This is a genomic window from Anaerocolumna sp. AGMB13025 (assembly GCF_029689925.1).
GTDB lineage: Bacteria > Bacillota > Clostridia > Lachnospirales > Lachnospiraceae > Anaerocolumna.
Genome location: NZ_CP121445.1, coordinates 1597745 through 1713087, shown reverse-complemented (window position 1 = coordinate 1713087; position 115343 = coordinate 1597745). Strand labels below are relative to the sequence as shown.

The window sequence follows — 115343 nt, the reverse complement described above, 5'->3', positions numbered from 1 at the left end:
CAATTTAGTGAAAGCACTTCGTTCTACTGGAGGGGTGCTTCCCAATTCACCAACAAATGTGGTCACACTTTGAGCAGGAAGCTGAGCTGTAAAGGAACTGCCCGATACATTTAAGGACGATCCAGCTGCAACCTTTCTGCCGCTGTCTGATACCCAGGTTGATACTTTCGATGTTGTCCCATTTTGCAGGACAAAGTTTTGGTTGACTGCAGAAGTTCCTTTGTTAATTGCAACAATGACGACTTTGTTATCACCTTTATAGGCAGATATGTAAATGTTTGTATTGGGATTCTTTGTTGCATCCACCCTTACATAACCAGGACGGACAAATTTCGAAAATTGCGCCATCATATCCCCACGCTTACTTATGGTACCATCCTCTTTCATAGGGCCGTATTGCCTGCGAATATACCACCATACATATGCCTGAAAATTTCCCTCTACCATAGCATTGTGAATATTATATGCAACATCCAAGGCCTCGGGCCAGCGATCTGCTGAGTTATTGTCACTATTCGGAACATATACCTCTGTCATCCAGAGATCTTTTCCAGCTCCTTTTTGTTGGAAAAGAGGATAAGGCATATTACTAACACTAGTACCATAAAAGTGAGCACCAAGAATATCCATATTGGCAAGAGCCTGGGCATCGTTTAATATAGGGTCTGACATATTTTTTAGGTATTGAAATGACTCAGGTGCAATTACCCTGCAATTAATGGAGCCGGCATTATTTTTCATAAAGTTAAGCATTTCTTGTGGAGTCCACCACGTCCAAGTACTTGCATAATCAGGCTCATTCTGGACAGAAATAGCATATAGATTTACACCATTATTCTTCATGTATGTAACGAAATCGTTAAGATACTGCGCATATGCAGCGTACTTATCATATCTGAGCCGTTTTTGATTTGCAACACCATTGCGAGTGAAGGTCTCAATCATATCACTTGGAGGATTCCAGGGCGAAGCAAAAACGATTGCTCCTTTTTCAATCGCTTTTTGTGCCGTTGCTAATTCTTTGGACCAATTATTTTTATTCTCGTCTACATGGATTCTTAAAATAGAAAAGCCTAATTGATTCGTTCCATTACCAAATGCTGTTTCTCTTTGAGCTGCTGTCAAATCATCAATCCAACCCGGGTGGTTCATTCCTCCAAAACCGCGTATCACTTGTTTTTCTGACGATAAATTAACGGTTACATCACTTGCGGCTGAAACATTAGCAGGTGCGGCTACGGCTAACATCATCGTCAGGGTAGTTACGCATGCCAATACTATACTTATTGATTTTTTTATACTTTTTAACATATCTTTCACCCTCCGTGTAAAATAATCCTATTTTGTTTTTGATACATACATTTTTTTCTCCTAATTTTAGAATAAGCATAATTATTTCGTGACTTTAAATGTAGCTGCCGTCCAGCACAACGCTGGTATCAGCAGCTACAACTGTATTTAGCGACATAATAGGTTGCCTGAGCCGCAGCGGATGTATCTATCGGAAATACAGTAAAATTGAATATGCTGCATAATACAGCTAGGTTTTACAGACCAACTCACCAGCCGAGAGCTTGAATCATTTTTTCAGCATATCGCTTGCCCAGGGTAACTGTTGAATCATGACTAAAATGAAGACGGTATTGTGTATCGCCAGGGTCTACTACCAGACCACTTGCAGAGACTACCGAGCAATTTGTAATCAGGGAAGGCAGTTGGTTTACCAACGTATTGTGACCTGCACAAGGACCGCTGTAAAGCAGTTCACCGGCGAGGAAAGGAACATTCCCCAGGTTCAGATCTTTTCTAAGGTCTTCCACCAGTGTTTTTACCTTGCCGGGCCAACTCGTGTCGCCGCTGTTGGATTCGCCCTGGTGGAAAATGATGCCTTCAATGACGCCTCCCTTTTGCTGTGCAAGTTTTGCACGGTTGATAATCCAATTATATTTGGTGCCTCCCGACTTCATAAATGTCTCAATCTTTTCACCGCTGATGGCACAGGGTATCAGTCCGATGGTATCACCCGCCGGGACTTTCTGTATCATAGTCTTGCCAAACCAGTCTCCAGGGCCGACAGCATCAAGCCAGGAGGCATGAAGAGGTGGAGCTGCCACATCCCACTGATCGGTTACCCGTCCGAGTGCAGCATTATTATCATACCCCAATACCAGCACCCGGGGGTCTTCCACTTTATCAGAAGCTTGGGCCAAAGCATAACCTGCCATATTGGATTGACCTAATAACAGAAAACAGTGAAATTTAGCAGCACTTGGAGTTGGAGTTGGAGTTGTTGTCGGCGTAGGGGTGGGATTTTGTCCAGGGAAAGTATATATAATACCCAGTAAATATTGTTTGAGCAGCGAAAAATCAAGTGCGTCGACGCTGCCACTTGCATCTAAATCAGCCAATGTTGGATTACTAAGGGTTACCACTCCCAAAAGGTATTGTTTCATCGACATTAAATCTAATGAGTCTATTGTCCCATCAGAGTTTAAATCACCCAAGTTTCCCGAAATAGTTTTTGCAGCAAATTTAAACCAGTTCAGGTTAAATAGGTATCCGCTCCCGCCTGTAAATTTCAGATAAACGTCATGTTTTGCGCTTGCCCCGCTGACACTGCACTTTACATCGGTCCAAGTCTGCCAATCGCCGGTTCCTGCAACCGGACAAGTCCCGATCAAAGTGCCCGTATTACTGTCAAGCCTGATTTCAATATTACCACCACTGGTAGCGCTGGCTACTCTGGCCTGGAAGCTTGCCGCACCGCTGCCGAAATCGATATTGTTGTAAACTACATAATCCCCATTCTCGATATACCCGACATTCTCTCCACCTTCGGTACAGGTTTCGGTCTGGATTCCCGACTGATTATTATAGCTCTCCGCTTCGATCTGTGTATAAGCTGATCTCGGACTAGGGGTTGGAGTGGGTGTCGTAGTTGGAGTAGGTGTAGGTGTAGGAGTACTGCCGGTGTAATTTCTGATGACACCTAAATCCCATATAATCTTTTGATATTCTCCTGATGTGCTGGTAGTTCCTTGAATGAGGAAATCAACTTTATTGATGTCATTAATCTCGAGTTTCTGGTTATATCCTGCGCGGATTAATTCACCGTGGGAAACGTTGGTGGTCCACTTGTCTGCATTGTAAGAGAGATTACCGCGCCATGCCCATTTCTCGGCTACCTGCGTCCATGGTCCCCCAGCGTTTGATGACGTCCATAATTCGTAGTACCGACCGTCTTTCTGGTCTTCGACTAGCAGATAGTATTTACCGTCGGCAAGTGATTTATAGACCTCTGAACCTTCAAAAGTGTTGGATATAGCAACTGAAGGTGCGCTCCAGCTTTTCGGAAAATTCGACAGGGATGTCTTGCGCACATACAGGTTGCCTGAGCCGTTATCGGGTGTGTTGTACATATAGGCATAGGAATCGTCGCAGATAATGTAATAATCCCATCCCATGTTCCCGGATATGCCAAAGGATTTCGGTCCGGACCACGAATTGGGATCCGCTATATTTGTGGTTGTGGAATAAGCGGCCCCATAAGTTCCATCCTGGTAGACGAGATACCACAATTTCTGAGGTTCAAAATAAAATACTTCCGGCGCGCAGAAATAGCTTTCGCCAATTTTACTCATATAGGTACGAGGCGCGTTTTTTAGTTCGGGAATTGTGCTCGCGGATGTATAAAGCATCTGCCAGCCTCCGCTTTGATTTGCCCCGGTGTAAAACACGTGGTACTTGCCTCCGTAGTAAACGATCGTCGGGTCTTTCGCCGCGTAATAATCATATGGAACCGCTTGTCTGTGATTAATCACCCGTTCATCTACATACCAGGTCGGATTGGCGTTAGGCGCTGCATTTACTACAGAACCAAAGGATAATAACAAGAAGATAAACCCAATAATCATTACAGAACTTTTTTTTATCCATTGTTTCATAATTCTTACCTCCCTTATCAAAATAGGACACTCCCTAAAGCTCTGGGCCCAGGTTATGTACCTTGAGAATATACCACTAGAGGTAAAGTGCATTCCATTCTTAGAAGAGCACTTTGCCTCTAGTGTCAGGCTCAATAGACACTATTGAGCCTAAAATCTATGATACCTTTTAGTATCCGGCATCTTTAAACGCCTGCAGCGATTTATTATAAGAAGCTTTCGGAGTATTCAAGGCACTAAAGAGCAGAGGCTTTTGTGAAGAACGCCAGGATATGCTGTCATACAGACCCCACCAGGTAACACCTGTAATATTTGCACCTGCTTTTTTCGCTGATATAATAGCAGACATCAAATCGTAAACATAGTTCGCCTGTACACTATCCGAAGTATTGGTCACATCAAGCTCCGTAATCTGCATCTCTAATCCAGCATTCATGAATTTCTGCATAGCGGATTTGTATAGGGACATGGATGGATAGCCTGTATCCAGGTGAGATTGCATACCAACACCATCACAAAGCTTTTTCTCTGAATTGATGAATTTAATCATGGAAACAATATTATCCGCTACTTCATATTCATTGTAATCGTTATAAAACAGGCTGACTTTGCCGGTTAACCCATTGGAATCCAAGCATTCACGGGCAAATTGGAATGCCTTCTTTACGTAGGAAGGTGATGTTCCTAAGTTTGAACCATAAATTTTTGCCCAACCACCGTTGGAGCCTGCATGCAAGTATTCATTTACTACATCCCAGGCATATACGACACTTCCGTAGCTGTTCTTATGTACATGGTTCATATAGGTTTTTATATACATTTCCATTCTGGCATCCATGACTGACTGGCTAACATAGGCCCCGCTTCCACTGTAGCCGGTCCTGAAGAACCAATCCGGCGTCTGTGAATGCCATACCAGCGTATGGGCACGAAGTTTCAATCCATTATTAGCACAAATTTTCATAACGGAATCTATGGTGTTGAAATTAAATGTAGGTACCGTACTCTCCGTATAGTTTGAAGGGATATAATATCCGTTAGATTTCGCCTGGGCTACAGAGATGAGATTGGAGGAGAGAACCGCCTCCGGCTTCATCTCGTTTTCCATGGTAATGCTGTTATACTGGGTTTTGATAGCCGCAAGTGTTGACGCATTATTCAATTGGCTGGAGTTTACAGCAACACCCGAATTCCCGAATAGTCTTCCATTTGAAGTTAATAAGGAATCGCTGCTTGGTGTGGGTGTTGGTGAAACTGGAGGGGTTGTTGGTGTCGGAGTAGGTGTAGATGTAGGCGTAGGTGTGGATGTAGGTGTAGGCGTTGCATTTTGTCCAGGGAACGTATTTATAATACCCAGTAAATATTGTTTGAGCAGCAATAAATCAAGGGCGTCGACGCTGCCACTCGCATCTAAATCAGCCAATGCAGGATTACTAAGGGATCCCGATCCCAAAAGGTATTGTTTCATCGACATGAAATCTAATGAGTCTATGGTCCCATCGGAGTTTAAATCACCCAAGTTTCCCGAATTACTTCCTGCAGCAAATTTGAACCAGTTCAGGTTGAATAGGTATCCGCTTTCGCCTGTAAATTTCAGATAAAGGTTATGTTTTCCGCTTGCCCCGCTGACACTGCTTATTACATCGGTCCAAGTCTGCCAATCGCCGGTTCCTGCAACGGGACAAGTTCCGATCAAGGTGCCGGTAATGCTATCCAGCCTGATCTCAATATTCCCTCCGTTGGTGGCACTGGCTACTCTAGCCTGAAACTTTGCCGCACCGCTGCCGAAATCGATATTGTTGTAAACTACATAATCCCCATTCTCGATATATCCGACATTCTCTCCGCCTTCGGTACAGGTTTCGGTTTGGACTCCCGACTGGTTTTCGAAACTTTCCGCTTCAATCTGTGTAAAGGCCGATCTCGGACCAGAGGTTGGCGTTGGAGTAGGCGTTGAGGTTGGTGTTGCCTGACCCGTAAATCCTGCTGCGCACGCCATCTGGGCAAAATTCCAGAGGCTTGGCTTCCACACGGTCCAATCATGGCCCTTACCAGAGAGGAGCCATTCTGTGTAGGGAATATTATTGGACTTACAATAATCTCTTACTCTATTGTTATTGGATATAAGACCATCTGCAGTTCCGCAGGAGAGAAACAGCAGTTTTACATTCGCCTTAACCTTAGTCCCGCCGTCAGGAAACAGCTGGTTAACCTGTTTGGTGATGGGCGAGGAGGAAAAGCCACCGATATAGGGGAATTTATCCACGTTCGGCAACCCGATATTCAGCGATTGGGCGCCGCCCTGTGAAAGGCCGGCAATCGCCCGGTGTTGGGAGTCAGTATAAACGGAATAGTGTGATTCGATATAGGGTACAAGAGAATTGATTAAATCTTTCGTGAAATTTTCCCAACCATCTGATACTCCTGATCCCGTCGCATTCCCATTTGGTAATACAAGGACAAAGGGTTGAATACTTCCGGCAGCAATGAGATTGTCAAGGATGACATTCGGTGCGCCGTTGTTGTACCACTCGTCTTCGTTCCCGCCGATACCATGCAATAAATACATGACGCTGTATTTGTTGTTCGTTGAATATCCCGGAGGCAGGTAAATTCTCGCCCTCCGCTGGCTGTTTGTTGCCGTGGACTGATAAGTAATATAGCTGACCTGACCGTGCGGAATGTTGCTCTTAACTTGGTCATAGCCTGACGGCGGAAGAGTTGGGAGCGTTTCCGCCGCCACTGGACATACTGGTATTACTAGAAATACAGCAAGAAGTACAGCGAAAATGGAACATGTTCGTTTCAATTTACTGCTTACTTCTTTCATTAAGGTTATTAATTTCATTTTTATATCCCCTTTCTTTTTTAGTTATTTAACAGAAAACCTATCTTAATTAAGTTCATCGTTATGTTACCATTTTAACCTCCGTCATTTTTAGTAAGTACACTTTGAACCAATTTATCTTTTTCTGCATTCAACTTTTTCAATATTCAAATATAAGATAGTCCAAAAGATGCGATTAATACCGACAATTAACCGCATCTTTTTCTACTTTTTTGCATAATAGAGCAAATTCACTTATTGATCTTTAAAGAGAATAAGGTAATTTTGTACAGAAAGATCCTTAATTGACTCAAGAAGATACATTTTCATCAAGGCATAGTCTGTTATCTACACTCGCATTTCTATATTCTGTTTCGGATAACACCTACTGCCAAGATTCTTATGTCCATGGCAACAGGGATATCACCCATTATTGATTAGTTGATTTTTACGCTTCCATTGGTAAACTCAATATCTGTGATCTTCTTCAAGCTGCCATCACCGAAAGCACCACCTGTCTTCATTGTCAAAGAGGCTGCCGAACCTGAAGTACCTTTAATTTTAAATGTAACCACAGCAAAGGTTCCATCCTTGGTAATCAGCTCACTGCCGACGGTGTCGTCAAGGAAGAGGAAGCTGATGGTTCCGTTATTGATATAGCTGGAGAAATTAACTCCTGCGTTTGTAATAATATTTCCTGCAGCTACCGATGTTGCCTCTAGCAAGTTCGCATCATAATTTACATAGAAGTTACAGGTTACTACATTGTTCACCTTTGCAACATTTGCAAAACTGATAGGTACCGTTACTGTATCTCCTGCATTACCGTTGACTGTTCCTATCGTTACACCGAATTTATCTGATGGTGTTGGTGTTGGGGTTAGCGTAGGGGTTACTGTTGGTGTTACTGTTGGTGTTGGTGTTGGCGTTACTGTTGGGGTTACTGCTGGTGTAGGGGTTACTGTTGGTGTTGTAGTTGGCGTCTGACCTTCGGGTTCAGTACCCCATACCAGAGTCCCATTCATATAAGCAGTAACTTTTTCCCAATCTACATAATTGGAAGCAGAAGAGTTAAAAGAATAGTCATTTGACTGGTCGTAATTAGACCAATCAGACCTTGTTATTCTGGTTTGAACATCTAAGGAGGATCCCGCAACAAGGTTTCCTGCAGTGCTACTGAAACCTACTTCAAGATAATTGTCTGCACCTTGCGCAGTTGTACTCATATGTACAAACTTACCTGTTACATTCTTTGTAACATCAACATAGTTTGAACCGCTCATCATACCAGAGCTGTCGCACCAGAAACTTTGCTCCTTCTCGCTATCTACGGTATAGTAATACCTTAATGTCAAATTTGCGAGATCTATCGGGGAACTACCTGTATTAATTACTTTAAACTTTGGAGCGATTGTGTTGGATGCTGCAGATGCTGTACCATTAACAAGCTGGACTTTGATGCCTGTATCCGCTGCAAAAGGGCGTGACTGTGGAATACATAACGAAATTAACATGATCATCGTTATTAAAAAAGCAATTGACTTTTTACGCATGATGGTAACCTCCTATTTTTATCATTTTATTGTTTTAATGTATAGAAAACCCCTTTACTTTGCCTTCTTAAAATATAATTTGTCCAAATTTGTGCACCAATCCAGATAAGTTTATATTTATTTAGAAGTAAATATCGGAGCCTACATTACCTCTCTTATAAAACAAGTTGGCGTTTTACAAAGCTGAACGCATTAATTTTGCTTTATTTGTAGTAAGTCTGTTGAGTCTACATATGAATATATTCACTTTTCCAATTGTCTGCAGCGAAGATGCCCAACATAAATTTTCTCGGAACATGCGTCAAAATTTGAGATGACTGCTAAAAAAAGGACCACGCATCAGCTTCCTTTATTTATATAATAAACTGAGCATAATCTTATTACTATATACATATTTTTACTTTGTTGTCATTTATTTACTTGTTATATTTCCTGTTATATTTCCTGTTTAAAATAAATAATTTATAGCTTGACTGTCTGCTGCAAATACAGATATTTTGCATGTATACTTGATAAAATCTCTACTTGTATACTAGCTTTAAAAACAATTCACCGTTAAAACAGATATAAAAAAAGACCATCCATTCTCATTTTAGCTTGAAAATGAACAGTCTCATAAAAAAGTCTCTCAAAGTGACTTGTACAATTTTGGATTGTCCTCAGATTATCATTGGAGAACCATTTTTATATTAGTGATCTGTGATAGTGAATCTTCAATACTGCATAATAGAGTAATATAACCCCCCAATACAATGCAGCAACCGTTAAAGAATTATAGAGAACAGATGAAACCGGAATCTCCCATTCCAGAGTGTTTCCAATGTTAAGTGAAAGACAAAATCCTATGGCTATAAGGCTACCTAATAGGATAGGTGCTGCCATAATCATTTTAAGTTTTCCATACAGATATTTCCTAACTTGCTTAGATGTTATTCCGATTGTGGATAAAATAAATATTTTCTTTTTATCTGCTTCCCTGTCAGACAAAACCTTAAAATAAACCAGAACACAGATGGCAACAACAAATAGAAGGCTGATAAAGGACATAATATCCGTTTCTTTTCTATTGGCAGCTTTTGGTGTATTATAAGCCCCCCTTGAAGTCTGTATTATTCTTTAGCACTTAATGTAACAGTGCTTCTACCTGCTCTCTTCGCTCAAATAGGACACACCCGCCTACATGTTCTTCCATCAGTACATCTTTCCTCTGTAAATTTTGGAATAGTTTCGAATTCAATGCTTCTCTAACTGATGTATCTCTAACATTACTATCCGAATATGGTGAAAACGGACAAGGCTCTGCTCCTCCATAAGAATTAATGTGAAAGAATCCTCTTCCTGCAGCAAGGCATCCGCCAGATGTCTTCTCATCTCCGGGGAATGAAATAAATACCATCTTATCATTTGATTGTCTGATCTCATTCAGTCTGTTTTTTAAATATTCTCGTTCTTCATCTCCTGGTGCCAGCTCTGTTGCCTCTTTGGTAACAGGAACAAATTCTACATAAAATACGACTTTACAGCCTTTCTCTTCAAGTTGGTGAAGAAACTCTTCTGATGTCACTTCTTCCAAATTCGCAGTTGTCACAGTAACCGATGCACCAAACAGCACTTTATTCTTCTTCATTAAATCCATTGCACAAGTTAGCTTCTGATATACTCCTTCCCCTCGTCGTTCATCTGTCTTCTCCTCACGTCCTTCAATACTGAGAATTGGAACAAGATTGCGATATTTTTTCAGTAACACTATATAAGGATCATTGATCATTGTTCCATTTGTAAAAATAGGGAATAGTATTTCTGGTATTTCACCTGCTGCTGTAATTACATCCTTTCGTATCATTGGTTCTCCACCTGCCAATAGAATAAATCCAATTCCAAGATCACGGGATTCTACAAATATCCTTTTCCATTCCTCATCCGTCAGCTGGCAAACCGGGGCCGAATCAACACAAGCCTGATTCGTACGGGCATAACATCCTGTACAATGCAGGTTACATTTACTTGTAATACTTGCAATTAAAAATGGAGGAATATGCTCTCCATTTTCCTCGGCCTGTGCCCTTTTCTTTGAGGCTTCCTTACTGCTAAATGCATATTTTGCCATAAAGATACTCTCCTGTGGATTGGATAAGGTAGCCTTTATTGCACCCTTCACGATATTTTCAACGCCTTCAGTCAGATACTTTTCCAAATTAAATTCCGGTGCCATTTACTTTTCCTCCTGTTCTACAATTGCCAAAAGCAGAAAAAGTCTTAAAATTCTCCTGCTTTAATTTGGTGCACATCATTTTATTTAATGTTTCGTCATCTCTACTACCAGTATGGAAAACATCGCCTTTAAATGTATCAAGTGAAATATAACTAGCATTACTATTTAAATTGCTGCAATTACTGTCCTTCCTAGTCCATTGGTAAGCAATCTTAAGGTGAAATTTCAGAATCGGTACCTCACCTGCTACAGGGAATTATGAACCAACGGTAAAAAGATATCGTCAACGATTTCCATAACTCTTTCGTTAGAAATTGGCTCATGGGTTGTGAGAACTTCATACCGAATCAAATCCATTGGCAATGATATTATCCGATTTTTAATTTTTTTGAGATTTACTTCACCGCGTGCCTCCGCATTTGTAAGAATGGTCATCATAATCCTATCACTCTCATCAGATATTGCACCTATTTTCAACGGGAGAGACGTAGACAATTCCATTCCAAAATGATCTGCCATAAGTCCGTGAAGGGTTTCCGCTCCAATACCTTTCATGGTTTTTGTTAAATTGTAAAGTAAATCCAGCAAATCGTTTCGCAGACTTCCTGTATTCGGAATAACAACGTCCCGCTCAGACAATTGCTTTTGCAGTGACGCAATAACGAGTTCAGATTTTTTTGGCCAGCGTCGGTATACCGATGGTTTATTTGTTTTTGCACGAGCCGCGACCCCTTCCATCGTCAGATGAGTATAGCCGACCTCGGCAAGCTCAGTCCAAACTGCCTGTAAGATATCATTTTCAAGGCTTTTGCCTCGGCGTCTTGAATTTGGATTGTTCTGGCTCTTATTGACGGATTGTTCTAAATCAGAGGGATGTACCCTTTTTTCTTCTTTCATATTCTATATCCTCCTCCTTTATAAATTATTTTACTTTGGTATTGCAATTTTTACAAGCATATAATATAATAAGGTACGGTACGTACCGTAAATTACAAAAGGAGGTTATTTTACATGGCACAGGTAGAATTAAAATTAACACAACGCTTAAAAACCAAACTTTTTTTTGATGATGAGGACATGGATTTTGATTTTCAGTTGTTTCTAGCAAACCTTGAGAATCATGGTGCCTCAATCGGAGAGATATTTAACACTGCTCGCAGAATTGATACCAAGAATGAGTTGAGCTGGAAAACAGAATTTGTGAAAGAGGCAGAGAGGGTTGAAGCCCTGGCTGAAAACTGCTTGAAGAAAGGACATCGAATCAGCGCCGGAGACGCGTTCCTGAGAGCCTTCACCTACTATCGGTCTGCTTTTATGGCCATATTACCTGAGGAGGACGATTTTAAGCGTGTCTATCATAAGTCCGTCTCATGCTTTAGAAGGGGACTGGACGCAAAGGCTAAACTCATCCCCCACGAGTGGGTGACCATCGAGTACAACGGGTATAAGTTCCCGGGTTGCTTTTTAAAGGCTGATAATACCGGCAAGAAAAGGCCTACGATTACGATGCACAACGGCGGAGATTCACATTCCGAGGATCACTTCTTCATGTATGGACAGGCGGCCATTGATCGTGGATACAATTGCTTGTTATGGGATGGTCCCTTGGATACGGGCGGAAGGTTCTATGAACCTGATGCAACGTACAAAACATTCGGTAGAAAAGAATTAACAGGTGCCTATAGGGCTGCTGTTGACATGCTGATTGCCCGCCCGGATGTCGATCCGGACCGTTTGATTTTGACTGGTGAAAGTTATGGTGGCGCGAAAACAATGTTCAACGCGACCATCGACGACCGTTTTGCAGCAGTCATTCCAAATTCACCCATTTATTCGGCACCGAAAATGGTAAGATTCATGAATGAGAATCTACCTGTCTTTGAGGGTGTAACCAAGGAAGCGTCCAACGCGCTCCTCAATAAGATGCCGTTTTTCAGCCGAAATACATTGAAAACCTTAATCTGGTACAATGGATTTGACAGTCTTCTGGATTGGATACCGGCTGCAGAGGAATTATTTGAAACAGACTGTAAAAAAATCACTGCACCGTTCCTGGCCATGTACTCTGAAAGCGAGAATACGCAGTTTCGCGAGCAGGCTGAATATGCTTATAAGCATGTATCCAGCAAAATAAAAGACATTATCATGACGACTGTTGCGGAGGGCGCGGATCTGCATTGTCAGGTCAACAACTATGCAAAAAGCCAACAGGTGATGTTCGACTGGTTGGATGAACTTTTAGACTACCAGGTAGAAAAATAGGTCCTACTAGAAAAGTTGAACATCACAATGATTGCAAGACGGCAGTCTCCATGAGACTGCCGTCTTATAACAATTGCTTATATGGTAAAAATACTTAAGGGGGATTTTAAATGGCTTTGAAAGAATTAAATCATAATAAGGCCGAAACAGGGACATCCGAAAAACAAGAGCGCCCGGGGGACCCCGGACCAGCATTGACCTTTATTTTCACAATGCTTACCATGGAGTTTTGGGGAATTCAAGCTGGTATTTTCAACGGTCCCACGATGCTATCGGTTGGTTTGGTGCAGATTGCCTGCTTTATTCCCTATCTGATTGGTGCAATCCTGTTTTTCATTCGAGGTGATTCCGTCAATGGCAACATTTTTCTCATCTTCGCCACCTTGTTCGGCGGAGTCGGGGGTTTCTGCAATACAATGATCGGCTTTGGAAATATTATGGGCTGGCCGATCAGCAAACAGATGACGGCACTTCCTTACATCTTAGGCGGCTTATCGATTTTTCCGGTTTTATGGGTCAACCGTAAAACGGCGGATAAAGTTACCACCATCTGTTATCTGGCGGCAGCCTTCTTCCTTTCGCTTTCAGGACTTGTCAGCCTGAATATTCTGAGTGGTAGCTGGAACTCAATCATCCAGTGGCTGAGCCTTACCGTCGTTATTACCGGTTTCTACAGTTGTTTCAACGGTCTGCTGGTCTGTGGCGGAAGCAGAGGCATCCCTGTAGGAAAACCTTTCTATAAATAGACATCTGAAAGAATACACAGAAAGCCCGGCTTGCACGTCGGGCTTTCTTCTTTACAGACTTCACTATACTCGGATATCCCGAATCCGTTCAAGCAGTTCCTTATAATATCCGCCTCCGCCAAGTTCCTTCAGACGTTCATCATCCATTGCAAAGCCCTTGAATGATTGGGTAGACTATTAATTCGGTATTGCCTATAGATGTCAGTACTGTTTACCATGCATAAGACTTGTTACTTGCCACCCGAAATTACTTTGACATATTCTTCAACAGTTAACAGCTCTAAATTTAGCCCAGATAACACTTCATCTGATAATTTAATTTTTGACGCTACTTGAAATCCGGCTTGTTTAACAAATGAGAGATATTCTTGTACTTTTGCCTGTAGATCAGCCCTATTCATCCGAAGAAGCATTCCGTTATTTCGATATATTTCCAGTATAGGATTTGACGATTTCATTACTTCATGCAAGTTATGAAAATTGTTTTCTCCTGGAAAACCAGAATTTGATATTACCACAACATCCGGAAATTTTAATAAGCTATTTTTCATATCAAAATTTCCGTCATTTTCCACGACGTTTGGACTTTTTAATGGAATTAATCTATCAAGGAAGTTTTTAAGGCATGCTGTCATATTCCAAAGATAAACAGGGGTAGCAAAACATACTATGTCTGAACTTTTATATAATTCTAGTAGTTCATTCATATCATCCTGGTGGATACATTTTCCTGGAGTTTTGAACCAGCAAGAAAAACACCCTGTGCAATGTTTAATATTTTTATCAATCAAAAAAATGTTTTCTGTTTCTGCACCTGCTTCCCGTGCACCTGCCAAGAATGCTTCCACAATCACATTTGTATTGCTATTTTTGCCTCTAGGACTCCCGTTAAAAGATGAAATTTTCATATAAGCATCTCCTTTATTATATTTAACTGCTGATTTACCATTTCTTCGGTTATTGTGAGAACAGATGAAGAGGTCTTCAATCCGTCAAAAAAATAGATAATATGCGTTGCTACATTAGTAATATCAAAGTTTTTAAATTCACCTGTTTCTTGACCATATCGGAATAGCGAACTTAGTAAGTCAACCGATAACTCTACCCTTTTATCAAAATAAGCACGTTGTTCAGACTCAACGAAGGCAAATTCGTGTGTAGCAAAAAACAACCCTTTATTGTCACTAAAAATGGCATTTTTCTCATGGGCTAAATAATGCTCAAATATTACTTTAGCGGGTACTCTTTGATCAATTGCTTGCTTCACAGCATTTCTATCATCACCTATATCTCTATCAAGCATAGCTATAAATATCTCTTTCGTAGAAGAGTAATGACGATATAACCCTCCTCTACTCAAACCGCAGCGATCACAAATATCTTTCATCGTAATAGCAAGATAGCCTTTATTAGCAAATAATTGCATGGATGCGTCAATGATATTTTTCTTCGTATTATTACTTTTGGTTGACATTGCAGATTCCCCTTTTCTGTAAATTAGCGACACAAGTGTCGTTTTTTATTATAAGACACTTGTGTCGCTTTTGTCAAGCCTACAATAATAACATTTTTTAGAGAATGGCATTATTGGATCAACCATGTTGACCACTCGTTATCGTCTTTAACTTGAAAAAACATTTTAAGAGTATTATAATTTTTAAGTATTTATATCATAGTAATCCTTAAAAAAAGTATGTAGGAAAAGGAGTTAAGTAGAATGAAAAATAAAGAAAATATTAACATAGGCACCTTACGGTTACCTGTGTTAGCCGTCGGTCTGCTATTATCCATGTTTATCGTTAGTCTGTTAATGGGTTCAAAAACCTGTTTTGCTGCGCAGTCAGAAAAAGAATCGGAGGAAATTACAACCCTGGAAAAAGATAAGATCTATAATTACGATTTAAACAGTGACGGTAAACCGGAGAAAATACAGTATAAGCTAACTTTAGATGATGAAAAATTTACAGTTACTTTAAAGCTGTATATTAATGATAAGCTGTGTATGTCCAGAAAGGATCATGGTTTTTCCTATACCCTTCAGCTTGTTGATTTGGATAAGAGCGATAATTATCTGGATTTATACGGGTATGGAACCATGGAATCAGATTGTATCAGTTATTCCTTCTTTGCAAGGTATGATGAAAATAATCAATATCACGCGATAAAATTTAGTCCCAAAGAATTAACAAATAATTTTATTACAACTCGTTATTCCTTGGGAGCCTTAGACGGAGATGGTAAGTTTGATTTAATTATAGATACTCCTATATTCTCTGAGGCAATTGGCTGCTATATCTGCTATGTACCATTTCAATTAAAGGATAATGTGATTTCTCGCGTTCCAGCGAAAACCTATGCCTTTAACAAGTCCTCCAAGGAATATCAGTATAAAGCAGCTAAAAGTTTCTCTGTATATGCTACAGTCAGTTCAAAGAAGGTGGCTTATACTGTAAAAAAGGGAGAGATGGTTACCTTTAATTCATTGTATGTAACAAATTCAAGAAAAGCTTATTTTAGAATTGTAAATAATAAGGGAAAGAAAGGCTGGATTAAATCAACGCAGGAGAATTTATTTGTAGAACAACCGGCTTGGGGTTGATGGATATTTTACCACAATAATAGTTACCAATCCCTATCAGAAATGATAACCTGATATTTATTATTTCTGATAGGGAAATAGTTTTTACTTGTTAATTCATTTTCTTTACTTTTATCAATATTAACACATGTATCATAGATCTTCACTGTATCTATTTTTTACATACAATCCCAATTGTAAAGTACTTTGTTAAAATTACAATTTTTTAAGTCTTCATTATTCATAAAAAAATTACCTACTCCACAGTCACCCCATAGCACCATGTCACCTTCACCATCATCATAATACTCCGAATCCAATTGGAACAGCATGGTATCGTAATAGTGATATTCTTCTGTATACATTCTCGGGTCTGACTGTGTAAAAAATGGATATCCCAAAACCCAATGACCTGTATTGGTCATTTCCTCAACCATCTGATCATATGCTTTTTCTTCTATTAAATCATATAGAGATTCTTCCACCTTAAGCTTGATTTGCTGCTCCTTTGCAATCTCACGAAACAGAGACTCAAACCGATAATCTCTTTCGCTCATGTAAACTTCTGCCTTCGAAATTTCTAATGCATATTCTTTACTCACCGGCGAATATTCCCTCATTTTTTCATCCAGATTAGTTGGATATCCAAGACTCATCACTTCTTCCCTTGTGACATCATAATTAACTGTTTCATGGTATACCACGCGAAAAGTATCCTGTCTGTCCCGTTCATCAACATCCACTCCAAAGACATCATCCAATCCTGTGAAAAATTGCAGCATACCTGTCATTGGTAATAATTCTCCAAGGTCATATTGTTCTAAATTAATCTGTGCTAACAGCATGAGCTGATTTCCACTATAATCTACGGGATACATTCTTTGATTATCCCAATATGGCACTCCTCCTAACTTGCTGTCGCATAATCCAGGCATCTTATCTTTGCAGATTTTCAGAGAAAACGCTTTTTGCTTAGTTCTCTTTTTTAGTTCCTCAATAATTGGCTTAATTTCGTTATAATTCATGATAATGTCCCTTCTCTATCACTAAAGCTTTTGTCCCATTCAGCTACCCTACGACTACTGAGTTCATCAACTCATAGAAATATCTGGATTCATGAGTTTTAAACCGGGATTCGCTTTTTAGCCCTTTAAACAGTTTCATAATTTTGTATAATGAGTAGGCAAAAAAATAGATTTAAAAACCAGAATCTATTTTTATGTATCTGGTTATTCACGGGTTATGAAGGTACAATTTCAAGCTTACATACACCATTAAAATCATAACAAAATAGAAGAAGTTTTTTTCCTGATAAAAATTCAATAGTTAATAAAATGCTAGAATCCCCAAATATTACATTGCCCGTTTCCACTTTTGCCCTCATAATAATTTCATCATTTATGCAATTGCAATCAACACAAATTACATCATCGTCTAAATCCTCATTGGACAAATCGTTTTTATAATAATCTATTCCACAATAACATCCATCAATAAAAATTCTATACCAATTTGAATTATTATTTACACCAATCCAAATTAGGATTATATCATTATTTTCGCGATCAATTATTACTTTAAGACTACAAACTTTAAGACCAGTTATCTCTTTTACGTGACCTTCATAATCCTGAAATATTCTTTTAAACATAATATACCTCGAAATATGTATTCCAACATATAGCACTTGTTTCTTATAAAATAACATAATTTCATTTTCAATTGCAAGACTCGTCTATGAAATAATCTACTTTTCTGTCTTTTGGTAATTTATCTTACAAATAAAGGCATACAAAAATCACCCATCCCACATTGACTGTGAACTGAGTGATTTATAACAAAACAATAAACTGTCTTAATACTGTATATTATCTAAAAGTGGTGACATTATAGCTGCTGAAGAAACTTTGTCATATTGTGTAAATTTGAAGATTTGAGTTTTAGCATCATAGCAAGGTGGAACTGTCCTTTTTTCCAAAACATCAAGGATATAACTATTATAAAAATGATTCTCGAGATCAATTTTTTTCATACATCCTCCTATAGTTCAATTACTAGTTTTCGTCCAATCTCTTCTGCCTGCTTTAATATTTCTGGCTGACTGAGTATATCATCCTTTCCGGATAAATTTCCAGCAATGATATTACCAGCATTTATCATATGACTATAACCACCAAAAATCATATTCAGGTATTCAGTAACATTTTTAAATGCTACTGCTGGTGCACCACTACATGTGACCGTTATGTATTTTTGCTCTGGTCTTAGTTTTGAAGTATTATCGGCTTCTACGAAAAATGTATATAGTCTGTCAAGGAAATTTTTCGTATGACCGCTTACTTGCAACATATAGACTGGAGTTCCTACAATAATGCAGTCTGCTTCAACAATCTTAGGTAATAGAGCTGTCATTTTATCATCTATCACGCAATACTCCACTTTATTCGTCTGACATGCATTACAAGCCCTACAGCCTTTATTATCTAGCTCTGCCAAATTATAAATCTCAACTTCATGACCACTCTCTGTAACACTTCCACATATAGTATCAATTATTTTTTTAGTATTTCCTTCTTTTCTCGAACTACCTACAAAAGCCATAACTTTCATACTTCTTTCCTCCTAATATTGATTCATTTTTGAATTTTCGTAGTGTCTATGCTTATTAAAATAAACATTCAGTTTATTTTCTAGTGAATTGTATTAATGTTGTTACTTTTATTTAAAGTCACTGAGCTTAATGTCGGGATTATGGTAACGCCCTCTTTTAACAGTAGATTTTTTATATTGTAATGAATTTTGTGGGCACCATTGAATACATGCAAGGCAAGATTCACATTAATGTCCCCAATTTGGTTTTCCATTCTTCATTGTTATATTGTTTGCGGGACAAACCTGTGAACATATTCCACATCCATTACATTTTACATCTGTCCAGAAATTTTTACCCATATTTTGAGGATTAAATGAAACATTGTACATCACCTTATACAAAGCGTCCATTGGTGCATTGCTTTTGTACTCACATGGTTGTCTTGTATTAATTATTGAGGAAATTTTTAATACTTGCTCTTTTTCTTCTTTAAAGCATTTAATCTTCTCTTCCTCCGAAGCAGGCGCCATAAGGAGAACATCACTACCAGGCATATTTATGGTAAATGCCGCTGATAAATTTACATCTTTCTTTTTTAAAGCTCTTTTTATTTCGTTAAATGGAGATCCTACCATTCCTCCATATGTTGCAATAGCGAAAACATAGGTATTCTTTTTTAGTTGCAAGTTTTCAACGAACTTTTTCACCATGCTAGGTATTCCGAAATTATAAATCGGAAAAATAAATCCTATTTTTTCTGATTGTAAATCTTGTGTAATAGATAAATTATCACGAGAAATCCGCACTATTCTACACTCCTCAACTTGTTCGCTTAAGTTCTTTGCCACCTTAAGACTATTTCCTGTGGCAGAAAAATAATAAATTGTAGTACTCATATTTAATCACTCCTTGATTTTTAATGGTATTTTTATTATACTAAGGTTAAATATAATTACAAGTACGCAGATTAAACTTACATAGTATAATCAACCATACTGACTTGTAAAATATAAGGAGGATTAATCCAAATGCAAGATATAACCTATAAAGAATATCAGGAACAAGTTAAGAATGTACGTATTGATAAGGATTGCGGAACCTATAAAACATTAGAAATTTTTCAAGGAAAATGGAATATTCGAGTACTTTTCGAACTAATAAAACATGATACTATCCGTTTTGGCGATTTAAAAAAACAAATAGATGAAATCACCAATACAATGCTTACCTCCACGCTTCGTGATCTAGAAAAAAGGGAATTGGTTAACCGAGTTCAATTCAACGAAATACCTCCACATGTAGAGTACTCACTTTCTCAGGCTGGTAAAGATTTATATCCTATTTTTATTGAGATGATGCAATGGAATAATAAATATCAACAATCCCCTAATAAAAGTAGAGAGTTCTAATATCAGTATGTAAGATTCAAAAGTGTAACTTTCTTCAACAAATAAGATGCGCAAACAGACCGCTCATCTTCAAAAAGCTTGAAAATAAGCGGTCTGTACGACTTTTAATTATTTAGTTGAATGATAAAGAATTTAGTTTTTAAAATGAAATTATGAACTGTAGCTTCATGTGTTCCGAGACACCATATCAAGAGCTACTGACACATTCACCCCGTCTGAAATTGCCTTTTTTCTCTTTTTTCGATCACTTTGTGAGAACTTATAAAATCGCTCAAAGTGCCTAAAATCAAGGAGTTTCAGATATCTTTCCGATGTAGTAGTATTACGGTCTCCACATGGCTTAAGGAGATAAAAAAGATGTCAATTGAGCCTAGTACCCCCTTGGATCAGGATATACTCTAATAATCTCTTTCTACAATAACTTATTCTTTTTGCAAAAAACATTTTGTTTATTATAACATGGTACTCATATTTTTGGGTATTTATCAAAAAATTACAACTGCAAACACTAAAATTCTTAGCATACTAAGAATTTTATCTTATTGATTTTCTCTACACCTTCATGTACTAGTGCATTTCCATAGTTTACAATCTGAAAGTTGAAACCCATCATTTGCTCCCTGGTTTAGGTCGATTGTTAACATCCCGAATTAAGTTTAAAAAGTATTCTTGTGATTTCTTATCCAGCTTTATAATCTCCTGATACAATTCACCGGTCATTTTAGGGTTTTCATTGTCGTAATCAAAGAACTCCTTCTCAGTCACACCAAGATATCTGCAAATCTCCACGAAATTAAGCATGGTAGGTAAATATCTTTGAGTTTCTATTGCATTTATAAAACTATGAGTTTGCCCTAAATCAAGGCTCATTTCACGAGCAGATTTATTCCGTTGCTCTCGTAAGGCAGCCAACCTTGTTGCGAAAATCTCTAAAAACGGATCTTTTTCCATAGTAACACCTCCCAATAGTATTTTACAAGATATTATTTCTTATTCATCGCTATATAAGCGTTATTTCACTTGACTTATATATTTATAGGAGTTATTATTTAATTATTATATGTTTTAACAAGATACTCAGAAAAATAGTAAATATATTACGATAGCTTAAAGCAATTGTTAGTATTCTTTAGCTTGAAAAGTAAGGAGGTAGCCACTAATAAAGTTTACAAAGGAAGCGGTAAAGAAAAGTGCCCAAAGTCAATCTAGAAGGAAAATACTCGCAGAATTAGAGTTTTAAATCGGTGCTCTAATATAAGTAGAATATAATTTAAATACGTTGATAATTAAACGCAAAAAAATCAGTAGACAATGACAAAGAAAATTGTCCATGGCAGGTAATAAAACAATGTATCACAATTTTTACTGCACAAATGGCGGCGTTTGAAATAATACAGCAAGCCAAACAGACGAACTCTACATAGATTCCCCAGATTGACTGCCTTGATGCCTGATACTGCTATAGTGAAAAATTAAGAGAAAGGTTATTTATAGAATCTTTCTCAAGAAGACACAGGCAGACGAAACATATTCAGTATATGATTTTTTACTTCTCTGAGTTGTAGCGTTTGTGGAACAGAAAAATAGATAAAAATACCCCCTTTCCGCTACAGGTATCTCGTTAATATTGGATAAGGGTGTGAAAGGATGAAGATATGAAAAATGCTGCGCAAAAGACTCTCCAGGCCCTTGTAGACCTCCGAATAGAGTTTGCAATCAGTCGCCTAAAAGAAAAGCCTAAATATATGGAACTTAATGAAGCCCAAAAAGCAACAGAAGCAAAGCTTGAAAAAATGTTACGAGATTCGTACCATAAAGAGCAAATACCTATTGACCTCTATTTTGAGAACCAATCAATCAAAGAAGGGTTCGAATTTGATGAGATATACTATCAAGGCTTGAAGGACTGTTTTTATTTAATGAAATTACTCGGTGTTATTCAGGAGGAAGGCTTATGAAATCTATCTTGCAAGCAATTTATAATGGTACTATTAATCCTAGTGAGTTTATCCTATCTGAAGATCCTGAATATCGTTCTGCAAACCAAAAAATTGGAGAAATAAAAACATATTTAAAGGATAGACTATCGGAGGAAGATTGTATGAAGTTCACTGAACTGGATGATCTTTTTAATCAAGTAATCTCCATGGATTCAGAATCATCCTTCTGCTATGGATTCAAACTTGGTACTTTGCTTATGATAGAAGTCTTAACGGAGAAAGAAAATATCATAAAAAAAATAGATTAATGGCTGATCTTTACTATCCGACATTTTGCAATCAAATAGAGAGAACATTTACTGTCCTTTCACTTTTTACCCTCCCATAAAGTCGAGCCAGCACATATATTACCGGTGTAGGCTCGATTTTTTTAGTATTACGTATTTAGTTTTATTTATTAATTCTTCTTCAATTACTCAACTGATTTCTAAAGTAACCCAAGAGCATCCATTTTTTTAACTGCATCCATTGCATTTGTGAATCATCGAAATAATCATTAACATCATGATAAAAACACCTTGTTTTTTAACTTGTATAAAACAAAGGCATCAAGATTTGCTCTCCTGATGCCTTTGTGTTTAACTCAATAAAATTGTGTTTTTGGGGGTAATCTTCGAAAATTCCGAATGTCATCTATGAAATGTTCTAAAAAACAGGGTTAAAAATGCACTTTTAGAGTCGAATTTTTGCCCGTTTTTTGCTCCAAAACGACTACATATAGTGGTTTACTCGTCTTATTTACCCTTAAAACCACATTTCGTCATCAGAACTATACTCTCAACGTGCCTTGAGTGTGTAATTCCAATGACCTAAGGGTCTGGTATCCCCCTGGCGTCAGCTCTTATTTTTCAAAAATTCTTCTTGAAATCTCTTTTATGAATTTCATTCGGCTACCAAACGAAGATAAATCATCACTCTTTTGATTATACTGTCCCTCGTTGCCCTACACAGAAACACTCTCTGAAGATGAGAATGCCCAGATGATAAAAAATATCAATCTCAAAACACATTAGTTTGTCTTGAGATTGGTGTATTGTGCTCGGTATATGGATGTCATGCTGTTTTGGGGTGAGGATTTGAACTCTCACGATTTACCTCTGTCATAGTATCAATCACTAATTTGCATTTATAGACTGTTTAATAATTCGAGAAAAACCTCATTTTTGCTTGAGTTTCCAAAAATACTTTTCATCGTATTCCACGTAGATTTAGGAACAGTCACTTTTATTTTACTTAATATAGTCTCAATAAACTGCCTCTCGAAAGCAATCCAAACTTCATCATAAATTACTTGTGTGCGTGCCGAATTCAAGTTTAAATCATTGACTGATCCAATATCTAAACGAAATCGGATTGGAATAGGAAGTTCTAATACCGCTTTTTGCCCCCAATTAGTAAAATTTCGGAACAAACTACATGGCACATCGATTCCATGTATTGATAGGCATGACGATGATTTGCACCTTTCCCTGAAAGAGTCATGGGCATTCACATCTCCATCCTCGTTTACTTCGATACTTGTGCTGGATTTGTGTATACAATTTGTTGCATATGAAATGCTGGAGGATAATGTAAATGACTCTCCTTCAACAATAACTTCTTTTTTGCAAATATCCAACTTCTTGAGAATTTGGTCGTGGTGATTTACTATATAGGCAATCTCAGCTTTTCCACGAAAACCTTTATCTTGGTCATTTAAGTCAAATGAAATAATCTTTATGTTATCCTCTTCGCTCCATGAGTACTCATCTTCCAATGTAAAGTCTAATTCCTCAAAAGTGGCAGGTGTACAAACTTCTCGATAATCATCGTAATATATTTCAATATCAAATGGCGGCAATGGAACCAACTTCTTTATACAAGATATAAATTCTTTTTTGTCCATACGCTGCCAAGGATGAACATCTCGAAGGCGAAGCGTCGTTTGAGTGCCTGGTTCATTACGCATTCCATTTTTAATTATAAATAAGCTATCATATCCTTCAATTGATATGCTGAGTGCCTCATCTGTTTGATATGAACCTAATATTTTTCTTGTCTCTACCTCCATGTTGTCGCATACCATAAAACAAGCTAATATTCCAATTCCAAATCGTGAAATCGGTTTAAATGTTTTTGAAGTTTCACTCATTAAGTCATAAAATTCAGTAGAGGTGTAGTATGATTGTCCAATATTTGTATAATAGCTGTCAACAATATGCTGGTTCATTCCTATTCCGTTATCTTCCACGATTAAATAATCAACACCATCTATAGTTTTCATAGATACCGAAATACGAGGAATATAATTATCTTTCCATCGTTCGCTGAGACTGCGCCTTAGCTGACAAGCATCGATGGAATTTTGCAAAAGTTCGCGTAACGCAACTTCTGGTTTTCCGTACAGCTTTGTTCCCATTAATAAATCTACTACTTGCCGCTTATTGAGTGTAAATTTTGTATCCCTGTATGAATAAATAGGCAAGTTTGTTTCAATATCTCGCTTTGCACCAATCTTCTTTCGATTCACATAAGCAGGCAACTTAATTTTATAAACTTCAATATCACAAATTTCGCTTGCTAAATTAGCCAGAACAAATGTGCTATTTTTCAATTCATCATCTATTTGATTACAAAAATCTTTTATTGAAGCTTCAATTGCGGGATGTGAACATTGAGCTGAAAATGTTACTGTATCTCTCTGAAATGTCCAACCTGACACAGAGAGATGTTTTACCCATTCGCTTAAAGACACTGCATTCTTAATTGTAAGGTGCGAAAATAGAATATTTGGAGTACGCTTACTATCAAAATCCATTATATCGGTTAGTCTTAGGATGACAGCTATAAATGGTACGCATAAAAAAGTATCTTCTCCACATAGCTTTATTGTTTCCATATCAAGCAAAGCTAAATGATTTTCATTATGGCTAAAACAGATTTCCGCCAATGTGGATGTAAGGTCGGCATCCTTATATTTTATTTTTCCTGCCCAATCTTTAGCTATCAGTTTTCGGGCACGGTCTGCATGCGTATTGCGAATGTAATTAGTTATAATTTGATCTTCCAGCAGTTGTGCTTTTGCATATTGTTCATTTTTCTGAAAAGATTCAATTTCTTGTAATTCACGAACAAAGCCGCTTCTAAAGCGCTGAAATGCAGCAATATCATTTTTGTATGGCACCATCTCATTCTCTAATAATTGGTTTTTCCATGCACGTATCAATTCGCCCTCAGGAGACATACCTATATCATGAAGAAATATAGACAGTATAATCATCATGATATCTGCCGTCGAAAGTTTTTCCAGTGTATCTTTGGGTATTAATTTACCTGCCAAATATAGCATACCAAAAATATGATCATCATCATGAAGAGTATACTCACGCATGTTCATAATGATGGATTTGGATATTGCTATTGCGTATTCTCCAACATTTTGAATAAGCGTTAGAATCGGATGTAATGACAAATCTTTTTTACACCTATCGCTTAATTCCTTATATAAACTTAGCTTTTCCAGCCTTATTAGCAAAGCATTTTCATTCACCGTAATATCCTCCAATCTGTTCGTATTCACTCATTCTTTATCTCTTAGAATTTAACATGTTTCTGAGTGCTAGCATCGTTTCGAAATCAATAAACTTTAATACTACTCGAAGAATTAAGTACACTTTATAATTTTTATTTTATCATCTTCATATAATGTAACCTGTAACCCTCTATTTCAAATACAAGCTTAAATGCTTCTCTAAAACTATCATAATCAAATTCTTTTATATCAAAGATATTTTGACCTTTAGAATGAGATTCTCTGTTCATATATCGGTTAAATGCAGCAAATCTAATTTCTTGCAATTCTGGACGCTGGAATACCTGAGCAAAGTCTTGTTTTTCTACAAAATTAAAAAAGTATTCCATTATATTTCTCATGCAGTTGGCAATTAAAGCTGGGGATTGCGTATTATCTTTTATAATTTGCCAATATGCCTGATAGTCATTTTGTATTTCTTCATACTTCATCTCTATAAATGAACTACCTTCACTATTCTTGCATAATCTATATAATTTTTGTAACTTCTTTCTCTCATCGTGATTGATACACGTTAATTCATAAAAAAAATACAAACTATGCGTTAATACGAATATTTGTTCATATTTTTCGGTACGTAGGAATTCATTGTGAATTAATCTTCCAATATTAAAAATGTATATATGGGATAAACTCGATATGGGATCATCTATAACAATAATTTTTCCCGTTGATATAGCTTCTGTCTTTGTTTCCCCTTTACAAAGTTCAATAAAGTATAGAAAGCTAATTACCATCTTCTCGCCTTCACTAAGGGTTTTAAATACATTAGAATTACTATTTTCTCTTTTCAAATGATATAAGGCTTCTTCGTCAGAATGTTTCTCAATAGTAAAATCACTTATACCAATATCAATTAATCCCTTTTTAATATTTTCAACAGCTTCATCAATATTAACTGTCTTCTTACTGTTTTCGTCCACTATCTTTTGTTGCACTTTTATATCATCTTGTTTTTTCTGCAAATTAATTTGCATTTCACTCGATGCTACCTTATAATCCTTTTCTGTTGTTCTATATAAATTGATTATTGCATCGTAATCAAATCGCATAATCTTCCAAAATTTTTCTTTAATATCATTCAAGCTCTTCTGCTTATTATCAATTTTTTCATTATACTCTCGTATTTCTACATTCACTTTATCTATAAGTACATTTATTTTTCCTACAATTTCATCAATCTTTTCTAATGAGACAATCATGCTAGGCATTTCTACTTTTTTCTTTAATCTATGTATATTCTCCGTTGTCACTTTGGTAATCTCTGCCAAACATATATCCAAATCTTTATTGTATTTCGTAAAAAATTCATTTTGTTTGAAATTCTGAATGTTTAAAAATTCATTCTTCGTAATATCTTCGTACTTTTCTAACAATTCAATTATCCGGTCCTTATCTTTTTGATAGCTTTCATCAAAATATCCCTCTATCTCTTTCAAAAAGACATCTGTTATCGTTTTTTGCTGGCAAAATGGGCAAATTGCTTGTCCATCTTCCATATGAACAAATTGTAATCCTTGATTTACCCAATCTGAATTTTTCATTTTCTCAATCAGTTCAGAAACGCTACTTTCTTTATTTCCTACAATTACCTTTGCTAATAGAGTAGAATTCTCAATCATAGATACATCAAATTGAATTTTTGTAACAGTTAACACCTTCTTTGCGTCACCTTGTAATGCAATAGCGTCTCTTTTCAAATCTTCCACACTATATGTTAACTTAATCGCAGGCATATCTAAGGAAACTATGTGTTGAAATAAAACTTCTTTCTTGCCCTTTAATCCCTCCAGACAATATTCGAGTACTCTATCGCCCCCAGAATATTCTGTCTTAATTTTCCAGACTTCTTTTTCGTACTCATCTTTTTGTTTTTGATACTTTAATAGTAAATTATTTGCATCTGTATCTAACTTCAATTTTTGTGTTAATAGTGTCTTAATATTATTTTTCGCATCGTCTATGATCGTCTTTACTGCTTTATTCTCTTTTGATAATGTAAAGATTCCATGTATATCTTCTGTTTCGTAAAAATTATCCTGTATAAATTGTTGATTATATACCAATAATTTATCTGTATTAAGCAAACCTTCCACTTTACATTTATCATATTTCGGATTATTTATACTATATAAAAAGCTAGAAAGTGTACTCTTGCCTGTTCCATTTAAGCCATATATTAAATTTGTTTTCTTATCCGTTAAAAATAAAGCTTCTTTTTTATAGCTTGCAATATCTTTCATAATTATTTTTGTAATCATGTGGCTAACACCCCCATATTCAATAATAATGCATTTTTGCAACCAAGGAATTGCAAAAATTTCCAACGAATCTACAATAACCTTCTTCTTCGAACATTGTGGCTACTTTGCATTCTCCAACTTCAGCAGTTATAATTCTCCCCAAACGCAATTCCGCATTTCTTTTTACCAGTACAATGTAAAGATTAGATACCATAAGCCCAATCTACTATAATACATACTGCTGTATTTCAATATAAGTAGTCTTAGCTTCAGCAATGGTAATATCCTGTTCATCTAAATCCAAGTCGATCATTATAGAGTCATCTGCCTTTTGTTTGGACCAAAGAACAATCGTCTCTACATGCCTTGATTGGTCAAAAAAATGCCGTTAGAGCCTTGTGAGACCTTGGGGAAAGGAGATGAGAAGTTGCCAATCACCTGTCAACTTAAAGTCGTCAGGTAACATTTCTAATTTTATAACTTTAAAAGATTATAGCAATATCAACAACATCATTACCATAATTGTATATCCTTTCCTAATACTTTTCAACATGTACTTATTTTTAAGACAATAATTTGCAGAATATTTAAATATCTTACATTTTACTCTGCAAGAGCTTAACATTAAACTTTCTTTCATCTTTACAGCATATTTCCAATTTATTACTAAACACAAAAATACAATCAACTTTATTTCTGACAATCTCTTCATCATAAACGCCGTTCTCACAAATATTTTCACTCAATACTTTTTGAGCCCATTTTTCATCAAAGTAGGGGAATGGAGGCAACTATCTTTGCCCTTCTCAATCCTCGTTGCACATCTCCAAACCACCTTACCCCGTTCTGTTCTTCTCCGATATGAGGCACCACAGTCTCTACACACAAGTAAATTTCCTAGAAGATATTTTCCATTATATTTGCTGATACTTGATTCCACCGTGCCATCTTCTTTGTGAACTAGCCTTGCACGTCTTGACATTTCTTCCTGAACCTTATCGAATACTTTGGCAGTAATTATGGCTGGATGACTATTCGTTATATAGTAACAATCTCTTTGACCAGCATTCTTGCTTTTTTTACTTGTTATAAAATCTTCTGTATATGTCTTTTGCAGTAGAGAATCACCCTTATATTTCTCGTTCTTCAGAATCTTTTGAATAACTGCTGTTGCCCATACTTCTTTCCCTGTAGCAGTATTAATCTGATGTTCTTCCAGATACTCTTTTATTTGTTGTAGTGTGCTGCCTTCCAAATACAACTGATAGATTTTCCTTATAATATCGGCTTCTTCTGACACGACTATCCATTCATCTCATCATTGTCACATTTGTAACCCATAGGTATTTTGACGACAAAGTCATCCCCACATTCAAATTTACGTTTGTATCCCCATTGAACGTTTTCACTCAAATTTCTGCTCTCCTCCGTTAAACGCAATATCAATTTCTTTTTCAGCTTCAAGAGAATTCAAGTTTTCCTTCTCAAAATAGATATTTATACCCCTTGCTTTTAAACCCCGAACAATTGTTAGGGTGTCTAATACATTTCTTGATAATCTACTGATAGATTTGGTGATAATGTAATCAATTTCACCTCGATATGCTTTCTGAAGCATTGCATCCAAACCGTTCCGGTTCTCTTTTCTAAGTCCACTTTCATAATCATAAAACACTCCGGCAAATTCCCATTCCTGATTCGTCTGAATCAACTCGGTATAATACCTTATTTGAAGGTCTATACTACTTTTCTGACTTTTGCGTTCTGTACTGACCCTGCAATATGCTGCAACCCTCAACTTTCCAATACTCTCCATAGAACTTTTTGCTGGAATAAACGTAACCTTTTTCATAATCAGATCCTCCTTACATTCAAATTTTTTTAGTGACTTAATAATATAGAAATGGCGTAAAAGTAAAAAACTCTTACGCCTCAAAGTAATCTTTATTCATTTTCAACTATTGATAAATCAACATAACTGCCTTCTTCAGCCAATCGGCGTAAATATTCCTTACCTCCGTCTACACTACATCTACCACAAGAACACATTACAAAATCATGCACAGTTTTTCATTCAATAATATCAACGCAGTATTTACATTGTATACTATTTTTTAATATTTTCTCCCGCTTTAACTTCTTGAAATCGCTCATGCTCATCTCTTTTGAATTATCCTTTCCGTCGCAACAGGACTACAACTTCTGAATGCACCGTCCCCGGAAACATATCCACCGCACATACCCGTTCCACCTGATACCCTCTCTCCTGCAGCACCACCAAATCCCTAGCCAAGCTGGTAGGCTTACAAGAAATATAAACAATCCTATCCACGCCATAATCAATAATTTTATCCAACGCCTTGGGATGAATCCCATCCCTGGGCGGATCAAGTACAATCAGATCCGGTTTGTCAGTTATTCCATCTATCACCTTAAGTACATCACCGGCAATAAATTCACAATTTGATAACCCGTTTCTTGCTGCATTTTCCCTTGCTGCAACAACTGCTTCTTCTACTATCTCAACCCCGATTACCTTCTTTGCAACCGGTGCTAAAAGCTGTGCAATCGTGCCGGTTCCACTGTATAAGTCAAAAATCAGCTTGTCCTTTGTTTCCCCTACAAATTCCCTGGCTGTACTGTAAAGCACCTCTGCTCCAAGTGAATTGGTCTGGAAGAAGGAAAATGTTGAAATCTTAAATTTTAATCCCAATAACTCTTCATAAAAATAATCTTGTCCATATAAAATATCCATACTGTCACTTTGTACTACATCCGCCTGGCTGTCATTATACGTGTGGAGTATTCCAACTATCTGTCCGGTTAACCCTAGTGTAAGCAAACGGTTTTTAAATTCTTCCAGGGCTTCAGCCTCTGGTATGATACCCCTTACATTTTCATTCTCGTTCCCCTCTTTAGCTCCCCACTGGGTAGAAGTAACCAGATTCACCAAAATCTCCCCTGTCTTTACTGCCTTGCGTACCAGGAGATGTCTTAAATAACCCACATGAGACAGCTTTTTATAAAAAGTTATCCCCATTTCGGTAAAATAATCCAATACACAAGTAAGAATCTGATTATAATCCGAATCCACAATACAACAGTCAGAGGTTGTAATAATATCATGAAAGCTGCCTTTTTTATGAAGCCCTAAAGCAAGGGGACCATCCTTAACTTCATCCCCAAAGGAGAATTCCATCTTATTCCGGTATCCCCATTGTAAGGGACTGCCTTTGATTCCTTCAAAGTTATAGTCAGAACAGACTGGATCCAACAGTCGCTTTACCTGGTCTGCTTTCATGTTAAGCTGGGTTTCATAAGGTATGGTCTGATAGGTACAGCCGCCGCAGGGACCAAAATGGCTGCACTTTGGTTCTTCGGTTTCTAAAGGGGATTTTTCCAGGACTTCAAGAAGCCTGCCTTCGCTTTTCCCTTTGCGTGCTTTGTTGACCATGAAACTTATCTTCTGACCTGGAAGGGTATTTTTTACCGATACTTTTTCATCTTCTATCTGAAGGATTCCTTTGTTTGGGAAATCAACTCTAATTACATTTCCGGTATACTGTATTCCTTTTTTCACGTTTTTATCTCCTGGCTTTTTTATTTTTATGCAATGAGAACATTATACGATATAACACCTGCATTTGTCCACCTGCTCCTGCCAGACCAGTTGATTCTAAATCCAAACGCTTCACTAAAGTTATTAAATTTGATCAAGTTTAATGTAATACAATAATTATAATAATCAAAATAATTTCCGCTTCTACTAATAATTGTATATTGTAATTATTTCCATCCCGCTTTTTAAGTTTACTGATACAGCCGAAAGTGCTAGAATAAAATACAATGAAAAAGCCTTTTAAAGATTTATTACATTCATCAAACACTAAATATTACGTATTCAATTGCGTTACACTATGAAACGAAAGGATACCGCAAAAACGATTTTAACCTATGGAACTAATAACACCTTCTATTTTGCGGCAATATCGCAAGGGAACCTGCGATATGTAATAGGTATAAAAATGACGAGAAAATATAAACTATATATTCTTTTTCTTCTTACGATAACTTTATTTACCGGCTGTGCCAGATTATCAGTCAATCCTGGTGATTCGTCTGCCGGTCAGCCATCAAAGGACACTATTTCTACTGAAACTTCTACACCCTCCTCCACTGCTGAGGTTACAAAGACTCCGACGGTTACAGCTGTTCCCACACTGTCACCGACACCCTCACCAACCAGTAGTCCGACTCCGACAGAGGTACCTGCTGCCGTTACCAAGGAAGAAAAGGCGGCAAAAATCCTTTCTCAAATGACCCTTAACGAAAAGGTTGGTCAGATGTTTTTTGTTCGCTGCATAAAGTCACAGGCATTGGTGGATATCGAGAACTATCATCTTGGTGGATATATCCTTTTCGGGGATGATTTTAAAGATCAAACGAAAAGCAGCATTAAGTCCACTCTGTCCGCTTATCAGAAAGAATCAAAAATACCTATGTTAATCGGGGTAGATGAAGAAGGGGGAACCGTTAACCGGATCAGCAGAAATCCAGCATTTCGCAAGTATCCTTTTAAATCCCCTCAGGATTTATATAAAGAAGGCGGTTTTGGTTTAATTACCAGTGATACCAAAGAGAAGGCCCAGCTACTTAAAAGTCTCGGAATTAATGTAAACCTTGCACCGGTCAGTGATGTTTCCACAGACCCAAAAGATTTTATTTATGAACGTTCCTTTGGTAAGAATGCCGAAAAGACCTCGGATTATGTGAAAACTGTAGTTAATCAGATGAATAAATCCGGTATTGGCAGCACCTTAAAACATTTTCCCGGTTATGGCAGCAATGTAGATACCCATACCGGCATTGCAATCGATGAAAGAAGCTATGATACCTTTTTGACCAGTGACTTTCTTCCCTTTATAGCAGGTATAAAAGCCGGTGCCGGAAGTATTCTGGTATCCCATAATATTGTAACGTCCATGGATAAAAATCACCCTGCTTCCCTGTCCCCCAAAGTCCATCAGCTTCTTCGTGATGAATTAGGTTTTCAAGGTGTTATTATGACGGATGATTTAAGTATGGATGCGATTAAAGACTATACCGGTGATGAAGAAGCCGCAGTTCTCGCCATTTCTGCCGGGAATGACCTGGTGGTGGCTACGGATTATGAGGTGCAGATTCCGGCAGTTCTGTCTGCTATCAAGAGTGGTGAACTGACGAAAGACCGTATTGATGAAGCTGTAACCAGAATACTGCTTTGGAAACTTGACCTTGGATTAATAAAGTAAATACTGAAATTGACTTATCATTAACTTAAGTATACGTGAAAAGAAGAAGGCTTTCGTTCAAGTGTCAGCATACTGACACTTTCAAGCCTGAGCGGACCTGACAGCAATAACTTTTTCTCCCTGAGGTACGCATCCTGCACGGATTGCTTTTTATATTACGAGGATAGTTCAAAGAACGTTCCTTGTCATATAAAAAGAATTCCGGTCAGCGTCCTTAAACACACTGCCGGAATTCTGATCCAGGGTAAAACGTTATACCCTTATTTTTACCTTTCTTAAGATCAACTTCACAAATTCAGATATTACCACCACACTGATGGCAACGCAGAATATCTTAATCCACATTATGAAATCCAGTGGTATTGTAGTAAAGAAAGCTCCTGCGAATTGTATAATTAAAATCTGCAATATAAACGTAATTGTAATAACCAATAACATGGTTTTATTTTTTAACAAATGTTTGAATATGCTATTTGAACTTAATTCCCTGCAATTGAACGCATTGAATAATTGGAATATTGCAAATAAGGTAAAGAGCACCGTAGGCATCTGCTCCTTTGTAGCACCTAAAAAGTTAAATAGGTACTGGGATAAAAATACAATTGATATATAAGCCCCTGTTATTCCGATTCTTGCAAACATTGCCTTTGAAATAATATTCTCACTTCGTTTCGTTGGCAGGCGGTTCATAAGATCATCATGGGTCGGCTCAAGTCCTAAGGTAAGGGCTGGCGGACCATCCATGATTATGTTAATCCATAAGAGCTGTAACGCTGTAAACGGTGCTTTTAAGCCTAACAGGATGGAGACGAATACAACAATTACGGAAGATACATTAACCGTTAGCTGAAACTGTATAAACCGTCTGAAGTTTTCGTAAATTCCCCTTCCCCAGGCAACTGCTTTAACAATGGTGGTAAAGGAGTCATCAAGTAGTACGATATCGCTTGCTTCTTTTGATACTTCTGTACCGGATATACCCATTGCAATACCAACATCCGCATTCTTTAGTGCCGGTGCATCATTGATTCCGTCACCGGTAACCGCAACCACATTTCCCTGGGACTTTAACAGTTTTACCACTCTCATTTTGATAGTAGGAGTGCTTCGGGCTATAACACTTATTTGGGGCAGCATTTGCAGCAATTCTTCATCGCTTAAATCAACAAGTTCTTTCGCTTCCACTGCCTTATGTTCTTTGCTTAACAGATGGAGTTGGTCTGCAATGGCGGTAGCAGTAATAATATTGTCTCCGGTAAGTATCTTTAAATCAATTCCAGCAAGACGGCAGTTTTTGACCGCGTCGTATACATCCTCACGTAAAGGATCGGAGATAGCAACAAATCCATCAAAAACCATATTATTTTCCATAGAAGCATGATGAAGTTCATCTTCATAATCTAACATGCTCTCAAGTTCTTTATGGGCAAATGCTATGATACGCATTGCACGTTCCTGAGCGCTTTTCATATACTTCTCAATTTCTTTTTTTTCTAATTCAGAAATCTTACACATGGTGAAAACACATTCCGGACTGCCCTTTACATAGGAAATAATCTTGTTATCCACCTTACTGATTGTAGTCATGTGCTTTAATTCTGAGGAGAAAGGAAATGCATGCAGTACTTCGTGATCCGCTCTCTCATCCTTGTAGGACTTATTACTTTTCTGTCTGATCACCGACCGCTCATAGAAATTAAGCATTGCACATTCGGAAGGGTTTCCGATAAAGGAGCCATCCTGGGAGATATCAGCGGTGGTGTTAAGACAGACATTATGAATTATCCAGTTTGAGGTAAGTTCCTTGGGATTTTCATGCCATTTATCATCATAATAGGCTGTGACAGTCATCTTGTTTTCTGTCAAGGTGCCGGTTTTATCTGAACATATGACATTAATACAGCCTACCGTTTCAGAGGCTATCATTTTCTTCACTAAGGCATTCTGACGGGAAAGCTTAATAATATTAATGGAAAGAGAAACTGCAACAATTGTCGGAAGTCCTTCCGGTACTGCAGCTACAATGAGGACGATACTTGTTACAAAAGCTTCTAATACATTCTCAAAGGTAAGGCTGCCTGCCACGGCGAAGGAAATTATCTCTGAGATAAAAACGATTGTGGCTGCAATAACCCCTAAAAGTGTAATGGTTTTACCCAATCTGGACAGTTTTTCCTGAAGGGGTGTGGTACTTCTTTCGGTTTTTGTCAGTTCACTTGCTATTTTTCCGAATTCGGTATCATCACCTACCGAAGTAACCACCATTTTACAGTAACCGCTGGTAATGTAATTACCGGAATAAAGCATATTATATCGTTCTGCTAAAGGTGCCTTTTCATCTAAAATAATGATTTCCGCTTCTTTTTTAGTAGGAACACTTTCACCGGTTAATGCAGATTCATCTGCTGCCACCCCAGTACTCTCCAGTAATCTTCCATCCGCAGGAATTTTATCACCGGTGGAAAGTAAAACAATATCACCTGCTACAAGGTCTTTTTGACCTAATAATATAGTATCTCCATTCCGTATTACTTTGATCGTAGTATCCTCGCTGATCTTAGATAAAGCCTCAAAGGCCTTTGCGCTTTTTCCTTCCATAATTACGGTAATGATAACCGAAAGAGAGATTGCCGCAAAGATTCCAAGACATTCCAAAAAGTCTGCCTCTCCTCCTGTGGTGGCACGTATGATATTTACGATAACAGCTATGATACCAGCTACGATAAGCATTATGATCATAGGCTCACTCGCTGCTCCCCAGATACGCTTTAATAAAGATTCCGGTTTTTCTCTTGTGAGTGTGTTGCTTCCGTACTTCACTTTATTACGTTCTGCTTCTGATGTCGTTAACCCTGACAATGAATCTGTGTTCAGCCGTTTCAATACCTCTTCACGGCTTTCCATAAAGTCCATCATGTAAGTTCCTCCTATTGTTAGATTCGTTATAAAACACATGAAAAATCCCTGCAGCAGACTGTACAGCAATTTGATTTGCTGGTGCTGCAAAAAATTGTAAGAGAGCTTTTTTTATCAGTCCGAACATTACAACTGCCTTTACGACACAAAAAGACTCATGTGTAGCATTATGCTACACATGAGTCTATATATATTCATGTACAGCAATAACAGCTATACATGAGTCTCGTTCATTAAGACAAGCCAGACTAAAGAACAGTCAGTATGTTGACTTGACACACAATTCTTTGTGCAAACTACTCCCTCACGGGTATTTTATAATTATCAATAATATAACAGATGTATAAAACATTGTCAAGCCTAAGATTTCATTAATTTAAGGTCAAGATTAAGCCTTATATTAAGACAAAATAAGAAAAACTATATCTAAAATACTTTATATAAGTCATTCAGTCATTCAAACTTCGCAGTTATTTTTGTCTTGGTATACTTGATAAAATCAGCAAGGAACGTGGTTAAGAAAGCATTGATTATGCTATGTTTTATAAGCTTAGGATTCTGAGCCTGGAATTTACTAATGATTTTTTCATGTGGTAAAGCAAGACCCAAAAAGCACAAACTCCTCGCTATGCTCGTCAAACAGTGTGCATTTTGAGTCTGAACCACCTGAAAAAGTCATAAGTGAATGATCAGACTCCGAATAAAGCGCTTATGAAACATAGCATAATCATGCTTTCAATTTAGCTTTAGGGCTGATTTTGTCAAGTATTTTTAAGTTTATTAACTGCGAAGTTTGAGTAAATCACTTAAATCTATAATTACATCATACTATGAATTAAACTGGTTTCTTATGCCATTACTATATAAGTCTTATTACTTCTCTGATCCAGTCATCAATTTCTTTTTGAATTTATAGTACTCTCTCTCTTCTGTTCTGCTATTGCTTTTTCTGGGGGGCTTTCCTTTTTTCCGTTACTGCTTTTTGCCTATCTTCTGCCGCTTTCTTTTTCTCCAAATCACCTTTCTTTCTGTAATCTATCGCATTCTTTTTCTCAATCTCAGTTTTTCTTCTGTCGTCTATTGCTTTCTTTTTCTCAAGTTCAGCTTTCCTTCTGTAATCTATCGCTTTCTTTTTCTCAAGCTCAGCTTTTCTGTCGTCTATCGCTTTCTTTTTCTCAGGTTCAGCTTTTCTTCTGTCGTCTATCGCTTTCTTTTTCTCAAGCTCAGCTTTTTCTCTAACTTTTGCTTTCTTCCTTTCATCAGCAGCAGCTTTCTGCTTTTTATCCGCAGCAGTCCGCTTGGCAGCAGTAAGATTCCTGCTCTGCTTAACCTCTTTCACTGATTCAGCAGATCTTACAGCTGATTGTTTATCCTTTCCTGCTGCATCACTGTTTTCCTTAAGTCTAACCTGTTTTACAGCAGATTCTGATGTGGTAGCTGCATAAGACTGATTCACTCCAAATATAAATGGGGAGGATACCAGTAATGCGCCGAATGCCATTACTCTTAACTTTCCTAGTAATGTAATGGATTGTCTTTCCTTATCGTTTCTTTGGTCGCTTTTTGTACTTAATTTCATAAATCAACATCCTTTCATTTTGGGGACAACACCTGTTATCTTATTGTCCTCCACGAAACGAGGCTGCTGCAAAATCATATGAATATTAGCTGTTTATCCGCCCGGACTTAAAATATAAAATTCAGTGATTTAAAAGTTTATCCCAGGTTCAACTACCAATCTATAATTTTACAACGCCCTATATCTATAAACTGTTTTGGTAACAGATTAAGTTTAGGATAAGGATGCATCATAGTTGAATCAATTCTGTGATAAGTTAAGTAACGCTTCCCCTTTCAACCGGTATATCCTCCAGCCACCATTTTGAACGGCACCTATGCTTTCATAAAATTTAATGGATGGTTCATTCCAGTCCAGGCAGGTCCATTCCATTCCCCAGCAGTTTCTCTTAACCGCCAATTCTGCCAGATAAGCTAACACAGCTTTCCCAAAACCCCTCCCTCTGTAGGATGGTCTAATAAAGATATCTTCGAGATAAAGCCCCGGCTTTCCGATAAAGGAAGAAAAGTTATAAAAGTACATGGCATAACCGACAGTTACCCCATTAAGTTCTGCAAGTATGACCTCCGCGACTTTCCTGTCAAAAATAGATTCCCTAAGGTCTTCCCTGGATGCTATCACCCGGTCTTCCAGCTTCTCATAGACTGCCAGCTCCTTGATTAAATCATAGATTAATGTGATATCCTTTTCTTCCGCAAATCTTAAAGTAAATTCTTCTGTTTGATTCATGCTGTATCTCCTTTATTTTTCCTTTTATCTTTATTTCCTTTTATCTGTTTTTCCTTCTATCTGTTTTTCCTTTTACTAATTTCCTCCTGAATCCGTTTTACCGCCAATTCTATATCCTCATCCTCACAATTACATATGCAGAGCCGGATCCCTTCCGCATGTGGAAAGTCTTCAATAAAACAGTTTGCCGTATTGCTAACGATTATCCCTGATTTTGATAACGCTTTTAGGATCGACTCTGCCTTATCTTCCAGTTCAAGATAGGCATAAAGACCGGTAGGCGGAATATGGCAGATCACCTTATGATTTAACCACTGGTTGCAGGCATTTTTTAGAGTTTCCATCTTACCTTTATAAAACTTTTTCGTCCTTGCCGCATGGGATTTATACATGCTGCTTTTTAGGTAAATTTCTAATGCACCCTGAGTAAGTACGGTAGTGTTTAAGTCCATGCACTGCTTATACGTTAAAAATTCCTCCTGTAACACTTTGGGAAGGATCGTCATGCCAAGGCGCATTCCGGGAAGGATTGTCTTGGAAAAGCTCCGTATGTATATGATTCTTTCCTTATCACCTAAAGCATATAACGTATCTGTCCTTTCATTTCGTTCTAAGTCCGCCACATAATCATCTTCAACGATATAGACCCCATATTGTTTTGAAAGCCGAATAATTTCCCTTTTCTGCTCCTCGCTGTAGCAAAAGCCGGTAGGATTTTGATAACGGGGCATGGTATAAAAAAACTTGATACCGCCTTGTTTAAAGATTTCTTCCAGTTCCTCTAGATCAATTCCCGCAGCCGTTCTTCTTATTCCAAGAACAGGGATATTATTGCATTTAAGAACTTTCAGCATAACTGAATAAGTAGGCTGTTCCACCAATACTTTCGTATTCTTACCGGGAAATGACATAGCTGCCAGGATATATAAAACCTGTTGTGCTCCATTCGTTATAAAGATATCCGTATCCTTCGTAAAGATCTGGAAGTTCATTAAATGTTTGGCCAGTACCGCCCTTAATTCCTCCATTCCCTGAGGGGAGGAATACTCGAACAGCTTATTTTTATATATCGATATAGATTTCTCCATACAGTGATAAAAGTCCTTATATGGATTAATGAAATCGGGAGGGCGTACCGAAACTAAATCTATACCGCTCTTTTTATTAACTGGAATGTTAGACTTTACGACATAAAACCCGCTTTTTAAAGCAGAATATATCAAATGCTCCTCCTCCAGCAGACTATAGGCTTTTAGTACGGTATCTGAATTGTAACCGCTGTCCCTGACATATTGTCTGACCGACGGCAGTTTTTCACCGGGTTTATAATGACCTTCCTGGATTTCTTTCCTGAGAGCATCAGCAATCTGATTATATTTATACATTTATATGGTCCTCCCATCTTATCTGTACCGGTACAGATGCCAGATTCTTATCTTGCCTAATTACTATGGTTTTCTTATGATACTTGTAAGTGAATAAAATTACTAATTACTATATCACAAAAATAAAAAGGAGAGAATAGATTATGAAAAATATGCCGGTAAACTCAGAGGAATTAACCCACAGTACGAAAAAATTCCCGATAAACTTTAAAGAATTAGAACAGATTATATCAAAATACCCTACTCCCTTTTACATCTATGATGAGAAAGCAATAAGAGAGAATATACGTAGGCTTTACAAAGCTTTTTCGTGGAATACAGGCTTTCGTGAATATTTTGCAGTAAAGTCTGCTCCAAACCCCTTTATCCTGAACGCATTTAAAGAGGAGCACTGCGGAGTGGACTGTGCTTCCCTTACGGAATTGATTTTAGCGGATTCCTGCGGATTTTCAGGGGATGATATTATGTTTACCTCTAATGTAACCACAAAGGAGGAATTTATGAAGGCCAAGAGCCTTGATGCCATTATCAATCTGGACGATTATAGCCACATAGATTATTTACAAAACTGTGCTGGTATACCAGAGCTTGTCTGCTTACGCTTAAATCCCGATTGCACCATCACATATCAGGATAACATAATTTTGGATTATAAGAATTACAAATTTGGATTTACAGAAGATGCATTCATTGAGGGCATAAAGCTGCTTAAAACGAAAGGAGCCAGAAGGTTTGGACTTCATTGTCAGTTCGGTTCCCACCGACGGGAAGCAGAATATTTTGGTGATAATGCAAGACTGGTATTTAAAAAAGCGGTTGAAATTAGTACCCTCGCCGGCATTACACTAGAGTTTATTAATTTAGCCGGCGGAATAGGGATCCCTTATAAAGAGGATTCTCCTGCGGATATCGAAGCCATCAGCTGGCACATAAAAGCCGCTTATGATGAAGTGCTTGGCACTGCGGGTCTTACTTCCCTTCCATTATATCTGGAACTTGGAATCTTCATGACGGGACCTTACGGATACTTTGTCTCATCCGTCCTCCATGTAAAAGAAACCGTCAAAACCTTTCTCGGTCTTGACGCTTCTACCAACTGCTTTATGAGTCCTTTACGATATTCCAATTATTATCACATCACAGCTGCCGGTAAAGAAAAAGAAGAACCGAATCAGGTATATGACATTACCGGCGCGTTATGTGAAAATAGAGACAAGTTTGCCATTGATTATCACCTGCCCAGGATGAAACCAGGTGATGTGTTGATTTTTCATGATGCCGGAGCTTATACTTACGCTCATAGCCATAACTTTAACGGTAAGCTAAGACCGGCAGAACTACTGCTTTGTACAGATGGCTCCGTGAAACAGATCAGGCGGGCAGAGTCAACAGCCGATTATTTTGCAACTTTGGATTATCCGATAAAATCCAGGTAATGCCCTTATTATGCCTGAATGATTTCCCGGTCAACATGAATTAGTTCGCCTTCTGTGTTACCCTCTATAAAATTAATGATGGTATCCATCATACTGTCTGCATGGGAGGTGTCGCCCGCAACTAAAGTAAGCCCAAGGACCGTTATCTGATGGATATCCTGCTCTTCTATCTCTGCTATGGACACATTGAATTTGTTACGGACTTTTGCACACATACTTTTCACCACCATACGTTTTTCTTTTAGAGAATGAACCCAGGGGGTGTGTATTTTAACTTTCAGCGTCCCGATAAACATGCTTATGACTCCTTCTTTTCCACTCTGCCAACTGAAGCCGCATATACAACAAATTCATTGTCCTCCTCAGCGGAAGGCGTTGAATCAAGACCGAGAAGAGCATCTGCCAGCGGCTGTTCATAGGCGCCGATTCCACAAGTTCCACAGCCTATGGCCTCACTGGCCAGATATAAATTCTGGCACAAATGACCTGCATCTAACAAGGCATATTTCTGTGCATTCGTAGTATAACGCCACTCTGTACGGTATGGTACCACGGTCCATACAAACGCAACCGGTGCATTTGCAAAAAATGCCTGACCGCAATATGCTGCATCTACCTTTTGAATCTGATTTTCTATCGTTCCCAAGAACTCCAATGCATGCTCAAGAGGTAAGTAATGATAAAGCCCCTGTTCCAAACCATTTACCCGATTTACAAACAGATAGGTTTCAAAAGGATGTCTTGCACCTGCCGAGGGTACTGTTCGTATCGTAGCTTTTCGTCCTGTCCCGATAACCTTCTTAACCCCCTGGCTTGCCCATAATAAGAAGGCCAGTTCTTCTAACTTAAGGGATTCATCCGTATATTTACGTTTACTGGTTCTGGTATTGACAAGTGAAAGAAAATCATTATTAATAACTACCTGGTCAAATTCTTTCGTCAGGGGAATTATTTTGTCGCTTATTTTTTCTTTTGTTAACGGAGGCTGTGTTACTCCCAAATCCTGATCACTGTCAATATCGTCATCGTTTGTTTTCATGACTTCTCTTAATTCCTTTAATTTAGCCTTTAATTGTTCCTTATCCATAACTTCTCCTTCAAACTTAAACTTAGTTTTATTCATATGTAGAATGTATGAATAAATCCCTTTTCTCTTACTGATAACCTTTTTCTCTTATCAATTCACTTTTCAATTCAATTATCAATTCCACTTTTCAATTCACTTCTCATTTCACTTTTCATTTCACTTCTCATTTCACTTTTCACTTACTGTTTTCATTCTCCGGAATTACTTTTTATTTAAATTTCTCACCTGTCAGCTTTTCACTTAGTTCAAATAACCGTTTTGCATCCTTTTTACTTTTGGCGGCTTTTGAAGTTTTAGACATCCAGCAGCGGTAAAAATACTTTCCGGTAATTTTAGCTACGTCAGGGCTGGTAGCAAGGTAAATCGCAGTACTGGCACCCATTTCGGGGGTAATGAAATAAGGTTTTAACAAACCTACTAAGGTTTTCCCAAACCCTGTATTCCTGTCAATTCCCATGGAAGTTGCCACTGCTCCGGGATGGCAGCAATTAACGGTGATTCCCCTGTCACGGAGACGTTCTGCAAGCTCTCTTGCAAATAAAATGTTGGCAAGCTTGGACTGGCTGTAAGCAGTTACCACATTAAATCCATATTTTAAATTATAATCATTAAAATGTATCCTGCCGATTTTATGTGCACCGGAGGCTACCACCACAATTCTGCCGCCTTGTTTCATTCGGTCTAATAACCTTAGTGTCAGTAAAAAGTGACCAATATGATTTACCCCAAATTGCTCCTCCAAGCCATCTTCCGTTTCCCTTCTGTTCAGAGAAATGACCCCGGCATTATTGACCAGCACATCCAGTTTTTCATATTTTTCTTTAAACTCCTCCGTAAATTGACGGATATTCTCCAGGCTGGCAAGATTACATAACATAAGGGATAAATCTCTGCTCTCTACTTCCTGTAATTCCCTTAATGCTGCCTCTCCTCGTTCCCTGCTTCGGCAAAGCATGATTACCTGATATCCCTGATCTGCAAGAGCGGCTACTGTCGCTTTACCCATACCGGAATTAGCGCCGGTAACTAAGGCTGTTTTTTTCTTACCTTCCTCGTTCGGAATGGATTGCTCCTTCGACTCTGACATTTCTGGCTCCTTTCAGCTATATCGCATTTATAATCTGATACTCATACAAATACTGTTACTGTCTTCCTTATACTGTCCATAGTTTTCCATAATCTCAAAACCCAGTTTTTTATATAAAGAGATTGCTTCAATCTGCTTTTGACCGGTTTCAAGTATCATGGTCTCATATCCTTTTTCTCTCGCGCTGTCAATTAATTTTCTTACTATATATGTACTATAACCATTTCCCCGATATGCCTTGTTTACATATACTCTTTTTGATTCCACTACTTTAGGGGCATATTCTTTAAAACCCCCACATGCAAAAGGTGTACTTTCATCATACAAAAGCAGGACATCCCTGATATGTAAAAGACCGTTATAAGCCGTATACTTACTCTGTTCCTCACCATATATCCCATAAAATTCTTTTTCTACTTCTTCTGAGAGCTTAGCAAAATCGGTATCGTCACCGTCAGTATATTTCTCGATAAATTCCATATTTTCTCCTAATAGTTATATTACATTAAGTAGCACTAATAAAACACTCTTTTCTTCTGTTTATGGATTTGATTTGTTAAGGTCTCTGTTTGAACTCCGTTTCTTAACAATTATACTCCACGAAAGAAGTCACATAAAGCCTTTACACTCTCTGCCTTAGTCGCCCAGGAGGTTACGAATCTGACCGCACTATGAGTTTCATCCATTTTCTTTTGGATGGAGAACACGAATTCCTTCTCCAGTTTTTCAATGGTCTCATTTGTCAGAATCGGAAATATCTGATTGGTGCCAGTCGGTGCTAAAAAGGAATAACCCAGTTCTTTTAAGACCCCTGCTATCTTTTCGGCCATTTCATTGGCATGGGCTCCTAATTCAAAATAGAGATTATCGCAAAACAAGGCTTCAAACTGGATACCCAGAACAAAACCTTTTGCCATTAATGCACCTCTTTGCTTAATGAGGTAACGGAAATCCTCCTTTAACTCCTCCTTGCAGATAACCAGTACTTCTCCAAGAAGAGCACCATTTTTGGTGCCACCGATATAGAATACATCCACTAACTCTGCAATGTCTTTTAACTCCAGATCATTTTCCTGACAGGTCATAGCCGACCCCATACGGGCTCCGTCTAAGAATAAGATTAATCCATTTAATTTGCAGATGTGATGGATTGCGGATAATTCTGCCTTCGTATAGATGGTTCCTACCTCTGTGGTATCGGAGAGGTATACCATCTTAGGCTGTACCATATGTTCATCGGTATGATAGTCAAGGGCCGCCTGTATAATAGCAGGGGTAAGCTTTCCGTCTTTGCAGGGCATGGCAATTACTTTATGTCCCGTGGCTTCAATAGCTCCTGTTTCATGTACATTAATATGTCCCGTATCCGCAGCAATTACGCACTGGTGTGGTCGCAGGAAGGAGGATATGACTAAGAGGTTGGTTTGGGTGCCTCCTGGTATAAAGTGGATATCTGCCTTGTCATTGAATATCAGCTTATAGATATATTCCTTGGCTTTCGACGTATGAATATCTTCTCCATAACCCGCATTCTGTTCCAGATTGGATTTTATTAATAAATCAAGCACCGCCGGATGAGCGCCTTCGCTGTAATCATTTATAAAACTATACATAGGTCTACCTTATTTAATGAGTCCTTTATTAGTTCCCACTCATTACAATTCCTTTCTCTGTTCACTGAAATCTTGTTTTATATGCAATATGATGTAACTATGCAATGTGAAGTATCAATACAATATGGTTTATCAATCTAATATAAGTATCATAGCTAAATCTCCATAAGTCTCTCTGCTATGGCATCCATATAACATTGATCCGTTCCACAGCAGCCTCCTAGTATTTTAAACTTATATTCCTTACAAAGCTTAATCATTCCCGCTGACAATTCCACCGGGTCAGAAACAATAATATCACCGCCGCCTTCTAACTCCTCCGGTGTCATTGGTGATGCGTTAGCCTGAATTCCCATAAAACGTTCCCTTACAACCGCTGTCTGATTAAAGGTCTGTGACAGCGCTTTATCTAAAATAAATGGATGGACACAGTTCGTCATATAACAGACTGGTTTACGTACTGTCTCACTGTCAATTATTTTAATGGCCTCAGAGATGGCAGTCCCATCGATTAATCTTCCATTTTCCCGAATCATAAAACTAATGATATAAGGTAACCCTGTATCCTCCATGGCATTTGCCATACCAACCGCCTCCGGCAATGCAGGCATAATACCTGCAAATAGATAATCTGCTTTTGCCGCTTTAAATAATTCTGCCTGCCAGGAATGAAAGTTATGTGCGTCCCTGGTACTTAATTGCTCCGTTGCCTTATAGGCGTCCCCTTTACAACCCATCAAACCGCCAATCAATACCGGATGGGAATATTCCTCACTTAAATGCCGCATAAAAGCAACATTATCTTTAATAATATCCGCACTATATGCTGAACTTCCTACCCGTTCCCTATTTGCTCTCCTGGTAGGTGTGGTTAACATAACCGGATATCCGAATTTTACACCAGTTTTAATATACTGACTGTATATCTCTTTTAAGGCACTTCTGGACTGTTCCTTGTATATATGACCAGCTAATGCCACCGGCTCGTCTAAATCCAGGAAGTATTCATGTTTCAGCCGTTCTCCGACTGCGCCTTCCATTAATAATATCTTATTATTTTCATAACTTTCCAAAAAATTCATCCGTTGCTCCCTTTTTTAATAAGGTTCATCTTTACCAGGATAATTATACCACTGTTATTTCTTACTTTCTACCCTGTAATAAATTAGATAAGTAATGGTAATCCGTTTTGAAAAGACCTACCCATAGCTTTGGCTATAGGTAAGTCCGTATTTATACTTGTTTTTATTTTACTTTCTCATACTGTTTAAACTTCTCGTAATCGGCTTTTTTACACTCCAAAGTAATCCATATGCCATCGGCTTCATACTTGGTGGATTTTATAGCTGCGTGTTCATTGAAATAAGCTACCACATTTCCCTTATCATAGGGTATCAGCATTTCCAGTTCTACATAATCTTTAAATACCTGTTCCTTTATCCTGTCTGTCAATTGCTCCATACCAAGCTTTTTCTTGGCAGATATCATAATTATATTATCTGTCTCTGCCTCAGGCTTATCCTTTTCACTGTTATCTTCAGATAGCCGTAAGTCAATCTTATTATAAGCATATATTTCCGGGATGTTGTCAGCCCCGAGTTCTTTCAAGGTTTCTTTCGTAACCTCAATCTGCCTTTTATAATTGGGATTGGAGTAATCCACCACATGCAGGAGCAAATCTGCCTCTGCAACTTCTTCTAACGTGGAACGGAATGCTTTTACCAGATGATGGGGCAGTTTACTGATAAACCCTACGGTATCTGTTAATAAAAAGGATTTATGATCCGGCAGACTGATGTTTCTTACGGAAGTCTCCAGGGTCGCAAACAGCATATCCTTTTCAAATACCTGCTTTTCCATATCAGAATGGTACATTCCCAACATGGTATTCATAATGGTAGACTTTCCCGCATTGGTATATCCTACTAGTGCAATAACCGGAACCTCATTCTTTTTACGGCGTTTGCGCTGGTTTTGACGCTGCGCTACTAAAACTTCCAGTTCTTTATTCAGGGCGCTGATTCTGTCCTCTAATTTTCTGTGATCCAGCTCCAGCTTCTTTTCACCGGTCCCTTTATTTCTAAGACCGGAACCTCCTCCCTGACGTCCCAGCGCATCACTGGCACCGGCTAATCTGGGCAGCATATACTGAAGTCTGGCAATCTCTACCTGAAGCTGCGCTTCTTTGGTTTTTGCCCTATTTGCAAAGATATCCAGAATCAAAACCGTCCGGTCTATTACCCGGCATTTTAAGACTTCTTCCAGATTGCGGACCTGTGAGGGAGATAATTCGTCATTAAAGATTACAAGATCTGCTTCTCTTTCTTTGACAAATTCTAAAACCTCCTCTAACTTGCCTCTGCCAAAATAATGTATAGGATTAATTCTTGACAGGTTCTGGCTCATTTCCCCTACCGTTTCAATATCGCAGGCTTTAGCCAGATTACATAGTTCCTCCATTGAATTATTAAAATCTGCATTATTGTTTAAATTAGCTCCTAAGAGTATCGCTTTTTGTCTTTGTTCCATATAATATCCTCCATTTAAAATTTGGTAAACAGACTTCTGCCTGCAAAAGATAAACGGAGAATATCAGCCCACTTTTTACTATAAATGCCCTTTTTATTCCTATAGCAGAGGCTTTTATTGCCTAGTAAATTCAAAATAATTTTCTGTAAAAGAACAAGCATCATAACCTGCCAGGTTTTAGCATAGACGCGCTGCCACATCAGTGACACTTTCCACTTAAATTTAATGCGTATTCTGCTTAAGGTGCTCTTTATTTTAAGAGATAAGTTCAGAGAACTTTCCTCGTAAAATAAATAAAAGATATAGAAAAAAGAGGGCAGAACCTCCCTCCTTTTATCCATATCATTCATTTTGATTCGTTCAAAAAGGTTTTCTTAAAAATAGGCAGACCAATCCCGTTTACCCTGCATTAGCAGAGTGTTTTAGCATTATGAAATTATTCACATATCGCTCCAAGACGAAATTTAATCCAAAAAATTCCCATTTTTAAGCAACCCTCCAATCCTAAAGTTATACTCATAATACCATACTGATACCACAACTGCAAGGAAATATTATATCTTCCAGTTTAAACACCTTCCAGATTTTTAATCATATTCGGTGCTTCTTCCAGTTTGACATGATTGATTTCCTCTAACGTCGCACTCTTAAAGGCCGGCGCTTTCTTAATTACCTTAACCCATATAAGCGCAAATCCAAATAAGATTACCAGTAATACAAAGAATATCTTATAGATAAAAATTCTGGCTTCTCCTTCTGCAATATTCCAAATCATAAATACATCTCCGGCTATGCATAGTATCTGAGGGATTCCTAATAATGTAAGCTTATTATTCCGACCAGGTGCCTTCGGATACCTTTTCCTTAACACCAGCACTGTTATATTTACCATAATATAAGACGTAAGCCAGAAACAGGATGCTGCTAAAAGAAGGTTGGTGAGACCGGAACTTGTTGCAAAACCAGTTATTAATATCACTGCAATGATACCGCTCATGAATACAAGTCCTGCTATCGGTGTTCCTTTCGGGTTCTTTTTATTAAAGAATCCCGGCATCATCTGTGCATCTGCCATTCCGCTTAAAATTCTGGTTACACTTCCAAGTACGGTATTAATCGTACTGACACCGGCAAGGATGGTTATAATCCCCATCCATTTGGCTCCTGCTTTCCCAAGTAAGTTTTCAGCAAATACCATATGGGGCATATCTGAACTTGACAGTTCTTTAAGGGTTACGTAATTAAACATTCCAGTGCTTAATAAAGTCTGAACCACGAATAATAAAAGAACTCCCAGTATCATAGCAAGCGGAACATCTCTTTTCGGATTTTTCAAGTTCTTTGATATGGGTATCACGAACTCGATACCAATAAACATCCAAAAAGCTAATGCCAGAAGGGATATGATCCCTGAGAAACCAGTAACCACCGGAGCTGTCTGGGCAGAAGCTTCCACCACCGCACCAGTTCCTAATTTAAATGCACTGATGATACCCATTAATACCAGGGAACCAATGAGTAATACAACTACTATATTCTGAAATTTAGCAAATATATCAACACCAAAGTAATTTACTACCACAAGGAATGCTAAAACAAACAGACTGATTATTACAGCTGGTATCTGAGGGAAAAATGTGTTCTGAAGTACTATGCCGCACATAGCCATTTCAACAGAACCGGCCAGGATATTTGTTATAACATATGCTGACAGGTTGGAGACGATAGACGGCACTGGTCCTAACCCAGCTAGGGTATATTGTCCGAGACCTCCTTCCACCTCAGGCATTAAACCATGCAGTTCATTAAAGGATAGAGCAAGTAAAATATTTAAACCAACAACGATAGCCATAGCTATGATAAATCCTCTTCCTGCCAGACCTGTTCCTAACCCTAAGGATAAGAGGCAGGTTGTTGCTACAATTAGTCCTACGCATACGGATATGGCACTTCCAAGTCCTAACTTTTTCTCTGTCATAAAATTCTCCTTTCTTCATAAGAGCTGTGACCACCAGACTCTAACTGATGCAAGCCAAAAAGGCATCTTGGCATATGCAAGACACCTTTGTCAAACCGGTATGGCACCGGTAATATTATATTCTTTTCATTTCGTGCGGCCAGATATTTTCTACCTGTCAGATATCTTTTACCTGCCAGATAACATTTACCCCTCGGCGGCTGTTACTTAAATAATAAAGTTATTATAACTTATCCATATCTGTTTTAATTGTAAAAATCGGAACTGTCAGATTTTTGCCTGGAATCTATCGTACCTAAAATCCTTTATATTCAGTGCGGTTTCTTCTCCCACCGCCATTTGGGATAACAGCAAGCCTGCTGTGGGGGAAATGCCAAAGCCGTGACCGGTAAAACCGCAGGCCAGAATCAGACCTGGAACTTCCTCTACCTGACTGATTACCGGCACATGATCCGCGCAGACATCAATCCAGCCGCCCCAGGTACGTACAATTTTAGCTTCGGAAAGACAGGGAAAATATTTCATGATACCTCTGCAGATACAAGAAGCGGTCAGGCTGTTGGTAACGGGGGTACCATTATCCTTATTCACATCTTCAAATCCTGACGACCCGCCAAAGACAAAGGAACCGTGAGTACTTTGGTGACCATAAAAGTCAGCCATGGCAGTTCCTAACATCTGATAAAACATAGGAGGTTGTGCTTCCGTAACCAAAACTTCCAGCAAAGCCTTACTGATGGGTACGTCTATGCCGATGGTTCCTGCCAGTTTCCGGCTCTCATATCCTGCTGCCAGTATAATCGTATCCCCTTCATAGACTGCCTCTGCCGTTACTACCTGCCTGGCTTTTCCCTTTATCTTTCTGATTTCTTTTACTTCTTCACCAGTAATAAATCTGACTCCTAACTGTCTTGCTTTCCTGTAATAAGCCAGCGTTGTCAGCATTGGATTGGCATGACCGTCTGTAGGGCACCAACTGGCTCCTATGACTTCCTCCGACAGGTAAGGACAGATTTCCCTTGCCTGCTTATCGTCTATCATGGTAACATCAAGACCACTGGCTACAGCTCTTTCTGTCAAGCCTTCTAAAATCTTTATATGCTCCTTGGTCTTTCCCAGACGCAGATTACCTTTCTGGTAATATTCCACATCCATCTCCAGTTCTTCGGATAGGGTAGGCCATAGGTTCTTTACTCCATACATAGCCAGGGGCAATTCTCTCTTATCTCTGCCGGATTGTCTGACACCTCCGCCGTTTCTGCTGGAACCGCCATTCCCCAGAGAGTCTTCTTTTTCAAGGACAATGACAGAACAGCCTTTTTTGGCAAGATAATAGGCTGCAGCATTACCAATAACTCCGCCACCGATGATAATAACCTCTGCATGATTACTCATAAGCCTCTCTCCTCCTTCTCTTCATTACCTAAAACAATCATCTCAACTGGTCTCATAGGAGCTCTTGACATTGCAGGTTCTAATTCTAAAGGTGACAGGGCTAATTCTCTTGCTATAATACCCTTTACCAGCTTCCCGCAGGTCTGTCCCTGGCAGAGCCCCATACCGGTTCTTAAATATCTGCGGACTTCTGTCAGTGTATACATACCGTCATGGACCGCCCGCCGGATTTCACCCTTTGTTACCTCTTCGCAGCGGCAGATGATAATCCCATCATCCTCCTGAGGTACGAAGTCCTTTAACGGCTCCAATCTGTCTTTTCTGCTGCTCATGCCTTCACCCCCTGTCTTAAGAAGAATCTGGCTTTCATAGCCATCTCCTTTGGAACCTTCATGGTTAACAGGTGGGTCTGGTCAAAGGCTTTCAGGGATTTTACCTCTGCCACCTCTGCAAGACAAACCTCCTGCCCGCTTCGGTCCAGTGCCTTTCCGCTTTCGCCCTTTACCGGTAAGGGAAGAAATTCATAGGGTAGAGTTATAAACGCATAGTCTTTATCAATATCCTCGTTAACTAAGAAAATTGCCTGACCGGAACAGGAAGCTACGCACATTCCACAGCCGCTGCAGTTCATTTCTATATCAACGGCAGGCAATGCCGTGATTTTCTCACCTATCCGGATACATTTTCTGGGACAGGCTTCCTGACAGGGGTTACAAGGGATATTCTGGGTACATTCAATGACCGGATGGATACCCTTTCCTTTTAAACCTCCAGGAAAACGTTCCATTTCATCCTCTTTTATATAACCTTTTTTTAATAGATTTTCTGAAACTAAAATTCCTTCCTCTGTCTTATCTATAACCTTTCCCCGATTCTTAGGAGCAAACATTCCTTCTCTCAGACTCTCTAAAGCCTCCTCCAGTTTATCGGTCTCTTCGGTTCTTTCTTCTTCATCTATGAAGCCCAAAAAACATGCTGCTGCAATACCTGCAATCCGTCCTTCTATCATAGCCGAACTTGCTTCCTCAATACCAGAGACATCACCTGCTACATATAATCCCGGGACACTGGTACCTCCGAACTTATCACATTCAGGAACATAACCTAAGGGAGTATCCTTCATAATACAACCAGCCATTGTAAGGAGCTGAGACATAGGAGAGAGTCCAACTGCCAGACAGATGGTATCCACATCAAACTGTTTCTCCGTTCCGGGTATAAGCTTCCAGGTTCCATCCACTTCTGCGATGGTAACCCCTGTTACCCCTTCTTCTCCCTCTGCTTTTACTATGGTGTGAGAAAGATAAAAAGGGACTCCGCATCTTGTAAGCTTAGCAGCATGGACACCATAACCGCCAATTCTTGGCGCTGCATCTACAAGGGCTACCACCTCACAGCCTGCCTGCATTAACTGGTAGCTTACTACCAAGCCGACGTTTCCGCTCCCAAGCATCAGCACTCTCTCACCAGGTTTCACCCCATGAAGGTTCATCATAGTCTGGGCAGCACCGGCTCCCATGACTCCCGGCAGGGTCCAGCCCTCAAAAGTAACCATGTTTTCGGTAGCTCCAGTGGCAACAATTATGGTATCCCCTTTATAATGCCTGATTTCATCCTCTATTCGTACCGTGATTTCCTTATCCAGATATAAACCAACTACAGTAGCATTTAGTAATACCGACACCCCTAGTTCATTCGCTTCTTTTAGTAAATCTTCTCCAATCCGAAATCCCCTGATTTTCGCCTTATGCTCTTTCGAACCAAAGAATTTATGAATTTGTTTAAAGAGCTGTCCGCCGGGCTTTGCATTTTCATCAAATACAATAACCTTAAGCCCTCTTTTTGCTGCTTCAATTGCAGCAGACAATCCTGACGGACCTGCTCCTACTATAATCAGATCATAACGTTTCATAGTTTCATCCCTTTCTTAACCCTGTATCCAAAACTTTCGATACTAATAGCCGGTTATAGGTTATATTCGTTTCTATTTATAACACATCTGCTTATTTCAGGACTGTTAATAGTAACAACTTTTATTTTTGTGCCGATACCCCGTACTGAGTCTGTACCGTCATACCCTCTTTTAACGGTGTGATACAAGTTCTTATATTCGGCTTTCCATCTACTACCATGACACAATCGGTGCAACGTCCGATGGCACAGAAGATTCCTCTGGGCGAATGGTTTTTCTTTGTATAACGATGAACCATTACCCCTGCCGCTCTAAGTGCTGCGGCAATAGGCTCTCCTTCAAACCCTGACATAATTTTTCCGTCAAAGGTAAATTCTATTGTTCTTCTTACTTCCGGTTTCCCAAGAATCGGATGCTCTTCAATTCTCATTTATACCTCCAAATTTCCGCAGTTTATTTTTGTTTCGAAAGCTGTCTGACTAAACTGCCGTGTTATTATTGGTTATGATTTATGCAAGATATGGCTCTTTCCAAAGATTTAGTTTCGTACCAATGCCTTTTTCCAACGCATTCCGGTAGACAATGGTACCCCAGGCTACGTCTTCGATTGGCATACCACCTACGGAATAGATGACAATCTCATTTTCTTTACGGTGCAGCGGTACTTTTCCCATTATAACTTCACCAAGATCATCGATCTGGTCGGGTCTTAACTTACCTTCTTTGATTAAATCCATACAGTGGACCGCCGGAATAGGCACTGAGTTATAAGCCGGGAAATCCATCTCTTCTTCCCAGGCTTCGTAGAGCTGGATGTTATCCGCCACATTTCTGGCACGGTTTATAATGAAATCATCGTCAAATCTTGCAGAAGCCGGACAACAAAGGACAGCGCCGGGCTTAATCCAGGCTTCATTAATATAGGGATAAAAACTTGGATCTCCTGTCGGGCTTGAGGTTGCAATGCTTACGATATCTGCCTCTCTTACGGCTTCCTCTTCTGTTTCTACAATTCTAAAATCTGTAATGTGGGGATATTTCTCCTTTACATAGGCAATGAATTTATCGATAGACTTCTTGCTTCTTCCTTTGATTTTAACTGTTTCTATATTATTTCTAACTGCCATTGCCGCATCAAAAGCCGTCTTACTCATAACACCCGGACCAATAATTCCCACTACTTTAGAGTCTTCTCTGGAAAAGTACTTTATTCCTACTCCCGGTACTGCTCCTGTCCGAAATGCACTAAGAATATTAGCAGACATATAGGCAAGGGGTGCACCGGTATCTTTATCATTTAGGGTAAGCATTAGAATGGATCTTGGAAGACCCTTACTCCGGTTTTGTGTATTGGAACCATACCATTTCATACCAGCCATATCAAACTTTCCTCCCAGATAAGCCGGCATAGCCATAAATCTCCGGTCCGGTCCGTCTGTAGGCATGTTAGGAAAGGGTGAACTTTCCGGGAAGGTCATCATGACACCGTGAGAATTGGCATTTGCTCCTCCCATTCGGAAATCCCCTGTTTTTAGAAGCTTAAACATTTCCTCCATTGCCTCTACACAGCCTTTCATGTCCATAACACCTGCTTTAATCATGTCTTCTTCATTCAAGTAAATAAAATCAATATTCGGATAACCCATCTTTTTTCCTCCTTATTTCTTGTATTGTTTTTTTGTAATCCATTTCTCAGATAGTCATGTAACCTTACCTCTTCTTAATCTGCCAGTTCACAGCCTATCATTGCTTCTAATTCAATCTCCACTAATTGAGTGGGACGGTTTAATTTTGGCGTCTCTACCATAGTAAATAACGGTCTAATCTCTTTAAAATATACGGAATAGGCAATACCAACCTCTTTAGCAAAATTCATGTCCGTAATATATGCTTTAATCTTAATAACATCACTCACTTTTGCCCCTGCCACTTCCAGTAAACTGATTAACTTCTGAAATATATAATCCGCCTGTTCAAAGGGCGTTTCACACTTAACCGTTCCATCCGGCTGCACCGCCGTCGTTCCACCGATATAAATATGTTCGCCGGCTCTAACCATTCTGGAATAACCAACTGCTTCCTCCAAAGGAGCCCCTGATGAATAATTAATTCGTTTCATTGAATATCCCCTTTCCTAAAAAGAAAACAAAAGAGCCTTATCGCTGCTTCGCCATAAGACCCTTTTGTCTTTCACTGCCCTCATTATATCCGCTGGATATGGTATTTTATTGTAAAAATCGGAACTAGCATTACACAAAAAGATATATAATTACGATGCTTAAGACGGTATTCCACGTATATTTTTTTGTATTGGTTCCTTATGACACTAAAACCTGGTGAATTGCAACAAGTTGTAAAAGATACTTACATTAATGGTATAAATTTTCACTTGACGTAAAATCCCCGCAATGCTAAAATAATGCAAAACACAAAGGCGTTTGTCTTTGTGTTTTTTTGTTATCCACAATCCCCCGCTTGAAAGTGAGGTTCCTATGCAGAATGTTAATACCGGAATAAAAATAACCGAACTAAATCCCAAACAACCGGAATTTGTACTGGCAACATCCAATTACAGTAAAAAATACCTGATGAAATACAACCTGTCCCATTTCTATCAGTTTAAGGCTGAATCAGACAAGATGGGCGTAATACCGGATGCCTGTGTGGATATATTATTTTGGAAGAAGGCTGGGAAGCTGCACACAAAAATAGCCGGAACTACTTTGGAAAAAGGTACGACGGCAGCAGAATTAAAATGCGAGTATTTCGGAGTCCGCTTTATGCCCGGCGTTAATCCGGCAGAAGGAGTTGTAAAATTAAGTGAGCTTGTGAATCACGAAGAAGTATTCGACGAAATGATTCCTTCCCGAGAGAAAAAGGAACAGTTCCTAGAGACTATGTACTTTGCAGAAACCTTTGAAGATAAGATAAAGGCTTTTATGGATTTTTACTCTTTCCATACGAATGCCAGGGCAGAAGATAAAACCACCTTAAAATATGCCATCAGAAATGAAATACTAAAATCAGGAGGCAGCTTAAAACTCAGTGATTTAAGCACCTTTACCGGCTATACGGAACGTTACCTAAACCAAAAAATACATGAAGATTTTGGTATGAATCCCAAAAGCTTAATCCGCTATATCCGGTTCCAAAAATCTGTCAGCAATCTAATCGAAACCATCCACAGTGCCAACTGCGTTAACAGTGTCAACTATGTTGGCAGTGTTAACTATGTTGGCAGTGTTAACTATGTTGGCAGTGTTAACTACGTTGACACTGCATTGGAACTCGGTTATTTTGACCAGTCCCATTTTATTAAAGAATTTAAACAATTTACCGGCTTAACACCCAGAAGCTATATTGACAATCTGCTTCTTAATGCCTATGACAAAAAACTGCATGTTGTTATGTAAATAAGCCTGAGTAAATCTAAAAGAACTTGCTGATGAAGTGGTCTGCCATAAGCTTATTTACATTTGATAAGGAGGGGTTGCAAATAAGGAAAATACTTGAGCAATTATATTATGGGAATTTATATCCAAGTAGGACAATATACCTATGGCTAAATGATTTGATGCTTTTTTATAACAGGGGCTGGTTATTAGTTTGTATAAGCCCCTGTTTTAGCGATTGCCAAGCCATTAACTATTTGCCTAAATTGGATAAGTCAATAATGAAGTCTTTATCTTTATTGACCAGAGCTAATACAAAACGTTTTGTGAGCATATATCCATTGGTGTATTTCTGTTCGTAGGTCTTTATCAATGCCAACACTATCTGGGTAGAATACGGATTAATAAGCAGTTTTCTTAATCGTAATAACTCTGTCATACATTTGCTTGGTGTCTTTAAAAATTACATGGCTTACATTGATAACCGTGATATCCTTTAAATCAAGGATGGTCTTTTCAATTTCCCTGGCTCGTTCCATATCAAGGGAAGCAAAGGCTTCGTCCATAAACAGAATACTTGCTTTATTTAAAAGTGCCCGAGCTATAACAATCCGGCTTCTCTCACCTCCGGATATATTCCTGCCGTTATCATAAATTACCGTATCAAGACCTTGGGGCAGATTATAGATAAAGTCATTCAGTCCTGCTGCTTTCACAGCGTCTTCTATTTCTTCTTTAGTGTATTCCTTATACAGGGTAATGTTATTTTTTATGGTATCTTCAAAGATAAACACCTGCTGTTCAATATTGGCAACCAGTGAAAAATACTGATCTTTTTTCACATCCTTCATATTGTGGCCGTCAACTAATATATTGCCCCAGGTTGGAGAAAAATACTTGCGGAACAGTTTTAACAAAGTGGATTTACCGCCGCCACTGGGACCGACGATTAAGTATTTCCCATTCTTCTTAAATTGCAGATTAATATCCTTTAAAATCACCTGTTCATCATCATCATAATGAAATCCAACATTTTTGAATTCAATCTTTTCTTTAAACTCCGGTAAATCAACGGTTTCTACATAGGTGTCCATATTTTTTAAAGTATCCTCTATTTTTTTAATCAGGCTCCCGGTGGTAAATAATTTTGGCAGGCTCTCACTGATTTCAAACAATGGCCAAGTCATACGACCAATCCCTTCCACCACCAGCAAAACGCCTCCCGGGGTTATCTTCCCAATTACTGCAAAATATCCGATGAAGCACATGACACCATAGATAGAACCACTCATAAAAAAATTCTGAGCACTGTAGATAAAGGTTACCATCCGCTCAATTACAAACCATTTGTGCTGGAGCTGATCACTTTTTTCATAATAATCCTCTGTAACCTTTGTCTGAAGATTATAGTTCTTAACAATATGAAAAGCAGATAAAACCTCCTTAATATATGAGGTGAACCCGTCAAACATATCGCTTCTTTCCTTATAGGCCTTCTTAACCGGTTTTGCAGTCAGGATGTTTATGAGAAGATTTATAATTATTACGACTAAGGATAACAGTATCATTCTGGGGTCTACTGTGGCTAACAGCCAGATTCCTACCATAAAATTCACCGCTCCGCTGCCTACCGTATAAATTCCGCCAATGAGATTTGCCTCCAGAGTATTAAAATCATTGGTCATACTGGATAAATACTTTGCATTATTCTCTTTCTGAAATTCTGCAATGTTCTTACTAAATACTTTGGTAACATAGTATTTCTTAAGAATGATATTTGCTTTTCTCTTATATAAATTACTGGTCAGGGCTGTTGCTATCCCTAATGGCACCAGCACCGATGCCATTAACAAAAGTCCCGGTGCAAGCTGTTTTATTTTTTCCACATCACCTTTTATGGCGAAATCCAGGGTAGACATCATTTTTCTGGTAACATAACCGTCTAATACAGCAGCTATGGTTGTTATTACCATGGTCAGCAATAAATAGGGAAATACCTGTATCAATTTTTTTACCATGTTATCACCTCATTGAAATACTCTTTTGCAGTATAGCGGTTGACCATACCGTTCTTTAATTCCAGGACATAATCATATTGATCGGTCACCCCTTCATAGAACCTGTGACTGATGGCAATTACCGTGTTGTTCAGGTTTAAGAATAACTTCTCAATCTCTCTGCCCAGTTCTTCATTCAGACTGGAGGTACCCTCATCCACAAATAAAATCTCAGCATTTTTGGCAATAGCCCTGGCAACAGATATTCTCTGGCGCTGTCCGCCGGATAAATTCCCACCGTTTTCCGTAAGTTTTGCATGGATGCCTTCTTTTTTATCCTCAATGATTGACATGAGTCCACACACCTTGGCGGCATATGCAATCTGTTCCTCCGGGATATCCTTATACAAGGCAATATTGTTCTTAATGGTATCCTCAAATAAAAATACGTCCTGATAGACAAAAGCAACCTTATCATGGAAGGATTTTTCTGATATCTCCCGGTAGTTTACCCCATCCGCAGTTATATTTCCTTCATATTCATCATTAGCCATGGCAAGCAGATTCATAAGGGTGGATTTACCGGACCCGCTGACTCCCTTAATTAAATATTTCTTACCTTTTTCAATGGTAAACGCTGCTTTATTTAAGATGGTTTTCTTATCATAGGAAAAATTCACGCCTTCAAGGGTAATCTGATTCTGGAATTCAAATTCCCTGGTATTTTTACTTTGTATCTGGGTATACTCATCGGGGTTGGCAATCTTTTCGTAGATACTTACGGAAGCTTTAATCTGATTTAACATAGGAAAGGCATTAATCAGGAAATTGCTTATCGAAGAACATAATTGAAACACCAAACCCGCCTGGGCTAAAGATGCCCCTCTCTGAAAACCATAAGCCAGATAGATCATGACCCCAACAGACACTGCAAAGGCAAGTATACGGATTACATTTCTCTGGAGATCGCTGAATACGTTGGCAGCATACTTTTTCTGTTCCGCCCGGTTTATTGTGCCGATACTTTTTAATAAAAATTTTTCTTCTATGTTGTTAAGTTTTAGTATTTCAATTCCATTAAAGGTATTTGACATATCCGTAGTAAACTGCTCATTATAGGTGGATACGTTTTGTTCTAAGACAGTCATCTTTTTCGTAAATAGGCGGGCCAGACCAAACAAAAGGAGGGAAAATAAAAACATCCCAATAGCTAATTTATAGTCCAAAACAACTAAAACCATCAGGGAAAGCAGGTAAGTTCCCATATTGATGAGATAATTTAACAAACTGTTGAAAAATTTATTCTCAAACGTATTAACGTCATTGATTAAATTTGATATGTAAATTTCTTTGGATTTTTGTGAAAACTGCTTGAAGGACAGATTGATTATCTTATCAAAGGCCTGTTTTCTCACATCTAATATGGTGTCCCTCATATAACGGAGCCGAAGCATTCTAGACAATATAAAATTTAAGGGGGCATATAATACGAATATAACCGTAATCATTACAACAGTCCTGTAATATTTAAGATCTCCTTTCTGAATGGCTCCTAAAATCAGTGCAAAAATCACCATCTGCACAAAGTGGTCAATAATAAACAGAAACGTAGCAAACAGATATTGAATAAACTTTCCTTTTCTCCTTAATAGCAATTCTTTCATATAAACTATCCTGCTCTCCTCATAATATTATTCCAGCTATCAATAGTTGCGGAAACCCATTCGTGCAACTATATATCATGCATTGATACAATTTCAAAGCTAAAGCTTGCCCAGAGTATGGCGAAAGCTTTGAGCATCAAATCATCTTCTCTTACAGAAAAGGTGCCAGTCCCTTTATCGCGTTAAAACCCTCTTTCTTTATCAATGCATCCGCCAATTTATGTAGGGTCTCATTTCCTAAGAAGGGATATAACCCCTTGCATTCTGTTACTTCCCCTTTCTCAAGAGCCTGCATAACAAGGCGGTCCAGGGTCTCTTCCCCAATAAATGGAGCAAGTCCTACAATTTCATGGATATTGCCTGTATCTGCTAATTCATCCACCAGTCCATCCAGGGTCTCTTCACTTAAAAAGGGGGCAAGTCCAATAATTTCACGGATACTTCCGGCACTATCTGCTTTTTTAACCAGATCATCTAAGGTTTCTTCACTTAAGAAAGGTGCTAATCCAATAATCTGAGCCAGACTGCCTGCCTCCGTAATTTTTTTTGCCAGACGATCCAACTGATCTTCCTCCAAAAATGGAGCGAGACCCACTAGTTCTCCTGCATTAGCAACCACATCAATTTTATTAACCCATTGTTCCAGGAATTCTTCTCCGATAAAGGGGGCTATACTGATTAAGTCCTTCGTTGTAAGTTTTTCCTCATTTTCTTCCAGCACCGTATGTAAAAGATTTTCTGTCTGGCTGGGTTTTAATACAGGGGCGGCGGCGGCTAAGGTATCCACCGTTATTTTTTCTGCCTTTATATATTCTTTTTCATCACCTTTTATCACATGTTTCACCAAGGCGCTTTCTTTATTCTCCGATAAAAGGCTGTCTATGCTGCACCCAAGTAATTGTACCAGTTCCGGCAATTTTGAGATATCCGGCATAGAATTTCCTCTTTCCCAATTGCTTACTGCCTGATAGCTTACCCCTAAGATATCTGCCAGTTCCATCTGGGTCATATTTTTTTCTTTCCGCAGCTGCGCTATTTTCTTTCCTACATTGCTTGTATTAAACATATCGTTGGCTCCTTCTTTTCTTATAATTGGTCTTCTGACTACGGTTAACAATTTCCTTATTAATTTCAAGTATTAAAAGGTTACTTATGGGTTTAGAATGAATACCAGGTCACGAGACCTTCCTATATTCAATTCTTTGTATTGTATCTAAGATTTCAGCTGAAGTTTTGCATCCTTGCATTAACATAATAGCAAGCAATAGTCGAAAGTTAAAGCAACTGGTAATTGAATTCTGCCTCAATCAGTCTTTTAGCCTTGTTCATTGGACAACTCAAGTACTGCTTTAGTTGAAAATAATCTATTTATGAACTTTCATTATTTACCGTATTGTAACTTTATGGATTTCATTATAATATAGATTCAGATAAATTTGAATTAAAACTTAGAAAAAGGTGAAATAATTGCCAGAAATTGCAAATCATATAAAAGAGCAGTTAGCTCAAATACCGGAACTTCCCGGCATATATAAGTTCTACAATGCAGACGGTGTTATTATCTATATCGGAAAAAGTAAATGTCTTAAGAAAAGAGTGAAGTCCTATTTTGCCAAAACACCAAAATGGGAAAAGGTAAAAAAGCTAGTCTGTTTTATCCATGACATCGAATACATAGTAACCGATACCCACTTAGAAGCCAGACTTTTAGAATGTGAACTGATAAAAGCTGTAAAGCCCCACTTTAATTCCCAGATGAAAAATGATCAGCGATATGTGTATCTAAAGGTGGCAGACTTTAATTATCATAATCCCTTAGCTGTCATACCGGACCGGGAGGAGGATTGTTTCGGACCTTTCCGCAGCAGATATACACTGCTTGATATTATTGATTCCTTCAAGAATTTATACCCCATAACGAACTTAGACGGGGCTTATCAATTTGAATATCACCTGCTGCCGGTGACCCTTGATAAAGCTGCCTTTGCCGCTAACCGCACCTGTATGTTGGACATGCTTACGGATACCGGAAAAATTGACCTGTTTGTACAGAAACTAAAAGGGTATATGACCGAAGCCGCTACAGCCTACAAATTCGAAACGGCCTCTAAATACCGGGATATCATCTCCGGCTTTGGTTATATTAAGCATGGTATCAGTGCCTATCAGAACCTGATATCAAACAATATATTACTAAATATCCCTTGCACCGAAGGATGTAAGTTGTTTTATGTCTCAAACGGTACTATCCGCTTAAAAGAAAAATTTTCGCAGCCTCCTGGTCCCAAAGATAGGGACTGTTTTATTCAGAAGGGGAAAGAGCAAGTTGTCAGGATTGACTTAAGCGATAAGATGCAAATTGACTTTAGGGATGTTTTATATTCAGAAATAACGGCATTGCCAGAAGACATGGTTATGTTACTTTGAACTTTTATTCTTATTATGTTCTGCCTAAGCATATACTGATATCAACAAATTGTCAGGTATAAATTATGTCCAGATACAACTATGACGGAACTTATGATGAAAAAACCATGACTTTAACCGGTCAGGGTCAGGTTACTGCGATACCGGATATTGCTGTTATTCGTCTTGGCGTTGAAACAGCCGGAGACAACTTAATGACAATACAAAGTGAGAATGCACAAATCAGCCAGGCAGTTATTGATTCCATCAAAAGTCTGGGAATATCGGATATTAAGACCTACCGCTACTCCATCGATAAACGCTATGATTATGTGAACGGCACCCAGATTGACCGTGGGTATGTAGTACAAAATATTGTGGAAATCCGATTAACGGATATGGAACAGGTAGGAAGAGTTATTGACACTGCAGTATCCTATGGTGCCAATACTGTAGATTTTATATCCTTTGAGGTTTCCGATCTGAAACTGTATTACCAACAGGCATTGAATCAGGCTGTCTTAAGTGCTATACAAAAAGCAGAGTCATTAGCAATGCTCTTAGGTGTTCCGTTAGATCCGGTTCCGTTACATATTGAGGAAAACAGTACGCCTCCTATACCATTTTCCCGCAGTTCCTTCGCAAGAGAGGGAGCCTTTGCTACTCCCATCGAGCCCGGCAATAAACTGATTGAAGCTTTTGTTACCGTTCGTTTTAGTTACTGATATCATTCAGATTTTCAGGACCGACGTTTCACAAACGGTCTTTATGTTCATGACCCTTCTGGTCATCTGTCTGACTTTATCCTGATAGATAAACGTCTCGGATGACCAGTTATTCATTATAAGTGACTAATTATTAGTGCCTATCACCAGTTTGCTTTGATGCCAAAAGGTCAACTTTGAATTTTGAATGAATACGGGCGTATATAGAATACACGTTAAGAGGTATTCTGACACTTGAATCAAGCTTTATATTAAAAATAATCCGGTAAGCAGGCTTTTGACCCTTCCATTATTTTATCCCATATAGAATCGGTACATAATACCATGCACACAGCTTTCTTATCTTTTTGCAGATGTGGCGGCAATATTCTGAACTTAAATCTTTCATAAAATGAAGGATTAATTTCGGAATATAGAAAAACGATGGAATTCTCTTCAATAATTTCCTCAAGGCAGTGCTTTAATAACCGGGAAGCATATCCTTTTCCGGTATGTAAAGAAGGTGTCAGTACCGATCCAAAACCATAGACCTTACAGTCATATTGTTCTTTTAACTTAAGTAAAATCAGCGAACTTACTATTTCACCTTCTGCTTCAATGATATATCTCGTTCCATAGGAATCTTCCTTACTGTTATCCTCACAGTATTGCGTAAAAGTCCTGTTCTTGCTCCACAGCTTATAGGCTTCACGGAACAGTTGTTCCCTCTCCTTCACTTTTGCCTCTCTGATAATCATGGATTCTGCTCCTTCGCTTGATTGCGTTTATTGTTTGCTTTTATTATTTGCTTATATCATTTGCTTTTATCATTTGCTTAATCATTTGCTTATATGCTTATATCATTTGCTTATATGCTAATATCATTTGCTTTTATTTTAAAGGAAGTTGGCAAAAACTGAAGCTCCAATTACTGTTAATAACCCGCATACCGCTATGGATAGACTGCTCATTGCCCCTTCAATTTCTCCGATTTCAAGTGCTTTCGCAGTACCTATGGCATGGGCGGAGGTTCCAAGTGCAAGACCTACCGCTACAGGATGATGGATACGAAAGATTTTGCATATCATTTCAGCAATCATATTTCCAAGGACACCGGTAATTATAATAACAGCTACCGTAATGGTAGTAATTCCACCAAGCTCTTCTGATATTCCAAACCCGATTGCTGTTGTTATGGATTTGGGCAGTAAAGTAACATACTGTTCATGGCTTAAGCGGAATAGATAAGCCAGAGCTAATACGCTTATTAGACTGGAGAACATACCTGCAAGTATTCCAAAAAATACAGCCTTTATATTTTTTTTCAGTAATTCCAACTGCTGATATAAGGGAATTGCCAGACATACGGTAGCCGGTGTCAGCATATAACTTAATATCTTGGCACCGGAATTATAATTATCATAATCCACACGAAATATTGCCAGCACTGTCATAACAAAAATAATCGAGATCAGCAGGGGATTACATAAGTTCGATTTGAATGTATGATTCATTTTAAGACCAAGGATATACCCTGCCAAACTTATTATTACACCAAAGTAAACGGAATTAGTCAGAAATTCTCTCATCTTTACACCCATTGCATATCGCAAGTTTACTTGCGATACTGCCACAAATATAACTGGTTGAAAGAATCATAATGTGGCATCCTTTCTACTCTTTTATTTTCTTTCAACCTTGTCACCTTTATCCTTTTCCATAATTGCCTGAGCTGTTTTTCCTGTCACTACCATTACTATGACTGTGGTTAATACTGTAATTATCACTACAGGAACCAGTATTCTGCTAAGTTCCTTCCAGGCCGTTATCAGACCAACTCCTGCCGGTATGAACATAAGGGGCATAATATCAATCAGAAATATTCCTGTTTCCTTTACCTTCTCAACTTTTACCACCCCGCTGTAAAGGCATAGTAGCATAATAATTAACCCGTATATACTGGCGGGTATGGGAAGGGGTATTATACGATGTATTATTTCACCTAGAAATGTGATACCCAGTATAATACCCGTCTGTTTCATGTATTTCATAACTATCCCCCTTATGTATCCCATGCTTCCATACGAAACTGCCACTAAAAACCGGTTGAAAGAAGCATAATGTGGCACTTTTCAAATCATAAATTTTCTTTCAACCTTTGAAAGAATCGTAATGTGGTGCTTTTAAATCATAAATTTTCTTTCAACCTTTGACACTCAACGATTTGAAAGAATAATCTCTTCTTAATTGGTAGAACCAATCATAATCACAACAATTCTAGTACTTTACCCCCTAGTAGTCAATAAGTAATTGGTATAAAAAAGCTGTCCATCCCGATCAATTTTTATCTAAAATTTTATAAGTATTCGAAAAACAGCGTATGCTTTCGCTCATATCGTTTCATTGTTTTTATACACTATTAGACAAAAACCTGTAATATCATTCAAATAATTAACAAATTTTGATTGTTATTGTCGAAAAAATAGTATATAATGAAACTTGTATAATTTGGAAAAGGAGAACAAATATGAAGAAAAAACTACTACTATTTTTTGCAGCGTTCACACTTATCTTTTTGTGCCTGCCTGCGATGAAGACTTTCGCGGCCGATGGTTATGCGGTTGACGCAGAAAGCGGAGAAACCGTTGATGAATTATCCCCTTATATCCTTACTACGGGAAGTGATGCAGAGCTTAAGAAAGTCAATTCCTTCACTGTATATGTACCTGCAGATAAGAAGGAATTCGTAATACCTATTACCTTTAATCAGAAAGGTCTTCTCATCTGCAGTGCAGAACTTTCTGAAGAAACTGATCGATCATATAGCGATTTCACAATTTTTTCTGATGAAGCATGTACCAATAGAATTTCCTACAGTACTTACGATAAAACTGCTGCAATACCAAAAGCAGGTACTTATTATCTTAAATTCTCTGTAATTGATTATTCCGATGTAAAACCAGAAACTTATGTATTCGGTTTTACCGCAAAGTTTATAAATGGCAATGATAGAGCTTTAAAGGATAAGGTATGGGCTATATCTGCTAATATAGAAAGTTCTAAGCCTGTTTACTACAAGGTTACTGTTCCTAAAACTGGTGGTCTTACCATTAACCTGGAGTCCGAATATTCCAGCTATGTTACTTTATTAAACAGCAGTAAGAAAGCTATTTCTGATGAAACCTATTACTATTCCTCAGATAATGCGGTTTACTTCGCAGTAGCAAAAGGTACCTATTACATAAAGGTTAAAAATAGCTCCAACAATTACCGTATCAAATATACGTTTAAGGCAATCACCGATTCAAGCGGTACTGAGAAAGCCAAGGCAAAGAAACTCACTGCCGGCAAAGCAGTTACAGGAGTAGTAACCACTGCAGATTCTACTAAAAAAGTAGACTGGTATAAAATCACTCTTCCCAAATCTCAGAAGGTAAAGATTACATTTACCGGAAGTACTTCCGGAGTAATTGCTCTGGAGTTTTACGGCGGTGGTATTAGCGGTTCTATCACTCGTAGCCTTCGTTATGTGAATGACGATGCTTCTTTCTCTGCAGAAACCTGGTCTTCGGACAAGCTTCCTAAAGGAACTTATTATATTAAGATAACAAAAGATGCAAAGAACAGTTCCGGTTCCTATACCCTTAAACTGAACAAATAATACTATATAAGAATCCGTTATATATTTTCAAAATATTAGCTGCTGCAAGACAGGATATTATCCTATTTTGCAGCAGCTTTTTAGCTTATATAGGTAGTTTCTTTTTAGTCCGGAACCCCGATCATTATAGATGTTGCCTTAATTATGGCAAATGCATCAGCACCTGGTTTTAACTCAAGCTCCCTTATCGCATCCATGGAAATAGTTGCGCTTATAACATTACCGCCACCAATATCCATTACAACGATACCATTCACCGCACCATCTTTAATCTCTAATACTTTTCCTTTTAATTGATTCCTCGCGCTAATTTTCATATAATTCACCTCCTTTCAACTAATTATCTTATTATATCCATATTTTCTATTAATTGTAAATAATTAATTTAAAATTATGTATCTTCGGATATTACCTGAGTTTAAAAATTTGGATGTTAACCTGATAGGTATAATGCTTAGCCAGGAATCATAGAAACAAACAAGCTGCATGTAAATCCATTGATACATCTATCTAAATCCAACGGAATTACTGCAGCCAATATGTAAATATAATAATAGGTTCGTTATATCGAATCAGGTCTGGTGGTTGATAGTTACATTGAGTTTTTTCAGTATTTTTAGAATCCACTGGTGGAATACATCAATTACTGGTCCAAGTCCGAAGGTGCAGATGATTGTGCCAATACCGATTTCACCACCCAGAATTATCGCAATTACAACACATACCACATCCAGGGATATTTTAGCAATACCCAGTCGCAGTTTCCGTTCCGTTAATGCTACTACCAGGTCATCGGTAGGATTTGACGGAAATATAGATATTACATAAGCTGCTACGGCAAAGGCAATAACAATCATTCCTACGATAAATAGTACCAGCGATTGTAGAAGGCTGTTCCCTTCCACCGATGCAAATACTGCTTTCCAAAGTTCTGTGAATACTCCCAGGAAAAAGGAGGATATAAAAGTGGAAAACCTGGGCAGCGTTTTTCTTATTAAGGCAGCTATTATGATTGCCAGAAACGCTGTCGAATAAATTGCAAGGGAGGTGTTTATGCCAAGCTTATTTCCCAATGCAAAATTAAGGGCATCATAGCCCCCTGCTCCCAAATGGGCGTTAATTGTCAGTACTACTCCCAGGGGCATAAAGATAATTCCAATTCCATATAGAATGCAATTTATCAGTAGTTCTTTTTTGGATAATGCTTTAAATTTATGAAACATTTTGTCCATCTTATTGATCAACTTTCAAGTATTTTTTATTTCATTACTAATATATTTTTTTCGAAATAATCGGTTAGGAAAGGCAGGATGAAATTTTATAGGCGACCTTTTAAAAGTGCAGGTGCAGTGATACAACAGCGAGACTTTATAAAGGCCGCTTCTGTAAATTCAGATAAGTTTAATGACCAGTTCATTTAAAAACAAGGTATTAGACTACCTAAAGATTCTTTTCCTTTACAGGTCAAAGGTTTCAACCGTTACGATATTATCTATAAATACATATTTAAACCGTACCACCGTATTATCCTTATCCACCTTAAAATATCCTTTATTGCTGGAACCGCTTCTTGGATAAGTATCATAACAATAGGTTGCTGATAAGGTACCATAAGTGGATATGGCATAATCATATTCTCCGGCAAAGGGGATTACCACTGACAGGGTATAGGTATTATTACCGATGTAATACATCCTGGTTACTTCACTGTTGGAATCGTTTTGCACCGCGCCGGTAAGGGGCTGAAAGCTGCCGTACACTACTACTTTCTGCGGCAGTTTCATTCCTGTTTCTTCATCATAAATATCTTTTGCACCGTATTCAATTAAATCAGGCGGATTCCCGGCCGCTTTACGGAGTTCATCTCCTAAGGCCCAGATTTTCTTGACTGTTTCCTCCTGATCAAATCCCATGGGACAACCGGTACTTTTTGTATTAATCTGATAATAATCCTGTATGTCTTCTTCCCCGTTATCATAACGCTTCATCTTTACTGCGGCACCGTCTAAGCTTCTTCTAAAGGGAATCTGAAAATAAGCATTGATGTTATTAATCTGAGTCCATTTATAGGTGTATTCCAGAAAATGTTTTTGCCCTTCCCAGTCCTGATTGGCAAACCAGCCGATTTGGTCAAAACCCCACCAGTCTTTAAAGCCTCTCTCTTCATAGGTGCAGGAATCAAAATCCTCCAATACCCTGCCTCCCCAGTTATCATATTCCATCAGATAAGGCATTACCTCTGCGCTCCAGCCATTTGGGTTAACTCCGCCTTCGCTAAAACCTTCCCGGACTAGCACCAGTTTTTCACCTTTTCTGTCAAGTACCGGGTATCTGGTAAAGGGCATAGCATGATAATCTAACAATAACTGCCCTTTTATACTAATGCCATGACTGTGGGCATCTAAAAGTACTTTATGTCGTCTTCCGTGTTCCTTCGCATACGCCCTGATCATGTCAATCAGTTCCGCCATTTTTACCATTCCCCGGTCATTGGCAGTGTAGAGGTGTATCTGTCCTAAATGCAGGGCTTCATAGCCTGAATCAATATATCTTGTTGCCCTGTAGTAAAACCACATTCTGGTCTCTAAGCGGTTAATGTCCGGTAAAGCACCCTCCTCACCCCAGATAAAACCATTTGGTTTTTGTGGAAATTTCATCTCGTCAAAACGAAAACCTCGATCTTCTTCCTTTAGCCCAAAGGCTTCAAAAACATATGCCGGTACTTTAAAGTTCTCAATGTGACGGTAGGCGGCTTCAAAAATACAGGCTTGTAATATAATTTCTTCATCTACTTCATGTACTCTGTCCGCCAGATATTTTGAAAGTCTGAAATGTTCTTCATCGTCTGGGTCCGGGGTCCAGATACCGGAAGCTCTTCCGATAAATTTAACTCCTATATTCTTTATGGCACGCAAATCATCTTCAAGGGTCTTGGTGTGTATAAAAAATGCTGCTGTAACTGCTCTGGATAAGTAATTCTCCAGCACTTCCTTTTCAATTGTAGTATCAAATGTGTAATTTTTCATAAGTCTGCTCCATTTTGTGATATACTTGTTTTTGAGGGTGCAAAATACAGTATCAAAACCATAATAAATATAGAGTAATATTTCAGCTACCGAAAAAGGATACCGCATAGGCAAATACATATTTTATTCCCCATACGGTATCCACTTAAAAAAATTACCACTACGAATAATTACAGTTTTTTACTGATATACTTCCATTACAAACAAAGCAAATAAGGAGTTTGCCCAGGCAAACCACTCTCTGGTATATGCCTTGGGATCATTGCAGAGGAAGCCTTCATGCATGACCTGCTTGTCCCCATCGGTTTGTAAAAGGGTTGTTAGTATCGATTCTTTTTCTTCTTTTGTTTCTGCTGTCAATCCCTGCATCGTAAGGGCAATATGCCAGATATACTGATCCGGTGTGTGAGGGCTTCCAATCCCTTTTGCAAAAGATCCTTCATAATAATAAGGATTACGGCTGCTTAAAATAAAACGTCTGGTATTCTGGTAAATCTTATCCTCTGTATCTGTAAAACCAATCCAGGGAATGGATAAAAGACTAGGAACATTGGCATCATCCATCAGGTTATAATTGCCTAGTCCGTCTGTTTCATAGGCATACATCTCTCCGAATTCTTCATCCTTTACTACTCCGTAAGCTTTAATTCCCTGATTGATTTCATCCCTTAATTTAACTGCTTCTGCTTTCAGAGAAGCATCCTTAAAGATTTTATCCGCAAATTCTGCTATGAAGCCTAGTACTGTAACCGCAAACATATTGGCGGGAATCAGATAACCATACTTGCAGGCATCATCACTGGGACGAAAACCTGACCAGGTCATCCCGGTGTATCCGGTGGGTTCTCCCTTACCATCTCTGGTTAAGGTATCCGACGGAGGACAATTTACACGGATAAAGGAATACTTGGAATCACGGTCGTGATTTTGTTCTCTGCGCCATAGTTTGATAATAATGTCGCAGACCTTTTTTACCTCTTCGGTAAAAACAGAGTGATCCCCGGTTCCCGCATAATATTCATTAAGGAGCCAAATCGGGTAACATAAGGAATCTATTTCATACTTTCTCTCCCAGTCCCAGGGTGAGGATTCCGTAATATCCACTTCCCAGCAGTTTCCATTGGCTTCTTCATTAAAGGCATTGGCGTAAGGATCAATCATAATGCAGGCCATCTGTCTCTTTATCAAACCTTTTACCATATCCCCGATTACCGAATATTCTTTTACAAAGGGAAGATAATGTACCACCTGGGCAGAAGAATCCCTAAGCCACATGGCAGCAATATCTCCGGTAAATACAAAGGTTTCCTCATTCTCTAAAAATTTGGTAGTCGTTTTAGCCGTACTTTCAAAGCAATTAATAAAGGTCTGATGGAGTTTTGCATTATCTTTAAACTTATCTCCGATTTTTTCGGCAATTTCACGTACCGCTTGATTTAATTGTTGTTGTTTTTCTTCCATATTCATATACTTACCTATTATATATCGCAAATGAACTCTCGCGATACTGCCACAAATGAACAGGATTCGTTCTAAATGCGGCACCTTTCTCATTCTATATTTTCTTTTTCTCTTTCAATTTCCCAGATTACCTAACTATCCAGCAAAATTCCACAATAGTTATAATTTATTTTATAAACTCTAATTATTATAATTTATCCAGAGATTATGTCAATACGAAATCTGGAATTTCAGGCTAATATTATGAACTTTGGAAATTCAGAACAATATATTAAAATATTCCGCCATAAATTTTGTCATATTCCTCAGTCAGTTTCTTAGCCAGGGAATAAGAATTAATCAGGGGATGGAGAGTAAGTGCTTTAATAGCAGTTTCCATCGACTTATTTTTAATTGCTTCTACTGTCAGTTTTTCATACAACTTAATCATTCGGATTAATAAATAACAATCCTCCGGTACTTTACCAATAGGAACTGGTATAATTCCTTCTTTGGATACCTTGCAGGTAACTTCTATGACATCGTTGTCTGATAATCCTGCAATACAGCCATTATTCTCAACAGACAACACCAGATAATTGCCTTCCTCACTTTGAAGACCTTCAATACAATCAAGCATTACACCGGCATATCCCATACCATCTGGTACCATAAGATTTCCTTTTTCAATGGCTTCCTTTTTGTTACTTCCGGTTTCAATACTCATATAGGAAGTTTCTCTGACTGCCATGTAATACAAAAAGGTCTGTAAGGCTCCTTCTGGGTCCGCCTCCATATCCATGGTTTTTAGTTCCTCCATCATACGGATATTAACGTCTTCTATGGTTTTTCCTCTGGTTGCTCCGGATTTTAAGATATTTTCCAGTGCCTTTTCCCGGTGGTAATAATAATATAGATATTCATTGGGCAGGAAACCAAGGGATCTAAGTAACTCAGGGTCAAACATGGAGAATTCCTGAATATTGTGCAAAAAAGCATCATCCATTAATAACTCCGGTAAAATCTCTGTTCCTTCCTTTTTCACGCTGCGGATCCAGGATAAATGATTGAGACCAAAAAACTCTACATATAAATCCTTTTCCGTTGTTTTAAGTTCCTTTGCCATACGAAATTTCGTACTGCTGGGAGCGTCACAGATACCGATTATCCGGTCGCAGCCCGCACTCTTTAAGGCCTGTGTCACTAATCCCGAAGGATTGGTAAAGTTAAAAATCCAGGCCTTTGGAGCATACTGCTTAATCAGTTCACAATAGTTAAGTAAAACCGGTATGGTACGTACTGCCATGGAAAATCCGCCTACACCGGTCGTTTCCTGTCCGATTACTCCTGCACTTAACGCTATGGTTTCATCTACTACACGGGAATGGTCACCACCGACTCTTAAGGTAGTAACCACATAGTCAGCACCTTTTATGGCATCTATAGCATTATCCGCGGTTTCTAGTTTAAGGTCTTTTTGATTTCTGTTAATTACGTGTTGACACAATTTTCCGATAATCTGAAGTTTCTCCTGGTCAATATCGTAAAGCACTACTTTATCTATATTTAAAGCTTTGTAACGTTTCAGAAGCCCGTTTATAAAGATAACCGTTCTTACTCCTGCGCCGCCAATTACTGTGATTTTCAATGATATCACTGCCTTTCTTCCTGTTCTTTTATAAACTCTGACAACCTGCTTTCGGTAGGAAATCCGGTATTGCCACCTAGCTTTGTTACGGATAACGCTCCGCAGCCATTGCCGTATTTTAAGCATTCCGTTATATCCTTACCCTTTAAGTAACCGTATATAAAGCCTGCGTTAAAAGAATCCCCGGCACCAGTCGTATCCACTGCCGTAACATTATAGCTTTGTGCCTGAAAGAAGTTACCACCCTGATATGCGATGGCTCCGTTTTTACCAAGTTTTGCAACAGTGGTTTTGCAATAGCCGGAAAAATCTTTGATTGCTTCCCTGGCAGTTGCTTTTCTTGCGTAGTGAATGGCTTCTGTTTCGTTCATAAACAATACATCAATGTAAGGAAATAACTCATAAATTCCTTCATACCATTCATCGGTATCATCCCAGCCCACATCAAAAGAAACTGTTATATTCTGCATTTCTTTTACCTGTTTTAACAGGCTTAAATATTTCCCGTGATTTTTACTTCCCGCATATCCTGTTACATGGATATGCCTTGACTTTTCCACCTGGTTTAATTCTACCAAACCTAAATCGATTTCTGCATTTGTTCCTCTGTAAGTCAAAAAGCAACGATCCTTTTCGTTGGTAAAACTAATTGATATACCTGTTTGATTGGACTCGCTGACCCTTAATAAAGAACAATCTGCATTGACTTTATTAAATTCCTCTAATATGAATTTTCCGTAACAGTCCCCACCGATTGTTCCCTGAAATACAGGCTTTAACCCCAGCTTACCAAGTCCAAGGGTAAAAAGGGCCGCACCACCACCTACATAAGTTTCCATGGTATCCACCACATCCTCCTGCCCAGGCAGGGGAAAATGTTCTACTCCGGGTATTACGATATCCACATTTACATCACCATAGATAAATGCATCCCATTTATTCTCAGCCATTGTTTATACCCTTTCTACTATCTATTTCGTCTAAATTTACTTCCTATTATCCGTATTTTTAAGTTCCCGTTCGTAATTTAACTTATCCCTTTACCGCACCAATCATGGCACCCTGGGCAAAGTATTTCTGTACAAAGGGATACACACAGAGAATCGGAACGGTTGTAACCACCACCGCCGCCATCTTTAACGAGTCGGAGGTTACCGAGTTGGTATTGTGGGCAATTGCCTGGCTTACCGTAGTCACCTGCTGGGAAGCCATGGCTCTGGATAACATCTGCTGCAAAACAGTCTGTACCGGCCATAAAGCACTTGACTTCATGTAAAAAGAACCGGAGAACCAGTCGTTCCAATGATTCACTGCCGTATAAAGTCCAACTACTGCGATAACTGGTTTACTTAAAGGCAGCATAATTTTTGTGTAGATTTTAAAGTATCCGCAGCCGTCCAGCTTTGCAGATTCCTCCAGACTCTCCGGTACGGATTCAAAGAACGTCCTCATCATGAGCAGGTAAGTAACACTTACCAGACTTGGAACAACATATACCCAGAAGGAATTCAGTAAATGCAGTTTATTATATTGAATATAAGTAGGAATCATTCCACCACTGAACAACATGGTAAATGTAATCAGTACCGTAATCAGTTTACGAAAGGGGAGTTTTGCTTCTTTTAACGAGTAAGCTGCCAAAGACGTTACCAAGAGGCTTGCCGCTGTTCCGATTATGGTACGGGCTATGGTAATTTTATATGCTTTCATAATACTTCCATCGGCAAATACTTCTTTATAGTTTGCCAGTGAAAACACTCTTGGCCAGAAATAGATTCCGCCCTTTGCCGCATCGGAACCTTCGTTAAAAGATAACACCAGTACATTGATGCAGGGTAAAAGTATGAGAAGACATAACCCAATCAGCAGACAATCAATAATTATCTGGATAATTTTTTCCGAAGTGCTAGTTTTGATCTTACTGCCTGCAGGAACACTTTTTGATTTCATGGATTATCGTATCCTTTCTTTTCATTTACTCCTTTACAATCCTCAGAGGGATTTAATAAAGGTATATTCTTAAACGTATTTTGGTTATTAACTGACCTTTTTATAAACAGAACACTTTTATTTATGGGGATAGCGGCATGCTCTTGTCCTGCCGCTATCCTAAGAACCGGAACAAATTCTTCGTTTGTCCGTTTATAACTATTTATTGTAAAAGTTAATCGTTGTATTATCCTGAGCATAAAGCTCTTTTAAATACTCTTTGAATTTATCAATTCCTGCTGATTTTAACTGCTGACGAAAGGCTTCAACGATTTTATTTACATCACTATCAGATGGTGCAAACATAGCCTGTACCAGCATTTCCTTATAATTAAGCAGATCCATCTGACTCTTTACATCTGCCATATTTTCGGCGGAGAGATAAGCTGTTGCATTAAGACCAGAAATCAGCTTATAGGTATGAGGATACTCTGTGGCAATATCAACAGATCTCTTAAAAGTTGTACTGGAAGCTGCACCAGGACGGCTTTCACCAAAATCAGCGAGGTAGTCTTTACCTGTTAATACATAGCCAAAGAATACACAGGCAGTATTACCAAAGGAAGCACCTACCGTATTAATAAGTTCCTCTGTATCGCCATTGTTTAATTTCTGTAAGGTATCTTCCGTTAAAACCGGTTTTCCGTCTACCATAGTATAGTTCTCACCTTCTATACCATATTCGCAAAGAAGCTGTCCTTCTTTTGTAGATAAGTAATCAAAGAATTTGAAGATCTCTTCGGGATTTTTAGCTTCGGAGGAAATTGCCCATACACCATTTTGACCTTTGCCATTTCTAATTTCTGAATTATTTCCGGTAAAGTCATTAAGAGGTCCTAGAGGTACCCAGTCGTCGGATTCATAAACAATATCCTGATAGTTATGAACGTCTGCGATAATTGCTGAATTGTGAGTTTTAGAAACTTCACCGGCACGGGTTGCATCCATGGTAAAGAATTCTGGATTCATTAAACCTTCGGCAAGAAGTTTTCTTACATAATTGATTTTCTTAAATACATAGTCTGTTTCTGCTTCGTGCTTAATGGTTCCGTCTTCATCCATATTATAATCATCACTGACGCCCCAGTTATATTCAGTTACAATATATCTCAGTGCATCCGGTGAACCACCCCAGAATTTTGGTCCTAACGGATATACATCATTGCCGTTATCATCCTTGAAACCGCCTTCTTTGATTTGAACCAATAAATCATAAAGCTGATCCTGGGTGTTGATCTTGGTAGGGTCGATACCAAGCTTATCTACAATCGCTTTCTGAATATACATACCACCGATATAGGCATCCTGCGGATTATATACCGTGGATCTGTCTACTGCCGGGATGGATAATGGTAAAAGATAAGCCGCTCCTTTAAATTCATCACGGAAGGTTATATTTTTATAAGCATCATTAGGTAAATATCCCTCTTCCAGGTAATGACTGTATACTTTTGCATCCTTCATAAAAGGTGCCACATCGGTAAACATTTCTTCTTGTGCCGCTTTTAATAATAACGGGAATTCCGGTCTGGTGGAGTTATCCAGATAACTTATAATTACATCGGGAATGGTACCGGAAGCTAATTGAGAAGCCATAACCGTTGCATCACTGTCCCCCGGTGAATACTGTACATCCAGTTTTATACCGGTGCGTTTCGTTAATTCTTTCATAACAGATGTATTATTGATATCTTTGGGAAGGGAATATCCAATATCATCTACATAGGCCTGTACCGTTATGGTACGGTCTGCAATCCAGGTATCCGGTTTATCGGAAGTGGTTTCTTGTGTATTACTGCTTCCTGTTTGTGTATCTTCTTTTCCCCCCGTTTTTGCACATCCAGACAGACTCGCTGCCAGTAAAACTGCCGCCATAGTAACCGAAACAAAGCGTGTTAAAAAATTCTTTTTCATATCTCTCTCCTATCTGCGTGGACACCACGCGAATAATTTTTACATAAGTGGGCACTTTTTTAGTACCCGGCACTTTTTGAAGCCCGGATACTTTACCAGAGCCCGACCTCGGTAACTTTTTTAGATATTTTATTACATACTATTACCAGAATTAATCCTACAATTCCCTGGATTAAACCAATAGCAGTTGCATAACCGAATTGTCCTCCCTGTAAGCCGATTCGTACCACAAAAGTATCAAGGGTATCGGCTACGGACATATTTCCAGGAGTCCTTAACAGATATATTTGATCAAATCCGGAAGCTAATAAACCGCCTACACCCATAATAAAGAGAAGTCCAATGGTACCCCGGATGCTCGGCAAAGTGATATGCCACATCTTTTTTAATTTGGTAGCACCGTCCATTTCGGCAGCTTCATAAAGCGATACATCTACTCCGCTTATAGCCGCTAAGTAAATAATGGAATCCCAACCGATATTCCTCCATAAGTCCATGGAAAATAGTATCTTGAAAAAGTATTTTGCATCCATTAAAAAGAAGGTTCCGGGATCGCCTCCAAGGTTCCCGATGATCTGGTTAATAACTCCGGTATTAGGAGCTAGTATCCTCTGTATCATGGTGATGATAATTACGGAGGATAAGAAATGAGGCAGATACGTTATGGTCTGGCTCACTTTTTTGAATTTAATGCTTTTGACTTCATTTAACATTAAAGCCAGAACGATTGCGAAAGGGAATTCCAGAATACACTTGATAAAGCCAACCGTTAGTGTATTCCGAATCAGTCTAAGGCAGTCATAACTCGTAAAAAAGGTTTTGAAATACCTGAATCCGACCCAGGGACTTCCCCAAATCCCCTTTTTAAAAGAATAATCTTTAAAGGCCAGTACCACCCCGCTCATTGGAACATAACAAATCAAAATGTAATAGATGATACATGGCAGCAGCATCAGATAAAGGGGCCAGAATCTTAAGAGCCGTTTGCCAAGGGATGCATTTTTAATATGGACCGGCTGTCCTGGTTTTGCTATTCCGGTTTTCATACCGTTCCTCCTTTTTTATTAGTATAAACTAATTATAAAAAATCCATAAATTTTTCACAATGGACAAATCTTTTGGAATTAGTGTATATTTCTACGCTGGGGGAAATTTATAGAACGGGGTTGCTTGAAAGGTATTTAGTTTTAGGGGTTGGTTTAAGGGGGAGGAATCCTGGATAAAATCAGCCGGTGGGGTATGCAGCAAGCAGTGGTCCGGGTCTGTTTCATATGCTTAGATTCTGAGTCTGTATTCACTAATGGAGTTTGAATGTGGTAAGGCTAGAGAGAAAAAACGCAAACTCCTCGCTTTTGCTCGTCAAACAATGCGCTTTTTCTCTCTTTACCACATGCAAATTCCATAAGTGAATAAAAATTCATAAATGAATTTTTACAGACACAGAATGATACGCATATGAAACAGACCCGGACCACTGCTTTTGATTTAGTTTTTTGAGCTGATTTTATCCAGGATTCTTTTTTCTGCACTTGATAAATAACTTCTGTAGCTACGCCTATTTTTCCATGAAATAGAACTCAGTAATGGAAAAATCAGTATGTATACCAAGTTGTACCAGCTATGAACAATGGTTTTGCAGATTAGTGTCATTGCAGGTTAATTATTCACTTTTACATAATTATCAATATGTTATTACGTAGTCACAGCAAAAAGATAGCCGTCAGATTTTTCCTGGCGGCTTTCTTTTATTGCCTGATAGTTTGGTTATAATTTTGCAGGCTTTCTCCAAATGTATCTTATAAATTTTCTCATGCCAATTTCATAATTAATCTTATTCTCGCAAATTAATGATGTCATTCCGCGAAAATCCGGAATCTCACAAAATCCATTTATCCATAGGATTCCATCCTGTTTTAAGTGTCCTTCTAAAACTGGGTAAAAATTACTTTCTAGACGGTAGTGGTTAATTAGGATGACATCAAACTTTCCTAAATCCAGATAAGCTCCTTCTTCACTTAGATTCTTTTGCTGCACATTAATCTCTAATTGTTTTTGGAGAGCAAACTGTTTTAATCTTTCAACTGCAATGTTGCTGAAATCAACCGCTGTTACTTGGTAGCCTAGTTCAGCTAAAAATATTGTGTTGCGGCCATCGCCGCAGGCTAAATCCAAAATCTTTCCCTCTTTTGGAAAATATGCCATATCCTTAACCATACGGCCTTCTGGCTGCATAAGTTCCTGACCTCTTATTTTGAATTTATCATCCCAATAATGCGAATTTCCCATATACATCGGCAATCCTCCTGTCACAACACCTGCTTAACGGTTAAATTGTATACACTTTAACCCTGCTATTCTCTGGCTTTTACCCTTTTTTCGGGTTCATGGAGTTTCTGCTCTTTTATGATGGTTCCATCTTCAAGGCGGATATAGGTTTGGAAGGTTTGTGTATTCTTTTCTTCAAGGAGTATGATTCTGGCTCCTCTTAAATAACCTTCCTGTCCGTAGGTGTTATATCCGGTGGCACGACCGTAGGCTAACCGGACTCCGTATAATTCTCCCATATAGTCATTGATATGGTCATGTCCGGCAAATACACCCTTGGTATGTCCGGTTTCCAGCATTGCTGAAAAGAACCCAGAGTTTACATTGGCACAGCAGATTTCTTCTCTTTTTTCTCCATGGCAGATCTGTGTGTCCCATACTTCATTGTATTCTGGCAGTGGAATATGCATAAACACCAGGGAGGAGAAGTCCTCGCTTTCACCTTCTATTTCTCTTATTATGTTCTTATACCAGTTGCTCTGGCTAGTCTTTATATAATCATAACCGCCTACCTCTGGTAAGTCATTATAGGCACCTGAGTCTATGCCGGTTAATACCCAGCGGATCTTTCCTTCTCTGGTTTTTACCTTGAGAATATGATTCCCCATCCCGTCAATTGATTCATCTGCATTATATGCCAAACAGTTTGGCAAAGCTGTAAAAGCAGGGAACAGTTCTTCATACCCAACCCCCTCTTCCGTATCATGATTACCAAATACAAAACTCCAGGGAATCCCGGTCTCAATGACCGGCGCTAACGCTTTTATAAGAAACTTCGTGTTATCCGGACCATATACCGTATCCCCTGTAAGCATAATAAAATCAGGCTTTTCAGCCTCTAAGATACGCTGCATCAGAGCAGTCGTCTTATGATCTGCCTCGCTGTCGTTCGTGAAATGGATATCTGTAAACTGCAAAACCTTAAACTTCCCGTCTTCCTTAAAATAAAGATCTTTTTTCATATCAAACTCCTATCTGCGCATATCCCCACACTGTTATTTGCTTTCAAGCTAAAATTTTATTCCTTGGGCTATGCCGCACTTTTAACCGGGTATTATAAAACTATAAATTACTTGTAAAGAACCTCTGTTTTTCATAACCTCTACCACAAGCTTAAAATATATATCTCGATTAAACAATGGATTATTCTATAGAAACCAGTGTAAATTTATATAACTTTCCATTCAGGTATTGCACCTGCTACTTAACAATAGTATAGTGTGAATAAGATATTATACACCCTGATTTAAGGCAGTGTCACATCTGCATAGATGCGACAGGCAAGGGGAGCTAGTGTGAATAAGTATTACACACCCTGATTTGAGGCAGTGTCACATCTGTTTTCATGATGCGACAGGCAAGGGGGAGCTAGTGGCCTTGCTTTTATACTGCGATAGGACAACCGATCTGTATAAGCAGTATCTTTCGTGGTCTTGCGGTATTATGCGATTAGCTTGTGCCTAACTATAAAATGAAAGGAGAATTCTCATGAAACAACTCTTTGAAGTCGGCGGAATCCTAAATAAGGGATTTGTCGGTCAAATCTCATATACCGTATGTCTAGACAAAGAATATAAAGAAATGGATATTGCATTTTCTTTCGATAAACAGCATTATAATGAGATTACAGAGGAATTAAAAGAAGAAGTAAGAAATACCTGCAAAGGTGAATATGATGGGGCGGTTGCTACGGAGGAACTGCTTGCTCAGGCAATAAGGGAAATGAAAACAGAAATCCATACCCTGGCCACTATGAATGACGTATTCATCGGCGGTATCCATAAACAGTTAACCACCAGACATATGCACTATTCAGCAGAATATACCAGCGAAGGCTGTCTGGAACAAGAAACGCTAAACGGTGTCATTAAAATAACCCTGGCGGTTTTTAACGTAATACTCGATGATACCCACTATACCCTTTCATTATCAGTAAATGAATAATACCAGGAGGAATCTTATGTTCAAACGTCTGGAATTACATAATCATACTACCGAGTCAGACAGCAGTCTTACACCTATGGATCTTATAGAATACATGCATCAGAACCATGTTGATGCCTTTGCCATAACTGATCACAATACCATATCAGGACATAAAAAAATACAGGATCTCCTGACAAAAACAAATCTTCCTATATCCTGTATCTACGGTATGGAATACACAACCTACTATGGTCATATCCTGTGCTTTAATCTAAAGGAGTATGTATCCTGGGAAAACATAAATCTCCACAAGCCGGAACTTCTCTTTCAAGCCGCAAGGGAAAAAGGTGCCCTGACAGGAGTGGCACATCCTTTTTCCTATGGTAATCCCTTTGCCAGAGGCTGCCGCTTTGATATGGAAATCACCGACTACACTTCTTTTGACTTTATTGAAATCTTTAACGACCTGGAACCGCTTCATGAGGTAAATGAACGTGGCTTATTATGGTGGGAGGATTTAGTCTTGCAAGGATATCCCCTGGCCTTTACCAGCGGCATGGACTTACATGGCAAATGGGATATGGATAACCAGTTTGCAACCTATATCGAAGGAAGTCCGGACGGTAATATAGAAAAAGAACTGGAACATGCCATTAAGCAGCAGCGAACCTGGATATCAAAAGGACCTCTGGTTAAATATGAAATACAAGCAGAAAAGGGCAGCCTTACATTTACCATAGCAGAAACCGGAAAACCAGGCTTTCTTCATAAGGATACCGACAAATATTACCTGACGCTGCGTACCAAAAAAAGAACTCTTACAAAAGAAATTACAAAGGACACTCCCTTAACCATTCCCTTCACAGAACTTGAACAGGAAACCGTATTGATTCCAAAATTATATCATAGAGACACCACGATCGAAAACCTGGTAGCAGTGGCACCTGTTATCCATCTATCATAATATTATTATTTTATTTATCTATCATAATATTATTATTTATTTATTGACTAATCAATGAAGCTATGATAACAGTGCAATGACTAACTCCTATATAATTTATAATAGGACTTATGACAGAGTACATCGTTTCATGTTTACTTCTGACTAATATGTTAATTTGGAATGAAGAGTTCCAAATTCCGAAATAAAAAAGTAAACCAGAAAATATAAAATTACTTGTAAAATAAGGATTATGCTTAATAGAAATTTTGTAAAAAGCATGTGCTAATGCTGCAGGAAAGAGAATGCAGCTGCTTATTCGCTAACTAGGAACTAAATATCTTAAAGCATAATCCATAAATATACTAGACTCTCATTCAATCTTCTAACATTCACCATCCTTTTTATCACATCCGTCTAAAGCATGCTTTCCGCAGCTTCCGTTTGACCAATCTTTCAGTGCCTTCCATTACACTATTCTTTGGCGGCATCCCTTTGCCCCATCCTTTCAGAAGCACCCGTTTCTATACTTGCAGAAGCCTCCATGTGCGCCATACTTGAAGTAAAATCGTTAATCACATATGCATTTTCCTGTATTGTAACGGTGTCAGCCCAGTAGCTTTCTTAAATACTTTAAAAAAATACTGGCTGTCCTCATAACCTACCTCCTTCGAAATCTCCACCACGCTTTTATCTGAGTGGGTCAAATATTCGCAAGCTTTCTTAAGCCTTAAGTCCTTGATAAAATTCACAGTGGTCTGTCCGGTCTCCCTTTTAAAAACAGCGGAAAAATAATTGGGACTCATACTAAACTTATCTGCCATATCATTAATTGCTATATCCTGATTATAATTATCCTGTATATACTTAATAGCCAGTTTTATCTTGCTCTTTGACGTAATATCTGAGCCCCCTTCTGTCTGTATGCTCTCTAGGATAAGGGAATATAAATACTCCCTGAACTCCTTAAGGGAATGGAAGGAAATCAGAATATCATAGTTCAGGACCATTTTTTCCACATTTTTTGCATCCTTTACAAAGGAAACAGCCTCTGTTTTTAATATCATATCAATAATCCGCAGCCATACGATCCGCATGTAGGAGATATTGTAATGTCTTATCCGCTCATCGGAAAAGAGTTCATTAACAAAATATTCAATGCGGCTGATTTCGCGTTTTTCAATATACTGACGAAGCATATTTAGTTCGGAGGATGGTACATGAGCAGGTGGGAGTGCTTTGATATCCTCATAAAAATACAGACCAGACCTGCCATATATCATTCTCTGTAAAAATGCCTCTTTGGCTTCTTTGATATTTTCTTCCGTCAGGGTATTCTTTGCCGAACTGATTCCGGCAGTTAACATAATTCCCATTTTCTCCCTGAGTATTGTAAAAAGCTGCTGGAACAGAAGATTTACATCCTTTCTTAAGAATTCTTCCCTGTCAGCGGAAAACAATATAAATAACTGGTTTGCCTGGGTAAGGTTATTGACTATGGTTTTATTGCATAGTGTGTCAATCTCCATAAATACATTTTTAACTGAAAATTGAATCAAATCAGCGTCCTTGAAACCGAATTGATTCTGTTCAAAACTTTCCAGGTCTATGCTAAGGATACCTGCCATAACCCATTTATTTTTAATCGGAAAGTTTTTATCGATTAATTCATAAGTTTTATTTGTTAGGCTGACCTTCCCGTAATCCCTTAATAATTCATTGATATTCTTTTCAAACAGGTAATTCTTCTTTTCCCGAATGGAACGGGTCCCTTCGATGACAGTCTGCCTTAGCTGCTTTCCCTCCTCCAACTTAAGAATAGCATCTTCCAGTGCTTTTTTCAGAGCATCATTGGATATGGGCTTTAACAGATAGGCGTTTACCCCCAGATCGATAGCCTGCTGGGCATAGGTGAATTCGGCAAACCCGCTTAAGATGATAAAATGTATCTCAGGATATAGGGGCATGGTCTTTTTAATAAGCGTTAGACCATCCATATCTGCCATTCGTATATCTGTAATTACAATATCTACTTTCTGTTTCATTAAGATCTCCAGGGCTTGTAATCCGTTCTCCGCTTCGTACACAACGGAAGGTTTTAACTTAAGATATTCCAGTCTGGCTATAATTCCCTGTCTAATTAGTTCTTCGTCGTCTGCAATTAAGATACTCTGATACATCATCGGTCATCTCCCTTCCCTATCATCGGTAAACGTATGATTACGCTGCTGCCCTGGTATTGGACACTTTCAATGGTGATACCGTATTCATTGCCGCAGGCCAGTTTTATTCTCTGGTTCACATTCCGGATGCCAATACTCTGACGGTTTTCAACAGCAGTCTTGCCTTCACTGTTAATATACCGGTTCAGCGCTTCCACCATTTCTGGTGACATGCCGATACCATCGTCTTCTATTTTAATAACAAGTACGGGTTTGTCCTTTATTTCCGGCTTATCATTTACTGCTTCATCTCTTTCATTCCTAGAACTTACCGGTAACAATTGTTCTCTGCTGATTAATATTTCAAGTGTACCTTTTCCCGTGATATGGCTTAAACCATGTGTTATGGCATTTTCCACAATTGGCTGTAATATAAAACGGAGTATCATTTTATCTTCCAAGTCCGGCTCCACATTATAAAACACGTCGAATTTGTTGCCGAATCTGGTTTTTTGGATAAATACGTAATTCTGGGTATGCTGCAGTTCCTGCATTACTGTTACATATTCCCCGTAATTTTTTCCCAGGCTGTACCGGAAGATATCCCCCAGCTTTTCACAGAGTTCGCAGATTGCAAAAGCCTGTTTAACCGCTGCAATGGAGCTTATTATTTCCAGTGTGTTATATAAAAAATGAGGATTTATCTGAAGCTGTAAGTTCCTGAATTCTGTTTCCTTTTTTTCCAGCTGCTGGATATAGTTTTTTTTGATTAAATCATCCAGCTTAATAAGCATCTGATTAAACTGTTTATCTAAAACTGCAATTTCATCATTGCCTTCTAACTCTTCTTTAATGGTCAGATCACCTGTTTCCGCCACCTTAATTTTTTTAACTAATCTGGCTACCCTTTCTGAGAAGCCTCTGGTAAATAGAAAGGCAGTAATTACTATTACTATGATAATAATAATAAAAACAGGAAGGATGGTTCTCTGCATTTCTGCCATTTTCTCATTTAACTGGCTGTTATTGAACAGGAAGATAAGTTTAAGTCCATATTCCTCAATGGCCGCACTGTTTACCATGGCATCTTTATAATAACCGACTTCCTTCTTCTGTAAATCCTCAAAGGACATTTTTGTCAGGATATCGTCATAATTTTTATTTGTAGAATATATAATTTTATTGCTCTTGTCTAGCAAAATAATATCATAGGGGTACTTTAACTGTTCCGGGTCCGATGCCGGTACGATGAGTTTCTGCATAATAATATCAAGCTTAATAAAACCTATATACTTTCTGTCATAGGTCTTGGTATTAATATAAACAATATTCTGGATTAAGGAAAGAACATCTCTTTTACCATCCACTGCAGAATAAATAAAATAGTCCTCCTCTGGTGCCTTATGGTTTAGATACCATATTTCACCTTTCGCACCTTCTGCCATAGCTACCTTAACCCCGTAAATTTTATTGTTGGACATGTTGGAATAAATCATACAGTTACGCAGTTCTTTATGACTTTCCAGCCGTAAAGACTTTGTAACCTCAATACTTACTTTATTTCCTTTAATATAGGGATTGCTATCATCTGAACTATCCATCAGGGTGTCCAATACAATCGTGTTATTGGCAATCTGGATTAAACTATTCCTGTATTGATACAATTTATCTTCAACATTGGACATATATTGGACTACCAGCTGAGAATGGGAATTGACCAGATCCCTGGTTACCATCCCGCTTAACTTCTGGAATAACAGGGCACTGATGGTCAATATGGGAACCAGACTTACTATAACTGTAAATAGTACAAGCTGGGTAAAGATAGTATTAGAATGGAAAATACGGTTTTGCAGCTTTTTTAGTTTGTCCTTCATCCGGTTTCCTCCTGGTGCCTATCGCTCTCCTATGCCTTAGAACTTACTGATTTGCCATAGTTTAGCAGCCTCTGAATTTTTAAAGATTATAGCATAGAGTTCCCCGATGTGCAAATAAATAAAGATTTTTTATGTTACATTTCTTATCTCATTTTTAATAAAGGATGAATCCTTGCCGTTAATGAATCCCCTGGATACTACTGCGCATAAGGATAGGTAAAATTAACTTTTATTTCTGTTTGTAACAACATATCCATTTTATCCGGTCTGATTTCCTCCGCTTTTTGAACGCTAAAAATAACACTACTTACAAGCCCTTTTAAAGCCTGGGTTAAAGACAGGTCTATAAGTTCTCCGACTGTTATTAGTTCAGAGAGAAATCCAAGGGTTTTATTCACTTGAAGCATTTCAAACAGATATGGATGTTCCAGCGTATCCTCTCCAGTCAGTTTTATAATAGTTGACTTAGTTTCCCTCTTTTGGCCCAGCAGTTGCAGTAACTCGGTATAATCTGAAAGAGGCAGAAAAAAATGTTCTCCTCTGCCTCTTTTACAGATTGCTATTTCTACTTTATCAGGCCAGCATTCCTTTATAGCATCCAAAGGTTTTCTTTGCAGCCAATTACAATTATTTTTGTTATTGAAGTTGCTCTTGTTATCCGTAAGATATAAGCTCTCTATTAAGCTTTTCATAATAACCTCCCTCTGCCCTATTAGCAGCAATCAAATATTGGTTATAAATTATCCTATGTACTTTTTGCCGGTTAAAAAACTTTTATTAATAACCTTCCCGTCATATTGCCGCTTCTGCGGTATTTAGGATACTAGAGAAAGAGGAAGAACATCCAGAACACATGGAACAATCCCCGTAACAGGCACTCTTACCCAGTCCTTTGTCATATACAATCTTAAGAACACAATCGTTAAAAGGAATAGTAACCTGCTCTTTGCTGTTATCAATCCCTATCTGTTGTCCCTTAAATTCAATATGCACCGGTACTTTTACGAAATCCTCCATCAGACCCGGGCGTATTACAGAAGATATTACTCTCTTTTCACCGCTTCTTGTATTTGAAATCAGAATATCCCCTGAGGTGGCAAGTCCTATTACTTTTCCCTCTGTATCAAATTTAAGTGAATTATTATCCGCATCCACTCCTACTGCATCGGAATCATAGACTTTAATCAAACCAGCGTCCGTATTTACATATATCGGTTCTGCTGGTTCTAAAGATGCCAGGGAGCCGTTTTCATACAATTTAAACCCATTCCTTACAGCGATCCGCCCGACGGAAGTATTAAGCTCTATTACTTCTCCCGGCCACAGAATGAGGCTCTTTAAACTGCCGTTTGGATAAAAACGCAACCCACTTATTTTTGCTTTAAATTTACCTATGGGTAAGTCAAAATCATAAACCTCCGCCAGTCCCCCTTCTTCCTCTTCAGACCAGGAAAAACTGATTTGACCATTTAATGGAAATAGGCTGTATATGGAACCATTTTCATAAAAGGTAATCAATTCAGCCTTAAAGGTTCCCACTGAGGTGGTTATACCCGTCTGTTCTTCCAGGGATATGCTCCGTAGTTTTCCGCTCTTATAATAGGACAAGGCTTTCGAATCTTTTCTTCTTATTCCGGGATTATTAAACTGCGGTACAAGGTACCCGTATTTCGTTGGTATGATATTATAAGCACTTAAACGGCACTTTTCAATCCTTCCGTTTTCGTAAGCCGTATAACTGGTTACTCCCTTTAGTCCGTATTCAGCAATCGTTTCCATCTTGCATCCTCCTTTCAAACCGGCCAGTAACCTGACGCAGGCCGGTAAGTATATAACTCTCTTTTATTTTCCTTTTCCACCATCCGGGATAAGAACGGCAATACTTCCACCGCAATACTGCCCTTATCTGCTTTTATCTCTCACATAAATCTTGTGCACAACCATGGCATATGACAGGGCTGCTTGCTATCCCATCGGATGGAATATTTGCTCGGTCTGTACTGCATTTTCCTTGGCAGTTATTGCCTCTGTCCTAAGCCGATAAACAGCTACGGCTCTGCCATCCATGGAGGAACGGTATTTATCAATTAGTCCCCCCGTCAGGGTATGGTCATAAAACTTCGGCATAAATTTATCCACCAGTTTTTGCAGGATTTCTGCGGCTTCCTTCACCTCTGTAATTTTTTCCGTTCTGCCAAATATCATTACACTCATATAAGAAGTATCCGCATGACAAGGCATGGGATCTTTTACCGTGCCATATTCTTCATATACCGTAAAGGCTGCCTTAGGATTTTCAGACAAGATATCAACTTTTTTACCAGAACCCATACCGTGAAAGCAAATACACCCCTCATGCCATACAAAGTTTAGGGGAAGGGCATAAGGATATTCCCCGGCGGAGAGTGCCAGAATACCGGTTCTGGCGTTAAATAAGAATTCTTCAATCTTCTCCTGATCGGTACATACTCGTTGTTTATAGCGTATCGGCTCCATTATAGTTTTCCCTCCTCATACATATATTCCAGGCGTTCTAAAAATGCTGTCATCCATTCATTGTCCTTAAGGATATATTCCGGGTGAGAAAGTAATTCTTCCTCTGTCTGAATATATTTATCAGGGACCAGTTCCTCTGCACAATTTTTCGTAAGCCCCTTAATAATCTCTAAGGTATTCTCAAGGTGATACTGAAAGCCAAATATCCGTGTTTTATAGACAAAGGCCTGATGGGCACAGGCATCATTCTCTGCCAAAAGAGTGGCTTCTTCTGGCAGAGAACTAAAGGTATCTCCGTGCCACTCGAATACCACGGGGGCTTTTGGAAAATGTGAAAATAAGAAAGACTCCTTAGCCTCCCTGGTTAACCGTACCGGATACCAGCCTATTTCCTTACAGGTATTCTTAGTGACCTTACCGCCAATACAATCGGCAATTAACTGTCCCCCCAGACATAAACCAATTAAGACCTTACCGTTTCTTATCGCTTCTTTTATAAACATCTTTTCCTTTACCAGCCAAGGATACTTATCTTCTTCATATATGTTCATGGGTCCTCCCATAATAACCAGCCAGTCAAAATCTTTCTGTTCCGGAAGGCTTCCCTCCAAAAAAAATTCCGTACTGGTGACCGTATAACCCTTCTCCCTGGCCCAGGTCAGAATACTTCCCGGATTTTCAAAGGGCACATGCTGCAGATAATGTAGTCTCATGTCGTTCATTCCTTTCTGCCATAAGGCTTAAAGCAGCCTCCTGTAACCCTTCTTCGATTCCATTACAGGTAGTATAAACACCGATACCGTTATTCTTTAATTCCAAGGCAGGTGCGGTACCGATTCTAAGACATACCACTTGGTCACAGTCCTTAAGGAGTTTGATCTTCTCCTTAAGCTTACCCATATTTTCCCCGTTTTCAGCTCCATTACAGTATTGGTCTGTCTTCCTGAGTTCTAAGAAGACAGCTTTCTCGTCTAGATAATCATAGATATAAAACTGTTCTGCATGACCAAAATGCTGATTTATTATAAATCCATCCTTTGAACAGACTGCAAACCGCAGGTTACCTATTTTTGAATCAATACTGCTATTGCTGCTCTCTGCCATTTCTTTTACTTCTTGTGTAATCATAAAGATACTGGTAGATAAATCATTTTTCAACGTACCTACCGCATCTGCCCGGCACTGTTTGCAATGATACATCTGAGGTACAATGCTTTCACACTCTTTGCGTATCCGGTTCAGTTCCTTATTCGTTACCCCTTCCATAGCTTCAAAAGCGCTTTCCTTTACTGGTATTAAAGGAATAATATTAGTAAGGCTTACTCCCCATTCCCTTACAACTCTGGTTATGTCTTTCACCTGATGGTCGTTGATACCTTTTAACAAAACGATATTTACTTTTACTACAACTCCCATAGCGGTCAGATACCGGATACCGGTCTGCTGATTTTGCAGTAAGATAGCCGCCCCCTCTTGACCCTTATAGATTTTCCCAAGATAGTTGATATGGTTATAAATCTTTGCTCCGGTTTCTGTTTCTACGGTATTAACCGTTACTGTTACATGGCTGACTCCCAGAGATATTAAGTGGGCTGCATAAAACGGCAGCATAAGTCCGTTGGTGGAAAGACAAAAGGTGACGTCTTGGTCTATTTGTCTTATTAACCTGAGGGTTTCCTCTACTTCCAAAAAATTAGCAAGGGGATCCCCGGGACCTGCAATACCGGCAACCGTAAGTCCTGTAACCTCTGCTTTTGCCTTTTGATACCTCGTTACTGCCTGTAAAGGTGTAAGTACCTTGCTGACAACACCTGGTCTTGATTCATTGCTGCAATCAAACTTCCTGACACAATAGTTGCACTGGATATTACATTCTGGTGCAACGGGCAGGTGGATTCTTGCATTGTTCGAGCCATTGCAATGAAAACATGGATGTGTCAGCGTTTTTTCTTCTATGGTACGGGTATTTAAGTTCCTTGCTACGTTCATTCAATCACCGCCTTTATGCTTTCCTCCCGGTAAACCCCAATCGGTACTATCCAGTCAACTCTTACAGTAGATACACCGGCATAATTCCGACCCAGGAGGAGGTTAATCAGATCCCTTACCAAACATTTAGCACCCACTCTTTGTTCTTTTTATGTTCCATATCAGTAAAAATAGTATTGGCTATCTGTTCTGCCAGCCATATAGCACCTTCATAGCCTACAATTGGATGGCGGTACATTCCAGCACGGTCATATACCGGAAATCCAACCCGGAACATTGGTATATTATAATCAATTGAGGTAAATCTTCCTTTTGAGTGTCCCAGGATAAGATCCAGTTCCAGACCTTCATTTTTAATACGGTTCTCCAGTTCCCAAAGGTCTGCGTTGGTTATAATCTCCATGTCAAAACTTACGTTTTCCGTTAATTCCTTAATTCTTGGGTCCGAAGGGTAATTGGAATTGTCATCTCCAAGCAATAACAAAACAGGCTTCATCTCTAGATCCAGACAAAACTGCGCCAGTCCGATGACTAAATCGGCACTGCCATATATGGCAACTCTTTTACCGGCAAAAAACATATGGGTAAGGTCTGTTAAGGCATCCAGGGCTATTCCTCGTTCTTTGACTAGAGAAGCCGGTATAGGCTTTCCGGTCATTTTACTCACATTCCTTAAAAAGACATCGGTATTTCTTATACCAATCGGTGTCGGTCCCACTACTGCCGGAACTTCAAACTCATCTTCCAGATACCTGGCTGCCTTTCCGCCTTCGTACCGGTTCAGTGCAATCGTTCCTATTGCATTTGCTGTAGATGCCAAATCTTCTACCGTAGTATTTCCATGGGATACATGATTTCCGTCCGGCATAAGGGGGGAATCAAATTCTTCAATTTCAAACAAAACGGTTGCCTTAACCTGCATTTCACTAAGAAGGTGCTTAAGGGCTTTTACGTCTCCCGGATTAGCCCAGCCGGTAATTAGATTGATTTTGTCATTAGGTTCTGTTTTCTTTGCAAAATAACGTACAAATTCCTCTACCGCTACATCATACCCGCTTACCATACTGCCTTTAAAACTTGGAGTGTGGATTGGAATTAAATATACTTCCCTGCCGGCATATTTTTCTTTTAGTAGACCGTTATTTAACTTTCTTACAACACCGTCAATATCATCCCCAATAACTTCGGTGGAACAGGTGGATATAATAGGGATTACTTTTACATGGGGGTAGCGCATTAACAATACGTCTACTGCTTCTTCCACACGGTTTAAGGCTCCGAATACGGCTCCGTCTTCATGGAGTGAGGAGGAGGCAAGTTCAAAACTTTCTTTAAAATGCTGGGAGAAAAGCAGACGGACAAACATGACGCAGCCCTGACCTCCATGGACAATCCCGATACAGCTTTTGATTCCGATACTGGCATACTGTGCGCCACAGGGCTGACAGGTAAATATGGGATTTATAACACCGGCACGTTCTTTTCCTTTTATTTCACAAGACATAGGTTTCACTCCTTTCTACTAGTAAAGCGGGTCGGTAAGTTCTAAATTAAGAGAGCCTTTTATGGTTAAATAGTCCATACGCTCTTTCAGTCCCTGCATAAGCAGCTTGATGTCTGCTTTCTCCATGGTATTAATCCAGGAATACCTCTGTTTAAAAGCGTCCGCCAGGCAAACCGCATCTACCCAGTGGCATTTATCCGCCGGTGTATTCGTTTCCACTGGCTCATCACATAAAATCTGCATGGTCTTCATCAATATTCCTTCATTCTGCTTTTCCCTGTCCCAGGCGCGGGAGTGGAACTGCCAGAGGCAATTTTTCATAATATAATCCACAAGCTGTTCAATCCTGTCTTTCATAATTCCCTCTCATTCCGCCGCCACAGGCGGCATTTATAGTTGTTTCTTTACACAGCATTTAACTTCTTGGTTAATACCATTTCCGGATATTCCTTTTTACGGATATCGGCAAGACAATCATATTTGCCGGAATATTCTCTTAAGATGGTTGAGAAGGTTGCCTCTTCACTTAAATTCTTATCAGAAAGAAGATTTTGTGTCTGAAAGCCGTTGTCGGGGATTTCATCCTTGGTAATATCCATAAGAGCCAGTTGATGCACCGGAGAATATATTGCATTATAGATATCTCTTGCAAATCTTACCCAGCCTTCAAACCCTTTCCAGGGACCGTTATGGTAGGCGTGAGCATTGAGGTAGGGAACCCTTATCTTTTTGGCTACTTCCCCGGGACGTTTTCCGGTAAAGATTATATCTGGTTTTAACATCTCCATGGCTTCTAAACCTTCCAGTTCATTAGGATCATCAATGGCTAACGCTCCCTCTTCACATCTTGAGATACCTTTTTCCATATCTCCTTGATGACCGAACTTGGTATATACCGAAACCACTTCCACTCCCATCTCTTCATGGATGGCATGAGCCCAATGCCAAAGTTTGGAGCCACCGGGCCAAAGACATACTTTTTTCCCTTTCAGCCGTTCTTTATACCAGTCAAGTTCCGGTTTCCATTTGGCAGTTTCTTCGTCAATGATTGCCTGTGCCCTGTCTTCGATTCCAAAAAACAGACCGATTTTTCGCAAGGAATTGGATAGGGCTTCAAACCCGAATCCATCGATATCAAGCCTTGGTGTGCCGTATTTTACCCGGAGTTCATTACAGATATATTCCGCAGAACGGGCACATTCCAGAACATTTAAATGGGCTCCCTGCATGGATCTTAAATCATCGTAGGAACCATTACCGGTAAAAGTGGATAATACCTGGATTCCCATCCGTTTAAAATAATCCATCATTACTTCCTGATCGCCCTGAATATTATACTCACCAACATAATTGATAACATAATCACTGGTAATCTTAGGTTCCACGGTTCCGACCTTTTGTTTTATCCAGGCTATATTAATCTTATGATGTCCACCGGATTGACTGGGTCCTCCAAAACCGGGGGAGTTACAGACAAAGATATCTACTTCCGGCATTTCCTCCATGACTTCTTCGGCTATGGCATTTAGATCATCACCAATCAACGCAGAGGCACAGGTTTGATATATGGTCATACGTTTAATCTTTGGAAATGCTTTAAATGCTTCAACAATATTCTGTTTTAACAGTTTCTCCGCTCCAAAGATGATGTGTTTTTCCTTCATATCCGAGGCATAGGTGTATTTAAGCTGAAAATTATCGTTATCACTGATATACCGTTTGGTCTGCCAGGTATCGTAGGTACAGCCTACCGGTCCATGGCTTAGATGAATAACATCTTTCATGGGTGTTCCAATTACGTGCTTCGCTCCGCAGTAGGCACAGCCTCGCTCCGAGATAGTGCCGGGAATTGTGTTTAGATATCCCAGGGGCAATGCATCGGTCAGGTCTTCACCATGACCCTTTATGACTGCGTGTTTCTTTCGTTCCGGTATGCATTTGCTGCATTCAAACTCATGATATGGCATAAATGATTCCTCCTTTACTTGATTGCTTTTTCCCCTTGTTCATTGGTCCTTACGGTAATGGCATCCTCTATGGGACAGACAAATATCTTGCCGTCACCAATCTGCCCTGACTGGTTATGCTTTATAATGGTTTTTACAATAAGCTCTGTATCTTCTTCACAGGCTACAATCGATAACAGCCTTTTTGGTATGTATTCCATGTACTTTTTGCCGACGGTTTTTCCCTGTTCAATAATCTCTGGCCGAACCTCAATACCAAGCTCTGATGCGATTCCCTTTTGCTTGCCCCGACCAAGTACTGAGATTGCCGTCATACTAGGAAACCCAAGACTCTCTAGGGCTTCCTTGGTTGCCGTTACTCTTTTGGGTCTTATAATTGCAACGATCTCATTCATAACAGCCCTCCTTAAAGTCCGTCTTCACCGGTACGTACTGTATATACAGCATCTACAGAGGAAATAAATATTTTTCCGTCCCCGTAATTGCCGGTATATGATTTATACTTAATGATTTTAACTATTTCCTCTACCGATTCATCTTCTACTACCATCATAATCATGATTTTAGGGAATTCATCATAGTGAATGGTACCAATGGTCAAACCTTTTTGTTTACCCCGGCCGAATACATTGATTTTGGTTAATGAGTAATGTCCGTCCTGTGCAAGTGCTTCCGTTACTTTGTCCGCAGCTTCCGGACGTACAATGGCTCTGATCATTTTCATGGGATACCCTCCTTTTTAATCTGCGATTCCGTATTTTACAACCATCGCTTCCAGTTCATCCATTTTTAAAGGTTTTGGTATAACAAAATTCGTATTCTCAATAATTTTCCGTGCCAATTCTCCGTATTCCTTAGCCTGATTACATTCATCATCATAGTCCACTACGGTTTTCTTGTTAAATTCTGCTTTCTGAACGATATTATCTCTGGGTACAAAATGGATCATACGAGTTCCGATTGCTGCTGTAAATTCCTCCAAAAATTCCGCTTCCCGGTCAACTTTACGACTATTACAGATCACACCGCCTAGACGGACACCGCTTTGTTTCGCGTACTTTAATAGCCCTTTGCAGATGTTGTTGGCGGCATAAATTGCCATCATTTCGCCAGAGGCTACAATATAAACTTCCTGTGCTTTACCATCACGGATTGGCATAGCAAATCCGCCGCATACAACATCACCTAATACATCAAAAAATACAAAATCCAAATCCGGTGTGTAGGCATTGTTCTTTTCCATAAGGTCAATTGCTGTTATTACGCCACGTCCGGCACATCCAACACCTGGTTCAGGACCGCCGGACTCAACACAACGGATATCCCCATAACCGGATTTTACTACTTTTTCCGTAGTAATTTTTTCTTCGCCTTCTTCTCTTAGCATATCCATTAAGGTCTGCTGATTCATTCCCCCAAGAATCAAACGGGTAGAATCTGCTTTCGGATCACATCCATGGATAAATACTTTCTGATCATAAAAATGGGCCATAGCTGCTGCCGTGTTCTGTTGTGTGGTTGACTTACCAATGCCACCCTTGCCATAAATTGCGATTTTTCTTGTCATTCTTAGTTCCTCCAATCGTTTTTTTATATAAAGAAAGGAGTTTAATCCATATCAGCCAGGCTGAGTATAGATTAAACCCCTTTTTTATCACTAAGGTTTCTGTTTTTATTACCAGGGGTTTCTATAAAAGGACGCATACCGTTCCCGTATCAGGACCCCTTTGTCAGAATTAACGTTTCCCATTGAAGGGAGGATTTAATGTTAACAGAGTGTTATAAAAACAGGCATTATTAATTGGGTTACCGAAAATGTTATTACTAGCATATAGCACTTAAAGTTATTGCTTATGCCCTCAAGCTATGGAGTTTCTTAAATTAATAGTTTATTTATCGAATTCATTAATTATTCCGCATAATCATTATTGTTATCTTTTGTCACATCGTATTTATTCTATTTGTTTCGTTTCTTTATGTTTGTTACATTATGATACTCTGCCAACCACAAAATGTAAATAGGTATACTCAACAATATTTATAAAAATCCTACCCTGTTTTTGTTTATTTATTACAATTATCAGATATAACACAGCTTAACCAGCATGTGACAAAAGTGACAAACATGACAATACAGGTCTATTCGTAACTATACTTTGATGGGCTTTGTTTTTATTTTTAGCATGGATTTATGAGATTCTAGAATGAGAAGGAGAACAAAAAACACTACCTTGTCGTATTAGCGATAAAGTAGTGTAGAATTCATGTCTGGCTATAATTCTTTACCAAGCATAATAAGATGAAAGCCTTTTTCATAGGCATTGGGTTGTATCCCTATTACACGAAAACCATTTTCAAGATACCACGTATAATCAATACGGTCACAGGTTAGTTCTTCAATTGCTTTCGGAATATTCTCTATTTCCTTACCATGAATATTAAATCCAACCGAGCTAATTCCACTTCTGAATGTCATATAACCTTTGTCACGGGCATACACCTGGGCTACCTCAAACAATTCCAATAGCTTATGTTCCAACTTAAATGTACCGTTATCATCAAATCCACTGCACTCAAGGTCAAGTGCTTTATATCCAATTAATTCTCTGCATAAAATCCAGCCTTTAGGATGTTCTGTATCTTCGCCAAGATACCAGCCTATGGTTTTGATACTCTCATCAATATTACTCAATTGCGAGTAAGCACCGTTATAATCCCACCATTCTGGTTTTATTGTACTCATAAGACGGGCTACTGCTGGAATAGCCGCCGATGTTAATTCATATACATTCATATCTGATATACTCCTCTGCTTGTCTTGTACATAAAACTATTTATTTATTTTTATTTTTTATTTAAATATGTTATAATTGAAAGGGTGTCAGTAAATTATGACATCAAAACCATAATTAATTTAGTCCTAGTATAAATTTCATCAATCATTTGTTTTAATATAGGATTTATTTTATCTTTTAATAATGATAAAAATAATTATCATAAATGTAATCTTAACGGAGGATAGCAGGATGGAGAATGACTTATTAAGCGCACAGGAAGTTGCAGATATACTAAAAATTGCCAGAAACACCGTATATGAGCTTATTAAGCGGGGAGAACTTTCTTCCTCCAAAGTGGGAAAACAGGTCAGAGTGGACAGGCAGGAAGTGGAAGCTTATCTAACCAGAACCAAAAGCGTAGATTCTAAAAAGCTCCTTCTCTCTACCCAGCAGACAGCCAGAGCTACAGTCACTCAGACATTTAACCAGACCTTAGAGGAAGGTCCGCGTATGAATGAATTGATTATATGCGGTCAGGATTTGTCTTTAGACATACTGGCAAATCATCTGAATACTATGTCAGATACCTTGCAGATTTTCCGCTCTTTTATGGGCAGCTACAATGGAATTTATGCCCTGTATCAGGGCCGTGTCAATGTAGCAACCGCTCACCTGTGGGACGGTGATACCAATCAGTACAACTCCACCTATGTAAAAAAAATGATGCCTGGTATCCCAGCAAGAATTATTCGTATCGGAAAGCGGCAGCAAGGATTTTATGTACAAAAAAATAATCCAAAAGGTATTACTGGCTGGGCCGATCTTAAACGGAACGATATCACCATCGTTAACCGGGAAAAGGGAAGCGGCACCAGAGTCTTACTGGATGAGAAACTTCGTCTGATGGGGCTTATCGGAGATTATATTGAAGGGTATTTCCGTGAGTGCAAGTCACATCTGGCAGTGGCCACTACCATATCCAGAGGCGGTGCAGATGTAGCCATCGGAAGCGAGACTGGCTGTAAAAATATCCCCGGAATAGAGTTTATCCCCCTTCAGACAGAATGCTATGATCTTATTATCCGTTTAGCCGATGCTGAAAAACAGCCTTACCGCATGATTCTTGAAATTCTGTCCTCCGAAGCCTTTAGAATGGATCTTGAAAGTATCGGTGGTTTTGATACAGAGGAAACCGGAAAAATTATTCCGATTTAAGGTTCCTTTTTTTCGTCAAAAGTATTTTCCTTTACTCCCGGTAATACTTGATAAACTGAGGTTCCGATTAATTTTTCGAAATGTTCTTTTATTTCAAAAACGCGGTTCCATCTCGCTACGGTATATTCATTCACTCCATATCGGCGTGTCGTGTCTACAAACCGTTTTTCCAAAAGGCAGAAACCAGTAGCCAGCGCTAAATTATCACCTAACTGAACTAACAGGTCATAGTCATCATATCTGGCGGAGGCCACAAAATCTCTCATAAAGATATATTCCTCTTCCGGAACATCCCATTTTCCTATGGAGGTCTTCGTATCCTGTATCATAAAGGAATGTGTGATGCAGATTTTAGCTGTGTCTTCCCACCCTTTTGATTTGCAGTACTTATACCCCTCTATGAGATGACGTTCCGAAACAATTCCTACCCTGCGGCCGATATCATGCATCAGCCCCAATATATAAGCTTTTTCTTCATCCATCGTATCCGTAAGCCCGGCAATGATCTGACAGGCTTTGGCAACATATCTGGAATGACCGATCCAAAGTCCCGGATTCATCCGCCCTGCATTCATTAACTCTTCTTCTGCAATATGCCTTGCTGGGTATTTATCATTCACTATAAACTCCAATCCGTGCGCTTATGCGCACTTTTTTTAACACACCTATAATCAGGAGGTTGAAACGGCATTTAATTTTAACTTACCTTCGCATATGTATTAATACACTTATAGAAACCCACCAAGTTTTATGAAATTCCTGGTGGGTTTATGGATTTTTACATTAGTTTTATTTTTCTATAATGGTTTATATATGTTAAGTTCACCCGGTTTCTCCTGAAATTCGCCAAGGGCCGGTACCAGTTCTTTAAAATGCGGTGCTTCCATATGGAGTTTTAAGTGTTCATCACTTTCCCATTCTTCTAAAAAAGTAAGAACCTGAGGATTGGCAGTATCCTGATATAAATTATAATGCAGACATCCGGCATCCACTTCATTGGTCGCCTTCACAAGTTTTCTTGCTATCGCTATATATTCTTCAAGCTTATCCTCTTTAATATAATTCTTGGCTACGATTTTAATCATCTTTTCTCTCCTTAATAGTCGTTATTTAATATTGTTTGTCTGAAAACAATTAGGCTATCAAACCCTAACCCATTATTATTTATTACTTGCCTTACACTTTACCTTTTTATTGCTTTATTGCTATTGCAGTTGTGTACCTTACCCATTCCATTTCTCATAATGCACTTTTTCCGGCTTATAACGGTCGGTAAATTCATTCATCTGACCGTCCGGATAACCAAGCGCCACTAAAGCAAATGGTTTTATATATTCTGGAAAATGGAACATATCAATTAAATAGTCTTCCGCAGCTTTATTTGTGGCTACTCCCATCCAAACCGCTCCCAGTTCTAACTGCACTGCCTCCAAAAGAATATTTTGCATTGCTGCACTTAAATCCTGGGGCCAGAACGTATTATGTCTTAACTCTTTACAGTTTGCTATAAGTACAAAGGTAACAGCCGATTCAGCCGCCGGCTTAGAATAAGGGGTCATACGTCCCAATTTCTCTAAAGCTTCCTTATTCTCAACTACAATAAACTCCCAGGGCTGCTGATTACCCGCAGAAGGTGCCTGCATGGCTGCTTTCAGTAACAGATCAATTTTGTCTTTTTCCACAGGTCTGTCTAAAAATTTCCGGATACTTCTACGGTTAAAGATTTCTTTCATTGCAATACCTCCTGAATGTTATTGAGATCCTCTTGGTTACTATTTCCATTAATCTTTTATCTCAAATCTTTATATTGTGATTCTTAGCTTTGCGCTTATCTTTTGTCTCTTGTCTTTTGTCTCTTTCTTTTACCCCTATGACTTTTATATCTTCTTAAAGCGAACTTTCTGCTTACCCTACCATATTTATTTTTAGAGGTCTGAAAGGACTTAGAATATTTTACCACTCCAATACTCAATATATCATTGCAGTAAGTCTATGTCAATGTATAAACTCTGGTCAATCTCCGGTCAAACACACTGTTGACATCACTGCTTTGGTTATAAAACGATATCTTTAAAACTAACTAGATCCATTTACCCATTAACACACGTAAGATCATATCTGGTCAGATGGCAAGATCTGCTGCTCTTTTCAGTGCTACATCTATATTGTCACAAAAATTCTCATTACCGATTCTTAACAAGAACCCGGCTTTTTGCATCATGTGGAGGGGCTGTTCCTGGACATGGGATAAAATCAGGGTAATCTGTTTCTTTTTACATTTTCGTGTAATTTCCTCCAGCGCATGAAGCGCGGTTACATCCATAGCCGGAACACTTCTCATCCGTAAAATTACCACTTTTATATGAGCATCCAGTGAAATATTCATAAATTTATCTGCTGCTCCAAAGAACATGGGACCATTAATTTCGTAAACCAGAGTGTTTTTTGGTACCTTTCTAAACCGGATACTTTCGGTATCGTTGAGTTCTTCCTCCTCTGAATCCTCATTAATATAATGCCAACTCTGAACATCGGTAACGTCGGCCATCCGTTTCATAAATAATACTGCCGCCATAACGATTCCAACTTCAATTGCTACCACCAGGTCAAAAGCAACGGTTAAAACCAGTGTAGTAATAAGAACGAGTATATCACTCTTAGGGGATTTTCTTAATAAGGTTATGAATTCTCTGAAACCGCTCATATTATAGGCTACCATAAATAATATGGCAGCTATGGCCGGCATAGGAATCAGCGCTGCATAAGGCATTAATACGACGAGAATAAGCAGCAATGTAACCGCATGGACCATACCAGACACCGGAGTCCGTCCCCCATTCTTTACATTTGCAGCGGTTCTTGCGATGGCACCGGTAGCCGGTATACCCCCAAATAAACCGGAACAGATATTACCTGCACCTTGTGCGATTAATTCCATATTGGAACGGTGTTTGCTGCCAATCATGCCGTCAGCCACCACACAGGATAATAAAGATTCAATACCGGCTAATATAGCAATGGTAAAGGCATCCGGCATTACCCTTCCTATGGTACTAAAGCGGATATCCGGTATATGCAGCATTGGTGGTTTAGCGGATAATTCGTATAGACTTCCTATGGTACCAACCGGAAGGGCGAATACTTTTACCAGAGCAGCTGCTACAATGACTGCAATTAAGGAAGCCGGTATTTTGTCTGTTACTTTAGGCCACAATAGTAAGACTGCTAATGATATTATACCAATCAACAGCGCCATAAAATTGATGGTTCCAATCGATTCAAAACAGGCTTTTACTTTTTCCAAAGTTTCTACGGGTGAAGTTTTAAGAGTTAATCCTAAGAAATCTTTAATTTGTCCGATAAAGATAGTTACTGCGATACCTAGTGTAAAACCAACTGTTATCGTATCCGGTATGAAACGGATCAGACTGCCAAAACGCAGTAAACCAATGATAATTAAGATAATACCTGCCAGTATAGTCGCTATGATAAGACCTTCCATACCGCTTTTTGCTACAATTCCTGCTACGATCGTCGCAAAAGCTGCGGTGGGACCAGCTATCTGAACGCGGCTGCCTCCAAGAAAGGATATGACAAATCCTGCTACAATTGCCGTATATAATCCTCGTTCCGGGGTTACACCCGATGCCAGAGCCAGGGCAATGGATAGGGGCAGGGCGATGATTGCTACGATAATTCCTGCTATTACGTCTTTAACGCATTGTTCCCTGGTGTAGGTTTTCATAACCGAAAACAATTTTGGTTTTAACTTTTTCATTACAATGATGCCTCCATGTTTTTTGTGTACACTATTAAAAATAATAAGCCTATCACTTTTGTTTTTCAAGTAGAAAAATGAAATATTATGAAGAAAAAGGGGTAGCGGTACACTTTCCTAGTGCATCATGACAAACTGTCCGGCATCGCTTATTATACCTGATTATACCTATCGTGGGATTGAGGCAGAATCTCCTGTAAAAACAAATTGCCACATATTGATACTTTGCGCCTGAACAAATCGATCAATAATTAACTGCCTCACCGCGATATGCGAGTTATAAAAGTGTATTTATATGTAATAGGGCCCAATTTCCTCTTGCATAAAATAACCCCTGTTCTGCCACCTTATATCAGAACAGGGTCAACTTTATCCTTTATTCCTTCTTTAGACCAGTACACTCTTATTAATTCAGACTCTGGCACTCATCAAATTGCTGGAGGAATATCTTCTTAGTCCCTTATAGAATATATAATATGCCAGACAGATAATACCAACTGCAAATGCCAATACCATCAGAAGCTGCTTAAACTGAAAATGAATAATTATCTTAACCGGCAGATAAACCGTAAGACCGATGGGAATTACAGAATACAGCATAAGTCTTACAACTCCTTTAAAGATTCCATCCGGATAAGTAGACATATTAATCATTACCCCGATTAAGTTCCCCGACAATAAATCCCCCTTCACAATCCAAAAAGAAAGGCTTCCGGTTATTACTGCAAAGGAAGTAAGTATGATTCCCCCGGATATAGTTAAGACGGTAAAAAGGATAACGTTAAGGATACTAAACTTAAATACGCACAAAATAACAAACCCATATAGTAAATCTCCTATTGCTGAGGTACTGGTGCCGGAGATGATAACTCCAAGGAGCACATTTTTGGGCTGAACCAGAAAGGAATCCAGTTTGCCATTCATAATCAAGTCCGGTAAATCAAAGGCTTTGCGAAAGAATATATTGGCAAATCCAAAGGTACTTGCCGCCAGCCCCCACAATACTAAAACATCCCCTACTTTATATCCACCGATATTATCTCTTAGGTGAAATAGCAATAACCACTGTACAATAAAGATTGCATTATTTAACATCATAAATAAAATATTCGTGACAAAGGTAACCTGATTGGTCATTTCCCGCATGATATTATATTTTACCGATAAAACCATTACTTTTAACTGATTCTTAACCTCCGTTAACATTTAACCTTTTCACTCCTCTCCTGAATAAGCCTGACAGAAAAAGCACAGTGACCACCAGATAAATAAGCTGTGTCATAACTACCTTCACAAACATTGCCATGGAAAAATCAATTATTAGTTTCGCAGGTCCATATGTCACAACATAAATCGGTGTAAGCCGGATTACTGGTTGAAGCCATACCGGAAATACCTCGATAGGAAATAAAGTTCCCACTACCAGAATTAGTTTGTCGTAAATCCAGTGAAACGGAGTGGCGTCCTCTATCCAAAAAGACAAGATACTAATGCTGATTCGTATTAAGCTGTTAATTATTACACCCGCGAAAGTTACAATAACCATGCAGGGCAGGTACCTAACCTGAAAACTTGTAAGTTTTCCTACAAATAATAATCCAATCAGTATTCCGATTCCGGAGAACAAGAAAAACTTAATGGTTATTTCGCCCAAATGCCTGGCCGCAATATAAAACATATAGTTATAAGGTTTACCTATTCCATATGCAATGGTGCCGCTTTTAATATCATTACTGATTTGATGGGTCAAAGTTCCATTCCTGGTACCAAACCACATTATTTCTGTAATAATTACGTACCATACCATCTGACTCATGGTATATCCGCTGATTACAGTTTGAGGACCTGAATAAATATACTCCCATAAATTAAGGAATACAAAAAGGATTATAAAAAAGCTGATAAACCCAAGAATTATATTCATGACATATTGCAGGTTTTCGATTAAAGTTGCTTTATAGATATATAAATATTTTTTCATTGTACTCCTTCCCAAAATAGCCCTTACTTACGATGCATCGTCTTTATATATCTCTGTTATAATATTTACTGAAAGGCATCGTTTTTATTAATCTTTGATATGGTGTTTACAGCAAGGCATCATCTTTATATATCTCTGTTATGATAGCTTCAAGGGGCACGTTGGATATATTAATATCCAGTAGATTATCTCCATCGAAAAAGGAAAATACATCCCCTATTTTTTTCCTCGTAGTATCTACTTCCAGCTTAATATTGCCGCCCTTACTTTTTAAGATGGTTATCCCTTCCTCTTCTTTTATCTCAGCTGCTTCCTTTAGTTTTACTTCTATAATTTTTTTGTTAAGATAGTGGTATTTTATATTCTCCATTGTGTCATCCAAGACAATCCGTCCGTGGTTTACTATAATAATCCTTTTACACAGTTTTTCGATATCTCCGATATCATGACTGGTTAAGAATACGGTGGTATTATACTCTTTATTCATTTTCCGTATTAATTCCCGGATGTTTTCCTTTACCACAGGGTCCAGTCCGATGGTTGGTTCATCCAAAAATAAAATCTCAGGTCTGTGTATCAAAGAAGCTACAATTTCACACCGTATCCTCTGCCCTAAGGAGAGATTTCTGACCGGTGTATTGATAAATCCACTAAGTTCGAAGATATCCATTAATTCCTGTATCCGGTTCTCTGCCTCCTTATCGGATAAATCATAAATAGCACTAAAAAATTTAAAGTTATCATATGGTGTCAGATGGGTCCACAACTGCTCCTTCTGCCCGAATACAGTACCGATTTTGTAAGATAAATTTTTTCTTTTCCCCGTTGGGTTAATATCCATTACTGTCATTTCGCCTTGATCCGGGTATAGTATTCCGGTCAGCATCTTAATTGTGGTACTTTTTCCAGCTCCATTCGGTCCGATAAAAGCTAACATTTCCCCTTGTTTTACATCAAAACTGATATCATCCACGGCTTTTACGGTTTTGTACTTAGGCTTTATAATAGATTTTACACTTCCACCTAAGCCCTTTTCTTTCACCTTTACCCGAAAGGTCTTTGACAGTTGCCTGACTTTTATTGCCTCCATCTTTAATTCCCCCTGTCTTATTAACAAACTTTTAACCTAACAAAATACTATAATAACTGCTTCCCGGGCAGCTTTTTAAGAGTAACAACAGCTTAACGAATCCTATTACCCCTGAGTGAAAGACAGCACGTCTGCTGTGGTTTCTAAATAAGATTGGTTTCTAATTTAGTTTGGTTTCTAATTTAGTTTGGTTTCTAATTTAGTTTGGTTTCTGATTTAGTTTGGTTTCCAATTTAGTTTGGTTTCCAATTCAGCCTTGAATAAATAAAAAACCGCCTTGGATAACATTTTCAATAAATGAAAAGTATTATTCAATGCGGTTTTAATATAATAAATCAATTCCTAACCGCATAGACACAAATGAAATGCTCCATCTGTATCTATGCTTATCTTAGATACAGATTTAACATTCCATAAATAGCGGGTGTCTAATGACGGAAATAAGAATTGATTGATTCATGTTGTTTTCTCCTAAAAATTGTTATTTCGGATGAGTATATCATATCGATTGGTTTTTGGCAATAAATTTTTATTTTTTTCTGACAAATATATTCTGTATACCTACTTGCATATTTTTCAATTCTTGCGTCAAATTGACTTTTGATTATGACAAACCTGATTATATATCTTGAAACAAAGATTAAAACTTTTATTTTGGTAGAATTTGTTATCCATATATAATATAATGATTTATATTATTTACTATACTATTGTTGATATATTAAATTCTTCAACTTTATATAACGAGGTGTTTCAATGATAAACTGTGGAATTCTTTGTGCAATGGAAAAAGAGTTAAACCCATACTTGCAAGCCCTTAAGGATAAGAAAACAACTATGGCAGCTAAGCTGACATTTCACCAGGGATCTATAAATAATGTGTCCATTGTAGCAGTCTACTCCGGTGTGGGAAAAGTTAACGCCTCTATTGCAGCTCAAATTTTAATCAGTAAATTCAACGTGGATTATATTATTGTATCAGGAACAGCTGGGGGAATGGCTGCTGGTGTTAATGTTTTTGACACTGTAGTGTGCACGGAAGTTATCTGTCATGACACTGACAATGATATCTATACCAAGTATCATCCATGGATGAAAGAGCCAAAGTTTTACTCGGATGCCAAGCTTATTTCATTAGCAAAAGATGCGGCAAAAACTCTAACTCAGGCAATACATTTTGGATTAAGTACAACAGGTGAACTTTTTGTAAATTTAGAAAAATCAGAGGCTTTATGCATCGAAATGGAAAATGCAGCTGTAGCACATGTCTGTTTTGTAAATAACATCCCTTTCCTTGCTGTCCGTTCCATTTCAGATAATAATGTTGAAAATGGACAAGATGCAATTAATAGAAATTTTGAAAAAGCTTCCTATCAGTCTTATGTTTTAGTGAAAGAAATCCTTACGAATTTTAAATGAAATTGTTTAGGCTAAAATGGGGGTGCAATTTGAAAAAATACTGCTTAATATGTACAATTATTACTATTACACTGTTCCTTGTTTCCTGCGGTAATACCAGTAAAAAGCCCCAATTGGTACAAAAAGAAAACTATGATTTTAATATTAACACAGCCACACAAATGATTGAGGAGGGAGAAAAAATCATAAAGGATATCTCCCTTAAGGATACGGTTTCAAGAGAATCGTTCAATCAATTTTTAACTGATATGAATGATGTATACGATGGATATGAAGATGTCCATTGGGAGTATATTTTTTTCAATAATAAAGAAATTGATGACAAACATGTAAAAGAGCTTCATCTGAATAAGAATAATTTTTATCCAACCAGTTATCATAAGGACATTGAGGTTGTATCCGCTAAAGTAACCAATACGTATTATCAGGAGAAGTTCTTTAACCACAGCTTATTAACCGTAAGAGAAGAATATTCCGGCAACGACAGTAAATTAAAAGGCTGGTACAGAGAATACCTATATGAGAAAAATGAAGATGAAAAATGGATTTTTTATGGCTTTGGTGGTGAGATGAATTTAGCTGAGGATGGTTTCGTCCTGATTATCTCGCTTTTAAATAACTTTAGGTAAAAAAAATAATGAAAACTTTATTAACTTTGACTAATTGCTTTCAATATGTGATACAATTACCTAAAGCTTTGTTCTAACTATTTACTTAATGTTACTATGAAAAGTTTTTACTATACTAAATTTAGTAATTGTAAAACTATTTAGTATTCTAAATATACACTACAATTAGTACGAATTTCATAGCTTCAGTCGCCCTCTGGGCAAGATTCAGCTCTGAAATTGTATTAATTGCATGGTATATAGATACAATAGTAGAGTTTCGCAATTACAAAACTATACTAAATAAAAGTGAGGATAAGACCATGAGCTATGATTTAGGTTTCTGGAAATATAAAGAAGATATATACGGAGATAATCAACTGGTATATGAACATTTAAGCGAAGGTGAATATATTGAGGATATTGAAGAATTACCTGTGGAGGAAATTCTGGAACATATAGCGGAAGCATTTAGCAGCTGGGAACGTTCCGGTAAATATGATTTTGAGACGGAATATGACGGTTTATTTCAGGTTCAAATGACAAGCCAGTTTGTTCGGTTTGACTGTTATAGTATGAATGAAAAAGATATGAACAAATTTATAGATATTATGGATAAATATGATTGCCCCTTATATGATCCCCAGATTCCCCAGCGATTTGACGAAGAGTAAGCAGACTGTATTAGATTATAATCTTTTTGTCGGATATCGTCCTTTCATTGATGATAAATATCCGCATAAGTACTTTCACTTGGCTAACCAAGTTAATCTTATCATGCAAAAATAAGATGTTTGTTTGTAAAAACGTCACTAAAAACATAATTACTGAGACCGTTTCAAATTTAGTGTTTTGGAATTTTAAGCCTATATTATTTCATAAAATCCATGAAATGCAGCTGAGGTGACTTTACTGTATTTCATGGATTTAGTAAGATAATCAAAGCTCCTAAATCCAAAAACACAGAATTTGAAGTAGTCTCTTGAATATCCGGTTTTATAATTTCTTCTAAGGTTTTCTTATTTTTCATCTAAGAAAAAACTTAACTGAAATCATATCTAATTTCCTTACCATTCGTACAAGCCAGTATATCTTTCTCCGTTTCTCTGAAATACTTTTCCAAACTTTTCTGACTGGTGATGTTAACTGCTTGGATTTCCTCCTTCATAGAAAGATTATTTTCTGATTTGTATTTTCGTACTTCCATAATGCTTTTCTTTAATTCTTCTCCAAAAACCAGCAGCATAGAATTTAAGTCTTCTTCCTTATTCCATGCCAGTTTATGAATCGAAACCTGTCCTTCCCTATCTCTGTAAATTTCCTGATAAATATAATCGGTAATATGAGGTGTATAAATCGCATATAATTCCAGGATACCTAAAAAAGCGTGATAAATGGCATATTGACCCGAGTACCGGTTTATTGCCCCGTGTTTTTCCGGCTGATACAGCCTTTCTTTTACGATTTCAATATAATAGTCGCAGAAATCCTTCCAGAATAAATCATCAACTTCATGTCTTGCCTGACCGATTTCATAATCTTCTAAAAGTTTCCGGACTCTTATCGTAGTTTCCTTAACCCGTTCCAGTATCCATTGATCTACCGGCATTAATTTAGTAATCCTATCTTGTTTTCCACCATGTTCTGCACTTTCAATATTATTACAGTGCTTTTCTATTTTAACGCTATCCATTGCATTACTGTTATCTTCTATATTGGTACTATCCTTATTGCAATTAGGTTCTGCTGTTACATTTTCAATGTTATAACCATCTATGCTGTTTCTATCCATATCCTCCAGATGGGATAATACAAACCTAGAAGCATTCCACAGCTTTGTGATAAACCGTTTTGGAATCTTTAATTCCTCTTCACTAAAGAAAGTATCCGTGCCAAGTTTTGAATTTGCCGCCCAGTATCTGAGTGCATCGGCTGAATGAACTTCAATAAGGGAAACCGGGGAACTGGAACCATTATTCTTTGATTTGCTCATTTTTTCACCCTTTTTAGCCAGTACAAATCCGCTGATCATAATGTCTTTCCAGGGAATCTTACCGGTGTGGTACAAACTTTTAACGATGGTGTAAAATGCCCAGGTACGGATAATTTCATGAGCCTGGGCTCTCATTCCCATGGGTAAAACGATATCCCTCCGGTCATCCACTTCACCGAATTTTGCATTAATAAGTGGTGTAACGGAGGAAGTAGCCCAGGTATCAAATACCGCTGTTTCCGGAATAAACTCAGAACAGCCGCACTCACAGCTTTGTTCTGTACTGCATTCTTGCGGATTAACCGGCAGTTCCTCTTCTTTCGCAAATATAGGTTTGCCGCACTCCTTACAATACCAAACGGGGAACGGCACCCCAAAATATCGTTGTCTTGATATGCACCAGTCCCATTTCAAGTTTTCAACCCATAGCTGGTATCTGGTTTTCATAGCCGCCGGATACCAGTTAATTTCCTCAGCGGCTTTTAAAAATCTTTCTTTATCCGTTAATACATCAATATACCATTGACCGGAAGGTATGATCTCAATTTCCTTCCCGCAGCGTTCATGAACTGCAACAGAATGGTTAATTTCTTCCTGCTTTAATAAAAGTCCTTTTTCCTTTAAGAGTTCAAGGATTTTCGCTCTTCCCTCCAAAACCTTCATTCCGCCGATAAAGGGGACATCTTCACTGATTCTGCCCTCCGGCAGTATTATTTTTTTATAGGGGAGCTTGTGTTTTTCATACCATAATGCATCTGCCGTATCTCCAAAGGTTGCGCACATAACGGCTCCCGTGCCTTTCTCCATACTTACTTCTTCATCGGTCAGTATCGGTATGTCAAAATCATATAGGGGTACTTTCGCTGTCTTACCAACAAATTGATGATACCGTTTATCTTCGGGATGGACAAAAAGGCATACACAGCCATACAATAATTCCGGTCTTGTGGTAGCTATGGTAAGGGACTGGGAATCTGTGTTAAATTCCAGATAATTAAACGTAGTATCCAGGTCTTTTGTCTCAAGTTCTGCCTGCGCTATGGAGGTCTGGCAATTTGTACACCATAACACCGGAGATTCTTTGCGGTAAGCTTTCCCCATACGTACCAGTTCTAAAAAGGAACGCTGGGATATTCTCTGAGTCTCTTTGGAGACGGTCCGGTATTTTTGATTCCAGTCTACGCTAAATCCAAGGGATTCCCACATCCGTTTGAATTCCTCCTCGTATTTTTCCGAAACTGCCATGCATTTCTCTCTGAATTCACTTAGGGGCAGCTCTTTGGCACGGATTTTTTCCTCCTTTTCAACCAATCGCTCGGTGGGCAGTCCGTTGTCATCAAAACCAAAGGGATAAAATACGTCATAGCCCTCCATCCGTTTGAATCTTGCTATTATTTCTGCCTGTGTATAGGAAAATACGTGTCCGATATGAAGGCTTCCGCTTACGGTGGGCGGTGGTGTATCTATGGAAAATACTTTTTTATCCTTCCCATTCTGAAATCGGTAAATTTCTTCCTTCTTCCATAATTCCTGCATTTCCTTTTCTGCATTTTTAAATTCATACTTTCTATCCATCGGGATACCTCCTTTTTTACAAATACAAGCAGATTGCTAATTGACAGGACAAAAAGGTAAAAAAAACGCCCTGAGCTAATAAGCTCAGGGCGAACATTATGTCCGTGGTACCACCTTAAATTCAGTATAAACTGCTCTTAATCCGTACGGGAAGTTACTTCCGATACAGCTTTCCATGATAACGGCGGAAAATTCCGTTGGAGACTACTGGGATAATGATTCCTTATCCGTTGGATCCAAAGCTCAAAGGCTACTTCCCTGCTCCCATTACGAAGATTTTCACCAACCATCTTCTCTCTGTGCATCTGGATAAGCAAGTACTCCTCCTCGTCAACGCTTTTGCCTGTAATTGTTAACTTTATTATAGCATTACTAATTCTGTTGTCAATATAATTTTGGGGTTAACTCATGGATAGGTAAGTTGGAAGAAACGTTTTAGGGCGTCCGGCAGTAACCTGGAATTCTCTGAGTTGCTTAAAATATCAGTTTCTATTTGAACCGGTATAAGCACCAATGCCGCCAAGTACATTAATAACATCATAGCCCTGCTTGGTTAAATACATACAGGTCTGTCTGCTCCTGTTGCCGGATTGGCACATAATGTAATATGTTTTGTCTCTCTTCATATGGGTTTCAGGGTTTGCTATTAATTTATCCATAGGAATATTTTTTGTACTGCGTAAACTACCGGTTTTATATTCATATGGTTCTCTGATGTCGATTATATCTGCTTTTTCGATTAATTCATCCAGTTTATTAACTGGTATTGTTTTCCCTGGTGTATTTTTTAGTAATCCTAACATGATATATCCTCCTCGTATAATATCTTTTAGATACATAAATGTACCTTGATAACTTAATAAATTTTGTTCAATAGGCTTAGTTAAGCCCATGATATAATTGTCCTAGTGTCAATCAGGTAATAGTTCTTTGTCCCCCTGTTGAACCAGTAATGGTTACTTCATAAATAAGTCTGTTCCCCTGACATGGAAGTTAGCTTCAAACCAGCTGGCTGTTTGCTTAAGTTCATGGACGACCATCTAGCAGTGTGGTTTCGCATCTGTCCATCTTAAGCTGGATTCTTATATGCGAGGGTGTCGATGCTCCATGATCATGGGTTTTACCAAGCCGATTGAACACTTAAATCTTACTACGAAAGAAGGTGATTTTATGAACCCACTTTACGTCGGAATTGATGTAAGTAGCAAATCCAATGTCGTTTATCTTATGTTGCCTGATGGCAATAAACACAGTAACTTCTCAGTTGCTAACTCACAGGATGGTTCTACTCAGTTGGTAAAAAGAATTCTTTCTGTTATGAATTCTCAGTCCCTTGATACCGTTCTCATAGGCCTTGAATCAACATCGGTCTACGGAGAGAATCTTATGTATTTCTTAAGGGAAGATGCATTTCTTGCATCCTTTGACAGAAAGATCCATGTCCTCAATCCTAAGCAGGTTAAAAAGTTTAAAGATGCTTATAATGACCTGCCAAAGAATGATTATGTGGACTCTTTTGTCATTGCTGACTGTCTGCGTTTTGGAAGAATCAACAAAGAGGTATACATAGGAGATTATCACTACAAGGCTCTCCAAAACCTCACACGAGCACGTTATTTTACCGTCTGCAACCTCACCAAAGAAAAGCAACGATTTATAAATGTACTGTTCAAGAAGTATTCAACCATGATACAGGAGAAGGTATTTTCAGATACCTTCAGCACTACCGCCCTTGCTGTCTACGATGAATTTGAATCCGTAGAAGCATTGGCATATATGGACTTACAAGAACTAACCGCTTTTATCATGGAGAAAGGAAAGAACCGCTTTCCAGATCCCGATGCGGTAGCCAAAGCCATTCAGAAAGCAGCTCGGAGTTCCTATCGTTTACCTAAGACGGTAAATGACTCTGTAAACCAGGTGCTCTCAATATCCATAAGCTCCATAAGGGCATTGGAAGCTCAAATCAAAGAGTTCGATAAAGCAATCTCTGCTCAGATGGAACTCTTGCCAAATATATTGATATCTATACCTGGAATAGGTCTTGTTTATTCTGCCGGTATCATGGCAGAGATTGGAGATATCAACCGTTTTGATAATCAGGCACAGCTTGCAAAGTATGCAGGTCTTGCCTGGACTCAGCACCAGTCTGGTGATTTTGAAGCCCAAAACACAAGGCTCATCAGATCTGGAAACCGATTTCTAAAGTATTATCTGTGTGAAGCTGCATTCTCTCTTGTAAGATGCGACAAGGAGTACAAAGCTTTCTATCACCAAAAGTACAAAGAGGTGAACAGATATCAACACAAACGTGCACTCGCATTAACTGCTCGTAAATTTGTGCGGTTAGTCTTTACGCTGCTTAAAGACAATCGCCTATATCGTCCAGCAGAATAGAAACATCTATCTGCTGATAAGCTGCCCTGCTCTTTTTTCAAAAACTTGGTCGACAGGGCTTAGGTGGTCGTTTTTTGTTTTTTAAGATATAGTATAAAGATATATGATTTTTATTTCATTTCTCACTTGACATCACACCGCTGGACTTATGTATTTTCCAATTATTATGTCATTACTATACAATTTTTATTAATACTTTTCTGTAACCAGGTTACGAAGTTGCAAATGAATCGTGTAGCTTTCCAGCGCGTTTATAAATTTATATAATAAGTGTGTCTTCTGCATGACAGGGCTTTATATAACGGTTTTATATACAGATTTTATACAGGGTTTATATAGGTTTACACAGATTTTTACAGATTAATAAAGATTTTTATACCAATTTTTATACTGATTTTATTTATACTAATTTTATACTGATTTTTATACTGATTATAACACCCAGGAAAATCCATAAGAAATCCCAAAACTTAAATAACCGCCCCAAAAAACTTGGAGCGGTTAAAAAATAATATATTATTCTTATTAAGCTTCTGCCTGCTCAAGCTGACTTTCTTTTATTTTTCTTGCTCCTGAAAACGCAATTGTAATACCAAGAAAAACAAGCAGAATAACAATTAAGATGCCTGCATTATGCCATGCTATGGAAGAATCACCGACACCGCTTATTGCTTCTTTAAATAATCCTACAGAATATGTCATAGGCATAAACGGATATAAGTCATTAAATAATTTTGGCACAGTCTCCATAGGGAACGTACCACCGCAGGAGGTCAACTGCAAAATCAACATAAGTAATGACAGGAACTTACCGACATCTTTAAAGAAGATAAGAAAGAACTGGATAATTGAAATAAATACCAGGGAAACCAGGATACAGGAACCAAAGAACATTCCTAGATGATTTACCTTTAATCCAAGTCCAAATAATAGTACCATTACTAGTATTAAGGCTTGTAAAAATCCAATACCCAGATAAATAAAGGTTCTAGCCAGTTTATTATCAGAATTTCTTGATAGTATTTTAAACTTCTCATCAGCATCCAGATAAATTCCAAAGAAGATCATAAGACCACCAACCCATAAGGACAGGGACATAAAATATGGTGCGAAAGCAGTACCGTAATTTGGTACCGGGGCATATGGAGCTTTTACCATCTCCACCGGTGCTTTTGCATATTCACTAAGACCATCCAATGCTTTAATCTGATTGTTCGCCTCGGTAAGAGACTCATCAACACCATCTTTTGCTGTCTGAAGACCGTCTTTTATCTGTTTAGCTCCGTCATCCAAATCAGAAACGCCGTTTACCAGGGTATCTGTGCCATCTTTTAAGGCAGTGGCTCCGCTATCTAAACTGACGGCTCCGTCTAATAAAGCTCCGGCTCCGGTACTTAACTGATCGGTGCCGCTTTGCAGTGACTTGATACCGGTATCAAGACTTCCGGCTCCGGCACTTAATTTAGCAGATGCACTGTTTAACTGCTGCGCTCCTGTATTTAACTTACCAATACTCTCACTTAAGGTCTTAGAACCGGCAGAAAGAGCACCGGAACCTGCTTTTGCTGTTTCCAGTCCGCTTTTTATCTGACTGATGGCAGTTTTTAATTGACCGATATTATTTGTACCCTCAGATAAAGTTTTAGCGCCTGCAGAAATTTGGGCAGAAGCTGTTTTTAAGCTTTCAGAAGCAGCCTTTAACTGGGCAAGCTGGGTGACATTTTCAGTACTTGTTAACTTGGCAACCATAGCAGATATGGTTTTATCTCCTGTTGCCTTAGCATAGGCTGCCAGGGCATTAGTCGTATCTGTTACATTACCAATCAGGGTATCCACACCACCTGCGTAAGTAACCAGCCCCGTATTTAACTGAGACGCGCCGGCTGCCAGGTTCTTTGCTCCGGTAGATAATTCCGTTATGTTTGCAGTGGAGGTATCTAATGCTTTAGCTCCTGAGAGGAGGGATGCAATGCCCTTATCCAGATCAGCCATATTGGTACTTAATGACCTGCTGCCCGTAGAAACCTTACCTGCTCCGTCTGTAAATTCCTGCATTTTACTTTTAAAGCTCTTAGTTCCCTTCTTTAGCTCCGTACTCCCAGAGGATAATTTATCTGCTCCTTCTGCTAAAGAGGCAATACCGTCTTGTAAGCTTTTGGCTCCCTCCTTTACCTGTCCGGTGCCATCTGCTAATTTAGTGCTGCCGGATTGCAAGTCTTTTGCTCCGTCTTTTAGATCTCCGGTACCGTCTGCCAAATCAGAAGAACCGTCATACAACTTATTTAATCCATCTGATAAAGTGGTAAGCTGATCCGGAACACTGGTTAACTGACCGGATAACTCAGTTACAATTTCTTCGTTAATATTGGCTCTGACAGATTTTTCAATACTTGCAACTGCATTATTTAAAATCTGGGAAGCCAGATAATTACGTTTTTCATTTGAGGAAAACGTGATTTCAGCTGTTTGTTTTTCGGTGGTGCCTGCCGATGCAACAGATTCGGAAAAGTTGCTTGGTATGGTAATGGTAGCATAATACTTCTTTCCTTCGGTCCCATCCTTTGCAGTTTTGGCATCGGTAAAGATGAATTTAAGAGAAGCGTCA

Annotated in this window: 100 protein-coding genes, 1 pseudogene and 1 other annotated feature (2 of these 102 running past the window's edge); of the genes and pseudogenes, 19 read left to right on the top strand and 82 right to left on the bottom strand. The window is 38.5% G+C overall.

Annotation, left to right across the window (positions count from 1 at the left end; all coding sequences use genetic code 11):
* The 7 genes from QA584_RS07025 to QA584_RS06995 all read right to left on the bottom strand — a co-directional run.
* Positions 1-1311, bottom strand: the 5' portion of a protein-coding gene (locus QA584_RS07025) for a carbohydrate-binding protein (protein ID WP_278273802.1). The gene continues 594 nt to the left of window position 1, outside the view; the window shows 1311 of its 1905 coding nt (coding positions 1-1311); it begins with the start codon at positions 1309-1311; the stop codon falls past the left edge of the window.
* A gap of 248 nt (positions 1312-1559) precedes the next feature.
* Positions 1560-3944, bottom strand: coding sequence for a non-reducing end alpha-L-arabinofuranosidase family hydrolase (locus tag QA584_RS07020; RefSeq protein WP_278273801.1), 2385 nt, complete (start codon positions 3942-3944; stop codon positions 1560-1562).
* A 169-nt stretch (positions 3945-4113) separates the two neighbouring features.
* Positions 4114-6792 (bottom strand): endo-1,4-beta-xylanase, encoded by a 2679-nt coding sequence (locus QA584_RS07015; RefSeq protein ID WP_278273800.1) that lies wholly within the window; start codon positions 6790-6792, stop codon positions 4114-4116.
* Between the two features lie 416 nt (positions 6793-7208).
* A complete protein-coding gene (locus QA584_RS07010; RefSeq protein ID WP_278273799.1) occupies positions 7209-8285 on the bottom strand; it encodes a cohesin domain-containing protein in 1077 nt (358 codons plus the stop codon).
* Positions 8286-9008: 723 nt separating this feature from the next.
* Positions 9009-9371 carry an FtsX-like permease family protein gene (locus QA584_RS07005; protein WP_278273798.1) on the bottom strand — a complete coding sequence of 121 codons (363 nt, stop codon included), beginning with the start codon at positions 9369-9371 and terminating at the stop codon, positions 9009-9011.
* Positions 9372-9447: 76 nt separating this feature from the next.
* Entirely contained in the window at positions 9448-10536 is a 1089-nt protein-coding gene (locus tag QA584_RS07000) for a radical SAM protein (RefSeq protein WP_278273797.1), read from the bottom strand.
* A 246-nt stretch (positions 10537-10782) separates the two neighbouring features.
* The gene (locus tag QA584_RS06995) at positions 10783-11433 is read right to left on the bottom strand and encodes a TetR/AcrR family transcriptional regulator (protein WP_278273796.1); all 651 of its coding nucleotides are present in this window, start codon (positions 11431-11433) and stop codon (positions 10783-10785) included.
* A 114-nt stretch (positions 11434-11547) separates the two neighbouring features.
* Here QA584_RS06995 and QA584_RS06990 point away from each other — a divergent pair, with 114 nt between their 5' ends.
* Positions 11548-12798 carry an alpha/beta hydrolase family protein gene (locus tag QA584_RS06990; RefSeq protein ID WP_278273795.1) on the top strand — a complete coding sequence of 417 codons (1251 nt, stop codon included), beginning with the start codon at positions 11548-11550 and terminating at the stop codon, positions 12796-12798.
* Positions 12799-12908: 110 nt separating this feature from the next.
* The gene (locus QA584_RS06985) at positions 12909-13544 is read left to right on the top strand and encodes a hypothetical protein (protein WP_278273794.1); all 636 of its coding nucleotides are present in this window, start codon (positions 12909-12911) and stop codon (positions 13542-13544) included.
* A 69-nt stretch (positions 13545-13613) separates the two neighbouring features.
* On the opposite strand, the pseudogene rhuM reads toward QA584_RS06985, so the two are convergent.
* The 3 genes and pseudogenes from rhuM to QA584_RS06970 all read right to left on the bottom strand — a co-directional run.
* A pseudogene (rhuM, locus tag QA584_RS28690) lies at positions 13614-13703 on the bottom strand (RhuM family protein); the annotation flags it as partial.
* Positions 13704-13774: 71 nt separating this feature from the next.
* Positions 13775-14452 (bottom strand): flavodoxin family protein, encoded by a 678-nt coding sequence (locus QA584_RS06975; RefSeq protein WP_278273793.1) that lies wholly within the window; start codon positions 14450-14452, stop codon positions 13775-13777.
* Positions 14449-15018 (bottom strand): TetR/AcrR family transcriptional regulator, encoded by a 570-nt coding sequence (locus QA584_RS06970; protein WP_278273792.1) that lies wholly within the window; start codon positions 15016-15018, stop codon positions 14449-14451. Before QA584_RS06970 ends, QA584_RS06975 begins: the two co-directional genes overlap by 4 nt.
* Positions 15019-15261: 243 nt before the next feature.
* On the opposite strand from QA584_RS06970, the gene QA584_RS06965 reads away from it, so the two are divergent.
* Positions 15262-16143, top strand: coding sequence for a hypothetical protein (locus QA584_RS06965; protein ID WP_278273791.1), 882 nt, complete (start codon positions 15262-15264; stop codon positions 16141-16143).
* Between the two features lie 158 nt (positions 16144-16301).
* Here the strand turns inward: QA584_RS06965 and QA584_RS06960 are convergent, their stop codons facing one another.
* The 5 genes from QA584_RS06960 to QA584_RS06940 form a co-directional block, all read right to left on the bottom strand.
* Positions 16302-17147: a YwqG family protein gene (locus tag QA584_RS06960; RefSeq protein ID WP_278273790.1), complete on the bottom strand. Its 846-nt coding sequence runs from the start codon at positions 17145-17147 to the stop codon at positions 16302-16304.
* 215 nt (positions 17148-17362) lie between these two features.
* Positions 17363-17773 carry a hypothetical protein gene (locus QA584_RS06955; RefSeq protein WP_278273789.1) on the bottom strand — a complete coding sequence of 137 codons (411 nt, stop codon included), beginning with the start codon at positions 17771-17773 and terminating at the stop codon, positions 17363-17365.
* 204 nt (positions 17774-17977) lie between these two features.
* Positions 17978-18154: a hypothetical protein gene (locus tag QA584_RS06950; protein ID WP_278273788.1), complete on the bottom strand. Its 177-nt coding sequence runs from the start codon at positions 18152-18154 to the stop codon at positions 17978-17980.
* Between the two features lie 8 nt (positions 18155-18162).
* Entirely contained in the window at positions 18163-18732 is a 570-nt protein-coding gene (locus QA584_RS06945) for a flavodoxin family protein (RefSeq protein WP_278273787.1), read from the bottom strand.
* 228 nt (positions 18733-18960) lie between these two features.
* Complete coding sequence (locus tag QA584_RS06940) at positions 18961-19611, bottom strand: EFR1 family ferrodoxin (protein ID WP_278273786.1); 651 nt, start codon at positions 19609-19611, stop codon at positions 18961-18963.
* A gap of 132 nt (positions 19612-19743) precedes the next feature.
* Here QA584_RS06940 and QA584_RS06935 point away from each other — a divergent pair, with 132 nt between their 5' ends.
* Positions 19744-20124: a winged helix-turn-helix transcriptional regulator gene (locus QA584_RS06935; protein WP_278273785.1), complete on the top strand. Its 381-nt coding sequence runs from the start codon at positions 19744-19746 to the stop codon at positions 20122-20124.
* Between the two features lie 609 nt (positions 20125-20733).
* On the opposite strand, the gene QA584_RS06930 is transcribed toward QA584_RS06935, so the two are convergent.
* Entirely contained in the window at positions 20734-21075 is a 342-nt protein-coding gene (locus QA584_RS06930) for a helix-turn-helix domain-containing protein (protein WP_278273784.1), read from the bottom strand.
* Between the two features lie 704 nt (positions 21076-21779).
* On the opposite strand from QA584_RS06930, the gene QA584_RS06925 reads away from it, so the two are divergent.
* Together QA584_RS06925 and QA584_RS06920 are read left to right on the top strand one after the other, a co-directional pair.
* A complete protein-coding gene (locus tag QA584_RS06925) occupies positions 21780-22082 on the top strand; it encodes a hypothetical protein (RefSeq protein WP_278273783.1) in 303 nt (100 codons plus the stop codon).
* The gene (locus tag QA584_RS06920) at positions 22079-22372 is read left to right on the top strand and encodes a DUF6809 family protein (RefSeq protein ID WP_278273782.1); all 294 of its coding nucleotides are present in this window, start codon (positions 22079-22081) and stop codon (positions 22370-22372) included. The genes QA584_RS06925 and QA584_RS06920 overlap by 4 nt, the downstream gene beginning before the upstream one ends.
* An 878-nt stretch (positions 22373-23250) precedes the next feature.
* On the opposite strand, the gene QA584_RS06915 is transcribed toward QA584_RS06920, so the two are convergent.
* From QA584_RS06915 to rlmD, 6 genes are all read right to left on the bottom strand, one after another.
* On the bottom strand, positions 23251-25653 hold the full coding sequence (locus tag QA584_RS06915; RefSeq protein WP_278273781.1) for an HD domain-containing protein: 2403 nt from the start codon (positions 25651-25653) through the stop codon (positions 23251-23253).
* Positions 25654-25787: 134 nt separating this feature from the next.
* Entirely contained in the window at positions 25788-27956 is a 2169-nt protein-coding gene (locus tag QA584_RS06910; protein WP_278273780.1) for an AAA family ATPase, read from the bottom strand.
* 724 nt (positions 27957-28680) lie between these two features.
* The gene (locus QA584_RS06905) at positions 28681-29238 is read right to left on the bottom strand and encodes a recombinase family protein (protein WP_278273779.1); all 558 of its coding nucleotides are present in this window, start codon (positions 29236-29238) and stop codon (positions 28681-28683) included.
* A gap of 105 nt (positions 29239-29343) precedes the next feature.
* On the bottom strand, positions 29344-29790 hold the full coding sequence (locus QA584_RS06900; protein WP_278273778.1) for a recombinase family protein: 447 nt from the start codon (positions 29788-29790) through the stop codon (positions 29344-29346).
* Positions 29791-29882: 92 nt separating this feature from the next.
* Positions 29883-29987, bottom strand: a complete 105-nt coding sequence (locus QA584_RS28815; protein WP_442870353.1) for a DUF7695 domain-containing protein — start codon at positions 29985-29987, stop codon at positions 29883-29885.
* A gap of 121 nt (positions 29988-30108) precedes the next feature.
* Positions 30109-31518, bottom strand: coding sequence for a 23S rRNA (uracil(1939)-C(5))-methyltransferase RlmD (gene rlmD / locus QA584_RS06895; RefSeq protein WP_278273777.1), 1410 nt, complete (start codon positions 31516-31518; stop codon positions 30109-30111).
* Positions 31519-31963: 445 nt separating this feature from the next.
* On the opposite strand from rlmD, the gene QA584_RS06890 reads away from it, so the two are divergent.
* Complete coding sequence (locus QA584_RS06890; protein WP_278273776.1) at positions 31964-33229, top strand: glycoside hydrolase family 3 protein; 1266 nt, start codon at positions 31964-31966, stop codon at positions 33227-33229.
* A gap of 252 nt (positions 33230-33481) precedes the next feature.
* Here QA584_RS06890 and QA584_RS06885 read toward each other — a convergent pair whose 3' ends face one another.
* The 4 genes from QA584_RS06885 to QA584_RS06870 all read right to left on the bottom strand — a co-directional run bounded on the left by QA584_RS06885 (position 33482) and on the right by QA584_RS06870 (position 39838).
* Positions 33482-36145, bottom strand: coding sequence for a calcium-translocating P-type ATPase, PMCA-type (locus tag QA584_RS06885; protein WP_278273775.1), 2664 nt, complete (start codon positions 36143-36145; stop codon positions 33482-33484).
* 937 nt (positions 36146-37082) lie between these two features.
* A complete protein-coding gene (locus QA584_RS06880; RefSeq protein WP_278273774.1) occupies positions 37083-37724 on the bottom strand; it encodes a hypothetical protein in 642 nt (213 codons plus the stop codon).
* A 240-nt stretch (positions 37725-37964) separates the two neighbouring features.
* Positions 37965-38453: a GNAT family N-acetyltransferase gene (locus QA584_RS06875; protein ID WP_278273773.1), complete on the bottom strand. Its 489-nt coding sequence runs from the start codon at positions 38451-38453 to the stop codon at positions 37965-37967.
* A gap of 56 nt (positions 38454-38509) precedes the next feature.
* Positions 38510-39838 carry an aminotransferase-like domain-containing protein gene (locus QA584_RS06870; protein ID WP_278273772.1) on the bottom strand — a complete coding sequence of 443 codons (1329 nt, stop codon included), beginning with the start codon at positions 39836-39838 and terminating at the stop codon, positions 38510-38512.
* Positions 39839-39981: 143 nt separating this feature from the next.
* Between QA584_RS06870 and QA584_RS06865 the strand changes: the two genes are divergently transcribed.
* Positions 39982-41274 (top strand): diaminopimelate decarboxylase family protein, encoded by a 1293-nt coding sequence (locus QA584_RS06865; RefSeq protein WP_331487853.1) that lies wholly within the window; start codon positions 39982-39984, stop codon positions 41272-41274.
* A gap of 8 nt (positions 41275-41282) precedes the next feature.
* Here QA584_RS06865 and QA584_RS06860 read toward each other — a convergent pair whose 3' ends face one another.
* The 14 genes from QA584_RS06860 to QA584_RS06795 form a co-directional block, all read right to left on the bottom strand.
* Positions 41283-41570, bottom strand: a complete 288-nt coding sequence (locus QA584_RS06860; protein ID WP_278273771.1) for a DUF503 domain-containing protein — start codon at positions 41568-41570, stop codon at positions 41283-41285.
* 2 nt (positions 41571-41572) lie between these two features.
* Positions 41573-42361 (bottom strand): SagB/ThcOx family dehydrogenase, encoded by a 789-nt coding sequence (locus QA584_RS06855; RefSeq protein ID WP_278273770.1) that lies wholly within the window; start codon positions 42359-42361, stop codon positions 41573-41575.
* A gap of 208 nt (positions 42362-42569) precedes the next feature.
* On the bottom strand, positions 42570-43448 hold the full coding sequence (locus QA584_RS06850) for an SDR family oxidoreductase (RefSeq protein ID WP_278273769.1): 879 nt from the start codon (positions 43446-43448) through the stop codon (positions 42570-42572).
* Between the two features lie 27 nt (positions 43449-43475).
* The gene (locus QA584_RS06845; protein ID WP_278273768.1) at positions 43476-43928 is read right to left on the bottom strand and encodes a GNAT family N-acetyltransferase; all 453 of its coding nucleotides are present in this window, start codon (positions 43926-43928) and stop codon (positions 43476-43478) included.
* Between the two features lie 110 nt (positions 43929-44038).
* Positions 44039-45061, bottom strand: a complete 1023-nt coding sequence (locus QA584_RS06840) for a threonine aldolase family protein (RefSeq protein WP_278273767.1) — start codon at positions 45059-45061, stop codon at positions 44039-44041.
* Positions 45062-45216: 155 nt separating this feature from the next.
* The gene (locus QA584_RS06835; protein ID WP_278273766.1) at positions 45217-46143 is read right to left on the bottom strand and encodes a homocysteine S-methyltransferase family protein; all 927 of its coding nucleotides are present in this window, start codon (positions 46141-46143) and stop codon (positions 45217-45219) included.
* 163 nt (positions 46144-46306) lie between these two features.
* Positions 46307-47590 (bottom strand): GTPase HflX, encoded by a 1284-nt coding sequence (gene hflX / locus QA584_RS06830; RefSeq protein ID WP_278273765.1) that lies wholly within the window; start codon positions 47588-47590, stop codon positions 46307-46309.
* A gap of 568 nt (positions 47591-48158) precedes the next feature.
* Positions 48159-49568: an APC family permease gene (locus tag QA584_RS06825; protein WP_278273764.1), complete on the bottom strand. Its 1410-nt coding sequence runs from the start codon at positions 49566-49568 to the stop codon at positions 48159-48161.
* Positions 49569-49835: 267 nt separating this feature from the next.
* Complete coding sequence (locus tag QA584_RS06820) at positions 49836-50963, bottom strand: NAD(P)/FAD-dependent oxidoreductase (protein WP_278273763.1); 1128 nt, start codon at positions 50961-50963, stop codon at positions 49836-49838.
* Positions 50960-51295, bottom strand: a complete 336-nt coding sequence (locus tag QA584_RS06815; protein WP_278273762.1) for a (2Fe-2S)-binding protein — start codon at positions 51293-51295, stop codon at positions 50960-50962. The genes QA584_RS06820 and QA584_RS06815 overlap by 4 nt, the downstream gene beginning before the upstream one ends.
* Entirely contained in the window at positions 51292-52875 is a 1584-nt protein-coding gene (locus QA584_RS06810) for an FAD-dependent oxidoreductase (protein WP_278273761.1), read from the bottom strand. Before QA584_RS06810 ends, QA584_RS06815 begins: the two co-directional genes overlap by 4 nt.
* A gap of 121 nt (positions 52876-52996) precedes the next feature.
* Positions 52997-53305: a (2Fe-2S)-binding protein gene (locus QA584_RS06805; RefSeq protein ID WP_278273760.1), complete on the bottom strand. Its 309-nt coding sequence runs from the start codon at positions 53303-53305 to the stop codon at positions 52997-52999.
* A 79-nt stretch (positions 53306-53384) separates the two neighbouring features.
* Positions 53385-54521, bottom strand: a complete 1137-nt coding sequence (locus tag QA584_RS06800; protein WP_278273759.1) for a tyramine oxidase subunit B — start codon at positions 54519-54521, stop codon at positions 53385-53387.
* A gap of 74 nt (positions 54522-54595) precedes the next feature.
* Positions 54596-54994 (bottom strand): Rid family hydrolase, encoded by a 399-nt coding sequence (locus QA584_RS06795; protein WP_278273758.1) that lies wholly within the window; start codon positions 54992-54994, stop codon positions 54596-54598.
* Between the two features lie 373 nt (positions 54995-55367).
* Here QA584_RS06795 and QA584_RS06790 point away from each other — a divergent pair, with 373 nt between their 5' ends.
* A complete protein-coding gene (locus QA584_RS06790; protein WP_278273757.1) occupies positions 55368-56288 on the top strand; it encodes a helix-turn-helix domain-containing protein in 921 nt (306 codons plus the stop codon).
* Between the two features lie 380 nt (positions 56289-56668).
* Here the strand turns inward: QA584_RS06790 and QA584_RS06785 are convergent, their stop codons facing one another.
* The 3 genes from QA584_RS06785 to QA584_RS06775 all read right to left on the bottom strand — a co-directional run bounded on the left by QA584_RS06785 (position 56669) and on the right by QA584_RS06775 (position 60994).
* Positions 56669-58285, bottom strand: a complete 1617-nt coding sequence (locus QA584_RS06785; protein WP_278273756.1) for an ABC transporter ATP-binding protein — start codon at positions 58283-58285, stop codon at positions 56669-56671.
* On the bottom strand, positions 58279-59928 hold the full coding sequence (locus QA584_RS06780) for an ATP-binding cassette domain-containing protein (RefSeq protein WP_278273755.1): 1650 nt from the start codon (positions 59926-59928) through the stop codon (positions 58279-58281). Before QA584_RS06780 ends, QA584_RS06785 begins: the two co-directional genes overlap by 7 nt.
* Before the next feature lie 151 nt (positions 59929-60079).
* Entirely contained in the window at positions 60080-60994 is a 915-nt protein-coding gene (locus tag QA584_RS06775; protein ID WP_278273754.1) for a helix-turn-helix domain-containing protein, read from the bottom strand.
* A 401-nt stretch (positions 60995-61395) separates the two neighbouring features.
* On the opposite strand from QA584_RS06775, the gene QA584_RS06770 reads away from it, so the two are divergent.
* Together QA584_RS06770 and QA584_RS06765 are read left to right on the top strand one after the other, a co-directional pair.
* A complete protein-coding gene (locus QA584_RS06770) occupies positions 61396-62355 on the top strand; it encodes a GIY-YIG nuclease family protein (RefSeq protein WP_278273753.1) in 960 nt (319 codons plus the stop codon).
* A gap of 65 nt (positions 62356-62420) precedes the next feature.
* A complete protein-coding gene (locus QA584_RS06765; protein ID WP_278273752.1) occupies positions 62421-63059 on the top strand; it encodes an SIMPL domain-containing protein in 639 nt (212 codons plus the stop codon).
* Between the two features lie 251 nt (positions 63060-63310).
* Here QA584_RS06765 and QA584_RS06760 read toward each other — a convergent pair whose 3' ends face one another.
* The 3 genes from QA584_RS06760 to QA584_RS06750 all read right to left on the bottom strand — a co-directional run bounded on the left by QA584_RS06760 (position 63311) and on the right by QA584_RS06750 (position 65089).
* Positions 63311-63796: a GNAT family N-acetyltransferase gene (locus tag QA584_RS06760; protein ID WP_278273751.1), complete on the bottom strand. Its 486-nt coding sequence runs from the start codon at positions 63794-63796 to the stop codon at positions 63311-63313.
* Positions 63797-63934: 138 nt separating this feature from the next.
* Positions 63935-64627 carry an LrgB family protein gene (locus QA584_RS06755; protein WP_278273750.1) on the bottom strand — a complete coding sequence of 231 codons (693 nt, stop codon included), beginning with the start codon at positions 64625-64627 and terminating at the stop codon, positions 63935-63937.
* A 93-nt stretch (positions 64628-64720) separates the two neighbouring features.
* Positions 64721-65089, bottom strand: a complete 369-nt coding sequence (locus QA584_RS06750; protein ID WP_278273749.1) for a CidA/LrgA family protein — start codon at positions 65087-65089, stop codon at positions 64721-64723.
* Positions 65090-65565: 476 nt separating this feature from the next.
* Here QA584_RS06750 and QA584_RS06745 point away from each other — a divergent pair, with 476 nt between their 5' ends.
* Positions 65566-66699, top strand: a complete 1134-nt coding sequence (locus tag QA584_RS06745) for a pre-peptidase C-terminal domain-containing protein (protein ID WP_278273748.1) — start codon at positions 65566-65568, stop codon at positions 66697-66699.
* Positions 66700-66803: 104 nt separating this feature from the next.
* Here the strand turns inward: QA584_RS06745 and QA584_RS06740 are convergent, their stop codons facing one another.
* The 11 genes from QA584_RS06740 to QA584_RS06690 form a co-directional block, all read right to left on the bottom strand.
* Positions 66804-67016, bottom strand: a complete 213-nt coding sequence (locus QA584_RS06740) for a TOBE domain-containing protein (protein WP_278273747.1) — start codon at positions 67014-67016, stop codon at positions 66804-66806.
* 255 nt (positions 67017-67271) lie between these two features.
* Positions 67272-67922, bottom strand: coding sequence for a YczE/YyaS/YitT family protein (locus QA584_RS06735; RefSeq protein ID WP_278273746.1), 651 nt, complete (start codon positions 67920-67922; stop codon positions 67272-67274).
* Positions 67923-68156: 234 nt separating this feature from the next.
* On the bottom strand, positions 68157-69725 hold the full coding sequence (locus tag QA584_RS06730; RefSeq protein WP_278273745.1) for a hypothetical protein: 1569 nt from the start codon (positions 69723-69725) through the stop codon (positions 68157-68159).
* A 180-nt stretch (positions 69726-69905) separates the two neighbouring features.
* Complete coding sequence (locus QA584_RS06725) at positions 69906-71192, bottom strand: glycoside hydrolase family 125 protein (protein WP_278273744.1); 1287 nt, start codon at positions 71190-71192, stop codon at positions 69906-69908.
* A gap of 265 nt (positions 71193-71457) precedes the next feature.
* The gene (locus QA584_RS06720; RefSeq protein ID WP_278273743.1) at positions 71458-72822 is read right to left on the bottom strand and encodes a family 4 glycosyl hydrolase; all 1365 of its coding nucleotides are present in this window, start codon (positions 72820-72822) and stop codon (positions 71458-71460) included.
* The gene (locus tag QA584_RS06715; RefSeq protein ID WP_278273742.1) at positions 72819-73763 is read right to left on the bottom strand and encodes a carbohydrate kinase family protein; all 945 of its coding nucleotides are present in this window, start codon (positions 73761-73763) and stop codon (positions 72819-72821) included. The genes QA584_RS06720 and QA584_RS06715 overlap by 4 nt, the downstream gene beginning before the upstream one ends.
* Before the next feature lie 82 nt (positions 73764-73845).
* A complete protein-coding gene (locus QA584_RS06710) occupies positions 73846-74763 on the bottom strand; it encodes a carbohydrate ABC transporter permease (RefSeq protein WP_278273741.1) in 918 nt (305 codons plus the stop codon).
* 198 nt (positions 74764-74961) lie between these two features.
* Positions 74962-76716, bottom strand: a complete 1755-nt coding sequence (locus QA584_RS06705) for an extracellular solute-binding protein (RefSeq protein WP_278273740.1) — start codon at positions 76714-76716, stop codon at positions 74962-74964.
* Positions 76717-76808: 92 nt separating this feature from the next.
* Complete coding sequence (locus QA584_RS06700; RefSeq protein ID WP_278273739.1) at positions 76809-77762, bottom strand: ABC transporter permease; 954 nt, start codon at positions 77760-77762, stop codon at positions 76809-76811.
* Between the two features lie 718 nt (positions 77763-78480).
* A complete protein-coding gene (locus QA584_RS06695) occupies positions 78481-79008 on the bottom strand; it encodes a class I SAM-dependent methyltransferase (protein ID WP_278273738.1) in 528 nt (175 codons plus the stop codon).
* 59 nt (positions 79009-79067) lie between these two features.
* Positions 79068-80003 carry a metallophosphoesterase family protein gene (locus QA584_RS06690; RefSeq protein WP_278273737.1) on the bottom strand — a complete coding sequence of 312 codons (936 nt, stop codon included), beginning with the start codon at positions 80001-80003 and terminating at the stop codon, positions 79068-79070.
* 526 nt (positions 80004-80529) lie between these two features.
* Here QA584_RS06690 and QA584_RS06685 point away from each other — a divergent pair.
* Positions 80530-80985, top strand: a complete 456-nt coding sequence (locus QA584_RS06685; RefSeq protein ID WP_278273736.1) for a DUF6669 family protein — start codon at positions 80530-80532, stop codon at positions 80983-80985.
* A gap of 16 nt (positions 80986-81001) precedes the next feature.
* Entirely contained in the window at positions 81002-81931 is a 930-nt protein-coding gene (locus tag QA584_RS06680) for a CehA/McbA family metallohydrolase (protein WP_278273735.1), read from the top strand.
* 554 nt (positions 81932-82485) lie between these two features.
* Here QA584_RS06680 and QA584_RS06675 read toward each other — a convergent pair.
* The 15 genes from QA584_RS06675 to QA584_RS06605 form a co-directional block, all read right to left on the bottom strand.
* Complete coding sequence (locus QA584_RS06675; RefSeq protein ID WP_278273734.1) at positions 82486-84093, bottom strand: response regulator transcription factor; 1608 nt, start codon at positions 84091-84093, stop codon at positions 82486-82488.
* On the bottom strand, positions 84090-85949 hold the full coding sequence (locus QA584_RS06670) for a sensor histidine kinase (protein WP_278273733.1): 1860 nt from the start codon (positions 85947-85949) through the stop codon (positions 84090-84092). Before QA584_RS06670 ends, QA584_RS06675 begins: the two co-directional genes overlap by 4 nt.
* Before the next feature lie 197 nt (positions 85950-86146).
* Positions 86147-86641 (bottom strand): hypothetical protein, encoded by a 495-nt coding sequence (locus tag QA584_RS06665; protein WP_278273732.1) that lies wholly within the window; start codon positions 86639-86641, stop codon positions 86147-86149.
* Between the two features lie 100 nt (positions 86642-86741).
* A complete protein-coding gene (locus QA584_RS06660; protein ID WP_278273731.1) occupies positions 86742-87728 on the bottom strand; it encodes a membrane-binding protein in 987 nt (328 codons plus the stop codon).
* Positions 87729-87914: 186 nt separating this feature from the next.
* Positions 87915-88445: a pyridoxamine 5'-phosphate oxidase family protein gene (locus QA584_RS06655; protein ID WP_278273730.1), complete on the bottom strand. Its 531-nt coding sequence runs from the start codon at positions 88443-88445 to the stop codon at positions 87915-87917.
* Positions 88445-89158 (bottom strand): type 1 glutamine amidotransferase, encoded by a 714-nt coding sequence (locus tag QA584_RS06650; protein ID WP_278273729.1) that lies wholly within the window; start codon positions 89156-89158, stop codon positions 88445-88447. The genes QA584_RS06655 and QA584_RS06650 overlap by 1 nt, the downstream gene beginning before the upstream one ends.
* Positions 89124-90434 (bottom strand): NifB/NifX family molybdenum-iron cluster-binding protein, encoded by a 1311-nt coding sequence (locus QA584_RS06645; RefSeq protein ID WP_278273728.1) that lies wholly within the window; start codon positions 90432-90434, stop codon positions 89124-89126. The genes QA584_RS06650 and QA584_RS06645 overlap by 35 nt, the downstream gene beginning before the upstream one ends.
* Positions 90431-90556 carry a hypothetical protein gene (locus tag QA584_RS06640; protein WP_278273727.1) on the bottom strand — a complete coding sequence of 42 codons (126 nt, stop codon included), beginning with the start codon at positions 90554-90556 and terminating at the stop codon, positions 90431-90433. The genes QA584_RS06645 and QA584_RS06640 overlap by 4 nt, the downstream gene beginning before the upstream one ends.
* Entirely contained in the window at positions 90550-91938 is a 1389-nt protein-coding gene (anfK, locus tag QA584_RS06635; protein ID WP_278273726.1) for a Fe-only nitrogenase subunit beta, read from the bottom strand. The genes QA584_RS06640 and anfK overlap by 7 nt, the downstream gene beginning before the upstream one ends.
* A gap of 18 nt (positions 91939-91956) precedes the next feature.
* Positions 91957-92295, bottom strand: coding sequence for a Fe-only nitrogenase subunit delta (anfG, locus tag QA584_RS06630; RefSeq protein WP_278273725.1), 339 nt, complete (start codon positions 92293-92295; stop codon positions 91957-91959).
* A gap of 47 nt (positions 92296-92342) precedes the next feature.
* A complete protein-coding gene (gene anfD / locus QA584_RS06625) occupies positions 92343-93905 on the bottom strand; it encodes a nitrogenase iron-iron protein, alpha chain (RefSeq protein ID WP_278273724.1) in 1563 nt (520 codons plus the stop codon).
* Positions 93906-93919: 14 nt separating this feature from the next.
* Positions 93920-94300, bottom strand: a complete 381-nt coding sequence (locus QA584_RS06620; protein ID WP_278273723.1) for a P-II family nitrogen regulator — start codon at positions 94298-94300, stop codon at positions 93920-93922.
* Positions 94301-94311: 11 nt separating this feature from the next.
* Positions 94312-94629 (bottom strand): P-II family nitrogen regulator, encoded by a 318-nt coding sequence (locus QA584_RS06615; RefSeq protein ID WP_278273722.1) that lies wholly within the window; start codon positions 94627-94629, stop codon positions 94312-94314.
* 15 nt (positions 94630-94644) lie between these two features.
* Complete coding sequence (nifH, locus tag QA584_RS06610; protein WP_278273721.1) at positions 94645-95472, bottom strand: nitrogenase iron protein; 828 nt, start codon at positions 95470-95472, stop codon at positions 94645-94647.
* A gap of 705 nt (positions 95473-96177) precedes the next feature.
* Complete coding sequence (locus QA584_RS06605) at positions 96178-96699, bottom strand: hypothetical protein (protein ID WP_278273720.1); 522 nt, start codon at positions 96697-96699, stop codon at positions 96178-96180.
* 232 nt (positions 96700-96931) lie between these two features.
* Here QA584_RS06605 and QA584_RS06600 point away from each other — a divergent pair, with 232 nt between their 5' ends.
* Complete coding sequence (locus QA584_RS06600) at positions 96932-97897, top strand: helix-turn-helix transcriptional regulator (RefSeq protein WP_278273719.1); 966 nt, start codon at positions 96932-96934, stop codon at positions 97895-97897.
* On the opposite strand, the gene QA584_RS06595 is transcribed toward QA584_RS06600, so the two are convergent.
* The 7 genes from QA584_RS06595 to QA584_RS06565 all read right to left on the bottom strand — a co-directional run bounded on the left by QA584_RS06595 (position 97894) and on the right by QA584_RS06565 (position 104746).
* Positions 97894-98472 (bottom strand): HD domain-containing protein, encoded by a 579-nt coding sequence (locus QA584_RS06595; protein WP_334306024.1) that lies wholly within the window; start codon positions 98470-98472, stop codon positions 97894-97896. The two genes, QA584_RS06600 and QA584_RS06595, sit on opposite strands and share 4 nt — an antisense overlap.
* 222 nt (positions 98473-98694) lie before the next feature.
* Positions 98695-98982 (bottom strand): putative quinol monooxygenase, encoded by a 288-nt coding sequence (locus QA584_RS06590; protein ID WP_278273717.1) that lies wholly within the window; start codon positions 98980-98982, stop codon positions 98695-98697.
* A 138-nt stretch (positions 98983-99120) separates the two neighbouring features.
* On the bottom strand, positions 99121-99630 hold the full coding sequence (locus tag QA584_RS06585; RefSeq protein WP_278273716.1) for a nitroreductase family protein: 510 nt from the start codon (positions 99628-99630) through the stop codon (positions 99121-99123).
* A 389-nt stretch (positions 99631-100019) separates the two neighbouring features.
* Positions 100020-101675, bottom strand: coding sequence for a SulP family inorganic anion transporter (locus QA584_RS06580; protein WP_278273715.1), 1656 nt, complete (start codon positions 101673-101675; stop codon positions 100020-100022).
* 411 nt (positions 101676-102086) lie between these two features.
* Entirely contained in the window at positions 102087-102881 is a 795-nt protein-coding gene (locus tag QA584_RS06575) for an ABC transporter permease (protein ID WP_278273714.1), read from the bottom strand.
* Positions 102865-103656: an ABC transporter permease gene (locus QA584_RS06570; protein ID WP_278273713.1), complete on the bottom strand. Its 792-nt coding sequence runs from the start codon at positions 103654-103656 to the stop codon at positions 102865-102867. Before QA584_RS06570 ends, QA584_RS06575 begins: the two co-directional genes overlap by 17 nt.
* A gap of 106 nt (positions 103657-103762) precedes the next feature.
* Entirely contained in the window at positions 103763-104746 is a 984-nt protein-coding gene (locus tag QA584_RS06565) for an ABC transporter ATP-binding protein (RefSeq protein ID WP_278273712.1), read from the bottom strand.
* Positions 104747-105529: 783 nt separating this feature from the next.
* On the opposite strand from QA584_RS06565, the gene mtnN reads away from it, so the two are divergent.
* From mtnN to QA584_RS06550, 3 genes are all read left to right on the top strand, one after another.
* The gene (gene mtnN / locus QA584_RS06560) at positions 105530-106165 is read left to right on the top strand and encodes a 5'-methylthioadenosine/S-adenosylhomocysteine nucleosidase (protein ID WP_278273711.1); all 636 of its coding nucleotides are present in this window, start codon (positions 105530-105532) and stop codon (positions 106163-106165) included.
* A gap of 29 nt (positions 106166-106194) precedes the next feature.
* Positions 106195-106794 (top strand): hypothetical protein, encoded by a 600-nt coding sequence (locus tag QA584_RS06555; protein ID WP_278273710.1) that lies wholly within the window; start codon positions 106195-106197, stop codon positions 106792-106794.
* Between the two features lie 302 nt (positions 106795-107096).
* Positions 107097-107447, top strand: a complete 351-nt coding sequence (locus QA584_RS06550; RefSeq protein ID WP_278273709.1) for a hypothetical protein — start codon at positions 107097-107099, stop codon at positions 107445-107447.
* 368 nt (positions 107448-107815) lie between these two features.
* Here QA584_RS06550 and QA584_RS06545 read toward each other — a convergent pair whose 3' ends face one another.
* Both QA584_RS06545 and QA584_RS06540 read right to left on the bottom strand, forming a co-directional pair.
* Positions 107816-110341, bottom strand: coding sequence for a valine--tRNA ligase (locus tag QA584_RS06545; RefSeq protein WP_278273708.1), 2526 nt, complete (start codon positions 110339-110341; stop codon positions 107816-107818).
* 82 nt (positions 110342-110423) lie between these two features.
* Positions 110424-110684 (bottom strand) — a binding site (T-box leader).
* A 139-nt stretch (positions 110685-110823) separates the two neighbouring features.
* Complete coding sequence (locus QA584_RS06540; RefSeq protein WP_278273707.1) at positions 110824-111144, bottom strand: rhodanese-like domain-containing protein; 321 nt, start codon at positions 111142-111144, stop codon at positions 110824-110826.
* 367 nt (positions 111145-111511) lie between these two features.
* On the opposite strand from QA584_RS06540, the gene QA584_RS06535 reads away from it, so the two are divergent.
* The gene (locus QA584_RS06535; RefSeq protein ID WP_278275119.1) at positions 111512-112738 is read left to right on the top strand and encodes an IS110 family transposase; all 1227 of its coding nucleotides are present in this window, start codon (positions 111512-111514) and stop codon (positions 112736-112738) included.
* A gap of 525 nt (positions 112739-113263) precedes the next feature.
* Here QA584_RS06535 and QA584_RS06530 read toward each other — a convergent pair.
* On the bottom strand, positions 113264-115343 hold the 3' portion of the coding sequence (locus tag QA584_RS06530) for a YhgE/Pip domain-containing protein (RefSeq protein WP_278273706.1). 221 nt of this gene lie beyond the right edge of the window; the window shows 2080 of its 2301 coding nt (coding positions 222-2301); the start codon falls outside the window, past its right edge — the gene reads right to left on this strand; it ends in the stop codon at positions 113264-113266.

Bases quoted from the DNA above. Each gene is read 5' to 3' on its own strand.
- QA584_RS06645 (WP_278273728.1), bottom strand. From the start codon at position 90,434: ATGAACGTAGCAAGGAACTTAAATACCCGTACCATAGAAGAAAAAACG.
- QA584_RS06835 (WP_278273766.1), bottom strand. From the start codon at position 46,143: ATGAATTTTTTGGAAAGTTATGAAAATAATAAGATATTATTAATGGAA.
- QA584_RS06985 (WP_278273794.1), top strand. From the start codon at position 12,909: ATGGCTTTGAAAGAATTAAATCATAATAAGGCCGAAACAGGGACATCC.
- QA584_RS06665 (WP_278273732.1), bottom strand. From the start codon at position 86,641: ATGAAAAGCTTAATAGAGAGCTTATATCTTACGGATAACAAGAGCAAC.
- QA584_RS06995 (WP_278273796.1), bottom strand. From the start codon at position 11,433: ATGAAAGAAGAAAAAAGGGTACATCCCTCTGATTTAGAACAATCCGTC.
- QA584_RS06805 (WP_278273760.1), bottom strand. From the start codon at position 53,305: ATGAGAATTGAAGAGCATCCGATTCTTGGGAAACCGGAAGTAAGAAGA.
- QA584_RS06545 (WP_278273708.1), bottom strand. From the start codon at position 110,341: ATGGATAGAAAGTATGAATTTAAAAATGCAGAAAAGGAAATGCAGGAA.
- QA584_RS06585 (WP_278273716.1), bottom strand. From the start codon at position 99,630: ATGAAAGAAATCTTTAACCGTAGAAGTATCCGGAAATTTTTAGACAGA.
- QA584_RS06695 (WP_278273738.1), bottom strand. From the start codon at position 79,008: ATGTATATGGGAAATTCGCATTATTGGGATGATAAATTCAAAATAAGA.
- QA584_RS06660 (WP_278273731.1), bottom strand. From the start codon at position 87,728: ATGGAAACGATTGCTGAATACGGACTAAAGGGAGTAACCAGTTATACG.
- QA584_RS06845 (WP_278273768.1), bottom strand. From the start codon at position 43,928: ATGGAATTTATCGAGAAATATACTGACGGTGACGATACCGATTTTGCT.
- QA584_RS06535 (WP_278275119.1), top strand. From the start codon at position 111,512: ATGAACCCACTTTACGTCGGAATTGATGTAAGTAGCAAATCCAATGTC.
- QA584_RS06600 (WP_278273719.1), top strand. From the start codon at position 96,932: ATGGAGAATGACTTATTAAGCGCACAGGAAGTTGCAGATATACTAAAA.
- QA584_RS06765 (WP_278273752.1), top strand. From the start codon at position 62,421: ATGTCCAGATACAACTATGACGGAACTTATGATGAAAAAACCATGACT.
- QA584_RS06540 (WP_278273707.1), bottom strand. From the start codon at position 111,144: ATGTTAGGATTACTAAAAAATACACCAGGGAAAACAATACCAGTTAAT.
- QA584_RS06755 (WP_278273750.1), bottom strand. From the start codon at position 64,627: ATGAGAGAATTTCTGACTAATTCCGTTTACTTTGGTGTAATAATAAGT.
- QA584_RS06680 (WP_278273735.1), top strand. From the start codon at position 81,002: ATGTTCAAACGTCTGGAATTACATAATCATACTACCGAGTCAGACAGC.
- QA584_RS06780 (WP_278273755.1), bottom strand. From the start codon at position 59,928: ATGAAAGAATTGCTATTAAGGAGAAAAGGAAAGTTTATTCAATATCTG.
- QA584_RS06705 (WP_278273740.1), bottom strand. From the start codon at position 76,716: ATGAAAAAGAATTTTTTAACACGCTTTGTTTCGGTTACTATGGCGGCA.
- QA584_RS06655 (WP_278273730.1), bottom strand. From the start codon at position 88,445: ATGGAGCCGATACGCTATAAACAACGAGTATGTACCGATCAGGAGAAG.
- QA584_RS06825 (WP_278273764.1), bottom strand. From the start codon at position 49,568: ATGACAGAGAAAAAGTTAGGACTTGGAAGTGCCATATCCGTATGCGTA.
- QA584_RS06725 (WP_278273744.1), bottom strand. From the start codon at position 71,192: ATGAATATGGAAGAAAAACAACAACAATTAAATCAAGCGGTACGTGAA.
- QA584_RS06565 (WP_278273712.1), bottom strand. From the start codon at position 104,746: ATGGAGGCAATAAAAGTCAGGCAACTGTCAAAGACCTTTCGGGTAAAG.
- QA584_RS06790 (WP_278273757.1), top strand. From the start codon at position 55,368: ATGCAGAATGTTAATACCGGAATAAAAATAACCGAACTAAATCCCAAA.
- QA584_RS06960 (WP_278273790.1), bottom strand. From the start codon at position 17,147: ATGAATTATAACGAAATTAAGCCAATTATTGAGGAACTAAAAAAGAGA.
- QA584_RS06950 (WP_278273788.1), bottom strand. From the start codon at position 18,154: ATGAAAAAAATTGATCTCGAGAATCATTTTTATAATAGTTATATCCTT.
- QA584_RS06570 (WP_278273713.1), bottom strand. From the start codon at position 103,656: ATGAAAAAATATTTATATATCTATAAAGCAACTTTAATCGAAAACCTG.
- nifH (WP_278273721.1), bottom strand. From the start codon at position 95,472: ATGACAAGAAAAATCGCAATTTATGGCAAGGGTGGCATTGGTAAGTCA.
- QA584_RS06965 (WP_278273791.1), top strand. From the start codon at position 15,262: ATGAAAAATAAAGAAAATATTAACATAGGCACCTTACGGTTACCTGTG.
- anfG (WP_278273725.1), bottom strand. From the start codon at position 92,295: ATGAAAGACAGGATTGAACAGCTTGTGGATTATATTATGAAAAATTGC.
- QA584_RS06880 (WP_278273774.1), bottom strand. From the start codon at position 37,724: ATGAAATTAAGTACAAAAAGCGACCAAAGAAACGATAAGGAAAGACAA.
- mtnN (WP_278273711.1), top strand. From the start codon at position 105,530: ATGGAAAAAGAGTTAAACCCATACTTGCAAGCCCTTAAGGATAAGAAA.
- QA584_RS06810 (WP_278273761.1), bottom strand. From the start codon at position 52,875: ATGAAACGTTATGATCTGATTATAGTAGGAGCAGGTCCGTCAGGATTG.
- QA584_RS06900 (WP_278273778.1), bottom strand. From the start codon at position 29,790: ATGAAAAAGGTTACGTTTATTCCAGCAAAAAGTTCTATGGAGAGTATT.
- hflX (WP_278273765.1), bottom strand. From the start codon at position 47,590: ATGGAACAAAGACAAAAAGCGATACTCTTAGGAGCTAATTTAAACAAT.
- QA584_RS06875 (WP_278273773.1), bottom strand. From the start codon at position 38,453: ATGAATCAAACAGAAGAATTTACTTTAAGATTTGCGGAAGAAAAGGAT.
- QA584_RS06955 (WP_278273789.1), bottom strand. From the start codon at position 17,773: ATGTTTAAAAGAATATTTCAGGATTATGAAGGTCACGTAAAAGAGATA.
- QA584_RS06620 (WP_278273723.1), bottom strand. From the start codon at position 94,300: ATGAATGAGATCGTTGCAATTATAAGACCCAAAAGAGTAACGGCAACC.
- QA584_RS06670 (WP_278273733.1), bottom strand. From the start codon at position 85,949: ATGAAGGACAAACTAAAAAAGCTGCAAAACCGTATTTTCCATTCTAAT.
- QA584_RS06795 (WP_278273758.1), bottom strand. From the start codon at position 54,994: ATGAAACGAATTAATTATTCATCAGGGGCTCCTTTGGAGGAAGCAGTT.
- QA584_RS06970 (WP_278273792.1), bottom strand. From the start codon at position 15,018: ATGTCAACCAAAAGTAATAATACGAAGAAAAATATCATTGACGCATCC.
- QA584_RS06615 (WP_278273722.1), bottom strand. From the start codon at position 94,629: ATGAAAATGATCAGAGCCATTGTACGTCCGGAAGCTGCGGACAAAGTA.
- QA584_RS06940 (WP_278273786.1), bottom strand. From the start codon at position 19,611: ATGAGTACTACAATTTATTATTTTTCTGCCACAGGAAATAGTCTTAAG.
- QA584_RS06860 (WP_278273771.1), bottom strand. From the start codon at position 41,570: ATGTTTATCGGGACGCTGAAAGTTAAAATACACACCCCCTGGGTTCAT.
- QA584_RS06910 (WP_278273780.1), bottom strand. From the start codon at position 27,956: ATGATTACAAAAATAATTATGAAAGATATTGCAAGCTATAAAAAAGAA.
- QA584_RS06990 (WP_278273795.1), top strand. From the start codon at position 11,548: ATGGCACAGGTAGAATTAAAATTAACACAACGCTTAAAAACCAAACTT.
- QA584_RS06735 (WP_278273746.1), bottom strand. From the start codon at position 67,922: ATGTTTCATAAATTTAAAGCATTATCCAAAAAAGAACTACTGATAAAT.
- QA584_RS06745 (WP_278273748.1), top strand. From the start codon at position 65,566: ATGAAGAAAAAACTACTACTATTTTTTGCAGCGTTCACACTTATCTTT.
- QA584_RS07020 (WP_278273801.1), bottom strand. From the start codon at position 3,944: ATGAAACAATGGATAAAAAAAAGTTCTGTAATGATTATTGGGTTTATC.
- QA584_RS28815 (WP_442870353.1), bottom strand. From the start codon at position 29,987: ATGTGTTCTTGTGGTAGATGTAGTGTAGACGGAGGTAAGGAATATTTA.
- QA584_RS07005 (WP_278273798.1), bottom strand. From the start codon at position 9,371: ATGTCCTTTATCAGCCTTCTATTTGTTGTTGCCATCTGTGTTCTGGTT.
- QA584_RS06700 (WP_278273739.1), bottom strand. From the start codon at position 77,762: ATGAAAACCGGAATAGCAAAACCAGGACAGCCGGTCCATATTAAAAAT.
- QA584_RS06930 (WP_278273784.1), bottom strand. From the start codon at position 21,075: ATGGAAAAAGATCCGTTTTTAGAGATTTTCGCAACAAGGTTGGCTGCC.
- QA584_RS06975 (WP_278273793.1), bottom strand. From the start codon at position 14,452: ATGAAAATTTCATCTTTTAACGGGAGTCCTAGAGGCAAAAATAGCAAT.
- QA584_RS06775 (WP_278273754.1), bottom strand. From the start codon at position 60,994: ATGTTTAATACAAGCAATGTAGGAAAGAAAATAGCGCAGCTGCGGAAA.
- QA584_RS06575 (WP_278273714.1), bottom strand. From the start codon at position 102,881: ATGTTAACGGAGGTTAAGAATCAGTTAAAAGTAATGGTTTTATCGGTA.
- QA584_RS06925 (WP_278273783.1), top strand. From the start codon at position 21,780: ATGAAAAATGCTGCGCAAAAGACTCTCCAGGCCCTTGTAGACCTCCGA.
- anfK (WP_278273726.1), bottom strand. From the start codon at position 91,938: ATGTCTTGTGAAATAAAAGGAAAAGAACGTGCCGGTGTTATAAATCCC.
- QA584_RS06935 (WP_278273785.1), top strand. From the start codon at position 19,744: ATGCAAGATATAACCTATAAAGAATATCAGGAACAAGTTAAGAATGTA.
- anfD (WP_278273724.1), bottom strand. From the start codon at position 93,905: ATGCCATATCATGAGTTTGAATGCAGCAAATGCATACCGGAACGAAAG.
- QA584_RS06590 (WP_278273717.1), bottom strand. From the start codon at position 98,982: ATGATTAAAATCGTAGCCAAGAATTATATTAAAGAGGATAAGCTTGAA.
- QA584_RS07000 (WP_278273797.1), bottom strand. From the start codon at position 10,536: ATGGCACCGGAATTTAATTTGGAAAAGTATCTGACTGAAGGCGTTGAA.
- QA584_RS06920 (WP_278273782.1), top strand. From the start codon at position 22,079: ATGAAATCTATCTTGCAAGCAATTTATAATGGTACTATTAATCCTAGT.
- QA584_RS06685 (WP_278273736.1), top strand. From the start codon at position 80,530: ATGAAACAACTCTTTGAAGTCGGCGGAATCCTAAATAAGGGATTTGTC.
- QA584_RS06730 (WP_278273745.1), bottom strand. From the start codon at position 69,725: ATGAAAAATTACACATTTGATACTACAATTGAAAAGGAAGTGCTGGAG.
- QA584_RS06815 (WP_278273762.1), bottom strand. From the start codon at position 51,295: ATGAGCAGCAGAAAAGACAGATTGGAGCCGTTAAAGGACTTCGTACCT.
- QA584_RS06675 (WP_278273734.1), bottom strand. From the start codon at position 84,093: ATGATGTATCAGAGTATCTTAATTGCAGACGACGAAGAACTAATTAGA.
- QA584_RS06750 (WP_278273749.1), bottom strand. From the start codon at position 65,089: ATGAAATACATGAAACAGACGGGTATTATACTGGGTATCACATTTCTA.
- QA584_RS06945 (WP_278273787.1), bottom strand. From the start codon at position 18,732: ATGAAAGTTATGGCTTTTGTAGGTAGTTCGAGAAAAGAAGGAAATACT.
- QA584_RS06785 (WP_278273756.1), bottom strand. From the start codon at position 58,285: ATGGTAAAAAAATTGATACAGGTATTTCCCTATTTATTGCTGACCATG.
- QA584_RS06650 (WP_278273729.1), bottom strand. From the start codon at position 89,158: ATGAGACTACATTATCTGCAGCATGTGCCCTTTGAAAATCCGGGAAGT.
- QA584_RS06850 (WP_278273769.1), bottom strand. From the start codon at position 43,448: ATGTCAGAGTCGAAGGAGCAATCCATTCCGAACGAGGAAGGTAAGAAA.
- QA584_RS06595 (WP_334306024.1), bottom strand. From the start codon at position 98,472: ATGAATGCAGGGCGGATGAATCCGGGACTTTGGATCGGTCATTCCAGA.
- QA584_RS06855 (WP_278273770.1), bottom strand. From the start codon at position 42,361: ATGGATAAGGAACAATTAAAGGCTAAATTAAAGGAATTAAGAGAAGTC.
- QA584_RS06580 (WP_278273715.1), bottom strand. From the start codon at position 101,675: ATGAAAAAGTTAAAACCAAAATTGTTTTCGGTTATGAAAACCTACACC.
- QA584_RS06550 (WP_278273709.1), top strand. From the start codon at position 107,097: ATGAGCTATGATTTAGGTTTCTGGAAATATAAAGAAGATATATACGGA.
- QA584_RS06885 (WP_278273775.1), bottom strand. From the start codon at position 36,145: ATGATGGACTTTATGGAAAGCCGTGAAGAGGTATTGAAACGGCTGAAC.
- QA584_RS06800 (WP_278273759.1), bottom strand. From the start codon at position 54,521: ATGGGTTATCCGAATATTGATTTTATTTACTTGAATGAAGAAGACATG.
- QA584_RS06710 (WP_278273741.1), bottom strand. From the start codon at position 74,763: ATGAAATCAAAAAGTGTTCCTGCAGGCAGTAAGATCAAAACTAGCACT.
- QA584_RS06890 (WP_278273776.1), top strand. From the start codon at position 31,964: ATGACGAGAAAATATAAACTATATATTCTTTTTCTTCTTACGATAACT.
- QA584_RS07015 (WP_278273800.1), bottom strand. From the start codon at position 6,792: ATGAAATTAATAACCTTAATGAAAGAAGTAAGCAGTAAATTGAAACGA.
- QA584_RS06840 (WP_278273767.1), bottom strand. From the start codon at position 45,061: ATGTATAGTTTTATAAATGATTACAGCGAAGGCGCTCATCCGGCGGTG.
- QA584_RS06715 (WP_278273742.1), bottom strand. From the start codon at position 73,763: ATGGCTGAGAATAAATGGGATGCATTTATCTATGGTGATGTAAATGTG.
- QA584_RS06870 (WP_278273772.1), bottom strand. From the start codon at position 39,838: ATGTATAAATATAATCAGATTGCTGATGCTCTCAGGAAAGAAATCCAG.
- QA584_RS06865 (WP_331487853.1), top strand. From the start codon at position 39,982: ATGAAAAATATGCCGGTAAACTCAGAGGAATTAACCCACAGTACGAAA.
- QA584_RS06740 (WP_278273747.1), bottom strand. From the start codon at position 67,016: ATGAAAATTAGCGCGAGGAATCAATTAAAAGGAAAAGTATTAGAGATT.
- QA584_RS06820 (WP_278273763.1), bottom strand. From the start codon at position 50,963: ATGAGTAATCATGCAGAGGTTATTATCATCGGTGGCGGAGTTATTGGT.
- QA584_RS06605 (WP_278273720.1), bottom strand. From the start codon at position 96,699: ATGAATGTATATGAATTAACATCGGCGGCTATTCCAGCAGTAGCCCGT.
- QA584_RS07010 (WP_278273799.1), bottom strand. From the start codon at position 8,285: ATGTTAATTTCGTTATGTATTCCACAGTCACGCCCTTTTGCAGCGGAT.
- QA584_RS06690 (WP_278273737.1), bottom strand. From the start codon at position 80,003: ATGAAAAAAGATCTTTATTTTAAGGAAGACGGGAAGTTTAAGGTTTTG.
- QA584_RS06760 (WP_278273751.1), bottom strand. From the start codon at position 63,796: ATGATTATCAGAGAGGCAAAAGTGAAGGAGAGGGAACAACTGTTCCGT.